This is a genomic window from Rhodanobacteraceae bacterium, from assembly GCA_016713135.1.
Taxonomy (GTDB): domain Bacteria; phylum Pseudomonadota; class Gammaproteobacteria; order Xanthomonadales; family SZUA-5; genus JADKFD01.
In genome coordinates, this window is the sequence record JADJPR010000003.1 from 1 (window position 1) to 115343 (window position 115343).

Here is a 115343-nt window from a genome sequence, read left to right on the forward strand (position 1 = left end):
GCTGGTGTTTGAGGAAAGGACGGATGGCCATTGCAGCTCGCGGGACGGGATGGGCGGCCGACAATACTCAGCAGCGACCGCGGCGCAAGCGGAAGTGCACGCTGGGGACGCCGATTTCCATGGCGGTGCGCTGGTATTCGCGGATCGGGTAGCGGCCGATCGCGACATCGTCGGCCACCAGCGCGCCATCGGTGATGGTGTAGTTGGCGCGGCGGGTGATCCCGGTATCGAGATTGCGCGTCTCCACGGTATCGCCCAGGAAGGTCCACTCGACCCGCTCCGGCGTCACTTCTGTGTCGGGAAGGTCGGAGGCCCGCTCGAACTGGCACCAGATGCCCTGCAAGCCCGCGGTGTCCGGCAGGTCGGCCTTCCCTAGCGCTTCGTCGTCGGCCCGCTTGGGCTTGAGATCGGTCTTGCGGTCCGACTCGACGCCCGGAACCTCGCGGGCGGCTTCGGGACCGAGCGGCCGGTCGGTGTAGTGCACGACCCCGCGCTCATCGGTCCAGGTGTACACCTTGCCGGCGATTGCAACGGCAGCGTGCAGCAACAGCAGCAGGAGCAGGGCGATACGCATCGGCAGGGCGCTTGGCGGCAATGGCCGCCACAGTAGTCGACGCGGCGCGGGCGCTCAAGCGCGCCGCGCACGCTCGTTCAGCCGAGGACGGTGAGCTTGCAGTACGACAGCATCAGCCACCTGCTGCCATAGTCCTCGAAATTGACCTGCAGGCGCGCGTGTTCGCCCTGGCCCTCGCCGGCGACCACCACGCCTTCGCCCAGGTCCGGGTGCGACACCCGCGAGCCGAGCGAGATCGCCGGCTGGTCGGAGAAATCCTCCTGGCGCGCGCGCGGCGCTTGCGCGTAGCCCGACGGTCGCGTCAGCTGGGCGCGGGGACGCACTTCCGCCAGCGTCTGCGCCGGCAGTTCGCGCAGGAAGCGCGAGGGTACCGCCGGCGTGTCGACGCCGCGTAGGCGGCGGCGCTCGGCATGGCTCAGGGTCAGCTTCCGGCGCGCGCGGGTGATGCCGACATAGGCCAGCCGACGCTCCTCCTCCAGTTGCGCCAGACCGCCCTCGGCCACCGCGCGCTGGCTGGGAAACAGTCCGTCCTCCATGCCGACCAGGAACACCCATGGAAACTCCAGGCCCTTGGCCGCGTGCAGGGTCATCAGCTGCACGCAGTCCTCCCAGGCATCGCCCTGGCCTTCGCCGGCTTCGAGAGCGGCATAGCTGAGGAAGGCGGCCAGTTCGCCGATGCCGGCGGCCTCGTCCTCGGCCGTGAGCACGAAGGTGCGCGCCACCGAGATCAGCTCGTCCAGGTTGTCCACCCGCGAGTCGGCATCGTGCTTGCTCTGCGCCTCGTAGTGCACGCGCAGGCCGGCGCGGTCGATCAGTGCCTCCAGTTGCTGGTACAGCCGCAGCGAATCGGCCTTCGCCTCCGCGCGCACGCCGTCGAGCACCGCGAGCAAGGCCTCCAGGCCCGCGCGCGCCTTGCCCTTGATCGCGCCGGCGCGCAGGGACTCGCGCGTGGCCTGCAGCATCGGCACGCCGCCGGCGCGCGCCACCTCGCGCAAGTCCTGCAGGGTCTTTTCGCCAACGCCGCGTGGCGGCGTCGCCACCACGCGCTCGAAGGCGCCGTCGTCGGCCGGGTTGGCGGCGAGGCGCAGCCAAGCCAGCGCGTCCTTGATCTCGGCACGCTCGAAGAAGCGCAGGCCGCCGTGCACGCGGTAGGCGATGCCGTGACGGATCAGTTCCTCCTCGAACACCCGCGACAAGGCATTGGCGCGGTAGAGGATCGCGATTTCGCTGCGCCGGAGATCCTCGGCGATCCCGCGACGGATGCGCTCGACCACGAAGCGCGCCTCGTCCTGCTCGTTGTAGGCGGCGTACACGGCGATCCGTTCGCCCTTGCCGGCGGCGGTCCACAACTCCTTGCCCAGGCGCTCGCTGTTGCGCGCGATCAGCGCATTCGCGGCGGCCAGGATGTTGCCGGTGGAGCGGTAGTTCTGCTCCAGGCGAATGGTCTGCACGCCGGGAAAATCGCGCGTGTAGGCCTGCATGTTGGCCACCTGCGCGCCGCGCCAGCTGTAGATCGACTGGTCATCGTCGCCCACCGCGAACACCTGCGCGGTGCGTCCGGCGAGCATCCGGATCCAGGCGTACTGGATGGTGTTGGTGTCCTGGAACTCGTCGACGAGGATGTGCGAGAAACGCCGCTGGTAGTGGCCGAGCAGCGCCGGCTGCTCCAGCCACAGCTCGTGGCTGCGCAGCAGCAGCTCGGCGAAATCGACCAGCCCCTGGCGCTCGCAGGCCGCCTGGTAGGCCTGGTAGACCTCGAGCCAGCGGGACAGCTCGTGATTCGCGCTGGCGTCGATGTCGCGCGGGCGCTTGCCTTCGTCCTTCCAGTTGTTGATGAACCAGGTTCCCTGGCGCGCGGTGTACTTGGCCTCATCGAGGCCGGCGTCGGCGATCACCCGCTTGACCAGCCGCTGCTGGTCGTCGGCATCCAGGATCTGGAAGGTCTCGGGCAGCCCCGCCTCGCGCCAGTGCAGGCGCAGCAATCGGTGCGCGAGGCCATGGAAGGTGCCTATCCACAGGCCCTGGGTCGGCCGGTTCAGCAGCCGCTCGCAGCGCCCACGCATTTCCGCGGCGGCCTTGTTGGTGAAGGTCACCGCGAGGATCGCGTGCGGCCATACGCCAACCACCTCGACCAGCCAGGCGATGCGCTGGGTCAGCACCCGCGTCTTGCCCGAGCCCGCGCCCGCCAGCACCAGCAGATGCCCGGGCGGCGCCGTCACCGCCTCACGCTGCGCGTCGTTGAGGCCGTCGATGAGGTGGGTGATGTCCACGAGCAGGTTGTCGGTTGTTGGTTGTCGGTTGTTGGCAAAAGCCGCGGATTGCGAGTTTGCCGGCTGTTGCTGCCGACAACCGACAACCGACAACCAACAACCCACGCTGGTCCTGATCTCAGCGCGAGCTGAGTCGCTCCACCGCCTCCTGAGCGCCCGCAGCTCGCGCAGGATCACCTCGCGCTCGCTGTGGGCCTCGGCGGCTTCGGCTTCCTGCTCTTCCTTGAGGTCGGCGGCGACGTTTTCCTGCATCGCGTTGACCACCACCGCGATGAACAGGTTGAGCACGGTGAAGGTGCTGACCAGGATGAAGCCGAGGAAGAAGATCCAGGCCCAGGGCTTGTGCACCATGATGTCGCGGGCGATGTCGGCCCAGCCCTCCATGGTCATCACCTGGAACAGGGTGAACAGGGTTCCGCCGAGGCTGCCGAAGTAATCGGGGGAGACTTCGGCGAACAGCTTGGTACCCATCACCGAAGCCACGTACAGCACCAGGATCAGCAGGGTGGCGATCGAACCCATGCCCGGCAACGCGCTGAGGAGCGCGGCGACGACCCGACGCATGCTCTTGATCATCGACACCAGGCGCAGCGCACGCAGGATGCGCATCGCGCGCAATACGGAGAATGCACCGCTGGCCGGCACCAGGGCGACGCCGACGATGATGAAGTCGAATACATTCCACGGATCGCGGAAGAAGCGCAGCCGGTAGGCCACCAGCTTCATCGCGATCTCGATGGTGAAGATCACCAGCGCGATCCGATCGAGGGTGTGCAGCAGGGTGCCGTGGCGTTCGAGCATGCCGGCATCGGTCTCGAAGCCGAGCGTGATCGCGTTGATCACGATCACGCCGACGATGAACCACTGGAAGCGCTTGGACTCGAGCAGAGCGTGCAGGGCAGACGGCGCGGCGGGGGTGCTCATGGCGGGCAAGGGCAGGCGGCGGACGCGCAAGCATGCCCGTTCGCCGGCCCCTGCCGCCACCTGCCCCGTGGGGACGGGGTCAATCCGGGTTGGCCAGTCGCGTTCCGGAGATCGTCCCGCGTTCGGTGCAGGTGGTTGCCGCTGTCGGATAGGTCACGTTGGCGCGATAGTTGATCGTGATCGCGTGGTCGATGATGTGCATCTGCTCGACTTCCGCTTCGATAAAGGACACGAGCGCGGAATCCCCGTTGCGACACACGACATTGCCACGGCCGCGAATGTAGGAGCCGTTCTGGCTGAACTCGGTGTCGGCCCAGTCGCAGATGGCACCGCCGTTGCCGAGCAAGGTGTCATTCACGCGGGTCATGCGCACCGCGCCGCCACTGATGTTCACCTGCGCGGGGAATACATAGTTGCCGACCACCGGGTCGCCATTGCAGCGCAGGACCGCCGCCTGCGCGCCGAAGTACACGCCGTCGACATCCAGGTTGGCGAAGGTGATGCGTTCAATCACCCGCTGGGTGGTCGCGCCTTCGATGGTATAGGACAGCCGCGCCTCGTTCGGCCCGGTGAAGCGCAAGGTCATGCTCCCGACATCGCGGGGCAGCACCGTGGTTGGGTCGAACAGACCGAACAGCGGCGGCCCGGTGACCTCGAACAAGGTGCCGCTGAAGGTCTCCTCGGTGCCGCGCTGCGCGTTCGACAGCAGGTACCAGGCGGGCTTGCGGTCGCCGCGATAGTGGAACATCACGGCTGAGATCGTACTGCCCTGGTGCAGCACCATCAGACCCCAACCGCTCTCCGAGGGCAGCCACCACATGTCCTGGTAGTTCAGCGCGGCGCGCGCCGGTACTGGCGGCAACAGGGCAAGCAGAAGCATCGTCAGCAGCAGGCGTTTCATAGCGGCGGCCCGGTGGATGGACAGGGCCACAGTATGCATGCGCCATCGGATCCGCTCGCGGGCGCGAATGCGGACCCCGGTCGCAGTAAACGATCCTGAATCGGCCAGCGCCTGGCGTCTCCGATTCAGCGCCAACGAACGTCGCCACCGGAGGCGGCCGGCATGCTCCGGTCACCTGGTCGTCGACCGGGAATCGCGGCGACGAGCGGAGGGCGGGTGCGGGCCAGGAGGAATCATGCGAACGGATTTCGCACATCGCGCTGGCGCGCATTGCTCGCGTTCGCCGGGACCATCGGCCTGCACCTTGCCGTGTTCATCGGCTTGTTGCGCGGGCCGGACACCAGTGCTGTCCGCTGGCGGCCACCGGACGCGACAATGACAGTGGATCTCACGGATCCGGTGATCGAGAGCGAGACGTTTGCCTTGCCCCGCGAGGCGCCACCACCACCGCCGCCGCCGGCTGCGGCGCTGATCGTCAAGGCGCCGGATCGAGCGGCCGTCCCGGGCACGATGGGCCTGCCCGCCGCGGTGGCCTCCGCCAAGGAGAGCGTGGAAGAGCCAACGCCCGCCGATCTGCCGGCACCGGTCAGCTTTTCGTTGCGCCTGTCGCAGCAGCGCAGTGAGGTCGCTGCCGAGATCGCGCGCGAGAACGCCCCTGCCCGTCGCCCCTTCCGCGAGCGCGATCTGGGCGCCATGGTGCCGGGCGCCGGGAACGGCAAGCTGCCGGGCTTCCAACCGCGCGTCGGCACCCCCTCGGGCGACCTCGCACGCAGCATCGGGCGGATGCTGCAGCAGAAGCTGCCGTCCGCGGCGGTGGAATGGGACGCGCCGCTCGACCCACTGACCGAGCGTTGGGAGGCGGCACATCACGGCAGCGACCTGGCCGCCTGCGAGCGTCAGTACGAGGATGTCGACCGCGACCTGCGGCGGCAACTCTGCGGCGAGGTCCGGCCGCCCGAGTGATGCGCGGATACTGACCGGCAACCGACCGCGCTGCGCGCAAGCACGATGATCGCCGCGCCCGCAGGGTAGACTCCGCGCCACTTTTACCCCGACGCCGCCATGACCCAGACCCGCCCCAGCGCCCGCGCGCCCGACCAGATGCGCCCGATCACGATCGAGCGCCACTACACGCGCCATGCCGAGGGTTCGGTGCTGGTCAGCTTTGGCCACACCCGCGTGCTGTGCAATGCCAGCGTCGACGAGCGCCCACCGCCATGGCTGCGCGGCACCGGCGAGGGCTGGGTCACCGCCGAATACAGCATGCTGCCGCGCGCCACCCACTCGCGCACCCAGCGCGAGGTGTCCAAGGGCGGCGCGAGCGGGCGCACCCACGAGATCCAGCGACTGATCGGACGCTCGCTGCGCGCGGTGGTCGACCGCCGCGCGCTCGGCGAGCGCCAGATCGTGCTCGACTGCGATGTGCTGCAGGCCGACGGCGGCACCCGCACCGCGGCGATCACCGGCGCCTATGTCGCACTGGTCGACGCCACGCGCAAACTGCTCAAGGGCAAGGTCATCGGCAAGGATCCGATCCACGGCCAGGTGGCGGCGGTGTCGGTTGGCATCTGGCAGAGCCTGCCGGTGCTGGATCTCGACTATGCCGAGGACTCGGCTTGCGAGACTGACATGAACGTGGTGATGAACGATGCGCTCGGCTTCATCGAGCTGCAGGGTACCGCCGAGGGCCATGCCTTCCGCCACGCGGAACTGGAATCGATGCTGGCACTGGCGCGCAAGGGCGTGTCCGAATTGCACGCCGCGCAGCGCGAGGCGCTCGCACGTGACTGAGCCGCGCCCGCTGGTGCTCGCCAGTCACAATCCCGGCAAGCTGGCCGAACTGCGCGAGCTGCTGGACGACACCCGATGGCAGTTGCGCGGGGCTGGCGAGTTCGGCCTCGGTGAGCCGGACGAGAGCGCGAGCACCTTCGTCGAGAATGCCTTGATCAAGGCGCGCCATGCCGCGCGCGAAACCGGACTGCCTGCGCTCGCGGACGACAGCGGGCTGGTGGTCGACGCCCTCGGTGGCGCGCCGGGCATCCTCAGCGCGCGCTATGCCGGGTCAGGCGCCAGTGATGGCGACAACATCGGCAAGTTGCTGGCGGCGGCTGAAGGACTGGAAGGTGCTGCGCGCGCCTGCCGCTTCGTGTGTGTCATCGTGCTGCTGCGTCACGCGGCGGATCCGATGCCGATCATCGCCGAGGGCGTCTGGCAGGGTCGCTTGCTGCGCGTGCCGCGCGGCAATGGGGGATTCGGCTACGACCCGGTCTTCCTCGATCCGGCCAGTGGTCGCAGCGCCGCCGAGCTGGCGCCGGCACAGAAGCATGCGATCAGCCATCGCGGCCAGGCGCTGGCGCAGTTGCGCCAGCGCTTCGCCAGCGGTTTCGCGATGCCGTGATCGCGGCGCAGGCGCTGCCGCTGTCGCTGTACGTGCACATCCCGTGGTGCGTGCGCAAATGTCCGTATTGCGACTTCAACTCGCACCAGCGGCCGGCGCAGCTTCCCGAGGAGCGCTACGTCGATGCGCTGCTGGCGGACCTCGATGTCGAAACGGGGCTCGCCCTGGGGCGGCCATTGGTCTCGATCTTCTTCGGCGGTGGCACCCCGAGCCTGTTCTCCGCTGCGTCGCTGATGCGGATTCTCGATGGGGTGCGCGCACGCCTGGCGCTGGCTCCGGACATCGAGATCACACTCGAAACCAATCCCGGTACGGCGGAATTCGATCGTTTCGAGGGTTATCGCGAGGCCGGCGTGAACCGCTTGTCCTTCGGCGTGCAGAGCTTCGACGACGCGACGCTCAAGCGCCTGGGGCGGATCCATGGGGCCGCCGAGGTCCATCGGGCCTGGCGCCTCGCGCGCGATGCGGGCTTCGACAACATCAACCTGGATCTGATGTACGCGCTGCCCGCGCAATCGCCCGCGGCGGCGCTGTTCGACCTGGAACAAGCTCTGGCCTTGGCGCCGGAGCACCTCTCGTATTACCAGCTCACGCTGGAGCCGCAGACGGTGTTCGCGCGCACGCCACCGCCGGACCTGCCCGACGACGAGACCGCGGCGCGGATGCAGGAGGCCTGCCAGCAGGCGCTGGCTGACGCCGGCTTCCGCCAGTACGAGGTTTCCGCCTACGCACAGCCTGGGCGCGAGTCGCGCCACAACCGCAATTACTGGCTCTATGGCGACTACCTCGCGATCGGCGCCGGCGCGCACGCGAAGACTACCGATGCACAGGGCAGCATCCACCGCCGCGTGCGCCAGCGCACGCCGACCCAATACCTGGCGCAGGTCGGAACGCCGACTGCGCTGGTCGAGGACCGCGTGGTGGACAGCGCCGAAATCGGTTTCGAGTTCATGCTAAATGCGCTGCGCCTGCGCGAAGGCTTCAGCACCGGGATGTTCGCCGCACGCACCGGCATGCAACTCGACACGCTCCTGGCTACGCGCAGGCCCTGTCGCGCGGGCTCCTGGAAGCGGCCGGCGATCAGGTCCGCGCGACTGAACTTGGTTGGCGCTTCCTGAACGACACGGTGGAGTGCTTCCTGCCCTGACGCAATCCAGGTGGGTCAGCGAAAAAGTTCTGGCATTTCGCCAATCGCTTGTGGCATCCTTCGCGGTCCACGCGATCGTGGCTATGTAGCTCAGACGGTTAGAGCGCGGCACTCATAATGCTGAGGTCGGTGGTTCGATTCCACCCATAGCCACCACGATCATCAGGACGCGCGGCATGTCCTCGTCCGTCATGGACATCTTCAAGGTTTTCTCCATCGAGGCTGCGCACCGCTTGCCGAATCTTCCGGCGAGCCACAAGTGCTCGCGCCTGCACGGCCATTCCTTCCGCATCGAGATCCACGTCAGTGGCAAGATCCAGGAACCGGAGGGCTGGGTGATGGACTTTGCGGACGTCAAGCGCGCTTTCCAGCCGCTGTTCGACCAGCTCGATCATCACTACCTCAACGATGTCCCGGGCCTGGAGAATCCGACCAGCGAGCGCCTCGCCGAATGGATCTACCAGAACCTGAAGCCGCGGCTTCCGCTGCTGTCGATGGTGGTGGTGCACGAGACCTGCACCGCCGGCTCGCGTTATCGCGCACCGGACGGCGCCTGAGGCGCGCGCGAGATCTGTGGGCTGTCTCGCAGTTGGGTGGATGGCACCAATTCACGCCCGGGTGGCGGCTGGCGCTATGCTCCGCGGATGCACCAAGGGGCGCCTGAAATGGTCAATGCAATGCGTGCGGCGCTGGCGGTACTGATCCTGTTGTCGGGATCGACGGCGACGGCGGTCAATCATGCGGGCGTGGACATCGCACCACTGGTGCGCCCCGAGGGCCAGACTCGGCCGTGGCCCTTGCTCGGCTCCGCGGTGGTCAACCGCAGCTTCATCCCGTTCTACGGCCTGGCCATGCACGCCCCGGCAGACGCGCTCGCCCAGGGCGACATCGGCCTCGGGCTGACGCCATTGCAGATCACCTTGGTGTGGTACGCGAACGCGCTGCCCAAAGAGCAAGTCGAGGAGCATTTCCGCAAGCTCTATTTCCAGGTCACTGACGAGGAAGCCCGGCGCCGCATCGGCAACCGGCTGGAAAAATTCCTGGCGCTGCTGCCGCCAGCGGTGCGCGGACAGAAGATCATGTTCGAGTATTCACCCGACGGCGGCATGATCGTCAGCGCGGAAGGCGGCGGCAGGGAGCACTTCGCCGGCATCGATTTCAACCGCGGATTGCTCGCGATGTGGCTGGGCCCGAATGCGGATCCGGAAGTGCGCAAGGGTCTGACCACGGCGCCGTGAGGCGGCTTGCTGCCTGGTCTTGAGCGGGGCGGGAACGGTCGGCGCCTGTCCGGATTGAGTCTGGTTGTCGGTTGCTGGTTGTCGGTTGTCGGCAGCCAGAGCCGGCAGGCCGAGAGCCAGTGGGAGCGGCTTCAGCCGCGATCTTTTCAGGCCAGGCGCAGGAAAGTTCGCCGAGAGAGTCGGCCCCCACAGGCGAGCGGCGTGCGAGCTTCGCTGCCAACAACCAACAACCAACAACCAACAACCAACAACCAACAACCAGCCGACAGCGTGGTCCACGTCTGGTCGCCTCGGCGCTCCTTGCCCTCGCCAGAAAAATGTTGCACTGCACAAAAATCGGGTATATGCTGCACCGCAACATGGGGCAGTCCCGAGGAGAGCGAGTCATGTACGAGCAAGCTAGCAACCAGTTCCTGGCCCTGTCGAAGCAGGCAGCCGAGACCTTCATCAAGGCCAATGCGATTGCGGTCGAAGGCTTCGAGAAGCTGATCGACATCCAGTTGAAGACCATCGAAGACCGCGTCAAGGTCGCCACCGATCTGATGGGTCAGGCCGGCGAAGTGCGCGATCTGGACGGCGTCCGCGCCGCGTTCCCGAAGAGCGTGAGCCTGGTCAAGGACTCCGCCGAGAAGTTCTACGCGACCAGCCAGGAAGTGGCCGGCGTGCTGACCAAGACCGGCGAGGCTTTTGGCCAGCTGTTCAAGGGCACCGTCGAAGCCGCCAACGACACCGTCGTCAAGGCCAAGGCCGCCAAGGCTCGCTGAGCCTGGTCATGCCGCTGCCCTGACGGGCGGCGGCAACGCGCAAGGGCGACGCGACTATCCAGTCCCCTCCCCTGAATTTTCGCGTCGCTTTGCCCCCCGGTTGGCCTTGCCAGCCGGGGGTTTTTCTTTGTGGGGCTGGCTCAGGCCGCAAGGATGAACATCGCCACCCAGCAGGCGGTTGCGAGGGCCCAGAACAAGCTGCGCAAGGCCGCCTTGTCGGCCACGTAACATACGAAATATCCCAGGCGCGCGGCGATGAAGCCCATCGCCAGCTGGTCCAGCCGATCCTGGCCGAGCCCAAGCTGGTGCGCGATGATCACCGCGGCAGCGAACGGCGGAAACGCCTCGAAGGAATTGAGGTGGGCCCAATGCGCGCGCAGGCGGAAGCCGGACAGGCCCGCCTGAAAGTCGCGCGGGCGATTGTTGTCGAAACCGGGGCCGCTGAACTTGGCGAAGCCGGTAAACGCAATGGGCAGGAAGGCGGCGATCAGCACGCACCAGTAGGCGGTCGTCATCAGTATCTCCGTTCGCAAAGCTCAGGGTGAAGGATCGACCGGCCCGTCCGTGATAGCGTCCACGCCCGGCGGTCGGCACAGACCGCATCATTACGCATCTTGGGGATCGTCGGATGTTCCTGTCGCTGCTCAGTGGCAACCAGAAGGGCCGGGTGATCAAGCTCGAGGGTAACGGCCTGCTCGGCCGCGATCCCGCGGTCGAGTACTCGATCGACGACCCGACCGTGTCGCGCAAGCATGCCGAACTGCTGCAGTCGGGCAACGGCTGGCGCCTGCGCGACCTCGGCAGCGCGAACGGTACCGAAATCAACGGGGTGCGCCTGATCGGCGACAAGGCTCTGGCCGAAGGCGATGTCATCAGCCTGGGGCGGGTGACGCTGCAGTACACCGGGCAGCTAGCCGGGACGATGCGTGGGCCGGGCCCATTGTCCGAACAGACCCAGCCACCGACCGGGCGCGCCGAGGCTGCCGTGGCAATGCTGGCGCGGATCCTCGATAACCTGCGAGCCGAGCACAAGGACGCCGAGGAGCAGGCATCCGCGGCGCTGGCGGCGCTGGTCGAGCATCTGCCCGGTGCCACCCGTGCCAGCTTGATCGACTGGCGTGCGGGCAAGATCCTGTCGCGCGCGCCGGTCGACGCCGAGATTTCCCGCAGCACCTTGTTCCGCGCGCTCGCGGCGCTGAAATCGACACCTTCCGGGGTGGCGGTGTGGTCCGCAGACGAATGCCGAGCCTTGGCCGAATCGCTGTCCCTGCCCGAGGTTGCGCCCTTCGTCGCCGTGCCGGTGGACCACCAGGTGGGCCTGCTGCTGGAAGGATCCGGCAGCGCCGTTGCCGTCGCCGACATGCGCCTCGAACTCGGACAGCTGGCCGACGCCGCCCTGCTGTTGCGAATACCACTGGCCGGTATCCGGACCCAGGCAGCGGCAGGCTCGCGCAAGATGCGCGATTCCGACCTGCGCCTGGCTCAGCGCATTCAGCAGCGCCTGCTGACGCCGCCGCCGGCGGCGGTGGATGGCTTCGAGCTCGCGTTGAGCTACACCCCGGCGCTGATGGTCGGCGGCGACTTCTATCACATCGAACGACGCGCGAACGACGAGTTGGCGGTACTGATCGGCGACGTCTCCGGCAAAGGCGTGTCGGCGGCGATGTACATGGCCTACCTGGTCGCCGACCTGCGCCACCAGTTGCTGCAGAACGTCGGTCCCAAGGAATTGCTCGAGAACCTGCAGCGTTCGCTGGTGCCGGTGTTCGAGCCCGGCATGTTCGTCACCGTGGCGGCAGTGTTCATCAACACCCGCACCGGCATGTGCCGCGTGGGCCTCGCCGGCCATTCCGCACCGGTGCTACGCACGGCGGCGCGCAAGGTGATCGAGATGGGCCTGGACCCGGGATCGCCGGTGGGCGCCGACATGGAGTTGCAGGTGCGCGAGCAGCGGCTGCAGCTGGCGCCCGGCGACTGCCTGGTGCTGACCACGGATGGCGTGGAGGAGGGCGAGAACTCGGCCGGCGAGGCCTACGGCAAGAGCCGTCGCGACCAGATCCTGCTTGCCTGCGACAATGCCGGTGAAATCAATCAGGCGCTACGCAAGTCCCTGCTGGATTTTGTCGGCAAGGATCGCTCCACCGACGACCTGACCATCATCTGCCTGGGGCGCACGCGCGTTTGACCGTGTCCGTTTGCCGGTGAATCGCCGCGCGATACACCGGCCTACGCGGATGCGCTCAGTTGCCTCACTGCCCCTTGAGCCAGGCCAGCAGGCGTGCGAACAGGCCCTGCTTGGGTGCCGGCTTGGCGCCGAGCAGGTCCGCCGCCTGGCGCCCGACCGACGGGCCCGAGGCTGCAGTGGCTGGCTTCGCAGCGTTGCTGGCCGCGCCGAGCAGATCGGCCGCCGCCTTGCTGACGGCTGGCGTCGGCGCCGCGGTCGCGCCGGCGGCTCCGCCGAGTGCCGATTCGATGTCGGCGGCGATCGTGAACAACTTGCTGAAGCCGGACAGGTCGAACACCTGGCGCACGCTCGGCGCAAGCCCGCAAAGGCGCAGCGCGCCGCCGCCCGCCTGCAATTGCTTGGCGAGAGCGAGCAATACGCGCAGCCCCGCGCTGCTGACATAGCTGATGCCGGCGAGGTCGACGACAAAGCGTCGCTCGCCCGCGGCGGTGAGATCGTGCGCGGCCAGTTCGAAGTCGGCGGAGGTCTCGGTGTCGAGACGACCGTTCAACTTGAGCACGCGGAAATCTCCGTGGGTTTCGCTGCCGATGTCTAGCGCCATGCGATCCTCAAAGCAAACGGAAGTTGAACTGGGCGGGTCCGACCGACAGCGTATCACCCTCGGCCAACACATGCTCCTGAATCACGGAGCCATTGATCCTGACCGAACCGCTGGCGGCGATGTCGCGCACGCAAAAGCCGGCGCGTGTCATGGTGATCTCGAGGTGGCGCTTGGCGACGCCGTTGGCCGACAGTTGCAGGTCACAGCCCGCGTCGCTGCCGATACTCACCGGTTTCAGGCCAAGGGTCTGCACAACCGAACCGGCCTCGACGTTCTTCGGTTCCAGGCGGCCCTGGCGGAACACCACGGTGGCGTCGGGGTTGCGCGAGGAGCGGCTGACCGGACGTGCGCCCGGCGACGGCATCGCCGCGGCCGGCGCCATCGGCGGTGCCGGGCTGGCTGGCGCCGGCGGCGCGGGGGCAGCAGTCGGTGCCGGCGCGGCCGGCGTGAGGACAGCTGTCGCCAGATCAGCTGGCGGGGTTGGCCGGATCGGCGCGGCAATGATCGTGGCCTCGCTGGCGGCGGGTGCGCTGATGGCGCTCATCCGCGCAGTGTCGTCGTCGCTGCCTTCCAGTTCGGCCTCAGAGGCGACCACCGCAAGGAAGCGCTCCTTGAGCGACTGCGCCTGGTCGCGCGCCTTGCCATGCTGGTCGATGCGTGAATCGATCGCCTTGACCCGACGACCCTTTTCGGCGTCGTCGAATTCGCCAAGCGCGTGGCGGAATTCGATTTCCTCGCGGTCCAGCCTGGCGGCGGAGAACGCCTGTTCGAGGTTGGCCAGTTCCGCTCGCAGCAGGCGGTAGGCCTCGCCCGCGCGCTGCTTCAAGGGCGCAGCCTGGCTCGCCAGTTCATCCAGCCGGCGCTTGTAGTCATCGTGCACCCGCTGGTAGACCTCGGGCGACACCTGCTCGCGGCGTGCCGCCATCGCTTTAAGCCGCTCGCCCACCTGGTCGTGTTCCGACTTGATCGCGGCCAGCGCGTCCACCGCACTCAGGTCGACAGCATTCAGATCCAGCGCCATATTGCCTCCGTGCAGCGCGGCGACCGGCGGTCGTCGGAAATGCATCTTGTCACAACGGCTCGACCTTGAGTTCGACCGAGCCGAAGCGCAGGGTGTCGCCAGGGGCCAGCGGGCGCGCTTGGCCGGTGGCAACGCGCACGCCGTTGATGAAGGTGCCGTTGGTGGTGCCGACTTCCTCGCGCAGAAACAGCAAGCCGTCCTCGTTGACCACCTTGGCGTGCCGGCGCGAAAGGCTGCGCTGGTTGTCCAGCGGCCCGAGGTTGATCTCGGGCAGCAGGCCGGTCACCGGGTCCGGGCGCCCGATCAACATCTCGGTCTTGCCGGTGTTGAGCGCAAATTCGGCGCCGCTCTCCATGTGCACGAGCTTGACCGGCTGGCCGAGCTTGGAGGGGTCGATGACGACAGCGCGCCGGGTGGGCGTCAGCTGCGCCGGCTTGGGAATCTCGCCGCGCACCGTCTCCGGAGGCAGTGTTGCCGGAACTGCGACGGGCGCGGCGGCCGCAGCGCCGCGCCGCAGCAGGTCCAGTTCCGACTGGCTCGATTGCAGCAACTCCTCGGTGCGGCGCAGGCGCGCCACCAGCTTGCGCATGATCCGGACCGCGATCTCGAAGTTCTCGCGCAGCATCCCGGCGAAGGCCGCGCGATCCACCCGCAACAAGCGCGCCGCCGTGACCGAGCGCACCGAGGCGAAGCGCGGCTGATCCTCGAGGATGGCCATTTCGCCGAAGAAATCTCCCGGCCCGAGGATCGCCAACGGCGTCGGACCGCGCGCCGCGCGCAGCACTTCCAGCGTACCGACTTCAATGATGTACATGTCACTGCCCGCGTCGCCTTCGCGGAACACGTAGTTCCCGGCAGGCATGTCGACGAACACCGGTTTCAGTTCGCTCATCGGTAGGCTCGGGCAGGGCAGGCGCTGCAGCGACCGGGCTGCAGCCATGCCGCGAGTATGCCGAGCGCTGGAAGGCAGCGGCAAGCGGCGGGGCGTGGTGACGCGGGGGGGGTGAAGCGGGGCGAGGTGAAGCGGGGGCGTGGTGAAGCTACCCGTCACCTCAGTGCCGCGCAAAGATTGCAGTGCTGGTCCCTTGACCCCTGCCCCTCTCCCCGCTCCTGCTCTCGTTCCGCCCTGCCCCCGCCCCTCCCAACGTCGTAGAGCCCGGGCTCGACGAATCGGGCAAAATTACGCTGGAACGGGTTGCGGCGTCTTTCGGGCGACCCATATACTCTCGCTGATTTTCCGGCCGGCCCTGGTTGCCGTGGTCTGCAACAGTTCCGGGGTGAGCCGCGTGCACGATCCGTACGCGAAGGGCCGCAAGTTGGCCTGGAAGGTGGTGCAGTTTCAGTGCGGGGCTGGCGTTCTGCTCGCCGCCGCGCTCTGGCTCATCAGCGGACGCATGGATCTGGGATTCGGCGCACTGTGGGGCGCGGGGTCGGTGGCGTCGGCACAGGCAGTGTTCGCCTGGCGCCAGATGCAGGGAGTGGCGGCGGTATCCGCGCTGTTGCGGCGCTTCTACGGTGCTGCCGCGTGGAAATGGCTGGTGTTGTTCGCGCTGTTCGCGCTGGGTCTGGTGGTGCTGCGGTTGCCCGCGGGCGGCTTGCTGGCAGGGCTGATCGCAGCACAGATTGCAGGGACTTTGGGCTTGATACGCTATGGATAAGCTGCTGACGATGATCGCAAGCGAAGGTGGCTCCGGTGGCATGACGGAGTACATCAAGCATCACTTGCATCACCTCGAATGGAAGGTGGGCGAGGGCGCGTTCTGGACCATCCACCTGGACAGCGTGGTCTTCAAGTTCCTCGCGATCGCGGTGTTCCTGTTCCTGTTCGTGCGCGTTGCGCGCCGCTCCACTGCGGGCGTGCCGGGCAAGCTGCAGTGCGCCATCGAGATGATCGTCGAGTTCGTCGACGGGCTGGTCAAGGAAACCTTCCACGGCCACAGCAAGCTGATCGCGCCACTGGCCGTGACCATCTTCGGCATGGTGTTCCTGATGAACTTCATGGACATGCTGCCGGTGGACGCGCTCCCCGCCGCGGCGCATGCCAGCGGCATCAACTACCTGCGCGTGGTGCCCACGGCCGACCTCAACACCACGCTCGGCATGGCGCTGTGCGTGTTCTTCCTGATCCAGTACATGGGCATCAAGCACAAGGGCCTGGGTGGCTTCTTCGGCGAGTTCTTCACCGCGCCGTTCGGTCCCAAGGGTGCGCCGGCCAATCTGTTGCTGCGCTTGATCGAGGAAGCCGTGCGCCCGGTGTCGCTGTCGCTGCGACTGTTTGGCAACATGTACGCGGGCGAGCTGATCTTCATCCTGATCGCGGTGATGACGCTCGGCGCCACCCTGACTTCCCTCTCGTTCTACGCGCTGGCCCCGGTGCAGTTCATCGCCGGCTTCGTGTGGACCGTGTTCCACATCCTGGTGATCACGCTGCAGGCCTTCATCTTCATGATGCTGACCGTCGTGTATCTCAGCATGGCAGCAGAGCATCACTGAGTTTCGCTACACCCTCCACCCAAACCTTGTTTACGGAAATACGGAGTCGACCATGGAAGCCAACACCCAATTCATTGCCGAAGTGATGAGCTACACGCTGATCGCCGCTGGCCTTCTGATCGGCCTGGGCGCGCTCGGCACCGCCATCGGCTTCGCGCTGCTGGGCGGCAAGTTCCTGGAAGGCGCCAGCCGCCAGCCGGAACTGGCTCCGATGCTGCAGACCAAGATGTTCATCGTCGCCGGCCTGTTGGACGCCGTGCCGATCATCGGCGTCGCCATCGCGCTGCTGCTGATCTTCGCCAATCCGTTCATCTCGGCGCTGTCCTAACTCGTTCCTGACAGCGACCACCGACGGTGGCCCCTGGCTGCCGTCGTAACGGAGTACAGCGATGAATATCAACTTGACCTTGGTCATCCAGGGCCTCGCGTTCTTCGCGACGGCCTGGCTGGTGATGAAGTTCGGCTGGCCGCACATCATCGGCGCCATCGAGGAACGTCAGAAGAAGATCGCTGACGGTCTCGCCGCGGCCGAGGACGGCAAGCGCGCGCTGGCGTCCGCCAGCGAGAAGCAGGACCAGGTGATCCGCGAGGCGCGCGGCGAGGCTGCCGGCATCCGCGATCGCGCCGAGAAGGAATACTCGGCGATCCTGGACAAGGCGAAGGCCGACGCGATCGCCGAGGGCAACCGCCAGAAGGCGGTGGCCGTCGCGGAGATCGAGACCGAAGCGCACCGCGCGCGTGAAGAGCTCAGCCGCAAGGTCGCCGAACTGGCGGTCAAGGGTGCCGAGCGCCTGATCCGCAAGGAAATCGACGCGAATGCGCACAAGGCCCTGCTCGACGACCTGATCAGCGAGATCGCCCGATGAGCAACGCCCTCACCCTGGCGCGTCCGTATGCGCGTGCCGCCTTCGAACTCGCCAAGGGTGAGCAGGCGGCTGCGGCCTGGTCGACCAAGCTCGGCTTCGCCGCGCAGATCATCGCGCAGGCCGAAGTGCAGGCATTGGTCGGCAGCCCGAAGCTCGGCGCCGCCGATCGCGTCTCGCTGTTCCTGCCGCAGGGCGAGGCCGGCGACAGCAGCTTCGCGCGCTTCCTGACGCTGCTGGAAAACAACCAGCGCCTGCCGCTGCTCGGCGAGATCGCCAGCCTGTACGAAGAACTGCGCGCCGACGACGAACGCACCCTCAAGGTGCGCGTGCGTACCGCGATGCCGATCGACCCGTCCCAGCAGCAGCAGCTGGTGGGCGCGCTCGCCAAGCGCTTCGACCGTGCCGTGACGCTGGACGTCGCGCTCGATCCGGAGCTGATCGGCGGCGCGGTGGTCGAGGCCGGCGACGTGGTCATCGACGGTTCGCTGCGCGGCAAGCTCAAGCGCCTGCGCGCCGAACTGGCGCAGTAAGCGCCCGGGCCCGCGCTCCCACATTTCGAAACTCTTTCTGGAATCACCGTCATGCAGACGCAACTGAATCCTTCCGAGATCAGCGACCTCATCAAGTCGCGCATCGAGAAGTTCAAATCCGCCGCCGAGGCGCGCAACGAAGGCACGATCGTGTCGGTTTCCGACGGCATCGTGCGCATCCACGGCCTTGCCGACGTCATGCAGGGCGAAATGATCGAGATGCCGGGCGACACCTTCGCCCTGGCGCTGAACCTGGAGCGCGACTCGGTCGGCGCGGTGGTGCTGGGCGACTACGAGCACCTGCGCGAAGGCGATGCGGTCAAGACCACCGGCCGCATCCTCGAAGTGCCGGTCGGCCCGGAACTGCTCGGCCGCGTCGTCGACGCGCTGGGCAACCCGATCGACGGCAAGGGCCCGCTGAAGGCCAAGCTGTCCAGCCCGATCGAGAAGGTCGCGCCGGGCGTGATCTGGCGCAAGTCGGTGTCGCAGCCGGTGCAGACGGGTTACAAGTCGGTCGACGCGATGGTGCCGGTGGGCCGTGGCCAGCGCGAGCTGATCATCGGCGACCGCCAGACCGGCAAGACCGCGCTGGCCGTCGACACCATCATCAACCAGAAGGGTTCCGGGATTAAGTGCATCTACGTCGCCATCGGGCAGAAGCAGAGCTCGATCGCCAACGTGGTGCGCCGCCTGGAAGAGAACGGCGCGCTCGCGCACACCATCATCGTCGCCGCCTCGGCCTCCGAGTCAGCCGCGATGCAGTACGTCGCCGCCTATGCCGGCTGCGCGATGGGCGAATACTTCCGCGACCGCGGCCAGGACGCGCTGATCATCTATGACGATTTGACCAAGCAGGCCTGGGCGTATCGCCAGATCTCGCTGCTGCTGCGCCGCCCGCCGGGCCGCGAAGCGTATCCGGGCGACGTGTTCTACCTGCACTCGCGCCTGCTCGAACGCGCCGCGCGCGTGAACGAGGAGTACGTCGAGAAGTTCACCAACGGCGAGGTCAAGGGCAAGACCGGCTCGCTGACCGCGCTGCCGATCATCGAGACCCAGGCCGGCGACGTGTCCGCCTTCGTGCCGACCAACGTGATCTCGATCACCGACGGCCAGATCTTCCTCGAAACCGATCTGTTCAACGCCGGTATCCGTCCGGCCATGAACGCCGGCGTGTCGGTGTCGCGCGTCGGTGGCGCCGCCCAGACCAAGGCGATCAAGAAGCTCGGCGGCGGTGTCCGCCTGGCCCTCGCGCAGTACCGCGAGCTGGCCGCCTTCGCCCAGTTCGCCTCCGACCTCGATGCTGCCACCCGCGCCCAGCTGGAACGCGGCCAGCGCGTCACCGAACTGATGAAGCAGAAGCAGTACGCGCCGATGTCGGTCGCCGAGATGGCGCTGTCGCTGTATGCCGTCAACGAAGGCAACATGGACGATTTGCCGCTCGGCAAGATCCAGGCCTTCGAAAAGGGCCTGCACCAGCATTTCCACAGCAACTACGGCGAGCTGATGCAGAAGATGGCCGCCAGCGGCGACTGGAACAACGACATCGAAGCGACGTTCAAGAAGGGCATCGCGGAGTTCAAGAAGACGGGGAGTTGGTGAAGAGGGCCTGGGCTGGCGACAGCCAGCCGCAGAAAAGCGTGAAAAGTGAAAGGTGAAAAGTGAAATCAAGACCTGACACCCGCGCTGACCTGACCCTTTCACTTTTTACTTTTCACTTTTGACCGCGAGCGAAGCGAGCCCACCCCATGGCAGGCGCAAGAGAAATCCGGACCAAGATCAAGAGCGTGCAGAACACCCGCAAGGTGACGCGCGCGCTTGAGATGGTGTCGGCCAGCAAGATCCGCCGTGCGCAGGACCTGATGAAGGCCTCGCGTCCGTATGCGCGACTGATGCGCCAGGTCATCGGCCACGTCGCGAAGGCCAACACCGAGTACAAGCATCCGTTCCTGGTCGAGCGCGAAGAGGTTTCGCACGTCGGCTACGTGATCGTCTCCACCGACCGCGGCCTGTGCGGCGGCCTCAACGCCAACCTGTTCCGCCGCCTCCTGGCCGACATGCGCCAGTGGCAGGCGAAGAATGCGCAGGTGGACGTGGTCTGCATAGGCCAGAAGGCCACCGCCTTCTTCAAGCGCCTCAAGGTCAACTTCGTCGGCTCGGTCACCCACCTCGGCGAGAAGCCGCGCGTGGACCAGCTGATCGGCGCGATCAAGGTGATGCTCGACAGCTACATGCAGGGCCGCGTCGACCGCCTGTTCCTCTGCTACAACGACTTCGTCAACACGATGACGCAGAAGCCGACGATGGACCAGCTGCTGCCGCTGCCGCCGTCGGACGACATCGAGAGCAAGCACGACTGGGACTACCTCTATGAGCCCGGCGCGCCCGAGATCATGGATCACGTGCTGACGCGCTACATCGAGAGCCTGGTCTACCAGGCGGTACTGGAAAACCTCGCCAGCGAGCACGCCGCGCGCATGGTGGCCATGAAGTCCGCCTCGGACAATGCCACCAAGCTGATCGGCGAGCTGACGCTGGTCTACAACAAGGCCCGCCAGGCCGCGATCACGCAGGAAATCAGCGAGATCGTGGGTGGTGCGGCGGCGGTGTAAAGAAAGCGGTGAAACGTAAAATGTAAAACGTCAACAGGAGCCGGGCTCTGATTGCCGTTTGACGTTTCACGTTTGACCTTCACCAAGAATCTCGCGGAATCCGCCCGGGCGGCTCCGCACCAAAGTTCAAGCAGTTCCAGGAGTTCCACCCATGAGCCAGGGCAAAGTCGTACAGATCATCGGCGCCGTCGTCGACGTCGAATTCCCGCGCGAATCCGTGCCGAAGGTGTACGACGCACTGAAAGTCGCCGGCACCGACATCACGCTGGAAGTGCAGCAGCAGCTGGGCGACGGCATCGTGCGCACCATCGCGCTCGGTTCCACCGACGGCCTGAAGCGCAACCTGATCGCCGAAAACACCGGCAAGGCGATCGCGGTGCCGGTGGGCGTGAAGACGCTCGGCCGCATCATGGACGTGCTCGGCAACCCGATCGACGAAGCCGGCCCGATCGGCGAGCAGGAGCGCTGGGTCATTCACCGCTCGGCGCCGAGCTACGCCGACCAGGCGGGCGGCAATGATTTGCTGGAAACCGGCATCAAGGTCATCGACCTGATGTGCCCCTTCGCCAAGGGCGGCAAGATCGGCCTGTTCGGCGGCGCCGGCGTGGGCAAGACCGTCAACATGATGGAGCTGATCAACAACATCGCCAAGGCGCACTCGGGTCTGTCCGTGTTCGCCGGCGTGGGCGAGCGTACCCGCGAGGGCAACGACTTCTACCACGAGATGAAAGACTCCAACGTCCTCGACAAGGTGGCGATGGTGTACGGCCAGATGAACGAGCCGCCCGGCAACCGCCTGCGCGTCGCGCTGACCGGCCTGACCATGGCCGAGTACTTCCGCGACGAGAAGGACGCTTCCGGCAAGGGCCGCGACGTGCTGCTGTTCGTCGACAACATCTACCGCTACACCCTGGCCGGCACCGAAGTGTCCGCGCTGCTCGGCCGCATGCCGTCCGCGGTGGGCTACCAGCCGACGCTGGCCGAGGAAATGGGCGTGCTGCAGGAACGCATCACCTCGACCAAGACCGGCTCGATCACCTCGATCCAGGCCGTGTACGTGCCCGCGGACGACTTGACCGACCCGTCGCCGGCCACCACCTTCGCCCATCTGGACGCGACCGTCGTGCTGAGCCGCAACATCGCCTCGCTGGGTATCTACCCGGCGGTGGATCCGCTCGACTCCACCAGCCGCCAGCTGGACCCGAACGTGATCGGCAACGAGCACTACGACACCGCGCGTCGCGTGCAGTCCACCCTGCAGCGCTACAAGGAACTGAAGGACATCATCGCGATCCTGGGCATGGACGAACTGTCGGAAGAAGACAAGGCGACCGTGGCCCGCGCGCGCAAGGTGGAGAAGTTCTTCAGTCAGCCCTTCCACGTCGCCGAAGTGTTCACCGGCAGCCCGGGCAAGTACGTGTCGCTGAAGGAAACCATCCGCGGCTTCAAGATGATCGTCGACGGCGAAGTCGACCACCTGCCCGAGCAGGCCTTCTACATGGTCGGCGGCATCGACGAGGCCTACGCGAAGGCGAAGGAAATGGGCGTCGCGGCCTGAGGGCCGCGACTGCTGGAAAAAGGGAAAAGTAAAAAGGAAAAGGGAAGAGCGGCTCCAGCTTCGGCTTGAACCCTTTTCCATTTGAGCGAGCGCAGCGAGCGGCCGTTTTCCGTTTTCCCCTACTTGCGACAATGCAGCAACAGAGCGAGCGACACACCCCATGAGCACCATCCGCGTAGACGTCGTCAGTGCCGAAGCCGAGGTTTTCCACGGCGAGGCCAAGCTCGTGGTCGCCACCGGCGAGATGGGCGAACTCGGCATCGCGCCGCGCCACGCGCCGCTGATCACCCGCCTCAAGCCGGGCCAGGTGCGCGTGATCCAGCCGAACGACGAGGAGCTGTTCCTGTACGTTTCCGGCGGCATCCTCGAAGTGCAGCCGACGGTGGTCACGATCCTGACCGACACCGCCGTGCGCGCGGCCGATCTCGACGAAACCAAGGTCCGCGAGGCCAAGGAAGCCGCCGAGCGAGCGGTGGCCAACCAGATCGACGCCAAGGAAGTCGCCGCCGCCCAGGCCGAGCTCGCTGCCCTGGCAGCGCAGCTGCAGGCGATCGACCGCCTGCGCAAGATGGGTCAGAAGCACTGATAACCGCCAGCGCCGAAAGGCGCAACGGGTTGAGCGAAAGCGCCGGCGCAAGCCGGCGTTTACGTGTGCGCCCCCTACGACGCCTGTGGCAGCGGACCTGCATTTCGGGTCTCGCGCCCGCGTCGGAGCTGTCACTGGATCGGGCCGCCGAGCGCGCCCCGGCGGCGCCGAGGGCACGCCATGGCTGCGCCACAGCCGGTGGTGGCTGAACGAGTCGGCCGTTGGTCGGGCGGCGACCACGGCTGGCCCACCTATACTTGATCGCGCTTCCCCACATACCAGGCAAGATGCGGCCGCGACCAATCCTGATCGTGCTGGTGCTCGCCGTGCTCGCTGCCACCGCATGGTGGTTGCGGCCGTCTGGAGATTCGCCGCGTGGCGTGGTGCCAAGGACGGGGCCGATCGCCGTCGGGCAACCGCCGACAGCGCCTTTGGTTCCGGCGACCGCCGAGGATGCCGCCGCCATCATCGCCGCAGCGCTGCCGCCCGCGAAGCCCGATGCCATCCCATTCCGCGCCAGCCCGGCGCAGCGCCTGACCGACCGCGAGCGCATCCTGCGCGATGCGGATTTGCTTGGGCTGGCTGGGGACCTGCGCGCCCGGGCGCGCACCGGCGACGCCGATGCCGCGGCGGCGATGGCGGAACTGCTGGCGCACTGCGCGATGACCCACGCCTTCGAGCAGTTGAGCATCCACGAACCTGACCTGTGGGAGGTCTTTGCCACAGTCGGCTTCGATGCCCCGGTCATCGGCCGGGCCCAGGCCGAACTGACTTCGGCGCGCACACGCTGCGCGGCGCTCGCGCTTGACCCTGCCGGAATGGAGCAACTGCAGCTGGCCTGGAGCTTGCACGCGGCGGCCCTGGGCGACCCGCTGGCCCGCCTGTGGCGTGCCTACCGCGAGCCGGGCGATACGCCGCAACGCCAGGCCGAGGTGAACGTGGAGCGGCAACAGGCGGCGCTGGAACTGCTGGCCGAGCGCGGACCCAGGGCCTTGTCCGATCACGCCGTGCTGCTGGCGGGGCGCGGTCGCTATGAGAGCGCCGCTTTCATCCTGGCATCTTGTCAGCTGATCGAGGCCTGCGCCGTCGATCCGGATGCCTGGGCCGTGGCGAACTTCTCCTTGCGCGAGGTGGCGGGCTTTGGCGGCCACCTCTTCTTGCGCATGGCCAGTCCGCGGGAACTGGCGATCGCCCAGGGGCAGGCCGAGGAGATCGTGCGCCTGTGGCGCACAGGGCAATTCGCGCAGATCGTCGCGCCGCGCGAGCGCGCGCCACCCGGAGGCGGCTGATGCGGCGGTTCCTGTGGGTAGTGGTTGCGGTCGTGCTCGCCGTCGCCGGCTGGCAGGCCTGGGAGCGCCGCACGCCGATCGTGGATGCCGTCGCGGCTCGCTTTGCCGGCACGCCCGATTCGCCGCAGGCCCCGGTTGCCGGCACCGCCGCCCAGCGAACGGCGCCTCCGGCGAGCGGCACAAAGTCGCCCACCACCGCCGCGCCCGATGGCGACGGACCCGCACCGCCGGGCGATGCGGCGGTGACCGGGGCGGAGGCTGATCCGCGCACGGCCGCCAGCCGCGCGCCGACGGCGCCGGTCCTGACCCCGGCACAGGCGCGCGAGCGCATGCGCGAGCGCCAGCGGCTGCAGGATTGCGAACGCGTGGTGCAGGCGACCAGCCCGAATTCCGCCGGCGCGCGCGAACGCCGCGAGTGGCGCTGGCTGCCGCCCGAGCAGGTGGCGCTGGAACAGTTGGGCCTGCGCGAGGTCGCCGCGCGCGTGGGCCAGGGTTGCCCGCCGCGGCCGCAGACGCCCGCGGCCCGGCGACGGCAGGAAACCGATCTGGCGGCGGACCTGGCGGCGGCCGCCGCCGCGGGGGACCTGGAAGCACGTTTGCGCAGCTGGCGCTACGAGGACGCCAACAAGGACGCCAGCCGGGAAGCCCTGCGCGCCTTGTTGTACGACATCCTGCTCTCCGGCGATGCGGAGCTGATCGCGCAGGTGGGCGAATTTCACTGGATGGTCAATGCCTCGAACCAGACCACCGTGGAGGACCTGGTCCCGCATGGCGAGTTGTGGCGCCTGGTCGCTTGCGACCTCGGCGCCGCCTGCGGCCGCGGCAGCCGCGCGCTCGACCAGCTCTGCCTGTCCAACTCCACCGCCGCCTGCGCCGCGCCCACGGTCGAGTCGGCGGTGCAAGGATTGATTCCCGCCTGGCAGTTCCGCTTGCTGCAACAGCGCCGGACCGAGTTGCTCGCGCGCCTCCGCAACGGCCAGATCGCCGGGATCCTCGATCCGCCGCAGCGGGCCGCACCCGGCGGCGGTTGACCGGGAACCTCGCCGCCGCGGGAGGATCCAATGCGCCACCGGTGCCAGGCAGGCGGTCGATGAGCACGCAAGCGTTCCCGAAGATCCCCGCATGGGTCGCCGCCCTGTGGCTGAGCGCATCCGCGGTGCAGGCCGCGGAGCCTGTACGCTGGGCGCTCAATGTCAGCCTGGGTGCGGATTCACCGCTGCTGACGGTGCAGGGATGCAGCGCGCAAGCGAGTGCGGAGGTCTGGCTGCGCGCCGGTGAGGGAGCAGCGCCGCACCTGCACGCGCTGCGCCGCGGCGGGCGGGCGATCGACACTGACGGCCGCAGCGGAGCCCTGCTGCGCGACTGGCAGCCCGGCGAGTGCTACACCGCGGAGGTGGACCTGGCATCAGCGGCCCGCATGGATCGCTTCGGACTCGGCGGCCAGGCCGGCGAGTGGTGGCGCATCCCGCCGGAGCGCTGGCTGTGGCGGCCGCGCCGGATGCATCCGGACAGCACCATCGAGTTCCGCCTGCCGCCCGGCTGGGCGGCCTCGGTGCCGTGGCCCGAGCTGGCCGATGGCAGCGGGCGCCGGCGTATCGGCGGCACCCCGGACGACTGGCCGGCGCAGACCGCCTTCGGCCGCTTCCGTGTACAGACCCTGGCGCTGCCCGGTGGCGAGTTGCACGTGGCACTGCTGCCGCGGGTGCCGCAGGCCGCGCAGCAGGAGATCCGCGACTGGTTTGCCGCTGTTGCCCCGGCCTTGCTGGCGGGCGGCGGACAGCTCCCCTTGCCGCAGACCCAGGTGCTGATCGTGCCACTGCCCGGCGTGCGCGAGCCGGTGCCGTGGGGCCAGGTGTCGCGCGGCGGCGCCGCCGGCGTGATGCTGGTGGTCGGTGCCGATGCCGGCCGCGCACGCCTGGATGCCGACTGGACCGCGACGCATGAACTGGCGCATCTGCAGCACCCCTACCTCGGCGAGCGCGGGCGCTGGCTGGCCGAGGGCCTCGCCAGCTACCACCAGAACGTCTGGCGCGCCCGCACCGGGGCGCTGACGCCGGCGCAGGCCTGGCAGCGGCTGGACGAAGGTTTCGCCCGCGGCCGCTCGGCTGGGGGCGGCCCGGCGCTGGGTGAACTTGGCCGGCGTGGCGCGACCATGCGCATCTACTGGAGCGGCGCCGCATTCTGGCTGGAATCGGACCTCGCGCTGCGCACGGCCGGGAGCAGCCTGGACCTGGCGCTGGCGCGGTTCGCCGCCGCGCACCTGCCGTCCGAACGCCACTGGTCGCCGCGCGACTTCATCGCCGAGCTGGAGCGGCTGGCGCCCGGTGGCGGGCTGGTCGACCGTCACGCGCGGTATCTCGCACTCACCGGCTTCCCGGACCTGCGGCCGATCCTCGCGAAGCTGGGGCGGGGCACGATCGCACTCGCCGTGGGCGCGGGCGAGTCGCCGCTGTCCCGCGCGATCATGCGCCGGCCGCCGCCGGCAAGGCCGACCTCGACTTCGCTGCGACCGTGATCGTTCGCGTATTCGATGAGGTTCTGCAGCAACTGGAACCACAGGTTGCGCCGCCGTCCGCGCGGGCTACGCCGGGTTCAGGAAGGACAACCCCAGTCCGAGCAAGACCATTGCCGCGGCCGAATACAGTCCAGCCACGGCATCATCGGCCATCGCGCCGAGTCCGCCGCCAAGCTCGCGGTCGCGGTGCGACGCCGGCCAGGGCTTCGTGATGTCGGCGATGCGGAACAGCAGGAAACCGGCGATGAAGAATCCGGGGAGGGCGAGCCCATGCGCGGACCACGGCCAGGCGAGTGCGCCGATGGCGTAGGTCAGCCACTGGCCGACCCACTCGTCGATCACGATCGGCGCGGCGTCGTCGGTGGCGAGCGCCCGGCAGGCCCAGGAGGCGGCAGGCACGCCGATCGCGAACATCGCCCCGGCCAGCAGGAGATTGGCCCACAGCGGCCATGCAAGCGCGCCGCTCAGCCAGTACAGCAGTGCGGCGACCGCCGAACCGGTGGTGCCCGAGGCCCACGGCGACAGCCCGCTGCCTCCGCCGCAGGCGATCAGCCCGAGCGGGTGGCGCAGCAGGATGCGCGCTTCACGGACAACATCGCGGCTCATCCGAAGTGGTCCCAGCCGGCTGAAGGTGGCGCCACGACACGGCCCTCGGCATCGATCAAGTGCACGCCTTCACCCGGCCCGAGAGTGCCGATGCGCGTCAGCGTGGTGTGCGCCGCGGCAGCGACCGCGGCCAGCGCCGGCTCGCGTTCGGACGGCAGGGTGAAGCACAGCTCGTAGTCGTCGCCGCCGAGTTGCAGGCGCAGGCGCCGGGCGGCGTCGGTCACCAGCGGCAGCAAGGCGCGCGAGGCGGGCAGGGCATCGGCCTCGATCACCGCGGCCAGTCCGCTCTGGCGGCAGATGTGGCCGAGGTCCGCGGCAAGGCCATCGGAGACGTCGATGCACGCATGCGCGAGGCCGCGCAGCGCCTGGCCCAGCGCCACGCGCGGCGTCGGCCGCGCCAACCGCTGCTGCAGCCGGGTGCGCGCCAGCTTGCCCTCGCCGTCGTTCGGGTCGATCCGCTGGCCGCGCAGCGCCAGCGCCGCGGCGGCATCGCCAAGCGTGCCGCTGACGTACACCGCATCCCCCGCGCGCGCGCCGTCGCGGCGCAGCGCGGACCCGGCCGGCAGGCTGCCGAAGGCATTCAGCGTCAGGGTCAGCGGGCCGCGTGTGGTGTCGCCGCCCACCAGCGCCATGCCGTGCGCATCGGCCAGGGCGAGCAGGCCGGTCAGCAGCGGCTCCACATAACCCGGATCCAGGCTCGGCAGCGTCAGCGCGAGCGTGCACCAGCGCGGCGTGGCGCCCATCGCGGCGAGGTCCGACAGATTGACCGCAGCGAGCTTGTAGCCGACATCCGCCGGCGGCGTGTCCAGCGGGAAATGCACGCCGGCGACCATGGTGTCGCAGCAGACCACCAGTTCCTCGCCAGCGGGCGGCGCGAGCACCGCGCCATCGTCGCCAATGCCGAGCGACACGTCCGCGCCGCCGCGCACGCGCGCGCGCAGGGCCTCGATGAAGGCGAACTCGCCCGCCATCCGGGCGCTCAGTGCGCCGCGGATTCGGCCTGGCGCGTGTTGCGCGCCACGCGGTCGAGCACCGCATTCACATAGCCGTGGCCGCCCTCGGCGCCGAAGTCCTTGGCCAAATCGATCGCCTCGTTGATCACCACCCGGTAGGGGATGTCCAGCCGGTGCTGCAGCTCCCAGGTGGCGATGCGCAGCGTGGCGCGTTCGATCGCGTCGATCTCGTCGATGCGGCGGTCGGCGCAGGGGGCGATGGCGGCGTCGATCTGTTCCAGGTTCTGCTCGACGCCGAGCAGCACGTCGGAGAAATAGGCGCCATCGGCGATCGCCATGTCCTGTTCCTCGTTGAACTGCTCGATGATGCGGCGCATCGGGCCGCCGCCGATCTGCCACTGGTACAGCGCCTGCAGCGCACGGCGCCGCGCACGGGCGCGCTCGGGGAAGGGACGGGTAGGCTTCATGCCGCGGTCTCCAGTTGGCGCACCAGGTTGAGTTGCTCGATCACCGCGAGCGCGGCGTCGGCGCCCTTGTTGCCGGCCTTGGCCCCGGCGCGGTCCAGCGCCTGCTCCAGGGTGTCGACGGTCAGCACGCCGAAGCCGACCGGCAGGCCGTGGTCCAGCGAGACCTGCATCAAACCGTTGGCGGCGCCGCCGGCGACATAGTCGAAATGCGCGGTGTCGCCGCGGATCACGCAGCCGAGCGCGACGATCGCCTCGAAGCGCCCGCTCGCTGCCAGCTTGTCGGCGGTCAGCGGCAGCTCGAAGGCGCCGGGCACGCGCACCAGGGTCAGTTGCTCGTCGGCCACGCCGTGGCGCAGCAGCGCATCGCGGGCGCCATCGATCAGGCGCGCGACGACCAGTTCATTGAAGCGCGAAGCCAGCAGCGCGATGCGCCCGCTTGGCGCGGAGAAATCACCTTCGATGCGTTCCATGCCATCGGGTCGTCCATGTACGGGCAGCGGATTCTAGCGACCAGCGGCCCGAGCCGCGACTCGCGGGGCTGAACGGCTGGATCGTCTACGGGGGGGGGGGCGGGGTGTCCGTTTTTTGGCGGGGGGGTGGGGGGAAGGGGGGGGGGGGGGGGGGGGGGGGGGGGCCGGCCGGCCGCGCGGGCCCCGCGGCGGGGGGCGTGGGGGATGGACTTCCCGGCGTTCTCGCCCCCCGCCCCTCCCCCCCGCCCCCGCCCTGCCCCCCCCCCGCCCCCCCTTTCTTCCTCCGTCAACGCGTTGCCGCTGGCAACCGCAGGTGACCGCCGCGATTGACCGGTCGGCGGGTGGTGGGGCACGCTTGTGTCCAAGCGGCGAGGGTGTCGGCGTTGCGACGTGGGATGCGGGAAATGCGGGGCGGGGGTCAGGGGGCAGGGGACCTGTTTGGCGCCACCCGCATGCTTCGTCGAGGCTTTGGGATGACGGTCTTCGCTGAACTGGATCAATGCAGCCGAGCCGCGCCCCTTGCCCCCTGACCCCTGCCCCGCTTCTCCACCGGCAAGCCAACGTCCAGCCACCAGCCACCACAGGACACAAATGACCGCCGAAACCCTCCACCCCCACCACGCCCGCGAGCGCCTCGAGGAATGGCTGAGCGCCTTGACCCACGGTGTCGGTGCGGTGGTGGCGCTGGCGGCGGCGGCGGTGCTGATCACGCTGGCGTCGATCTACGGCGATGCCTGGGCGATCGTCGGTTCGGCGGTCTACGGCAGCTCGCTGCTGCTGCTGTACGTGGCCTCCACCCTGTACCACGCGGTCAGCCATGCGCCGACCAAGGCGAAGATGAAGGTCTTCGACCACTGCATGATTTATGTGCTGATTGCCGGCACCTACACCCCGTTCACGCTGACCAGCCTGCGCGGCAGCTGGGGCTGGACCCTGTTCGGACTGATCTGGGGCCTGGCGATCGCCGGCATCGTGTTCAAACTGTACTTCACCGGGCGCTTCAAATGGCTGTCGACCGGGATCTACCTGGCGATGGGCTGGCTGATCCTGATCGCCGCCGAGCCGGTGATGCAGGCGCTGCCAGGCGCGGCGTTCAACTGGCTGATGGCGGGCGGCGTGGCCTACACCGCCGGCACCATTTTCTACATGAGTCGACGCCTGCCGTATGCGCACGCAATCTGGCATGCCTTCGTGATCGCCGGCAGCGTCTGCCACTTCGCTGCGGTGCTGATCCAGGTGCTGGAGCCTGGCGCCGCGGCTTCCTGAGTCAGGCATCCGGGGTCGAATTTCTGCGGAACTTTGCGCGCGAAGCGCAGTCTGTGGGCATTCGGCCGTGCCCGCGGTCATTCATCATCTGAGGAGAGAGCAATGCGCAATGGTTTCTGGGTGGCCGGCTTCGGCCTGGTGTTGAGCGCGGGCCTGGCGGCTCAGGACAAGCCGGAAGACCTGATTCGGGAGTCGCTGAAGACGCTGAATCCGGAGATCCGTATCGACGACGTGCGCCCTTCTCCACTCAAGGGTGTTTACGAAGTCACCGTTCCTGGCCAGGTGGTTTACGTCTCGGGCGACGGCAAGTACCTGATGCAGGGCATGCTGCTGGACATTCCGAACAAGCTGGACCTGACCGAGAAGCGCCGTTCTGAATTGCGACGCACCCTGCTGGCGGCCGCGCCGAGCAGTCAGCGCATCGTGTTCAAGCCCAAGGGCGAGGTCAAGCACACGGTCACGGTGTTCACCGACATCGATTGTGGTTACTGCCGTGAGCTGCACAAGCACATGGCCGAATACAACGACCGCGGCATCCAGATCGAGTACATGCTGTTCCCGCGCGCGGGCGTCGGCTCCGAGTCCTTCCGCAAGGCAGTTGCCTCCTGGTGCGCCAAGGACCAGCAGGATGCATTGACCAAGGCCAAGGCGGGTGAGGATCCGGGCAACGCGACCTGCGTCAACCCGATCGAGGCGCAGTACAACCTCGGCCAGCAGGTGGGCGTCACCGGCACGCCGACGCTGGTCTTCCCGGACGGCAGCGTGGCCCCGGGCTACGTCACGCCGGACCAACTGGAGCAGCGCCTGATCGCCGCCGAGGCAGCGGTTGCGAAGGACGCCGCCGCCAAGTGAGTGGCATGCGGGGAGCCGTCGGCCAGCGCCTGCGGTTTCCCTGCCTGAATACCCCGGCGCCGGCACCGGCGCCGTCCGGCTGCCGGCCTGTATGATCCGCGCGCCTCAACTGCGGTGGCTTGCGTGCCGATGTCGATCCGTACCCTTCCGGGCGCTGTGGCCCTGTCCAGTTTCCGTCTGGATGCCCTGAACCGGCGTCTCGCACCGCTGTCGGCGCGCGTCGCCAGTGTCACCGAAGTCTTCGTCGTCCACGGCGCCGATTCCGCCGTCGACGATGCGCTGCTGGCCGAGGTGCTGCAGTGGGGCAGCGTCGCGGCGGTGGACGAATCGCTGCCCGCGCGCTGGGTCGCCCCGCGCCTGGGCACGCGCTCGCCGTGGTCGAGCAAGGCCAGCGACATCCTGCACCGCTGCGGCCTGGCCATCGAGCGGGTCGAGCGCCTGCTGCGCTACAGCTTCAGCGAGCTGCCGGCGGATGCGTCGGCGGTCGCGGCGCTGCTGCACGATCCGATGACCCAGAGCGTGCTCTCCGATCCAGCCGAATTCGCCGGGCTATACCTGCATCCGGCGGCCGCGCCGCTGGTGCACGTCGCCACCGACCTCGCCAGCCTGCAGGCGGCCAACGGTCGGCTCGGCCTCGCGCTCAGCGAGGACGAGATCGAGTATCTCGCCGCGCGCTATGCCGAACTCGGTCGCAGCGCCAGTGACGCCGAGCTGATGATGTTCGCCCAGGCGAACTCCGAGCACTGCCGGCACAAGGTGTTCAACGCCAGCTGGACCCTCGACGGCCAGCCGCAGGCCTCCAGCCTGTTCGGCCACATCAAGCACACCCACGCGACGACGCCGCGCGGCACGCTGGTGGCCTACAAGGACAATGCGGCGGTGCTCGAAGGCAGCACCGGCGCGCGCTTTTTCGCCGGCGCGGACGGCGTCTATCGCGCCAGCGTCGAGCCGATCCACCTCGCGATCAAGGTGGAAACGCACAACCACCCGACCGCCATCGCGCCCTACGCCGGTGCCGCCACCGGTGCCGGCGGCGAGATCCGCGACGAAGGCGCCACCGGCCGCGGTGCGAAGCCGAAAGCCGGGCTGACCGGTTTCACCGTCTCGCACCTGCGCCTGCCGGACGCGCCGCAGCCCTGGGAAAGCGCGCGCCCGCTGCCGGCGCACCTGGCCAGCCCGCTGCGGATCATGACCGAGGGCCCGCTCGGCGCCGCCGCGTTCAACAATGAATTCGGCCGCCCGGCCCTCGGCGGCTACTTCCGCACTTTCGAGCACTATCCCGAGGCGCTGACCCACGGCGCCGCCTACGACAAGCCGATCATGATCGCCGGCGGCCTCGGCAACATCCGCGCCGGCGACGTCGAGAAGCGCCTGCTGCAGGATGGCGACGCGGTGATCGTGCTCGGCGGGCCGGCGATGCTGATCGGCCTCGGCGGCGGCGCCGCTTCGTCGCAGGCCAGCGGCATCGGCAGCGCCGCGCGCGACTTCGCCTCGGTGCAGCGCGACAACGCCGAGATGGAACGCCGCTGCCAGGAAGTGATCGACCGCTGCGTCGCCCTCGGCGCGGACAACCCGGTCGTGTCCATCCACGATGTCGGCGCCGGCGGCCTGTCGAACGCGATCCCGGAGCTGCTGCATGACAGCGGCGTCGGTGGCGAGATCGACTTGGGCGCGGTGCTCAACGACGATCCGGGCATGAGCCCGATGCAGATCTGGTGCAACGAGGCGCAGGAGCGCTATGTGCTGGGCGTGCGCGCCGCGGACCTGCCGCGCTTCGCCGAACTGGCTGCGCGCGAGCGCTGCCTGTACGCGGTGGTCGGCACGGCGACCGCTGCCGAGCAGCTGCGCGTGCGCCTGGGCTCGGTCGACGTGATCGACCTGCCGATGGACGTGCTGTTCGGCAAGGCGCCGAAGATGCAGCGCGTGGCGCAGGCGCATCGCCCGCAGCCTGGCGCCGCGCTGGCCCTCGGTGCCATCGATGCGCACGCTGCGTTGCTGCGCGTGTTGCGCTTCCCCGCGGTCGGCAGCAAGCAGTTCCTGATCACCATCGGCGACCGCACCGTCGGCGGCCTGTGCCACCGCGACCCGATGGTCGGCCCGTGGCAGACGCCAGTGGCCGACGTGGCCGTGAGCCTGGCCGATTTCCAGGGCCATGCCGGCGAAGCCATGTGCATGGCCGAGCGCACCCCGCTGGCATTGCTCGATGCGCGCGCCGCCGCGCGCATCGCGGTCGGCGAGGCGCTGACCAATCTCTACGCCGCGCCAATCGAGCGCATCGACGACATCAAGCTCTCGGCCAACTGGATGGCGGCGGTGGGCGATGCGGCGATGGACGGCGCGCTGTACGCCGCAGTCGAGACCGTCGGCCGCGAGCTGTGCCCGGCGCTTGGCCTGGGCATCCCGGTCGGCAAGGATTCGCTGTCGATGCGTGCGCAATGGCGCGACGCGCAGGCCGGCGACTGCCGTAGCGTGTCGCCGGTTTCGCTGATCATCAGCGCCTTCAGCCGCGTCGCCGACGTGCGCCAGACCCTGACCCCGGAACTGAAACATCGCGACGGCGGCAGCGCGATCTGGCTGGTCGACCTCGGCGGCGGCAATCAGCGCCTGGGTGGCAGCGTGCTGGCGCAGGTACACGGCCAGATGGGCGACGTGCCGCCGGATCTCGACGACGCCGCGGCCTTCCGCCGCAGCCTCGAATGGCTGGCGGCAGAAAGCGCGCTGGCCGCATCCACGCCTGGCACGACCGCAGCGACGGCGGCCTGGTCGTCGCTGCGCTCGAGATGGCCTTCGCCGCGCGCACCGGGTTGGCGCTGGACCTCGGCAACGATCCCGCGCCGCTGGCGACGCTGTTCAACGAGGAACTCGGCGTGCTGGTCGAGGTGGCGGATGGCGATGTGGCTGCCTTCGCTGCATCGGCGCAGGCCGCCGGCGCGCACGTGCAGCGGATCGGTCAGGCCCTCGCGGAGCCGGAGCTGCGGGTCCGGTGCGCGGGCAACACCCTCCTGCACGCCGCCATGGCCGACCTGATCGCTGCCTGGGGCGAGACCTCCTGGCGCATCCAGCGGCAGCGCGACAATCCCGAGTGCGCCGACCAGGAATACGCGCGGTTGCGCGACTACGCCGCGCCAGGGCTGGTGTACGCGCCCGCCTTCGACGCCGACGAAGACATCGCCGCGCCGTACATCAACACCGGCGCGCGTCCGCGCGTGGCGATCCTGCGCGAGCAGGGCGTCAACGGCCAGTTGGAAATGGCTGCGGCCTTCGACCGCGCCGGCTTCGAGGCGGTCGACGTGCACGTCAGCGACCTGGAATCCGGCCGACGCCGCCTGGCGGATTTCCACGGGCTGGCAGCCTGCGGCGGTTTCTCCTATGGCGATGTACTCGGCGCCGGCCAGGGCTGGGCCAAGGGCATTCTGCATCACCCCGAACTGGCCGCTCAGTTCCGCGGCTTTTTCGAGCGCCCGGATACCTTTGCGCTCGGCGTATGCAATGGCTGCCAGATGATGAGCGGCCTGCGCGACCTGGTGCCGGGCGCCGAAGGCTGGCCGCGCTTTCTGCGCAACCACTCGGAGCAGTACGAAGCCCGGCTGGTCCAGGTGGAAGTGCTGGATTCGCCGAGTCTGCTGCTGGCCGGGATGGCCGGCTCAAGGCTGCCGCTGGTGGTGTCGCACGGCGAAGGTCGCGCCGACTGGGGCGGTGCGGCGATGCCCGCCAGCGCCCGCCCGGCCGTCAGGTTCATCGAAAGCGACGGTCGCGCGGCGCACACTTACCCCGCCAACCCGAACGGCTCGCCGGACGGATACACCGGATTCACCACCGCCGACGGCCGCGTGCTGATCCTGATGCCGCACCCCGAGCGCGTCTACCGCCGCGTCCAGCTCTCCTGGGCCCCCGCCGGCGGCGACGCCAGCCCCTGGCTGCGGATGTTCCGCAATGCGCGGGCGTGGGTGGGGTGAAGCGGTAGGCAGTGAGTGGTGAGTAGTGAGTAGAACCCGGCGCAGCCGCTGTTCCGTCGCAATTGCGAGCCCAAGATAGAATTCGCTTGTACTTCCCCAGCCGCGCCGAGCCCTCCAAACGCCGGCTGCTACTCACTACTCACTACTCACTACTCACCACCCCCCATGTTCGGCCCCCTGAAATCCCTGCTGTTCCTCGCGGTGCTGTGGCTGCCGCTGTCCTTTTTCGTCTGGTTCTACTTCGCGCAGTTGTTCGTGATGCCGGTGGCGGGGTTGGCGAACTGGGCGCTGGAAGGGTGGCTGCCTGCGGTGTTTGACGGGTATGAGCAGACGCGCCATGTGCTGACCTTCTTCACCACGCTGGCGGTCGATCCGGCCATGCTTGCCGGGATCGACACCAGCCAGGGGACGCCCGCGGTGGTGATCGAAGCGAATCCGATGATCTATGGCTACTGCATTCCGGTGCTGGTGGGGCTGGTCATGGCCACGCCGCTGAGCCATTGGCAGCGATTGTGGCAACTGGGGCTCGGTCTGGTCGTATTGCTCGGGGTGCAGACCTTCGGTACCGTCTTCGACGTATTGAAGAGCCTGGGGCTGCAGGCCGGGGCCGAGGGCACCCAGGCCATTGCCGACGCCGGATTGTCCCTGGACGCGGTCGCTTTCGGCTATCAGTTCGGCTATCTGGTCCTTCCGGCGATCGTGCCGGTGATCCTCTGGGTGCTGTTCAACCCGGCCTTCATCCGCGGCCTGGTCACCACCGAAGGCAGCGAATTGCCCGAGGCGGGAACTGAAACCCGGGATTGATGTCCAGATGCCGACCATCCAACGTTGTTGCCGCAGGGGCCCGCGCGCGTGAATGCCATCCTCGAAACTGAAGCCGGCGAACCGGCGGCGCCCGTGCTCCCGGCCAATCCGGAGCAACTGGACGAACGCATCTGCCAGTTCCTGGTGCGCAAGGGCCGGCTCAAGGAAGCCGACCTGGTGCGCGCGCGCCGGGTGCACGAGGAGCAGGAGGACGTCGGCCTGGTCTCGCTGCTGACGCGCCTGGGCCTGGCGTCCGAGCGCGACGTCGCCGAGGCGCTGAGCGAGCTGCTGGACCTGCCGCTGCTGTCGGCCAAGGATGCGCCCGAGGTGCCGCCAGCCGGCGTGCAGCTCTCGGTGCGCTTCCTCAAGCAGTTCCACATCGTGCCGATCGGCGAGAGCGAGACCAGCATCAAGCTGCTGGTGGCCGATCCGCAGGACACCTATGCGCACGACGCGGTGGCGCTGGCCACCGGCAAGGCCACCGAGAGCGTGGTCGGCCTGCGCACCGAGATCGACGATCTGATCGAGCGCTACTACGGCCAGGGCCGTTCGGCGATGGGCACCATCGTGGAGAACCTGGAAGGTGGCGAGGGCGGTGGCGAGGATGATGTCGAGCACCTGCGCGACCTCGCCTCCGAGGCGCCGGTGATCCGCCTGGTCAACCTGATCATGCAGCGCGCGGTCGAGCAGCGCGCCTCGGACATCCACATCGAGCCCTTCGAGAGCCGCCTGAAGGTGCGCTACCGCATCGACGGCGTGCTCCAGGAAGTGGAGTCGCCGCCGGCCAGCTCCACCGCCGCCGTGATCAGCCGCATCAAGATCATGGCCAAGCTCAACATCGCCGAGCGCCGGTTGCCGCAGGACGGCCGCATCATGCTGCGCGTGCAGGGCAAGGAACTGGACCTGCGCGTATCCACCGTGCCGACCAGCTACGGCGAAAGCGTGGTCATGCGTATTCTCGACCGCGAGAGCGTGGTGCTGGACTTCAAGGCGCTCGGTTTCACCGACGACTTCCTGCCCAAGTTCCTGAATGTGCTGGAGATGCCGCACGGCATCATGCTGGTCACCGGCCCCACCGGCTCGGGCAAGACCACCACGCTGTACACCGCGCTCAGCAAGATCAACACCCCCGAGGTGAAGATCATCACGGTCGAAGACCCGGTCGAATACCAGCTGGAAGGCGTCAACCAGATCCAGGTGAAGCCGCAGATCGGGCTCGATTTCGCCGGCGCGCTGCGCTCCATCGTGCGCCAGGATCCGGACATCATCATGATCGGCGAAATGCGCGACCTGGAAACCGCGAAGATCGCGATCCAGTCCGCGCTGACCGGCCACCTGGTGCTGTCCACGCTGCACACCAACAACGCCGCCGGCGCGGTGACCCGTTTGCTCGACATGGGCGTCGACGACTACCTGATGTGCTCGACCGTCAACGGTGTGCTGGCCCAGCGCCTGGTGCGCCGCCTCGACCGCGAGTCCAGCCAGCGCTACCAGGCGCTGCCCGAGGTGATCGCCGAGCACAAGCTGCGCAACTACACCCGCCACGACCCGATCTATCTGCATCGCCCGGTGCCGAGCGAGCGCAGCGCCACCGGTTACATCGGTCGCACCACGATCATGGAATTCCTGACCATGACCGACCCGATCCGCCGCCTGGTCATGCAGCACGCCGACCACGGCAAGATCGAGGCCCTCGCCCGCGAGGAAGGCATGCGCACGATGTACGAGGACGGCATCGCCAAGGCGCTGACCGGCCTCACCACCATCGAGGAAGTGCTGCGGGTGTGTCAGGAGACCTGAGTTGGCGGTGTTTCCTCATTGGGTGTGGCAAGCAGAGTGAAAGTGAAAAGTGAAAAGTGAAAAGTGAAAGGGCCGTCCTGGTGAACTTGCAAGCGACGAACGAGAGCCGGTTGGGAGCGGGCGGGTGTGGCCTCGCGATTTGGCCGCTTTTCCACTTTTCACTTTTTACTTTTCACTTTTCACCGCGTGCCTCGCGCCGGGAGGCACGCTAGATGCCCGCCTTCCGCTTCAAAGCCGTCGCCCCCAATGGCGAGGTGCTGCAGGGCCAGATGGAGGCCGCGAGCACCGACGAGGTGGTCGCCAAGCTGCATGAGCAGGGCAATTTGCCGCTGGAAGCGATTCCTGCCGATCAGGCGCAGGGCGTGGGCCTGGGCGCGTTGTTCCGTTCGACCGGCGTGTCGCAGGCGGACGTGGCCCAATTCACCCAACAGCTGGCGACGCTGGTCGGCGCCGGGTTGCCGCTGGACCGCTCGCTGCTGGTGCTCGCAGAGCTCGCCGAAACGGTCCGCCTGAAGCGTCTGGTCGACCGCATCCGCGACGAAGTGCGCGGTGGCGTCTCGCTGTCCGAGGCGCTGGAACGCCAGCACGGGGTGTTCTCGCGGCTGTACGTCAACATGGTGCGGGCTGGTGAGCTGGGCGGCACGCTCGATCACACGCTGTCGCGCCTGGCCCTGTACCTGGAGCGCAACCAGGAGCTGAAGTCGAGCGTGGTCTCGGCGCTGATCTATCCCTGCATCCTGCTGTTGCTGGCGGGTGGCGCGCTGATCTTCCTGCTGGTGTTCGTGATCCCGAACTTCATGCCGCTGTTCGAGCAACTCGGCGGCGAGCTGCCGTTGATCACCCAGATCGTGCTCGCCTTCGCCAACATGGTGCGCTATGGCTGGTGGGCCTTCCTGCTGGTGGCTGCCGGCATCGCGATCTTCTTCCAGCGCCAGTTCCGCGATCCGGTCACGCGCCTGGTGTGGGACACCCGGCTGCTGAACCTGAAGTGGGTGGGCGATCTGCTGACCAAGATCGACACCGCGCGTTTCGCGCGCACCGCCGGTACCCTGCTGAAGAACGGCGTGCCGCTGCTGTCGGCGATGTCGATCGCCAGGAACGTGCTCGGGAACTCGGCGCTCGGCGAGCAGGTCGAGACTGCCACCAAGGATGTGAAGACCGGCGGCGGCCTGGCGCACGCGCTGGCGGCCGGCAAGCGTTTCCCGCGGATGGCCTTGCAGATGATCGCGGTGGGCGAGGAAACCGGCCAGCTGGACGACATGCTGCTGCGCGCGGCCGACACCTACGACCGCGAAGTGCGGACCACGATCGACCGGTTGATGGCGGCCTTCGTGCCGGTGATGACCATTCTGCTGGCCGGTTTCATCGCCGTCATCGTGATCTCGATGGTGACCGCGATCCTGAGTTTGAACGAACTGGTGGGTTGACGAGGAAACGACATGAACAAGCGCCTGAACTTTCGCCCCGCGGCATCCAAGGGCTTTTCTTTGATCGAAATGCTGCTGGTGCTCGGCATCATCGCCTTCATCGCGACGATGCTGGCAACCAACATCTTCAGCAGCAAGGGCAAGGCCGACGTCAAGGCGGCCCAGGCTGGCGTGCGCAAGGTGGCCACGGCGGTCGACCAGTTCTACCTCGACGCCGGCACGTTGCCGACCAAGATCGAGGAACTGGTTACCCGTCCTGGGAACGCCGCCAACTGGGGCGGCCCCTACCTCAACGAATCGCAGATCAAGGATCCGTGGGGCACGGTCTATGTGATCAAGGTGCCGGGCGAGGGCGGCCAGCCCTACGCCGTGATCTCGCTCGGCGCCGACAAGTCGCCGGGCGGCAAGGACGCGGCGGCGGATATCGATAACAACCAGTGAGCCGGGACCGGAACTCGGGACTCGGAACTCGGGACGCGGCGATGCCGCGTCCCCTCGGTCGGGTTGTGGGTTGTGAGTTGGGGGTTGTGGGCAGAAAGAGCCCGCTCGAAGCGACCAAACGGCGATCTGGCCAGCTGTTGCTGCCCACAACCCACAACCCACAACCCACAACCTTACGCGGCCCCGCTCGCGGCTTCACTCTCCTCGAAATGATCGTCGTCCTGATGATCATCGCGATGATGGCGGGGCTGCTCGGCACCTCGATCGCCGGGCGGCTGGACAGTGTCAAGGTGGCCACCGCGGCGCGCGACCTGACCGCGGCGCTGCGCTACACCCGCAGCCAGGCAATCCTGCACCGCGAAGAGAAGTTCATCGAGGTCGACCTGGAAGCCAAGACCTACCTGGCGCCGGGCCGGCAGACAGTCGAACTTCCCCAGTCGATGGAACTCAAGCTGCTGACTGCGCGCTCCGAAGCCAGCAGCGCCAAGGTCGGGCGCATCCGCTTCTTCGCCGATGGCGGCTCCACCGGCGGCCGCGTGACCCTGATCTCCGGCGGCCGCCAGTGGAAAGTCAATGTCTCGTGGCTGACCGGCGAAATCGAACTGGATGACGGGCGGAAGGAGCGCAGGCCGTGAGGCGATTCCAGACCGGGGCGCGCGGTACGGTAAGCGGCGGTGTTGCTTCGCCGCGGCGTGGTTGTGGGTTGTGGGTTGTGGGTTGTGGGCGGCAACAGCCGGCCAGATTGCAGCGGTGTCGCGTCGAGCGCGCTTCTGCTGCCCACAACCCACAACCCACAACCCACAACCCGGCGCGCCCCAAGCGCGCCCGCGGCTTCACCCTGATCGAAGTCCTGGTCGCCTTCATCGTCTTCGTCGCGATCTTCGGCGCGGTGCTGGAGGCGCTCGGCATGGCGTTGCGCAACACCCGGCGCTCGGCTGAGGTCAGCGAGGCGGCGCTGTGGGCGCAGTCCAAGCTCGACGCGCTGGGCACCATCGACGAGCTGGAGGAAGGCAGCGAGACCGGCGAGTTCAACAAGCGCTACCGCTGGCAGCTGGACGTCACCAAGCAGGATGTCCCGCGCGAGGACGGCATGTCCGCCGACAGCTTCCCGGTCGAGCTTTACCGGGTGGAACTGGTGGTCTCCTGGGGCGATCGCAACCAGCGTCGCGAGCAGCATTTCGTGACCCTGAGATCGAAGCTCAAGGAGGGGCAGTTTTGAGCGGAGCGGTGAAAAGTGAAAGGTCAAGAGTGAAAAGTAGAGCCGGCTGGGCGCGCGCCGGCTCCTCTTTCACTTTTCACTTTTCACTTTTCACTGCTCCTCGTCGCCAGCGCGGCTTCACCCTGATCGAACTCCTCGTCGCCATGGCCCTGGTCGCGATGCTGATGACGCTGGTCTACGAGGGTCTGCGCGCCGGGCAGAAGGCGGCGGATACGGGGCAGGCCTTCATCGATCGCACCAACCGGCTCAGGATCACGCATGAGTTCGTGCGCCAGCAGGTGTCGCGGCTGATGCCGCTGGCGTACAAGCAGGACACGCGCGACGGCAAGTTGTTCATGTTCGAGGGCGATGCCGAGAAGATCCGCTTCGTCGGACCGATGCCGGGATACCTCGGCTACGGCGGCACCTATGTGCAGGAGCTCGAACTGATCCGCGATGGTCGCTATCGCTCGCTGGTGTTCCGCTACTGGCTGCACAACGGCTTCGACGAAAAGGAGATCGACGAATCCGCGCCGCCGATCCTGCTGCTGGCGGGAGTCCGCGACGGCGGCTTCCGCTTCAAGGGACTGAATCCCGAGGGCAAGGTCGGCGACTGGCGTGAGCGCTGGGAGGATTCGCAGCTGACGCCGCTGGCGATCCAACTGGAACTCGAGATGAGCGAAGAGAGCCGCATCGACTGGCCGCTGCTGGAGGTGGTCATGATGGTCGACGGCGGGGCCACGCGCGGCTTCAATGCCGGTTTCCTGCCGTCGGGATGAGCGCCATGCGATCGCGACAGAGAGGCATTGCACTGGTCCTGGTGTTGTGGGTTGCGGTGCTGATCACCGTGCTGCTCGCCAGCTTCTCCCTGAGCGCGCGGGTGGAGGCGCTGCAGGGGCGCAACCTGCTCGACAGCACGCGTGCCCGCTACGTGGCCGAGGCTGGCCTGCACCGCGCCGCCTATGAGCTGCGGGGAAACAACCCGGATACCCGCTGGGTCGCCGACGGGCGCGTCTACCCGATCGAGTTCGAGGGCGCAGAGATCGAGGTCGAGATCTACGACGAGACTGGCAAGGTGGATATCAATGTCGCCGAACCGATGCTGCTGGCCGCCTTGTTCGAACTCGGCGGTGCGGAAAAGGACGCCGCCGAGGCGCTGGCGGCTGCGGTGGTCGACTGGCGCGATCCGGACGACCTGGTCAATCTGAACGGTGCCGAGGCGAGTGAGTACAAGGGCGCCGGTCTGCCATACAAGCCGCGCAACGCGCCGTTCGAAACCGTGTCGGAATTGCAGCAGGTGCTCGGCATGAGCTTCGAACTGTACCGGGAACTTGAGCCGCTGCTGACCATCTACTCTGGCAGGGCGCAGCCGAATCCGGCCTTCGCCGCGCCGGAGGTGCTGCGGCTGATCCCCGGCATGACGCCGGACTCGGTTCAACTCTTCGTGCAGCAACGCGAACAGGCGCCCACCGGCCCCGGCGGGCAGGCGCAGTTGCCCCTGATGCTGCCGGACGGAACGCCGGTGGTGGCGCAGGGAGGGGGGCTTACGTACACTATCCGGTCCCGTGCGAAGCTCCCCGGCGGCGCGACTTCCAGTCTCGAAGCGACCGTGCGCCTGGGTGCGAGCATGGTCGCACGGCGGCCGTTCCGCATCGTCCGCTGGCGCGATGGCGAGTCGAAGTGATCCACGCGTCCAAAGTTGTCCCGGTTCCCCCGAAATTCAACGATCGATATCGCCATCCATGCTCGAACTGATCCAGAAGCCCCTGCGGCGCCTGAAACAGCGCTACGAGAAGAGCGGCTTCGCGCAGTTCCTCACGTGGTGGCGCGCCGAGTTGCTGGCGGCATTGCCGCCTGCCTGGCGCGACTGGCTGGCGGCCGAGCGCGCCGTGGTGACGCTGGCGCCGAAGGTCGATGGCTGGCACCTTCAGCGCGTCCGAACCGGGCGCATCGAGGCCGCGGCCGAGGCGGGCAACGATCGCGAGGAACTTGCGCAGCAGGCCGAACGCCTGCGGCCCGACCAGGAGCAACCGCCGCATCAGGTTCTGCTGTTGCCGCCCGAACGGACCTTGCGGCGGCGCCTGACCCTGCCGCTCGCGGCCGAGGAGCACCTGGCATCGGTGCTCGCTTTCGAGATGGACCGCCAGACCCCGTTCCGCGCCGACCAGATCTATTTCGACCACCGCATCCACAAGCGCGACCAGGCGGCGCGCACGATGTTGGTGGAACTGCTCGCAGTGCCGCGCCCGGTGCTGGACCAGTTGCTGCAGACCTTGGGCAACCTTCCGCTGGATGCTGCGGATGTCGCCAGCGGAGGGGTTCCCAGCGGTTTCAACCTGCTGCCAGCCGAACGTCGCGCGCGTCGCGTCGACAAGCGCCTGCGCCTGAACCTGATCCTCGCAGTGTCTGCGGCTGCGCTGCTGTGGCTGGTGATGTTCCAGTCGATGGCGTTGCGCGAGCAGGCCATCGAACGCCTGACCGAGGAAAAAGACCTGGCGCGCAATGCAGCCATGCAGAGTTCCGAGCTCAAGCGCCAGCTGCGCGACGCCATCGAGGGCGCCAACTTTCTGGCGAAGAAGAAATCCGAGCAGGCGGTGACGGTCGATGTGGTTGCCGAAGTCACGCGCCTGGTGCCGGACGACACCTGGCTGGAACGTTTGTCCTTCGTCGGCAACCAGCTGCAATTGCAAGGGCAGTCCGCGCGCGCCGACAAGCTGATCGGCATCCTGACCAAATCCGCCTGCCTGGAGAAGCCGCAGTTCCAGGGAATCATCCAGCCGGATGGCGCCACCGGAAAAGAGCGCTTCAACCTCGTCGCCGACCTCAAGACCGGAGTCTGTCATGGCACTGACACTGCTGCCGGCGCCCGGTAAGGGCAAGCCGGTTGCGATCGGGCTGGCGCTGATGGCGCTGGCGATCCTCTACCTGTTGTTGTTCCATGGCTTCATCACGCAGCACCTCGCCTACGCAGAGGAGATCAGCAGCCTGAAAGAGGCCGAGCTGGCCTTCCGCCAGGAGGCCGAGCTGCGTCCGGCCATCGAGCAGCGCCTGGCCGAGGTGCGCCAGTTCCAGGCCGGCGCGAACTACTTCCTGCCGGAAGACAGCTTTGACCTTGCCGCTGCCAACCTCAACAGCCAGCTCAAGCAGATCATCGCGGACAAGGCGCGCAATGCCACCCGCTGCCAGCTCATCAGCAGCCAGAACGAACGTCCGACGGCCCCGGAACCGTATCAGCGGGTGGTGGTCAAGGTACGCATGCGCTGCGACCTCGACGACCTGACCGAGATCCTCTACGAGCTGGAGAACGCCACCCCGTTCCTGTTCGTGACCGAGCTGAACCTGTACCAGCAGCAGATGTTCCAGGGCGGCATGCCGCAGCAGAACGTCGGCGACATGGACGCGCGTTTCGACGTCTACGGCTACATCCGCAAGCCCGGAGGCCAGGGATGAGGCGCGATCCTGGGCAATGGACGACGCTGATCCTGGGTGGCGCCTGCGGATTGTTCGCGCTGGTCGCACTGCTGCAGACCTTCGGAATTGGCTCCGGCTACCGGCTGCTTTCCGGCGAGGAAGCCAGGTTGGACGACGACCTGATGCAGCCGATGCAGCAGATCGAGTTCAAACTGCCGGACTTCACCAGCTACGTCGAGATTGCGCAGCGGCCACTGTTCAACAATGACCGCAAGCCGCGCGCGATCGACGATACTGCAACGGCAGTGGCCAGCGACGCGCCGCCGCCGGTCCCGCTCAATGCCACGCTGCTCGGCGTGCTGATCGAGCCCGAGCGCCAGGTGGCGATCCTGCGCGACAACACTTCCAGCGCCGTGATACGCGTACGTCAGGGCATGCCGCTGCCCGGCGACCTCGCTGGCTGGACCTTGCAGGAACTTGAACCGCGCAAGGCCGTCTTTGATGGTGGGCCGCAGCAGGGCACCGCGGAACTCAAGCTGGACATGTCGAAGACGCCGGTCGCCGCCGCGGCGCCGCCGCCTGGCATGGCGCCGCCGCCCGGTACGCCCGGCGCGCAGGTGCCGCCGGGTGGGCAGCCGCCAACCGCGGCCGCGCTGCCGGCCGACGAGGCCGCGCGCCAGGCAGAGGTGCAGAGGATCATCGAGCAGCGGCGCGCGCAGATGCGCGCCGAGGCCGAGAAAATGCAGCAGCAGCAAGGCAAGCAGTAAGGAGAGCTTGGGTGACGAATGGATTTCGACGAAGCGCACTGGCACTGATCTGCCTGGCCTTGCTTGGTTGTGCCGGAGGGCCGCTGGCGCGCCAGGACGCGCCCGAGCCAATCAGTGCCGATCAGCGCGAGCGGGTGCAGGCGGTTGCGCGCTCGATGGACGAAGACGCAGCAGAGGATCCGGACAAGCCGGATCCTGCCGCCGGCAATGGCAAACAGGACGAGGCCGCGGATGACGGCCGGGTGGTGCAGCCGGGCACCGGCGAACTGATCGACATGGAGGCCGCGCGCAAGTCGCCGCGCAAGCCACCGGAGCAGGGCAAGGCCAGCCTCAACTTTGCCGATATGCCGATCGCCGACGTGGTCAAGCTGATTCTCGGCGATCTGCTCGGCGAGAACTATGTGATCGCTGCCGGCGTCAGTGGCACCGTGACCTTTTCCACCGCACGTCCGGTCACGAATGAGCAGGCCTTCTCGATCCTCGAGATGCTGCTCTCGTGGAACAGCCTGGCGCTGGTGTACGTCGACGGCCAGTACTCGGTGGTGCCGGCGGCAAACGCGGTGCGCGGCAACCTGACGCCGCGCATCGGCGCTGCCGAGAAGGCGCGCGGCTACGAAGTGCGTGCGGTGCCGCTGGAGTTCATCGCACCCACCGAGATGGAAAAGTTGCTGCAACCCTACGCTCGCGAAGGTGCGATCCTGAAGGCCGACAATGCGCGCAGCATGATCGTGATCGCCGGCAGCCGCCGCGAACTCGAGAACTACATGTCGACCATCGAGGTCTTCGATGTCGACTGGATCAAGGGCATGTCGATCGGCCTGTTCCCGCTGGAGCAGGTGGAGGCCAAGACCCTCGGCCCGGAGCTCGACCAGATCTTCGGCGAAACCTCTGAGTCGCCGCTCGCCGGCATGTTCCGCTTCGTGCCGATCGAGCGCCTGAACGCGATCCTGGTCATCACCCCGCAGCGACGCTACCTGGAAGAGGTCGAGCGCTGGATCACACGGCTCGATCAGGGCGGAAACCAGCCGGGCGTGCGCCTGTACGTGTACGACGTGAAAAACGTCAAGGCGACCGATCTCGCCGATCGCCTGAACGATATCTTCGGCGGTGAAAGCAGCCGCGCGAACACCTCGTCCACGGCCGGCAGCGTGGCGCCGGGGCTGCAGCCAGTCGAACTGTCCTCGTCGACGGGCGGCAACCTCAACCTGAGCTCGCCCACCGGCGAGAAGCTCGGCGGCAATGAGAACAGCGGCAATTCGCCGGCGCCAGCGACGCCGCCCGGAAATGTGCCACGCACGGGAGTGCCTGCCGGCGGCACCGGCGCAAGCGTCGATGGCGGTCTGGCGATAGTCGAGGGCGAGGAAATCCGCATCACTGCGGTAGAAGAGAACAACCAGCTGATCATCCGTGCCACGCCGGGTCAGTACGAGGCCATCCGCGGCGCCATCCGCAAGCTCGATTCGGTGCCGCTGCAGGTCCACATCGAAGCGCGACTGCTGGATGTGTCACTCTCCAACGGCCTGCAGTTTGGCGTGCAGTGGTATTTCGAAAACGCCCTCGGCCGTCTGGTCCCGCCTGAGGTGCCGTCCGACGACGACACCGGCTCGGCGATCAAGCGCGCGATCACCGGTGACACCTTTGGCGAGATCACGAACGCAGGCACCAACTGGATTTTCGCCGGTCGCCGTGCGGGCGCCCTGGTTCAGATGCTGCAGAGCGAGGGCGATGTGCGGGTGCTGTCGGCGCCTTCGGTCCTGGTGCTCAACAATACCGAGGCCGCGATCAACGTCGGTCAGCAGATTCCGGTGGTCAGCAGTTCCTTTGTCAACCCGATCACCCAGCCCGGCGCCGGTTCGCTTGGCCAGAACCAGTTCCAGTTCCGCGACACCGGCATCATCCTCAACGTCAAGCCGCGCGTGAATCCGGGTGGCCTGGTGTTCATGGAGATCCAGGCGGAGCAGAGCACGCCAGGCCCCGCCAGCGCCGCATCCCAGTTCGGTGGCAATGTCCCGGTCGATCGCAAGACCATCGAGACCGAAGTGGCGGTCCAGAGCGGCGATACGGTCCTGCTCGGGGGCCTGATCCAGCAGAACGACAGCGAATCCACTGCTGGCGTGCCGGGGCTCAAGAACATCCCGATTCTCGGGCGCCTGTTCGGCAATACGACCAAGGACAACTCGCGCAAGGAACTGCTGGTTCTGATCACGCCTACCGTCATTCGCGGCGGCGGAGAGGACGCGCGCGAGTTGACCGAGGAATACAAGAAGCGCTTCCAGGGCCTCTCGCCGCTGATCCAGGACATGGAAGCGGCCGAGCGCGCGCGTCGCGAAATCGAGAACTGATGGCGGGCGCGCATCTGGCGCACCACCGAGTGGACACATCAAAGGTCAGGAGTCAAACCATGAGCAACACCCCACCACGCCAGTCTCTTGTGGCGGCGCGCTTCGGCATGATCGCCCTGTGCGTAATTGCGCTCGCGGCCTGCGGTACCGGGCCAACCCGCCGGGATGATTCCGCGGCCGCAACCCCGAAGTTGTCCCCGGAGGACGCCGTGAAGCTGCGAGCGACGCAGCGATGGGGTTACATGATCGAGCGTCGGTTCGACAAGGCATGGGAAATGCTCTCGCCCGGCTATCGCGAAGTGCAGCCCATGGACGCCTACGTCAGCACCATGAAGGATCGCCCGGTGCAGTGGACGCGGGTACATTTCCAGAAGGCAGAGTGCCAGCCTGAAGTCTGCAAGGTCGAGATCATGGTGAACGCGCAGTTCCAGATGCCGGTGATGCGTGTCGGGACCGTGGACGCCTTGAATGTGGTCACCGAATCGTGGATCCTCTCCGACGGCGAGTGGTATCTGGTTCCCAGTGCCGACCGTTGAACAGTTGTTGCATGCTGAACCAAGTTGTCTTAGCATCCATCGTGCTCTTGTCTAACCTTGCCGCAAAGAGGGGGCAACCCCCGAATCGGAGTGAGGTTGGCAGTAGGCGAAGCCCTGTAGTTGACTAGGAGTGTTGTAATGAAAAAGAACACCATGGCGACTGCCATCGTTGCCGGCCTCGCCGGCGTCGCTGGCGTCGCGAACATCTCGACCGCTGTTAACATCAATCCGGATGGTGTGGGTCAGGTCCTGATCTACCCGTACTACACCGTCAATGGTGGCAACACGACCGCCATCTCGGTTGTCAACACCACCGAGCACGGCAAGGCCGTCAAGGTCCGCTTCAAGGATGCGCGCAACTCTCGCGAAGTTCTTGACTTCAACCTGTACCTGTCCGGCTACGACGTGTGGACGGCTGGTATCTTCCAGCTGAGCGACACGGGTGCGGCGAACATCGTCGTCGGTTTTGGCGGCGTCGGCCCGAACGGTCAGGACTCCACCTGCACCGTGCCGAACCTGCTGGGCAATGGCATCTTCGTGATGCCGAGCCTGCCGGACGGCCGCGCGTACTTCCCGTTCCGCACGACGTTCTTCACGGACTTCAGCACTGCCGGTCTGAACACGGCCGCTGTGTCTCGTACTCGCGACGGCTACGTCGAGATGATCGAGATGGGCACGATCCTGAATGACACGTTCTTCGGCGAAATGCTGACGCACGGTCAGTCCCCGGGCACCGGCCCGTCCTTCCCGCCCCCGGGTTGCGACGTGCTTGAGCGCGCCTGGCTGGCTTCCGGCACGGGCGTGGGCACCGGCGTGTGGTTCAACAACTCCAACATCGACCTGTCGCCGCCGACCGGCGGCCTGTTCGGCGGCGCGGCGATCGTCGACGTGGCTGATGGCACGTACATCAACTACAACGCCGAAGCCATCGATGGCTTCTCCGCGGCCATCCTGCACACCAATCCGTCGACCCAGTTCCCGAACCTGGCCGATGCCAACAGCACGACCCCGGGCGTGGTCACCAGCTATGTGTTCGATCGTGGTCGTCTGATCACCTCGAACTGGCTGACCTCCAGCCGTCGTGGCGTTGACGCCGTGTCCGCGGTGCTGATGCGCGAAGCCGTGTTCAACGAGTATGACGTTGATCCGGCCCTGGGCTCGGCCAGCGAGTGGATCGTGACCTTCCCGACCCGTGACCAGTACGTCACCAGCTCGTCGGCCGCTCGCGCGCCGTTCACGCTGGGTTGGGCGGCTCCGCTGTCGGGTGTTTGCGAGCGCGTTTCCGGCCGCATCTACAACCGTGAGGAAGACACCTTCCGCATCTTCGACTTCTCGCCGCAGCTGGGCCAGACCCAGCTGTGCTGGGAAGCGAACCCGCTGTGGTTCACCCGCACCCCGGCCGCTGCCAACGCCTCGACGCCGATCTTCGGCGCCCCGGGTCTGTCTGGCTCCGTCCCGGCCCTGTGGGCTGGCGTGCCGACCTACCTGCAGCTGTTCGGCATCATCCAGAAGACGTTCAACAACGGCTGGTTCTGGCTGGGCTTCTACGACGAAAACGCGATCGACACGGCTGGCCGTCCGGCCCCGCTGCTCCGTCCGTCCCTCGACGAAACCGGTCACGCCACGGGCACGCAGCCGGACCGTTACTTTGGTCTCCCGGCCGTTGGCTTCTGGGCGCTGCGCGTCCTGAACGTCAACCAGGGCGCTGGCCTGCAGGCCTCCTACGGTGGCGCGTATCCGCACCGTGCGTCGCGCGCCTGCTTCAAGCAGTCCTTCGGTGCGACTCCTTGCGATTGATTTCGCTCTGAGTTGAACTGAGCTACACGATGTAAGAAAGGGGAAGGCGAAAGCCTTCCCCTTTTCTATTGGTGCGGCAGGGCGCCTGCTTGGGGGGGAGGTCCCTCTTGCCCGCGCGGGGCGGGGGGGGCCGGGGGGGGCCCCCCCGTGTCCCCCGGGGGGGGGGGGGGCCGCGCCGCCCGCCGCGGGGGGGGGGGGGGGGGTGGGAGGACGGCGAGGGTGATTCCGCCTCCTGTCCGATGTCGATTTTGTAGCCAGCAATTGTTGCGGGCGGGAGGGCCTGCACGCCGTCCGGAACTGGCGCGCGTTAAGCAAAGCAGTCCGTGCGATTGAACGGACTCGATCAAGGGTCTTCCGTGATTGCAGTTTCAGCCAATCGATGGCACTCTCATCCGGATATATTGTCCGCAAGGAGAGACATCGATGTGGTCGCAATTGCCCGCTGCAGCCCAAACGAACAAGCGCCGGATGGCATTGCCCTGGTGGCTGCTCGTTGGCCTGAGCGGTTTTGCCCAGGCGCAAACGGTGTCGCTCGATCAAGTCGCACCGATCGCCTTGACCACATCGTCGGTAGTCAGCGCGGTCCAGATCAACCCGTCGACGGGTAATGTGACGGTGCGCACCAGCAACGGAACCTACAACGCCTGCAGCTTCACGCCACCGCCGGTGCCGACGATCAGCGTCTTTTCCCCTGTCAGTTCCCAGGTGGCGCCGGGAGCCACCATCACCTTGAACTGGACCTCGACAAACACCACAGGATGCACGCCGCAGAACGGTCCCGGGACCATCTGGGCGAGCTTGGGTACGCTGCCGACCAGCGGATCACAGAACCTGACCGCGCCTACCTCAACCGGCACCATTTCTTTTCAGCTGACCTGCACCAACGGAACCCAGAGTGACGTCAAGACGACGCAGGTGACGGTGCAGTCGGGTGGTGGCGAGAGTTGCACTGCAACTTACCCGAACGTGACCTCCGCGGAGTTCAACCAGACCTTCAATACCTGGCCGGCGTTCGGATCGAGTCGCCGTATCTTCGCGCCATTCAATGGCTCCCTCGCCTTCCGCTTCACGGCGACGGCAGTCGCCAACCAGTTCGGAACCTTCGCAACAGTCGGCTTCCCCGGAGACGGAGATGGCTTCGGACAGGCTTCGATCTCGCGCGGTCCCGGCTGCTTCAACGCTGGTCAGCTTGGTCAGAACTGCTTGTCGCCCGTCGCGCGCGAGCCCTCCGTCGGTTGGGCCAACTTCGCCAACCAGTTCAGCTGCGCGCTCACACCCGGTCAGGTCTATTACGTCAATTTGACCTACGGCGGCACCACGACCCCCGGCAGCGGGCCGTATTGCCCGGGTGGCAGTTGCGGCGCCGACGCGCAGAATCAGATCCAGGATTGATCGCCAGGCGGCGCACGCGCCCTGACACGGCCGTGCCAAGATCAAGGGGCGGATGAGGATCCGCCCCTTCGAGGCAACCGTGACTGCCAACCGTGAAGGGGCGGCCGAGTTGCCGGCTGCTGTCGGACAATCTCCGGGCAAGCACTGCGATTCCTGCCAGAGCGCCTTCCGTTGGAGTGATGACACGGCGAATCGGCCGCGGCCAATGCGCAGGCGCCGGTAGAGTCGGCGCCGCATTCGCCTGGCCTTTGCCGCCCCGCGACCCCGGCGCCAGATCTGCAGAAGTGCCAGGCGTCCACGGTCTTGCGCCGCGCCTGATGCAACTTCCCGCCCATTCCGCGGTCCCTTTCAAACCTACTCCCCCAGATCAGACGCGTTCCAGTGCGTCCTTCGACAATTCCTGCGAGATTTGCCCATGTACCTGCTCAAGATCGGCATTGCTGTAATCGGACTGACTTTCCTCCAGGCCGCCCATGCCCAGCTCCCGGCGCTTGCCCCTCCGAAAGTCATCGAGAGTGAGGTGTGCACCGGACCTGCTTGCGTGGTGGCGCGCCGGGGAAGTGCAGAAGTCACCGTCGCCGACATTCAGGCAAAGGCAGACACGCTCGACCCGAAGCAGCGCGATGCCCTGCTGTCGGACCCGAAGAACATCAATCAGCTGATCGAGAAGCTGTTGATCATGCGTCAGATTGCGAACGAGGCTGACCAGGAGGCAATCGCGAAGGACCCGGTTGTTCAAGCCAGATTGCGTCAGGTCGCCGACGAAGTGATCGGTGTCTACCAGCTCGACCAGATTCGTGCGAGCCGCATCAACAGCGACTTCGAGCGGCTGGCGAAGGAGAACTATCTCGCGAACATCGATACGATGAAGACCCCTCGCGAAGTCCGCGTTCGCCACCTCTTGATCGCCAGCAACAAGCGCAGCGACGCTGACGCTCTGGCGCGGGCTCAGGAGCTGGCCAAGGAACTGGCGGGTGCCGACGACCAGAAGTTCCTCGCGGCCGTGATGGAAAACAGCGACGATCCCGGCAAGACCAGCAATGGCGGCATCTACAGTGTGCCGGAGAACAGCACCGAGCTCGATCAGCAGTTCATGCAAGGGGCGCTTGCCCTGACCATGCCCGGACAGATGAGCCAGCCGGTCAAGACTCCGTTCGGCTACCACCTGATCAAACTGCTTGAACAGCGTCCATCGACGACGATCCCCTTCGAAGAGGCCAAGCCGACCATCCTCGCCAAACTGAAGCAGGAGGCACGTCAGCGGGTTACCGTGGAGTATCGGGCCGAACTCATGTCGCGCGGCGAGCTTGAAGTCTTCCCCAAGAATCTCGAGGGCCTGATCTACGGCGAAGAGCCCGCCAAGTAAGTGCTGGACAGGGCTGATGCAACTGCTCGGACACTTCTTCCGCCGAGAGTTCCGCTCGCGCTACCTCGGTAGCATGAGCGGCCTCTTGTGGGCCGTGATGCACCCGGCGCTGCAACTTGCGATGTATGCGCTGGTGTTCGAGCAGATCTTCAAGGCCCGGATTGCGGGCGCCGAAGCACACGGCATGGTGGCCTACATCGGCGTCGGCTTCTGGGCCTGGACCCTGTTCGCGGAATCGAGCAGTCGCGCGGCTACCAGCATCATCGACAATGCATCGCTGATCGGAAAAGTGGCGGTCGGGCCGCACTTGCTCGTGCTCGCCTCGGTGCTGTCATCGGCGGCACTGCACCTGGTCGGCTACGCGGCGGCACTGCTCTTGCTGGCATTGGCGGGCAAGGACATCGACCCGATCGGAGTGCTCATGGCGCTCCCGGTGCTTGCCATGTTGCTCATGTGGACGCTCGGTTTCGCACTTCTGGTTGCGGCAATCCAGGTTTTCGTCCGCGATCTGGCGCAACTGCTGGCGCAGCTGCTTGCGTTCTGGTTCTTCCTCACGCCGGTGCTCTACTCGCGCGCGATGCTGCCCGCAATCGCCCAGCAACTGATGGACTTGAACCCGCTCACCTACTATCCGGAGCGGCTGCGTGGGTTGATCCTGGAGTCCCAATACGCAGTGGGCACCCAGGACCTCGTTGCGTTGTTTACCGCACTGGCGATGCTCGGCGTCGGCGTCTTGGTCTTCTCGCGCCTGCGTCGTCACTTCGAGGACTTCCTGTGAGCGAGATCCTGGTCCGCCTGCAGGGAGTCGGCAAGCGCTATCCGCTGGTGCACCGCAATGCCGATCGCATGCGCGCAATGTTGCGCGTGCTCGCAGGGCGCCGCGGTATCGCCGATGTCCCGGTGTTGCAGGGGGTGGACCTGACGGTCCGTCGCGGTGAGTCGCTCGGCATCATCGGCGAGAACGGCGCGGGCAAGTCGACCCTGTTGAAAGTCCTGACCGGCGTGCTCAACGCCAGCGAGGGCAGTGTCGAGGTCGGCGGCTCGGTTGGCGCGCTGTTGGAACTCGGGGCCGGTTTCCACCCCGAATACACCGGCCGCGAGAACATCGGCACCGCGGCGGCATTGCTCGGCATGAGCACCGAGGAAATCCGGGCCAAGACTGACCAGATCATCGAGTACGCCGACATCGGCCGTTACATCGATGAGCCGATCAAGCACTATTCCACCGGCATGGTCGTGCGGCTTGGCTTTGCCGTGGTTGCCGCGCGCCGCCCGGACCTGCTGATCACCGACGAAGTGCTGGCTGTAGGTGACGAGTCCTTCCAGAAGAAATGCGTGCGCTGGATCGAGGATTACCTCGGGAACGGCGGCACCCTGATGCTGGTCTCGCACAGCATGTACCACGTACAGAAGCTGTGCAGGCACGCGCTCTGGCTGCAACATGGTCGGGTGCAGGGCTACGGCGATGTGTTTGACGTCACCCAGGATTACCTCGCCTACCACGAGCGCAAGACGGCGGCAGAAAGCGAACCCTCAAGAAAGGCGCTCAGTCACGACGGCTATCGCGTCGAACGCGTTGCGCTGAACGACCGCGAGGGACTGACCCCGCTGGTGCTCGCTTCCAGCACGGAGCTTCGGGTAGAGGTGGACGTGTACTCGGCTGACGAGCGTCCGCCGCAACTTGCTTTTGGTCTGACCCGCGCCGACGGAACCGCCGTCTACGGTACCACCAGCGAGATGGACCGCGCGCAACCGCGGCAGGTCGAGGCCCGGCGCTTCCGTTTCGCCCTGGATTTCGACGCCTTGCCGCTGCTGCCGGGCCAGTACACCCTCAAGCTGCATGCGATGGACCCCGAGGGCCTGCGCATGTTCGACACCGAGGTGCGCGAGCTGGTGATCCGTGGCGACAGCCGCGAGTTCGGCATGGTCCGCCTGGCGCATCGCTGGCGCTGATGGCGCAGCCAGTCGCCATCATCATTCCGGTCTACAACGCCGCAGCCCTGCTGCAGCGCTGCCTCGCCGCACTCGATCGCTGCACCGATCCGCAGCAGGCGCGCGTCCTGGTCATCGACGACGCCTCGCCCGACCCGGCCATCGCGCCCCTGCTCGACGCCTGGGCCGCCGCCTCGCCGCTGCGCCCGCGGGTGCAGCGCAATAAGGTCAACCTTGGCTTCGTCGGCACGGTCAATCGTGGCTTTGGCGCAACCCGCGGCGACGCGCTGCTGCTGAACGCCGACACCGAGGTCACGCCCGGCTGGCTCGACCGGATGTCCACCGCGCTGGCAAGCGACCCACGCATCGCCACCGTCACGCCCTTCTCGAACAATGCCGAGATCTGCTCCTGGCCGGAATTCTGCCGCGCCACGCCGGTGCCGCCGGATCCCGAGCGCGTAGCGCGCGCTTTCACGCGGGCACCGCCGCCCGTATACCCGGACCTGCCCACGGCCGTCGGCTTCTGCATGCTGATCCGGCGCGCGGCGCTGGATGCACTGGGCGACTTCGACCAGGCCACTTTCGGCCGCGGCTATGGTGAAGAGAACGATTTCTGCCTGCGCGCCGCCGGCCACGGCTGGCGCAATGTGCTCGCCGACGACTGCTATGTGGTGCACGCGGGCGGCGGCTCCTTCGCGCCGCTCGGGCTGAAACCGGGCGGCGACAACCTGGCGCGCCTGCTCGCGCGCTATCCCCGCTACAATGGCGAGGTCGCCGCCTTCATCCAGGCCGATCCGCTGGCGCCCCGGCGCGCGCAGGTCGCGGCAGCTTACCGCGAGTTGTGCGCCATCGCTTGATCTTCATGTTTTCGCACCCACTGAACTGCATCCGGCGCAGCGTGCCGATGCCCGCGCAACGATGACTCCAGCCGATCCACCCATTCTCCCCTTCACCGGTGAGCGCTTCACGCCCGAGTGCGTGCGCGAGATCTGGTACGAGCACATGCACCGCTACGCCTATGCCGCGCCCTTCGCGCACGGCAAACGCGTGCTCGACGCCGCCTGCGGCGAGGGCTACGGCAGCGCCCTGCTGGCCCAGGCGGGCGCCGAGGTGCTGGGCATCGACATCGATGAGGCCAGCGTCGCACACGCGCGCAGCCGCTACACTGCGGTGCCGAGCCTGCGCTTCGAACAGGCCGACGTCACTGCGCTCGACCACCTGGCGGATGCCGACTTCGATCTGATCGTCTCCTTCGAGACCCTGGAGCACGTGCAGGCGCAGGAACGCATGCTCGCCGGATTCCGCCGCCTGCTGAAGCCGGACGGCATCCTGCTGATCTCCTCGCCGGACAAGCGCACCTACAGCGACGAGCGCGGCTATCACAATGAATTCCACGTCCGCGAGCTCTACCGCGACCAGTTCGAGGCCCTGCTGCGCACCCAGTTCCCGGCCCACCGGCTGTACGCGCAGAAGCTGCTGTTCCAGTCCCTGCTGTGGGATCCGGATCGCGCGCCGACCAGCGCCAGTGCGGCCACCCTGCACGCGGATGGACGGGTGGCGCCGACAGCCGATTACGCGGCACTGTATTTTCTCGCGGTCTGCGCAGCCGACGAACGCCTGCTGCCGCCGGTCGCCGCGCTGCACACCTTCGGCGACGCGTCCGAATCGGTCTACACGCATTACAACGACGAGATCCGCCGGCACATCGCCGCCGGCCACCGCCTGATCGCCCTCGACCAGGAAATCCAGGAACTGCGCGCCCGGCTGGCGCGCGCTGAAGCGCTGCTCGCAGAGCAGGCACACACCCAAGGAAGGAATCCATGAGCGCCGTGCTCCCCCGCCAGAATGCCGACACCCTGTACGCCGCCGACGATGGCATGGTCGCGCCGCTGTCCAGCCAGGAGTGCATGGTCCAGAACCCGCGCACCCAGGAACGCCATGTGATGACCTTCGAGGTCTTCCAGGCGCTCGACCAGTGCAAGAGCTTCGGCACGCTGGAAGATCACCTGAAGGCGATCTACACCGCGCTGCCGAACCTGCGCGGCCAGGAAGAGGCCACCCGCCGCGTGCTCTCCGGCCTGGTCGACCGCGGCCTGCTGCAGAGCGCCGAGCAGATCCTCGGCACCTACGAGGCCACGCCCGGCCGCCGCGCAGCCACGCTGGGGCCGGTGTTCGTGCTCGCCGAGGACCGTCCCGAAGGGCTGGCGCGGGTGATCGACAGCCTGATCAAGTCCGGCGACGCGCACATCGAGCGCCTGCCGATCGTGGTGCTCGACGGCTCGCGCAGCCAGGCTTCGCGTGAGGCCAATCGCCGGGTGGTCGACGAGCGCCGCCGCGATGCCGGCCTGCGCTACCTCGGCAACACCGAACGCGCCGCCTGGGTGGCACGGCTGCAGGGCCAGCTCAAGCCACATGCTGCGGCGCTCGCCTGGCTGCTCGGCGAGGATGAGGCGCCCACTCGCGGCCAACTCTACAACTGGATGCTGCTGCTGGCCGCCGGCCGCCGTGTGCTGATGTTCGACGACCGCCAGTTCCTGCCGCTGCGCGAGATGCCGAATGCCGCCGGCGGCATCGACCTGGTCCACAGCCAGCAGCGCGAGGCCTGGTTCTATACGCCGGACCAGCCGATCCCGGCGCAGGAGATCGATTTCGAGGACAGCCAGCTCGGCCACCTGGCGCAGAACTACCTCGGCGAAAGCCTGGGCCGCTGCATCAGCAAGCCGGGCCGGCTGCACCTGGCAGCCGAAGCGCTGCGCGGCGCCGCATTGCCGGCGATGCGCGCCTTCGATCCGCGCGGGCGTGTCGCGGCCATCGTCCAGGGCAGCGTGGGTTCGATCGAGGCACCGCACAACATCTGGCTGTACCAGCTCGACAAGAACTCGCGCGAGCGATTCTGGTCCAGCCGCGAGGACTACCTGCGCCAGTTCGAAGGGGATGCGGTCTGTCACGGCGTCAATCGCACGCGCGTCAGCCTGACCTCGATCTACCAGCCCTCGGCGCTCGACCTGTCGGTGCTGTCGGGTTTCGCTCTGCCGGGCTGCGGCCCGCGCGTGGGGCCGAGCTATGGCGTGCTCACGCGCTTCTTCGACCCCGAGTCGGTGGTGCTGCACGGCAATGCGGCCATCGGCAACCAATGGCAGCCGCCGCTCAAGCGTTCGGAAGCGGGGCGGCGTCCGTTTACCCCGAACTCGGCCGCCTTCTTCACCGACCACCTGACCGCGCGCGCCGGCGAGTGCCGTGCCAGCGCGCCGTCGGATCGCGCGAACTACCTCGCGGCGCTGATGGACGATTTCGCCGCCAGCAGCAGCGACGCGCTGCAGGCCGAGCTCAACACCTATCTGAGCTACAAGCGTGCGGACCTGGTCGCGGATCTGCAGCGTCGCCTGGAAAACTCCGGAAAGCAGGCGCCGATCTACTGGGAGGCGGACATCCGCGAGATCATCCACGCCACCAGCAAGGAGCTGACCCGCAATGCGGTGCCGCGCCTGGGCGAGTGGCCGGAGACGCTGGACGCCGCCGGCGCCGGCGAACGCCTGCGCAGCGAGACGCGCCAGCTGGCCGCAGCGATCCGCGCCTGGCCGGCTGCCTTCGAGCTGGCGCCGCGGCTCGCCGACTCGCTGCTCGGCTGATCCGGACGGAGCGGCTGCGATGCGCGTCGCCGCAGTCGTCGTCAACTACCACACCGGGCCGCTGCTCGGCGATTGCCTGCGGCGCCTGCTGCGCTGCCCGGAACTGGTGGAAGTGGTGCTGGTCGACAACGGCTCGGCGCCGGGCGAAATTGATGCCCTGCTCGCCGAACTCGGCGACCGCCGCATCCTGCGCCTGGGCCTGCCGCAGAACCCGGGTTTCGCGGTGGCCTGCAATCGCGGCGCGCGCGCCTGCCAGTCGCCGTGGCTGCTGTTCCTCAATCCGGATTGCCTGATCGAGCCGGATACGCTGGAACGGCTTGGCCGCACCGCGCGCCAGCACGAGAAGCTGGCGGTGCTCGGCGCGCTGCTGGTCGACACCCAGGGCCGGCCGGATCCGGCCAGCCTGCGGCGCGATCCGCTGCCGGGCCGCGCGATCGCCACCGCGCTGGGCCTGGACCGCTTCGACGCCATCGATGGCGTGCCGATCCCGATCCCCTTCGGCCAGCAGGAGCCGCGTCAGGGCGACGCGATCTCCGGCGCGCTGATGCTGATCCGGCGCGAGGCCTTCCAGGCCGCGCGCGGCTTCGACGAGGGCTATTTCATGCACGCCGAGGACCTCGACCTGTGCCGGCGCATCCGCGAGCTGGGTTACGAGGTCTGGTGCGACCCGGCAGTGCGCGTGGTGCACGTCAAGGGCGTCTCCAGCCGGCGGCGCCCGCTGCGCGTGGAACTGGCCAAGCACCGCGGGCTGCTGCGCTATTTCGACAAGTTCGACGCGCCGCACACGGTCTGGCCCCTGCGCGTGCTGATCCGCGCCGGGGCCTGGCTGCGCCTGGCGCTGGCGATACTGCGGACGCTGCCCGGGCGCTGAGCGTCGAATCCGCGCCATGCAGGTGTTCGTGGTAGTCTCATTGCATGCCCGACACCCGCGACCTCCAACCCGCCGGTCCGCACGACGCCAGCGGCCAGCCTACGCTGCGCACGCTGTTGCTGCTCGACCTGGCGGACAGCACGGCCTTGGTCGACAAGCTCGGCGACCAGCGGGCGGCCGAACTGGTGCGCCGGCACGACCGGCTCGCGCGTGACCTGCTGCGACGACACCGCGGCCAGGAGATCGACAAGACCGACGGCTTCCTCCTGCTGTTCGAGCGCCCGGTGCAGGCCGTCGCGTTCGCGCTCGAATACCAGCGGCGCCTGAAGGAGCTGGCCCGGCTGGAGCGCGTCGACCTCGCGGCGCGCATCGGGATTCACGTCGGCGAAGTGGTGCTGTGGGAGAACAGCGCCGAGGAAGTTGCGCGCGGTGCCAAGCCGGTCGAGGTCGAAGGCCTGTCCAAGCCGGTTGCGGCGCGGCTCATGGCGCTGGCGCTGCCGGGGCAGATCCTGATGTCGTCGGTGGCTCGCGAGCTGGCCGAGCGCGCCGAAGTCGAGCTGAGCGGAGGGCGTCCGCTGGAATGGCGGGACCATGGCCGCTACCGCCTCAAGGGCGTCAGCGAGGCGCTGTCGGTGCACGAGGTCGGTGAGACCGATACCGCGCACTTCCGCACCCCGCCGGGAAGCTCCAAGGCACAGCGCATCCTGCCCTGGTGGCGACGTCCGCGGGCCATCGCCTTGCAGATCCTGCTTGCGATTGCTGTTGTCGCTGCCGGTGTGTGGGCAGCACTGCGCACCGAGCCGGGAATCGCCTTCGCGGCACGCGACTGGGTGGTGGTGGGGCAGCTGATCAACACCACTCGCGAGGCACTGCTCGAGGACTCCCTCGACATCGCCTTCCGCCAGGGCCTGGCGCAGTCGCGGCACGTGAACGTGCTGACCAGCCAGCAGGTGCGCGAAGCGCTGACGCGGATGAAGCTGGACCCGAACAGCGTGCGCGTGGACCGCAGCGTGGGCACCGAACTGGCGCAGCGCGAAGGCGCGCGCGCCCTGTTGCTGCCGAGTGTCGCCGAGTCCCGCGGCGCCCTGCGCCTGTCCGTCGAAGTGGTCGATCCGCATACCCAGGCGACCGTCTGGGTGGCCAGTGAGATGGCCCACGGGCCGGAGTACCTGCTGCAGGCGATGGACCGGCTGCTCGAAGCCCTGCGTAACCGCCTGGGTGAATCGCTGGAATCGATCGAGAGCAGCTCGGTGCCGCTGATGCAGGCGACGACCTCGAACCTCGAAGCGTTGCGCTTGTACTCGACCGGGGTGAAGCTCTACGACCAGCTCAGGTACGACGCCGCTCGTCGGCTGTTCGAACGCGCCATCGAGCTGGACCCGGAATTCGCCATGGCCCACGCCGGGGTGGCGGCGACCTTCCTGCCGGTTGGCCGCCTGGCCGAAGGAATCCCGCCCGCCCGCCGGGCCGCAGCGCTGCGCGGACGCCTGAGTGCACGCGAGGTGCTGTACGTCGATGCTCTGGTCGCCTGGGCGGAGGACCCGACGGGCGCGGTGGAGCGCTGGCTGGACTACGCCCATGTGTACCCCGATGCCGGCGTCGGTCAGAACAATGCCGCGCTGACCCTGTGGCAGGACCTGAACCGCTGCCAGGAAGCGATTCCGCTGTTCGACCAGGCCTTCCACAGCCGCGACCCCAAGCGCTTCGCGTCGGGCCATGGCAAAGCTTACTGCGAACTCTGGTGCGGTGATGGGGAGGTCGCCGAACGCACCTTCCGCGCAGCGATGCAGGTCAACAGCCGGGCGATCACCCGCGGACTGGTCGACATCTACACCTTTCTCGAACGCTTCGACGAGGCGGAATCGGCGCTTGCGGCGGACCCCGGCGACATCGCCCCGGTGTTCCAGCTGGAAGCCGACGCGCGCCGGGTGACCTGGCTGGCCTATCAGGGGCGGCTGCGCGAGGCCCTGGTCGCCGCCCTTGCACTCGAAGCCAAGGCAGTCTCGATGGAGGTGCCGGGAACGGCAGCGCGGGCGCGCGTGCATGCGGCTGCGCTGCGCATGCACCTTGGGCAGGACGAGGATCTGCGCGCGCTGGCGGCGCCGGAACTGGCCTTGATCGGAACCGAAGCCTCACCGCAGCACGCGGTCCAGTTGCATGTCGCCTTGCTGGCGCTGATGGCCGAGCGCCGCGGCGAGCGCCGGCTGGCCCGTGAGTGGGCGTCACTCATCCGGCAGCAGCCGCCCCAGCGCCACAATGTCGCCGTCGAAGCAATCCTCGCGGTGGTCGACGCGCGCCTGGCTGGCGATCCGGCGGAGGGGTGCAAGGATTGGCACCCGGCGCCAGCCCGCACGAGTATCTGCAGACGCGCGTTGCAGCCGCGGAGCTGGCGCAGGCTGCCGGCGACGACGCCGCAGCTCTGCGCCACCTGCGCTGGATAGACGAGCAGCGAGGACGGGCATTCGCCGAGAACGCGGGCATGTTCGCGACCCAGGTCCTCAATGTGCTGGATGCCAATCGTGCTCTGTTGCTGCAGGTCGAGATGGAGCCCGAGGCGTCCATGCGCGCCCAGCAGCTCGAGCGCCTGCGCCAGCGCTGGCGCAACGCCGATGCGGATCTCCGACAGCAACTGGACGCGCAGCGCGGCGCATCACCCTGAGCCTTGCGGGCTCACCAGGCATCCAGCGTGTGGGTCAGCGCCGCCAGAGGTGCGGCATCGTCGAACAGGGCCAAGGTGCCCTGCGCGAGTTTTTCCCGCAGTTCCAGGCGCCAATCGCGGTCGTTTCCGGCGCGAATCGCGAGGGCGACATACGCCTCGGGCGAACTGGCGATCAATTCGTCCACGCCACAGCGTCGCAACATCGCGGCCGACTGGCGGCTGCGCATCCGGGCCCCGGGCAACGCCACCAGGGGCAGGCCTTGAGCCAACGCATCCAGGCTGGTATTGCCGCCGGAGAAACCGGGGGTGTCCAGCATGATATGGCTGGCGCGGAGCACCGAACGGAAGCGTTCGGGCGCGGTGCGCGGCAGCCATACGAGGTGCTCGTCGACATCCATTCCGTGCGCATCGAAGCAGCGTCGCAGGCGAACACGCGCGCGCGCGCTCAGCGCTGGCGCCCCGTCCTCGAACAGCACGATGCAGGCCCTCCGGTCCGTGGCGGCGATGCGCGCCAGCAACCGGTCGAACTGCGGATGCAGTTTCACTGGTGAATGCGGCGCCAGGTAGACCGGCCGATCCGGCGGCAACCCGAGGTCCGCGAGCGCCACCGGAGGCGCCTGGTCTGGCCGCGGATAGCGGGTGCCCAGCCCGGGCAGCAGGTGCAGGCGCTCGCGATAATGCAGCGCGCCATCCGGCGGCTCCATCTCTGCACAGCTCAGCCAATGATCGATTTCAGGGAGCCCGCTGGTGACCGGATGGCCCCACGCGGCGGCCTGTACCGGCGCCAGGCGCAGGGCCGCGAGCGGGTGGATGCGCGGCGACAGGCCGATTTCCGGGTACAGGATCAGGGCAGGCGCGCGGTCCCGCAGTGCCGCGACAGCACTCGACAATGGTCCTTCCAGGTGGTGGAAACGCGAGGCCTCCGCGGCCAGGGCATGGGTCGTGGCATCCGCAGTGCTCCCCAGGTGAAACAGCTCGACCTCCCAGCCGGCGGCGCGCAGCGCGCCGATCCAGGGACCGAAGTAGGCGCTGATCGTGCCCAGGCTCCAGCGCGCGGAGACCAGTGCGATGCGCCTGCCGACCGGATCGCGCACAGCGCCGTCGGGCGCGAGCGCCTGGGCGGCGGCGGTGTACCAGTCACCGAAGGCGCAGGCCAGGGGATGGTCATCCTCACCCTGGTAGGCCAGGGCGTAGTGGCTGTGGGCCAGGTCGTCGAGCGTGGCATCGCCCCCGCGCAGGCGCTCGGCAGGCCACTCGCGCGCCAACTGGTCGATGCCCGAGGCAAATGCCGCTCGCGCATGCGCAATCTCGTCGGTGTCGGCAGGGACCGGTGGCAACCCGAGTGCCCCCAGCAGGGCCGCCGCGAGGCGGCTGCCATCGCCGCCGGCGCGACCTGCCACCTGCGCTGCGGTGGCCCGCGCGGCGATAGCGTCGCCGCTGCCGGCCTGGGCCTGCGCGATGCGCAGCAGCAGCGGTGCATCGGCCTGCGGCAATGCGCGTGCGAAGGCCTGCGCCGCGCGCGCGGAATCGCCGAGCAGGTCCCATTCGGCGCCGACCGCAGCCGCGAGTTCGGGCGCGAGCGGCTGGCTTTCGAAGCTGGCCAGCGCCGCGCGTGCCGCGTCCGGCGCACCGCGCACGCGTTCGCAGATCGCCCACTTGAGTCGTGCCTCGCTGCGCGTCGGGTCGAGCGCCGCGGCGCGCGCGAACCCACGCGCGGCGAATTCGAAGTCGTTGCGCGCCTGCGCCCGCGCCGCCAGGTTGAAGCAGGCGAGCGCATTGCGTTCGTCCAGCGCCAGCGCCTCGCGGTAATGCGCCTCGGCGCCGATCGCGTCGCCGGCCTGCAGCGCGCTGGAGCCGAGGTTGTTCAGGGCCATCGACAGCGCCGCGCGGATGCCCGCGTGCGCCGGCAGCGCGGCGTGCAGCCAGCGGAACTGCGCCGCCGCCTCGGCGTGATCGCCAAGTTGCATCGCCGCATTCGCCAGCACAGCGCGTGCGCGCACCGCCAGCGCGCGGTCGCCGGTGTGCGGCGCCGCCATCTCGCGCGCCCGCACCCATTGGCCCGCACGCAGCAGTTGTTCGGCGGCAGCAACGGCGTTGACGGCGGGGGTGTGCATGCGCCGCAGCATAGCCGCGGGAGAAGCGGGTGTTGGTGTTGGTTGTAGGTGTTGGTTAGAGCGGCTGACCGCCAGGTTTCGGGTGCGTGCTCTTACCAACACCAATACCAACAACCAACACCAGCATTCCCGGTGCGCCTTCCGCATAATCGGGGTCGACTGACGAATGCCACGCCGCCCACCGCCCCATGTCGATCCGCTTCGAAATGGTCAGCAAGCGCTACGCCGAAGGGCGCGAGGCGCTGGTGGATATCGGTTTCGAGATCGGCTACGGCGAGATGGTCTACATCACCGGCCATTCCGGCGCCGGCAAGAGCACGCTGCTGAAGTTGCTGGCGCTGATCGAGCGCCCGAGCGAAGGCCATATCGAGGTTTTCAGCAAGCGCCTGGCGGACATCCGCCGGCGTGGCCTGCCGGCCTATCGGCGGCGCCTGGGGCTGGTGTTCCAGGATCATCGGTTATTGCTCGATCGCAACGCCTATGACAACGTCGCGCTGCCGATGCGGCTGGATGGCGTCGCAGAGCCCGAGATTGCCCTGCGCGTGCCGCGTGCGCTGGAACAGGTAGGCCTGGGTGGGCGCGAATCGGCCTTGCCGGCCGAGTTGTCGACCGGCGAGCAGCAGCGCCTGGGCATCGCCCGCGCGATGGTCGGCGTGCCCGATTTGCTGCTGGCGGACGAGCCCACCGGCAATCTCGATCCAAAGCTCGCAGCGGAGATCATGCAATTGATGATCTCGCTGAAGGAGCAGGGCACCACGGTGATCATAGCCAGCCACGATTTGCCGCTGATCCAGCGCATGCGCAAGCGCACCCTGGTGCTCGATCGCGGGCGCCTGATCGACGACTTCCGCCCGGAGGACTGGTATGGCCGAGGCGAGTGAGGCGCTGACCCGGCCGCAGGGAGATCGTCGCCGCGCCTGGCTGCGCGCGCACGGCGAGGGATTGCGCGCCGGCCTGCGCCGGCTGTTGCGCGATCCCTTCGGCCAGTTGCTCACCCTCGGCGTGATCGCCGTCGCGCTGGTGCTGCCGGCGCTCGGCTTTCTCGCGCTCGACCAGGTCGACCGCGCCGCGGTGTCCTGGCGCCCGAGCGGGGACCTGACGGTATTCCTCACTGCCGGCGAACCGGTCGAGCGCGCCATCGAGCTATCCGACGCCTTGCAGGGACGCCCGGAGGTCGCCGAGACCGAGGTCAAGAGCGCCGACGATGCGCTCGCTGAACTGCGCGAGATGAGCGACTTCGCAGAGGCGCTCGGCGCGCTCGACGCCAACCCGATGCCGGCGCTGGTGATCGTGCGCCTGACTCCGGCGGGCGTGGCGCGGATCGAAGAGTTCCAGCGCGAACTGGCGGCGCGCAGCGAGGTTGACTGGGTCCAGGTAGACCGCCGCTGGCTGGAGCGACTGGAGACTTTGCTGGACCTTGCGCGCCGCGGGATCCTGTTCGGCGCGGCGATCCTCGCCATCGCCGTGCTGCTGGTGGTCGGCAACACCATCCGGCTGGAGATCTCGCTCAAGCGCGACGAGATCCTGATCCTGAAGCTGCTCGGCGCCAGCGATGGCCATGTGCGACGGCCGTTCCTGTACATCGGCGTCTGGTATGGCATCGTCGGCGGGTTGCTCGCGCTGCTGCTGGTGCACGCCGGGCTGATCGCGGTGCAGCCCGCGGTGGATCGGCTTGCGCTAAGCTACGAGGCTGAGTTTGCGTTGCAGGGGCTCGGGGTGCGCGGCACGGCCATGCTGGTGGCCTATGGCGCACTGCTGGGATGGCTGGGAGCGTGGCTGGCGAGCGCGCGGCATCTGCGCGATGCCGAGCCGCGTTGAGCTTGGGACTGGCGGCGCGCGTCGGGCAGGGAAGGGGAGCCGGGTATGGAAACATCGGTGACGCGACACATCTCCAGCGAGAATCCGCGGGTGATGGTGGTCGACGGCTCGAAGGTGGTCCGCAAGATCATCGAGCAGTTGCTGCACCATGACCTGCCGGGCGTCACCGTGCTGTCCTGCAGCACCGGCGAAGAGGCCAAGGCACACCTGACCGCGGGCGTGGTCGACCTGGTGACCACCGCGCTGCGCCTGCCGGACATGGATGGCCTGGACCTGGCGCGCTACATCCGCGAGCACTCGCCGCAGGCCTATATCCCGATCGTGGTCGTCTCCGGCGATGTGCAGGAGCGGCTGATGAACCGCGACATCACCTCCGATGTCACCGACTACTTCGACAAGTCGCTCGGCCCGCAGGCGCTCAGCACCTTCATCCGCGGCTATATCCGCCCGGAAGGCCAGGTGGCCGGCGAGGTGCTCTACGTCGAGGACTCGCGCGTGGTCGCAGTCGCCACCCGGCGCATGATGGAAAAGCACGGTCTCAAGGTGAACCATGTGGTCAGCGTCGAGGACGCCATCGACATCCTCGACAAGGCGATGGTGGAAGGCCGGATCGGCGCCGACATCATCCTGACCGACGTCTATCTCAAGGGCGGCATGACCGGTGGCGATTTGCTCGAAGTGGTGCGCGGGCGCTTCGCCTACGGCAAGGGCTTGCTCCCGATCCTGGTCATGACCGGCGACGACAACGCCGCCAACCAGACCGCACTGCTGCGCGCCGGCGCCAATGATCTGGTGCAGAAACCCACCGAGGAGCGCCTGCTGATCACCAAGCTGTGCTTCCAGCTGCGCGTCTCACAGGCGCTCAGGGCGCAGAGCGTTCCCACGCCGTAGCGGAGCTTGCTCCGCTGCGACCGTGCCGCCGTAGACCGGAGCTTGCTCTGCTTGGCAGGTGCGAGGTGCCCGCATGTCAGCCGAGCAAGCTCGGCTCTACGTCAGCGAACCACTGTGCAGTCGTAGAGCGGAGCTTGCTCCGCTGCACAACCCGCGAGGCCCGCGCAGTTTCCGGTCCGGCGATGCGCAGTCAGCGTTGCAAACGGTGCCGCTGCGCGCTCTCATGCGCGGCATGACCGAGCCTGCCGACCCCGCTGCGCGCATCCGCCTGGACGAGAGCTGGAAGCAGCGGTTGCTGCCGGAGCTGCTGTCGCCGCAGATGCAGGTGCTGCGGGAGTTCCTGCGCGGCGAGATTGCGGCTGGCAAGGAGATCTATCCGCCACCGAAGCTGATTTTCAACGCGCTCGACCACACGCCCTTCGAGCGGGTGAAGGTGGTGATCCTCGGCCAGGATCCGTACCACGGTCCGGGGCAGGCGCAGGGACTGTGCTTCTCGGTGCCGCCGGGCATCGAGGTGCCGCCGTCGCTGGTCAACATCTATGCCGAGCTCAAGCGCGATCTGGACATCGAGCCGCCAGGACATGGCTGCCTGGTGCCGTGGGCGGATCGCGGCGTGCTGCTATTGAATGCCGTACTCACCGTCGAGCGCGGGCGCGCGGGCTCGCATCAGGGCAAGGGCTGGGAGCGCTTCACCGATCGCATCATCGAGTTGCTCAACGAAGGGCGCGAGGGCCTGGTGTTTTTCCTGTGGGGCGCCTACGCCCAGGCCAAGGGCAAGCTGGTCGACGCCCGCCGCCACCTGGTGCTGCGCGCACCCCATCCCTCGCCGCTGTCCGCCTATCGCGGCTTCATTGGCTGCGGCCATTTCTCGCGCGCCAATGCCTACCTCAAGGCGCGCGGCGGGGCGACGGTGGACTGGCGTATCTGAGCGCTCAAGCGCTGGTGTTGGTGTGGGTTGTTGGTGTTGGTCAAGGCGGGCCTCGCGAGCCGATGGCTACGGCACCTCCTACCCAGGCTTGTCGCGTGCCTCCAGCTGCCTCAACCAACACCAACACCAACACCAACAACCAACACCAACAACCAACACCAGCTACCCACACCAACACCCGTTTGTAAGCACAGTCTGAATCCCGCAGTCCTCAGCGGAACTCCGCACCCTTAGCACTCTCGAAGGGAGAGTGCTAATATCCATCCATCGGGTACGGATCAATCGGTCCGCGAGCCCATCAGATTGAGGAGTTCACGATGAGCAGCCATGCGATGGTCGCGAACAACCTGCCGGTCCTCGGGACGGTCGGCAGCCTTGACTCATATATCGGGGCGGTCAACCGGATTCCCATGCTTGCGGTGGAAGACGAGCAGGATCTGGCCCGCCGTTTCCGCGACGAGGGCGACCTCGAAGCCGCCCGCCAGTTGGTGATGTCCCACTTGCGCTTCGTGGTCCACGTGGCGCGCGGCTATGCCGGCTATGGCCTGGGCATCTCGGACTTGATCCAGGAAGGCAATATCGGCCTGATGAAGGCGGTCAAGCGCTTCGACCCGGGCATGGGCGTGCGCCTGGTGTCCTTTGCAGTGCACTGGATCCGCGCCGAGATCCACGAGTTCATCCTGAAGAACTGGCGCATCGTCAAGGTCGCCACCACCAAGGCCCAGCGCAAGCTGTTCTTCAACCTGCGCCGGGCCAAGACGCGCCTGGGCTGGATGAACGCGCAGGAAGTGCAGGCGGTGGCCAAGGACCTTGGCGTCGATCCGGCCACCGTGGTCGAGATGGAAGCGCGCCTGCAGGGCCAGGACGTCGCCTTCGACGCGCCCGCCGACGACGACACCGATGCGCGCCCGGCGCCAATCGCCTTCCTCGTCGACCAGGCTGCCAATCCCTACGAGAGCCTGGAAACCGAGGACGTCGGCGGCCATCAGCTCGACGTGCTCGCCGAGGGTCTGGAGAAGCTGGACCAGCGCAGCCGGGACATCATCAACCGTCGCTGGCTGGCCGAACCAAAAGCCACGCTGCAGGAACTCGCCGACGAGTACAAGGTTTCCGCCGAACGCATCCGGCAGATCGAGGCGGCCGCGTTCAAGAAGATGCGCACGCTGTTCGCTGACTGATCTGGTGGCAGCGGCAAATCCGGAAGGCGGCGCTTGGGTGCCGCCTTCTGCGTTTCCGGGGTTTGCGAAAGCGGGGCAGGGGGCAAGGGGCAGGGGACCTGCCGTGCGGCGCCACCGGGCATCGTCGATGCATGTGGAGACGGTGAAGGCGGGGCAGGGGTCAGGGGGCAGGGGACCCGCCATGCGGCATGATCGCGCGTCGTCGTGCAGTCGTTCCCGCTTCGGAGAGCCGTCGGAACGCGCGACCAGGCAGGTCCCCCGCCCCCTGCCCCTTGCCCCGCCTTTGATGTTCCCCACCCCGCCCCTTGATTTCCCGCCCCAGCCACCCCACTCCCAATCGGCCGCGGTACGCCGTTTTTCGAACAGCCCAGGGAACCTCTGAACAAGTATCGCGAGCCGCGTTGCGAGTCAGAATCGTCTGCCGCTAGGCGCAGTCCGAAGGTCGTAGCCTTCACTACGATGCCGAGGACTGGAACGACGCGGCGGACGATTCTGGCCGCAACCCTTCGGGACGGGGCTGAATCGGCCTCCAGCGTCGTCAGCCGCCTCGGCCAGAGCGCAGGCTATGACCTTCGGCGACTTCCTCGCTGGAGACCGATTCAGCCGCCGTCGCGGCCGCGAGACTTGTTCAGAGGTTCCCTACCCGTGCGATAATCGCCGGCTCTGTGCGTCGCTTGCAGGCGCCGTAGTCACTCGAACGCGCGCAAGCGCATCCCGCAATTTCCTGAAGGACGATTCACCATGGCCAACGAAGAGAACACCAACGGCGCGAACGGCAACGGCGGCGCGGAAGCCGGCCCGCAGCTCTCGGTGCAGAAGATCTACATCAAGGATTCGTCGTTCGAGGCGCCGGGCGCCCCGCACATCTTCCAGGAGCAGGGCCAGTCGCGCGTCGAGCTGAACCTCGGCCAGAAGGCCACCCAGTTGGCCCCGAATGTCTACGAAATCATCCTGACCGTCACCGTGACCTGCAAGGTCGGCGAGAAGACCGCCTACCTCGCCGAAGTCCAGCAGGCCGGCATCTTCGGTTGCGCTGGCTTCGACCCGCAGCAGCTCGACATGGTCATCGGCACCTACTGCCCGCACGTGGTGTTCCCGTACGCGCGCCAGGCGATCTCCAGCATGATCGAACAGGGCGGCTTCCCGGCCTTCCTGATGCAGCCGATCAACTTCGAGCAGATCTACGCCGACAACCTGAAGCGTCGTCAGCAGCAGGCTGCCTGATCCACGCCGACCGTGGGCGGCATCGCGCGCATCGCGGTCCTGGGGGCCGGCTCCTGGGGCACCGCGCTCGCGGCCTTGCTCGCCCGCAATGGGCTCGACGTCCGCCTCTGGGGCCGTCGAACTGCGGCGCTGATCCCTGTGGGTGAGGCGCTGCAGAATCCGCAGTACCTGCCGGGCATCGACCTGCCCGGCAACATCCGCTACACCACTGAACTTGCCGAAGCCCTGTCCGGCATCGATGCGCTGCTGGTGGTGGTGCCGAGCCACGCTTTCGCCGAAACGCTGCGGATCTGCCAGCCGCACCTGCCGGCGGACCTGGTGGGCCTGTCCTGGGCCTCGAAGGGCTTCGAGCCGGGCTCGGGCGATTTCCTGCATGAAGTGGCCGATCGCATCCTCGGCGAGGCGCTGCCGAAGGCCGTGGTCACCGGCCCGAGCTTCGCCAAGGAAGTGGCGCTCGGCCTGCCAAGCGCGGTCACCGTGCACTCGGACGACGATTTGCGACGGCATGCAACTGGGCCTCAACGCACGCGCCGGCCTGATCACCCGCGGCCTCAACGAAATGCTGCGCCTGAACCTGTGCCTCGGCGGCCGCGCCGAGACCATCATCGGCCTGGCTGGCCTGGGCGACCTGGTGCTCACCTGCACCGGCGACCTCTCGCGCAACCGCCGCCTCGGCCTGGCGCTCGGCCGCGGCACGCCGCTGAAACAGGCAGTGGCCGAGATCGGCCAGGTGGTCGAGAGCGTGCAGACCGCGGACGAGGTCATGCGCCTGGCTGAGCGCCACGGCCTGGACCTGCCGATCTCCTCGCGCGTGCACGCCGTGCTGCACGGCGACACCACGCCGGCGGATGGCCTCAAGTCCCTGCTCGCGCGCGACCAGAAGCCCGAGTACCCGCCGGGGCTGGGGTTGGGTTGAGAGCGGGTGTTGGCATTGGAGCGGGTGTTGGTGTGGGTTGTTGGAATTGGTTAAAGCAGGTTGCCGCACCCGGGCGGTACACCGGAAAGCTGCTGGCGACGACGCGCACGGTGCCGCATCCAAGAACCGACATCACGCTCTTGCCAACACCAACAACCCACACCCACAACCGCTCCTTTTCCCGGCCTGAACGCCCCTGCGCGTAGCCGGTGAAAGTCGGCGATCCTTCAGTTCCGCACGCGCAGGATCATCGGCATGCGCGATCGCTCCGTGCCCGTCGGGGGTGCGGCTTTCGCGGGCATGGCGAGGTCCATCATGAGTCAGCGTTCGCAGGTACTGGCACTGTCTCTTTCCGTGTTGTCCTTGGTCGCGGCGCCGCTGGCGCACGCGCAGTGGTCCGGCACCCGCGGCGCACAATCCGCTTTGTCGCTGGCACCGTCCTACCAGGATGACTACGGCTACTGGCGGCAGCAGATCCGGGTGGCCAGCCCGCAGCGGCGTGCCCGCTGGAACGCGGCGCCTGCGGGCGCGGTGCGGGTCTACCACCGCCGTTTCGATGCGCGCTGGAACTGGCGCAGCGCGCCGCGCCACCGCGTGGTTTACACCTATTACCGCGGCGATCTCTGGTTCCTCGACCCGACCACCGGCTGGGCCTGGAGCATCGACCGCTACGGCATCGTCTACACCGCCGATCCCCATCGCGGCTGGGTCTATTCGCTCGGTCCGTTGACCCGCTGGACCGCGGACCTGTTGTACTTCTTCGACCTCTACCGCTTCGACCGCGGTTACTGGTACTGCCGCGATTACGATTATTTCGTCGACCTGTGGGAAGGCTATCCGCGGCAGGGCTACTACCCCTACGACACCGCATATTCGACGCTGTGGAACTGGGAGCCGTACTGGCGTTCGAACACCTTCATCAGCTACAGCAACCGCTTCAGCACGGTGTGGGTGGGTCAGGTACGGCGGCATTACGACTACATCGAGCACAACCCGCACTACCGCCGCGAGCTGATCGATTCGATCGGCCTGCCGGCGGTGCAGGCGGCGCCGCCGCGCCATGTCTCGCCGCGCGCGGTAGCGACCACGGCCTACTGGGAAGCGCGCGACCTCGCCGCCGCGGGCATGGCGCCGCCGCCGCGCGGCCGCGACACTGGCCGCGGCTATGGCAGCGTCGAAGCGGGCACACTGGTGGATGCGCAGCAAACGCCGTCGCGGGTGGTCGATCCCGGCTCGCCGGCACCTGGATTCAACGCGCCCTTCCCGGATGGCAGCTATGGATTCGGCGTGCGCCCGGGCAATGGCGAACCTGCGCCGGGCGTGGGGCGCGGTCGCGACGAGGGCGCGGGCGCCGGCCCGCCGGTGGCGCCTGGTGGCCGCGACCTGCCGGGATACGAGCAGAAGCCGTCTGATGCAGGGCGGATCGAGCCGCCCAGCGGCCGCGAGCGCGATCCGGGGGACGCGGCGCGCGAAGAGGCGCGCGGCCGAGGCTATCCCTTGAACCAACGCGAACGTGTCGAGGCGATAACGCCGCCGCAGTTCGAGGAGCCGCAGCAGACCCCGCCGAGCCAGGAACTGCAGCGTTTCGAGCACCCGGTCGGCGAGCGCGGACGCGACGACGGCAACCGCAGGCCGCGCGACGAACCGCGCTACGAGGCGCCGCCCGAGCAGCCGCGCTTCGAACGGCAGCGCGAAGAGCCGCGCCTCGAGGCGCGCGAGGAGCCGCAATACCAGAAGCCCCGCGATGAGCCGCGCTTCGAAGTCCGCGAAGAACCGCGCTACGAGGCCCCGCGCGAAGAGCCGCGCTTTGAGGCGCCGCGCGAGGAGCCGCGCTATGTAGCACCGCGCGAGGAGCCGCGCTATGAAGCACCGCGCGAGGAGCCGCGCTATGAAGCACCGCGCGAGGAGCCGCGCTATGAAGCACCGCGCGAAGAGCCGCGCCACGAGGAACAGAGAGACGATCGCCAGGACGAGCGATCCTCCTCGCGCGCAGCCCTGAGCGGACTCGGGGTCCGAGAGGACTGACGAGAGACGGGACTGGCGGTCAGGCGCAGACCCAGGTCCGTGCCTGCCCCCGCCAGATCAAGTGCGCGCAGCCTGACTCGGCTTGGCCTCGGGCCATCCAGCATCCGGTGCAGCCCTGCGTGAGTACCCCCCGCCTTCCAGAACGCTCCCGGCTTCGTACCCTTCGGAGTGTCGGCGCGGAGCCGGGGAAGGTGCCGATACGGCGGTGAACGGATCAAGCGGTGTGGGTGTTGGTTGTTGGTGTTGGAGACGGCAGCATCTGACGCGCGGAGCGGACTCGCGCATTGACGCGCAGTCCAACACCAGAAACCCATACCAACACCGGTGTGGGTGTTGGTTGTTGGTGTTGGAAAGGGCAACATCTGAAGCGCGAGCTCGCGCATTGCCGCTCGTTCCAACACCTGCAATCAACACCCACACCGCTGCAAAGCCATGCTCATCCGCTTCCTCCTGACCCTGCGCGCTTTCGGGCTCAAGATCGGGCTCAACGAGTTCCTGATGCTGCTCGAAGCGCTGAAGCAGGGGCATGCGCAGCTCAGCATCGAGGACTTCCATGCGCTGGCGCGCGCGGCGCTGGTCAAGGACGAGGGCCTCTACGATCGCTATGACCGTGCCTTTGCCGCATTCTTCGATGGCATCGCCAGCCACGTACCCGACTGGCTCAAGGAGATCCCCGAGGACTGGCTGCGGCAGACCTTCGCGCGCGACCTGAGCGACGAGGAAAAAGCACAGTTGCAGGCCTTCGGATCGCTGGAAAAGCTGATGGACGAGCTGCGCAAGCGGATGGAGGAGCAGCAGGGCCGGCACAGCGGCGGCAATCGCTGGATCGGCACCGGCGGCACCTCACCCTTCGGCCACGGCGGCTTCCATCCCGAAGGCGTACGCATCGGCGGCAAGTCGCAGCAGGGCAGGGCGGCCAAGGTCTGGGAGCAGCGCGAGTACCGCAACCTGGATGACGACGTCGAACTCGGCCGGCGCAACTTCCAGATCGCGCTGCGCCGCTTGCGCAAGTTCGCGCGCGAGGGCGCGGCGGAGGAACTGGATCTCGACGGCACCATCGACGCCACCGCGAAGAACGCCGGCTGGCTGGACCTGAAGCTGCGGCCGGAGCGGCACAACGCGATCAAGCTCCTGTTGTTCATCGACATCGGCGGGTCGATGGACGAGCACATCCGCGTCTGCGAGGAACTGTTTTCCGCGGCGAAGGCCGAGTTCAAGCACTTCGAGCACTTCTACTTCCACAACTGCCTGTACGACCGCGTGTGGAAGGACAACCAGCGTCGCTGGCAGGAGACCACGCCGACGCGCGAGATCATGCACAAATACCCGGCCGACTACCGCGTGATCTTCGTCGGCGACGCCAGCATGAGCCCGCTGGAACTGATCGAGCCCGGTGGTTCTGTGGAACGCTGGAACGAGGAATCCGGCATCACCTGGCTCCGGCGCGTGCTCACCATTTGGCCGCGCTGCGTGTGGCTCAATCCCAGCGAGCGCGACTACTGGCACTACACCCCGACCATCGAGCACATCCGCGGCCTCTTCGGCGAGCGCATGTACCCGCTGACCCTGGGCGGGATCGGCGAGGCGATCGATGCGTTGAAGAAGCCGCGGGCGGTAGAAGTGTAGTGCGTAGCGTGGATTGTCGGTGCCGCTGAACCAACGATCAGGCCAGCCAGGCCGTCGATGCTGACGTCACCCGCGCCTGCAACTGATGCGGAGGTCGCCGCTGCCGAGTTCGGTCAGATCGATCGGGGCGCAGTCTGGATTCCCCTGGCCTTTACTGTCTGTCCGAGCTTTTCCTGGTCAGGCTCCGCTGTGTCTTCAGGCCCGGCAAGTCTGGCATCGTCTTCGATTGGATCTTCGAACCCCAGACGCCATCCCGTACGCGCCGACAGGCACCGAAAGGACCGTGATGGGCGGACGCAACGCGGCGGACAGCTTCGAATCCGCTTGAATGCCGCCCGCCCGCGGGCAACCGTCCCGGGCTTCGGCTTCGCTGCTCCAGGCTTGTTGGATGGCATCTCGCGGCGCACCACACTAGCTGTGCCGTGGGCGTGACGGTGGATTCCGCACGGTGAAGCGGGTGCGGGATACACCTCACCCGGGAATCCGCCTTGCGCGGGTTGCCCGCGTGCGAAGTTGAACACCGCTGATCCATTTGCGAACGCGGCCATGCTCGGATTCGCCTCCGCAACTGTCGTTCACGCTCGTAACGCACGCCGCGCGCGGTGGCACGGGGCTTGCGAGAAACGGCGGTGTTTCATCACATGAGGGTATCCAGATGTTGGCCACGGCTCGCTCGGAATTGCTGGCGGCGGCGCGCTCCTTGTGGCGCAGCCCCGGATTTACCCTGACCACGGTCGCCATGCTCAGCATCGGCATCGGCCTGGCGATCTACATGTTCGGGGCCATTCAGAGCTATCTGCTGCGCGAGTTGCCGTTTCCGGATGCCGCTGAACTGGTGCACATCGAGTACGCCGACAGCCGCACCCAGAGCGACAGCATCGAAGTCCCGCTGGGTGATTTTCTCGACTGGCGGAGCGAGCTTCGCCATGTGCAGGGGATCGAGGCGTTCGCGCTCGGGACCATCAACGTGTCCAGCGATGAGGATCGGCCGGAGCGCTATGACGGCGCCTTCGTCAGCGCCGGCAGCTTTCGCACGCTCGGGGTCAGCCCGATGTTGGGGCCGGGCTTTCAGGAGGGTGACGATCGCTACGGTGCCCCGGCGACCGTGGTCATCGGCCATGGCCTGTGGCAACAGCGGTTCAACGGCGATCCGGACATCGTCGGCAAGACGCTGCGGGTGAACAGCCAGTCGGCCCAGGTCGTCGGCGTGATGCCGCAAGGTTTCGCCTTTCCCTTCAACAACGCGGTGTGGGCGCCACTGATGACGCCGAGCCGTTTGCCGCCGCGCGGCAGGCAGCAATCCGTCGAAGTGTTTGCGCGCCTCGCCCAGGGCAGTTCGATGGCCGAGGCCAGCGCCGAACTGGACGCTGCGCTCGCCCGAATCGAGCAAGCCGATAGCAACACGCCGGTGGCCGATCGCGTCGTGGTCAAACCCTACAACGAGGAATTCGTCGGTAGGGCCCGGCAGACGATCGGCGCGATGTTCCTCGCGGTGCTGCTGGTGCTGGCGATCGCCTGTTTGAACGTCGCCAACTTGATGATCGCGCGCGGGGCGCAGCGCAGACGCGAGTCGGCGATCCGCAGTGCCATTGGTGCAAGTCGCGCACGCCTGGTCATGCTTGCGCTCAACGAAGCCCTGTTGATCGCGCTGGCCGCAGTGATCATCGGCAGCACGCTGGCGCTGATCGGCGGGCAGGCCACGATGGACGCGATCAGAACGTCTGCAAATCCGCCGCCCTACTGGATGACGGTTTATCGGTTCGACGCCAGCAGTGCGTTGTTCGCGACCGCCGTTGCCGCCGTCGTGGTGTTGCTGGCCGGGCTGTGGCCGGCATGGCGCTCGGCACGCGTGGCCCAGGCCGACGGCATGAAAGAGGGCGGTCGCAGCACCGGCACACGCCTGGGCAACGGATTGACCATCGTGGAAATCGCCTTGTGCATGGTGCTGCTGGTGTGTGCGGGTTTGACCATTCGCGCCGTGATCGAGCGCCAGAATCTGCCGCTGGCCTATGAGGCAAAGCAGGTTCTGAGCGGACGCGTAGGGTTGTTCGAGGGCGACTACCCGGATCTTGGCGAAGTTCTGCAATTCACCGACAGCCTGCGGCAGCGACTGGCCGCACTGCCCGGCGTTGAGGCGGCCGGCATCACCAGTTCGCTGCCGATGGCCGGCAGTGCCGGCGACTACATCAGCATCGAGGGTGCGGTTGATACGGCCGAGTCGCCGCGACCTGTGGTCATGACGGTATCGGCCGATCCGGGGTTCTTCACCGCCTTGAGCATCCCGCTGCAGCGCGGTCGACTGTTCGATGGCCGCGATGCCCGCGACGCACCGCCGGTCGCGGTGGTTTCGGAGGTGTTCGCGCAGCGCTTCTGGCCAGATGGGGACGCGCTGGGCAAACGCTTCCGCCTGGGTGAGCGCGGCCGCGAAAGCGACTGGATCGTGATCGTCGGGGTCATCCCACATATTCCGCACAACAGCGGCAACCTCGAGGTGGGCGCGCTCTACCTGCCCTTTGCGCAGAAGCCGACACGCTTTTTCAGTCCGGTCCTGCGCGTCAGCGGCGAACCGCTGGCGCTGGCCGAGAGCGTGCGCGCGACGGTGGTTGATCTCGATCGAAACCTGCCGGTGTATTTCCTGCGGACGCTGGATGAATGGGCCGCTATCGCGGCGTTCAATCAACGGCTGATGGCGGCGTTGTTCAGCCTGTTCGGCGCGTTCGCGGTGTTGCTCGCCGCCGCTGGACTGTATGCCGTGCTCGCCTACCAGGTCAGCCTGCGGGTACGCGAGATCGGTGTGCGGCGTGCGCTCGGAGCCAATGACGGCGGCATCGCACGTCTGGTCCTGAGTCAGGGTATCGGCAAGCTCGGCGTTGGGGTGGGTATCGGCCTGGTGCTGGCATTCGGGTTTGCGCAGTTGCTGTCGGGTTTGCTGTTCGGCGTCAGCGCCCTGGATCCCGTGACGTATCTGGGCGTGATCGTGATTCTTGCGCTGGTGACGCTTTGCGCATCGCTGTTGCCGACACGCCGCGCCTTGCGTGTCGCACCGATCGTGGCGTTGCGTCAGGAGTGAGCCGGGGGTTCATCCCGCAGTCCCCGCGCGCGGATTCCGCGCGGTGAAGCGTGTGCGGGATCCACCCTACCCGGGAATCCGCCTTGCGCGGGTCTTGGACCCGTACTGATCAAGCTCAACCAGAGGGCACGCGCCAGCCCACGCGAACGGCCGGCCGACGTCGGTGGCGCGAATGCTGGCGCATCGTCGCACAGGGGCTTATCCCAAGTCGGTGGAATGTCGTGGACAAGCGCGTGCGACGGCCCCGGAGGCACGTGCGGCGCGCGAGATGCCGCTGGCCTTCATCGAGAACCAGGGCCAGCTCGATGCGCGGGTCGCGTGGCCGCTGGATGCGTCGCGCTACAGCCTGTATTCACGCCCCAGGGCCATCGTCTTCGACTGGTGTCAGGCATTGGCGAGCAGGCGCACGCCATCGGTGTCGAACTGGTCGGTGCGCGCACCAGCGCGCGGGCGTGCGGAGGTGAGTTATTTCCGGGGTGCGCGCTCCGAGTGGAAAACCGGCGTTCCCCCGCACGGCCAGATCCGTTACGAGGAACCCTGGCCCGGGATCGAGCTGCGCTACGACAGAGCTCGGTTGAATCGATCTACAGCGTTTCGGAGCGAAGGAGCGCCTTTGCGTGCCGGCACGCTCCGCCCAGAACCCTCAACTCACAGGCAGCCCAGGGCTGCGCGTCTCGCCGCGACCCCTCAGAACTGCCAGCTCACGCCCGCCTGCACCAGCCGCGGTGGGCCTACCTGGATGCCGCGGGTGCGGTCGGCGATGTAGTCGCGGTCGGCGGCGTTCTTGACCGTCAGGAACAGGCCCCAGGGCGCGTCGAGCGGGGTGTAGTTGAGCGACAGGTTGAGCAGCGCGTAGCTGCCGAGTTCGCCGAACTGGCCGGTGGCATCGACATCCGTCCGGTTGGCGAAGTCGCCGGACTGGCGCCCGACATAGACGCCCTCGATGGAGGCATCCCAGGGTCCGATCGCATGGCCGACGCGGATGGTGGCGGTCTGCTTCGGCGCATACGGCAAGCGATTGCCCGGCTCGCTCCCGCCGACGACTGCGCCGCTGGTGACCGAACGCAGGGTGGTTTCCTGGCGCGCGGTGGGCAGCCAGGTCAGTGCGACATTGGCGTAGCTGCGTCCTCGGCCCACCCAGCCATCGCGCGAGAACATGCCGGAGAACTCGAAGCCCTGGTACAGCGTTTCGCCCTCGGCGAGCGGCGTGCTGCCGCCGGCGATCGAGCCGACCACGATCTGGCTCAGGAAGTGGTTGCGGAAGGCGGTCGCCTCGATGCTGTTGCCCGGCGAGAGTTCGGCACGCCAGCCGAGTTCCAGATTGCGGCTGTCCTCGGCATCCACTTCGACATTGCCGCCGTTGCCATCGATGATGTCCTCGGCGCGCGGCGGCGCGAAACCCTTGTGCGCGCCGGCGAACACACTGTGGCGCTCGTCGATGCGGTAGTTGAAGCCCAGGCCCGGAATGATTTCGGTGATGCTGTCTGCGCCGCTGGCGCCATTCAGATCGTTGCGGCGCTCGTATTCGACATGCTCGACGCGCACGGCTGGGACGATCGCCAGCGCGCCGGCTTCGAAGCGGTTGCTGACGAATCCCGAATGCCCGCGGGTCTCGCGGCGCTGGTCCTCGGCCAGGGTGCCGGTGCGCCCGGTGGCGCTGGTCGCGTTGATCTGGCGACGCTCCTGCGACTCCCAGTGCGCGCGGACGCCGGCATTGAGTTCGGAGGGTAGCCCGAAGGCGGTCCAGTCCAGCCGCAGGCGCGGCTCGATGCCGTAGGTGTCGTAGTCGCGCAGCCGCCCTTGGGCCGAGTTGCAGGCGTCGAAGTCGACCCGCTCGCCGCGCAGGCGCGCGTCGCGGAAGGCTGTGCCGCACTGGGTGTCGGTGGTGGTGGACGACTGGCGCCACCAGTCGCGCTCGAAGACGAAGCCGTAGGCGCTGGTGGTCAGCGTCAGCGCTTCGCTGGCGGCCCATTCGTGGGTTGCCGAAACACCGTAGCGGTTGATGTCGAAGTTGGCGTTCTGGTCGAAGCCGTATTGGCGCCCGAAGTTGCGGTACTCGGCCTCGGTCAGGCCCGAGTAGCCCACCTGCGAGTCCTCGCTGAGCCAGGTGCCGCGCAGGGTCAGCGCCTGCAAGTCGCCGATGTCGATCGCGTACTTGAGGTTGAAGTCGGTCTGCTCAAGTTCCAGCGTGTCGCGCGCGCCGTCGCCCTGCTTGCGCACCAGGTCGACCAGGAAACCGCCGCCGCCCACGCTGGCGCGTGCGTTGATGTAATCGCGGTTCCCGGCGGTCAGCGCCAGTTGGCCTTCGAAGTCCTCGGGTGGATCGGGCGTGATGTAGTTGATCACGCCGCCGATGGTCTGCGGGCCGAAGGCCAGCATGCCCACGCCCTTCAACACCTCGATGCGCTCGTAACGGTCGACCGGCGCGTGGTAGTAGCTGGCGTTGTCGCCATAAGGCGCGTAGGCGGCCGGGATGCCGTCCTCCATCAGCAGCACCTTGGTCGAGCGCGTCGGGTTGAGCCCGCGGATGCCGATGTTCGGGCGGATGCCAAAGCCCTCCTCGTCGCGAGTCACGATGCCGGCGACCTTGCGCAAGGCCTCGCTGACCGAGAACACATGGGCGGAGCGGATCTCCTCGGCGTCGATCAGCGAGGCGCTGCCCGGCTGCGCCTTGGCATCGCCCTGTTCGCCGACCACCACCACGCGCGCCAGCTTGCGTGGCGAGTCTCGGTCAGGATCGGGTGACGGGGTGGCGAGGGCGTGCGACAGCGGCAGGGCTGCGCAGATCGCAGCGGACAACAGGCGGCAGGACATCGAGGATTTCCGGGACAAGACCGATGCCGCGCAGCATATTCACCGAAAATCTAAATGACAACCATTCTCGTTGACATGGATCAGGGCCCGTGCCCGTCGGGCTCATCGTGTGGAGCGCGATTTCCGCAGTGCCACCACGGCGAGGCCGGCGCCCATCGCGAGCATGAAGCCGATCACGGCGATGGCGAACTGGCCCTCGGTGCTGGTCAGCAGTTCCTGGAGGATGCGCATGGTGGTACTCCGGTTTGGACTTGCGCAAAAGGGTAGCTGCACCAGATACCGCCGGCTTGAGCGGGATCAATGCGCGCGGGGGCTGTCCGGCGCAGGCGGCTGCGAGCAGAATCGGGCCAGCGCGCTGCTTGTCGAGTCGATCACCTGAACGGGGGAGTGGCCTGGCCGATGGACGAGGAACTGATCCGCTACCGAGACCTGGACGCCGAACTGGTCGCGCTGGTCAAGGACATCAAGATGCTCAGCACGCTGAGCTGGCCCAAGCGCATGCAGGACCAGTTCATCGCCGATTTCAGGGCCGGCAAGCACCAGCTTCCGCAGGTCGAATACAAGAAGTTCAACTTCGGCGACCGCCGCCGCGCGCTGAAGGCGATCGCGCAGCAATGCGACGCGGCGCATCCCATCGGCAACTACCTGCAGCGCACCGCGCACTCCTGGCAGGTGGCGACGCTGCTGCTCGACCATCTCGGCAGCAAGGAGATGACCGAGTACTCGGCGCACCTGTACGGGCGCCCGGGCGACCGCATCGCCGGGTCTGCGGTCAACAACCTCGAAGCTGCGCGCCATTTCATCGGCGCCGCCGACGACATCCTCGGCAACGATGCGCTGGGCGAGGTCGAGTACTGCCTGTCGGCGGAGATTCTCAAGCACGAGATGGAGCACCGGCTGGCCGAGGTCTTCACCCAGCACAAGGTCACGGTGGTGGTCGATCCGGACCTGGTCGCCAAGGCCGCCGCCGGCCCGACCCGTATCCGCCTGCGCCAGAGCACCTGTTTCTCCGAGTACGACCTGTCGCAGTTGCTGGAGCACGAGGCCTTCGTGCACTCGCTGACCTCGCTCAACGGCCGCAACCAGACCAACCTCGGCAGCCTGGGCCTGAACTCGCCGCGCATCACCGCCACCCAGGAAGGCCTGGCGGTGTTCTCGGAACTGGTCACCGGATCGATCGACATCATGCGCATGAAGCGCATCTCGCTGCGCATCCTGGCGATCGACATGGCCCTGCGCGGCGCCAACTTCATCGAGGTATTCAGCTTCTTCCTGGAGCAGGGCCAGAGCGAGGCCGAGAGCTTCACCTCGGCGATGCGCGTATTCCGCGGCGCGCCCACCGAGGGTGGCTCGGCCTTCACCAAGGACACCGTCTACCTGCACGGCCTGCTCAGCGTGCACACCTTCTTCCGCTGGGCCCTGCGCAGCGGCAAGCTGGAACTGGCGCAGCATCTGTTCGCCGGCAAGATGACCCTGCAGGACGTGGTCGAACTGGAACCCTACGTGCAAAGCGGTTTTATCGACCCGCCGATGTACCTGCCGCCGTGGATGCGCCGCACCAACGGACTCGCCGGGTATCTTTCCTTCTCGCTCTTCGTCAATCGAATCCGCCTCGACCAGGTCGAGCGCGAGCATGTGCTGATGGGTGTGTGAACGGCCGCTTGTGCGCTGTGAGCTGTGCCGCAGAAGCCATGAAGCCGGACAACACTTGCGCCGGGAACCCCGCTACACTCCGCGTCCCCGCCGATCCGGCGTTGGTCAAACGGTCGCGGTGCGGCCCGCAAGGGTGCGTATCGAGGAAAGTCCGGGCTGCACAGGGCAAGGTGCCAGATAACGTCTGGGGGGCGAGAGCCTACGGACAGTGCAACAGAGAGCAGACCGCCAGCGGCCCGTCGCAAGGCGGGAGCGGGCAAGGGTGAAACGGTGCGGCAAGAGCGCACCGCGTCGGTGGCAACACGCGACGGCATGGCAAACCCCACCTGCAGCAAGGCCGAATAGGGGGAGCATGGCGCGGCCCGCGTCTTCCCCGGGTAGGCTGCTTGAGGCCAGCGGCGACGCTGGTCCCAGAGGAATGACCGTTCACGACAGAACCCGGCTTATCGACCGACCCGGGCGGCGGGGGCTTTTTCCCGGTGTTGCTTGTGGCTGCGCAAGGGCCCGATTTCGGTTGCTGGTTTCTGGTCGTTGGCAGCAAACGTGCACGGCGCCTCCAGCTGCCGGTTTCTGCACGCCGTTGCCGCCAACAACCAGCTCTCGGAAGGTGCGCGAAGCTTCTCCGACACCTGGCAATTCATGTTGCAGACTGTAATATCGCCCGTTTTCGTCGGCCCAAATTGCGCATGCGCCTGCACCTCCTGTTGACCGCCCTTGCTGTTGCCAACCCGGCTTACGCGCAGATCGAGCCGATCTGGTCATCCACCGAATCCGAGGTCATTCCCTACGCCGCCCAGTTCGGCCGCACCGAGCATGTGCTGCTGCAGGACGGCAACGCCTTCATGGTCGCCAGCGAGACCAGTCGCGACGGGCTCGCCAGCAGCGTGAGGCTCGCCATCGATGGCAGCGCGGTGACCGGCCAGTTCGGTCACCAGCCGATCGCCGGCGGGCGCCTGTCGCCGGAGGCGGTACTCGCGACGCAGGGCGATCGCGTGCTGCTGGCGATGACCGAACTCGACAACACGCGGGCGCTGGTGGCGATGGTCGACACCGCCGGGAACCTGCGCTGGGTGCGGCCGCGTTACGCCGGGCAGGCGCGCTTTCTCGCCAATGGCGACGTCCTGCTGGCGTCGGGCAATCGCCTGATCCGCGTCAACGGCAGCGATGGCGACACCATGTGGGTGCGCAACCTGCTCGAACTGCATCCGCATGCCGGCTCGGTCGCTTTCCAGTTGCCGACGGCCATCGACACCCTCATTCCGCTGTCGCTGTCCTTCAGCATCGGCACGCCGGACGGCGTCGGCATCCACCCCGATCCGCTGCTGGTGTCGCTGGACGCCGCCAGCGGCGCGGTGCAATGGTCGCTGCCGCGGGCGCCAGGCGCGGCGCGGGTGTTCGAAGCCTGTGCGCCGGTGAAGCTCGCCAGCGACACCGTGCGTGCCTACTTCGAAATGACCAACGGACAGGTCGATGCGGTGCTCGAGCGCCGCAACGATTTCAACGGCACGCTGCTGTGGTCGACGCGGGTGCCTGCCGTGGACTACAGCAATGGACCGTGCGCGCTGGAGTCCAGCAACAGCCTGGTCGCGCTGTCGACGCACGACGAAGTCACGCAATCGACGCTGGTGGCGCTCGACCATGCCGGTGGCCTGCGTTGGCGGACCACGCTGCCAAGCACGCTGCCCGCAAGCCTGCGCGCGGCGGCCGATGGTGCAATCCTGGTGGCGACCCAGCAAGCACTCGCAGGCGGTCTCGGCACCGTCGCGCAGCGCCGACGCGTCAGCGATGGTGCGGTCGACTGGTCGGTCGAGATTCCCGCGCGCAATGTCGACTGGCGCCTGGTCGGCAGCGAGTTGCGCATCGCGTGGTCGCTCGACAACCTGCAATCCGAGCTGCATCTGGAGCGACGCGTGGCGGCGACCGGCGCGCTGATCGATGCGCACAGCGCCCTCGCACAAGCGCAGGCGCGGCGTCGCGCCGATGTCGAGTTCGTCGGCATCGAGCCCTACGCCGCGATGGCCGGCCTCGGCCCCGACCAGCGCGGCGTGCGCGTGCGCCGGCTCGATCCGGACACCGGCGCACCGATCTGGGAGCAACTGCTGGAACTCGACGAGTATCCGTCGCGCATTGATGCGGTCCGCGTGCAGGGCGGTGCGGCCTCACGCCTGCTGGTGCACGTGGTGTATGTCGACAGCGATCTGCTGCGACCGGCGCTGCGCCAGGCGGTGCTCAGCATCGACAGCGCCAGCGGCGCGCTGCTGTGGCAGTCCGCGTGGCGGTCGTCGCCGTTCGGAATCCGCAGCGTGGTTTCTGGCCCCAATGGCGAAGTCCACGTGGTCCATCCCGAGTGCATCGACCCGCCGGCGTGCACCCAGGAATTCGAATTCGTCGCGAAGCTGTCCCCGCTCGGCGGACAGGTGCTGTGGGACGTGCCGGTGCCGAATTTCACCACCCTGCTGGGTGCGCGCGCGCTTGACCTGGTGGTGCTGGGTGGCGGCGGCATCGGCATCCTCGGCGCCGCCAGCGGCGACGCGCTGTGGTCGCAACCGGTCGCTGGTGCCCTGCAGTCGATCATCGCCGCGGCCAACGGCGATCTCTACACCTCCCGCCAGGTCACCACCTCAGGCCAGTCGCGCAGCTTCGTCGAGCGCCGCTCCGGCGTCGATGGGCTCGCCATGTGGAGCGTCGATCCGGGCGCACCCGGTGCCCGCGTGTCCGGGCCACTGATTGCCACGCTGGCGGACGGCGACCTGCTGCTGAGCGCGCGGCTGCTCGGCACCGAGCCGGGCCAGTCGGGCGTGAGCCGGCCGCTGCTCGCACGCATCGACAGCGCGAGCGGACAGGTCGAATGGAGCGTGAATCCGACGCTGCAGAATGGGCGCTGGATGAGCGTGCGCCCGGTGGAGGGAGGCAGCGTCTCGCACCGTTGGGCGCGCAGCCTGCGCTACCAGGGCAGCGTGGACTTCGAAGTCGAGGAGCGCCTGGCGTTGACCACCGTGGCCCTCGCCGATGGCTTCATCGGCGCCGAACACCAATATGCGCAGGCCTACGACCCGCCGCTGGCCTCGCGCATCCTCGGCAATGGCCTCCTCACCCGCGTCACCGCGACCGGCTCGCCGATGGTGGAGAACTACACGGTCGGCGCCAACGGCATCGACCTGCCGCGGCTGGAACGCTGGCCGGCAGGCGGCACCAACCATGGCGATCTGCGCCTGCACCTGCTCGGCGAGCCCGGACGGATCACGGCGCAGGGCGCATCGACGTCGGTCGAAATCGAGATCGAGAACGCGTCGCCCGGCGCCGTCAGCGATGTCCTGGTCGGATTCGCGTCCACCCGCGATGGCCTGATCGCCCAGTTGCGCGGCTGCGAGTTGACCGTCGGCGTTGGCACCTGCCCGATCGTGATCAACAGTGGCATCGACCAGGTCGTCGCCCTCGGCAGCGGCGCCAGCATGCGGCTGCGCTACGACATCTCCGATCCCGACTTCCAGCCCAGGCAAGCGCGCGGCGGCGACGGCGCGCGCGGCTTGTTCCACATCGATCCGCCCTACGCCTTCGGCGATCACGACCTCGGCGACAACCTCGCCGAGATCCGCATGGCATTGGGTGGGACATCGATCGGTTTCGAATGACCGCGACAGGGATCGCGCGCGAGCGCGCTCCTACAGATTCGCCGTCAGCCCGGAGGTGACCATAGGAGTCCCGGCCATCCCTGTTGGTGCGCTGATTCGCGCCACATACTGAGTGGCGGTTCCGTTGAACATTTTTCTTGTCCTTTGCGGACAAAGTGCTGTTTTTCAGCCCCTTGCGTCATGTTTGGTGAGAGTCCCGGTCGCCCCTGCCGGTGCGCTTATTCGCGCATCGAACCGTGACTCTCGCAAGATCGCGGACTGTGTTTTTGGACGCAAAGGACGCAAAGGACGCAAAGGACGCAAAGGAAATCAAACGCGATACAGCGCTGGGGTATCCCCGGCACTTGCTGTCTTTGCGTCCTTTGCGTACTCAATCACAGGGTCGTCGTTTCGCACGGGCTGAAAATGTATGAAATTCAACACCTTGGCGCATGTTCGGTGAGAGTCCCGGTCGCCCCTGCCGGTGCGCTTATTCGCGCATCGAACTTCTTCGCGACCCGCGCCACTTTTCTTGTCCGCAAAGGACGCAAAGAACGCAAAGGAAGCGAAAGCGGTTTCCGCTCTTCTTTGCGTCCTTCGCGTCCTTTGCGGACAAACTGCTCTTCAGATCAATGAGTTATCGGATGTTTGGTAAGAGCGCGCGCGGTGCTCCTGCGCTCAATCCGCCGGCAGCAGGTGCGCGTAGTCGCGCGCCAGCGCGGCGGGCTGTTCGGACTTGACCAGATAACAGTTGCCGATCGCCAGGCGGTCGAGATGCGTGCCCATGAAGCAGCGGAAGGCGTCTTCGGGTGAGCCGACCACCGGTTCGCCGCGCACGTTGAAGCTGGTGTTGACGAGTGTCGGGCAGCCGGTGAGCTGGCGGAACCGCGCAAGCAGCGCGTGGAAGCGCGGCTGGGTGTCGGCGCGAACGGTCTGAACGCGCGCCGAGCAATCCACGTGGGTCACCGCGGGAATGGTCGAGCGGATCTGCTTCAGGCGGTCCAGGCCGGTCGCAGCTGCGTCCACCGGCAGGCGGCAGTGCTCCGCGACGGGCGCGACGATCAGCATGTACGGGCTTTCCGCATCCAGGTCGAAGCAGTCGCGCGCATGCTCCGCGAGCACCGCCGGCGCAAACGGGCGGAAGGACTCGCGGAACTTGACCTTGAGGTTGAGCACCGACTGGGTGTCGCTGCGGCGCGGATCGGCCAGGATCGAGCGGTTGCCGAGCGCCCGCGGGCCGTACTCGGCGCGCCCCTGGAACCAGCCTATTGCCTGGCCGTCGGCCAAGTCGCGCGCTGCCGCGTCGATCAGCTCGTCGTCGCCCAGCCGGCGAAACACCGCGCCCAGGCGGTCCAGCGTCGCGGCGATTTCATCGTCCGCGAATGCCGGGCCCAGGAAGGCGCCGGACATCCCATCGCCGCCGGCGCCGGCAGGCGTGCGCGGTCGATCCTGCGCCCGGTGCCAATGCGCCAGCGCGGCGCCCAGCGCGCCGCCGGCGTCCCCCGCGGCAGGCTGGATCCAGATCGCATCGAAGCCGGCCGCGCGCAGCAGCTTGCCGTTGGCGACGCAGTTTAGCGCCACGCCGCCGGCGAGGCACAGATTGCGCTCGCCGGTTTCGCGACGGAGCGAGGTGGCCAGGCGCATCACGATGTCCTCGGTCACCTGCTGGATCGACGCGGCGAGGTCCAGGTGCCGCGGCTCGATAGCCGCCTCCGGCGCGCGCGGCGGACCGCCGAACAGCGCATGGAAGCGCGCGTTCGTCATGGTCAGCCCGGTGCAGTAGTCGAAGTACCCGAGGTCGAGGCGGAAGCTGCCGTCGTCCTTGATGTCGACCAGGCGCTCGCGGATCTGGCGGGCGTACTTCGGCTCGCCGTAGGGCGCCAGGCCCATCAGCTTGTACTCGCCGGAATTGACGCGAAAGCCGCAGTAAGTGGTGAACGCCGAATACAGCAGGCCCAGCGAATGCGGGAAATGGATCTCGCGGAAGATGTCGAGCCGGCTGCCGTCGCCGATCGCCGCGGTGGTGGTCGCCCACTCGCCGACACCGTCCATCGTGAGCACCAGCGCGCGGTCGAAGGGCGAGGGATAGAAGGCGCTCGCGGCGTGCGAGAGATGATGCTCGGAGAAGGCCAGCGGTGCCTTCAGTGTCTGCGCACCGCCGGCGACGGCGGCGAGTTCGTCGGCGATCAGCTTCTTCTGGAACAGCTTGTCGCGCAGCCAGATGGGCATTGCCATGGCAAAGCTGGCGAAGCCGCGCGGCGCGAACGCGAGGTAGGTTTCCAGCAGGCGCTCGAACTTCAGGAAGGGCTTCTCGAAGAACACCACCTGGTCGACATCGGCCAGCGCCACGCCTGCCTCCCGCAGGCAATAGCGCACCGCATGCGCGGGGAAGCGTGGGTCGTGCTTGACCCGGCTGAAGCGCTCTTCCTGGGCCGCGGCCGCGATGCACCCGTCCCTGAGCAGCGCGGCTGCGCTGTCGTGGAAGTAGGCCGAAATTCCGAGGGTCAGCATGGGGCGAGGTAGTCGCGAGCAGGTCGCGGATGATGCCACCGGCGCGTCACCGCGACGTGCGCATGCGGTGCGCGGTTCAGTCGCCGCCGTAGACCTGGAAGGCGGTCAGCGGATCGATGCCGCCCGGGCGGAGCGCGCGATCGGCGCGCGCGACGCCGCCGACGCCGCGGACCGGGTCGTCGCCGCCCCGGTCTGCTCGCCACATCGGTCGCATGGCTGGCGCTGCCGGCAAGCAGCAGCGCGGCGACGGTCCAGCACCGCACACCGCATGCGACCGCAATCGGCTTCGGCTTCGCTGGGGACACCCCGGACTCCGGCAAGCGACAGGCGCCCGGCGGGCGCGACGGCCACCGGCCACCGCGCCGCCTACGCCTTCTGGCCACGCCGGGTTTGATCGAACCCCATGTTGTTACCCGCTGTTACCGAGCGTTGCCGGAACACGCAGGCTTCGTTGCAGGGCTTTGCCTAAGGTTCACTTCAAGTTTCGGGAACATGCATGGGAGAGCGAGATGGCGATCATGGCGGCCAAGCGGTGCGAGTCGGGAGTCTGCGGACATTGCGCGCAACCATGCGTTCTGGGCACGCTGTCGAGCGGCCTGCGCCTTGATCTGCGCGACTTCCCGGATCTGAAGGAACGTCACCTGGCGCGTGGCGACTACCTGTTCCACGCCTCGGGCAATTTCGAGTCGCTGTATGCGGTCCGCAGCGGCATGCTGAAGGTCTCGGTGCTGACCGAGGATGGCCGCGAGCAGATCACCGGCTTCTTCCTGCCGGGCGATCTGGTCGGACTGGACTCGGTGGGCTTGCGCCATCACGCCAGTTCGGCGGCAGCGCTCGACGAAACCGTGGTCTGCGAACTGCCGTTCGCGCTGTTGGAGCGCCATGGCCAGTCGGTCCCGCGGATCCAGGCGGCGCTGTTCCGCATGCTCTCCGGCCAGATCCGCCGCGAGCAATCGACCCTGCTGCTGCTCGGTTCGCTGCGCGCGGAAGAGCGCCTGGCGCAGTTCCTGATCGACCTGGCCGAACGCGTGCACACGGACAACGCCTGCGGCACGGCGATCGGCATGCCGATGACGCGCGAGGAGATCGGCAGCTACCTCGGCCTCAAGCTGGAAACGGTCAGCCGCACCTTGTCCAAGATGCACCGGGACGGCGTGATCGAAGTGGTCAAGCGTGGTGTGCGCATCCGCGAGGCGAACAAGCTGCGCGTGCTCGCCGGCCTCAACGTCAAGTCCGCTGGGTTGGCCGCGCCGCGTCGCCTTGGACACTGAGACCCATGGTCCACACCGACCACACTCTGGTGACGCCGCTGATCGGCGTGGTTGAGCCCGACGCCGATGTGCGCGAGTTCATCCAGTCGCTGCTCGAACGCGCCGGCTACCGTTGCGAGGGATTCGTCAGCGCCGAGCGCTTCGAGCGCTCGCTGGCCACGCGTCACTTCGACTGCGTGATCACCGACAGCGACCTGCCGGGCATCGGCGGCCTCGAATTGGCGCACCGCCTGCGCGCGCAGCGGGTGCCGGTTCCGGTGATGTTGCTGACCTCGGACAACGGCGCCGACATTGAGCGAGCCGCCTCTGCCGCCAAGGTGGTCAGGGTCCAGAAGAAGCCGCTCGGCGTGAAGGATTTCCTGCAATCAGTCGAGCAAGTGGCGCACGGGCAGCATTGAGCTTGCAGTCGCATCGCACCCAAAGATGCGCGTAGCCCGGCGGTACGCGCGCAGCGCGTTCCCCGGGTGCTTGCCGCCTATCGCAGGCGGTGAATCGCTGCGCGATACACCGCCCTAAGAAAAATCAATGATTTGCGACATGTCGGTGAGAGTTCCGGTCGCCCCTGGCGGTGCGCTTATTCGCGCATCGAACTGGAGGGCACGAGGCCACGAGGGCAAGAGGGCACGCAAGAGCCGGTTCGGTGCGAAGGAGCGCCTTTGGTTGCCCTCGTGCCTTCCGAATTATCATTTCTAAGCAGCAGGGGAGTTCCCCCGGCTCTGCCGGGGTGGCAGTAGAAGTTTGACGTTTGCTGGAGTCCATCGCGGAGACTCCCGTCGTGAGCCGCCAAGCACACGATGAGGAGAAACCGCGATGGACAAGTATCGAAGTTTAAATCACACGCAGTGGGAGTGCCTGTACCACGTCGTGTTCATACCGAAGTGCCGCCGCCGCACGTTGTACGAGGGACTGCGGAAGTATCTCGGGAGTCTGTTCAAGGAGTTGGCTTCGCAGAAGGAAAGTGAGGTGGAGGAGGGGCACTTGATGCGCGACCATGTGCACATGTTGCTTCGGATTCCGCCGAAGTACGCGGTGTCGAACGTGGTGGGATACATCAAGGGTAAGAGCGCGATCCACTTGGCGCGGGTGTACGGAGAGCGCAAGCGGAACTTCGTGGGGCAGCACTTCTGGGCAAGAGGCTACTTCGTTTCGACCGTTGGCGCTGACGAAGCGGTAGTGCGCGCGTACATTCGGAACCAGGAAGCTGAGGACACGCGACTGGATCAGTTGGAGCTACTACGGTGAAAGACCACCTTCAGGTGGCGCCAATGATGTGGGGACGTGTCAACGTCCCCGCCTAGCCGCTTTGAGCGGCTCACACATTTAAAGCCCCCGGCTCTGCCGGGGGATACTTACATCAATGACTTGCGACATTTCGGTGAGAGCGGCTTCAGCCCCGATCCCTGCCGGCGGCTGCCAGGAAAAGATCGCCGACCGAGTCGATTCCCAATGGCCTGCGAGCGTCGCTGCCCACAACCCACAACCCACAACCCTCAGTACCTGGGCAGTGCCTGCACCGGGCAGCGCTGCGCCCGCTCGCGGGCTGCTGCGGAGGTGGTGGCGTCGCCCAGCGCATCGCGGCTTTCCGCGATCAGCAGCCAGTTGCGCATGCACCATTCGCCGATCCGCGAGCCGAGGTCGTAGCTCTTCATCGCGAGCTTCTCGGCGTCGAGGAATTTCTCGCTGCGCAGCAGGGCCTCGGCCTTGAGCTGCCACAACCGCGGGTTTTCCGGCTCGATGGTCAGCGCTTCTTCGATCCTGGCCACGGCCTTGGCGTGCTCGCCGCCCTGTTCGAGTCGTACCGCATCAGCCAGCAGGAGGTCGACCGCCGGGTTCTGCAACGGAGCGATCTCCACTGCCGAGCGTGTCGTGGTCGCCGCGGAGCGCAGTTCGGCGACGCGGTCGCGCGGCGGCGGGGGCGGCGGCTCGGGCGGTGGCGGTGGCGTGCTGGCGCAGCCGGCGAGCACGGCCAGCAGGGCGGCGGTCCAGATCGGGCGGGTCCAGGTGTTCATGCCAATCAACGTATCCACAAACGGTCGGCGATGGCCGCGAGGTCGACGCGGCCTGGAATGCGCCAGCCACGGAAGGGCGTGTTCTTGCCGCGGCTGGCCATGCTCCCGGCGTCCAGCGTGCGTTCGCTCGTCGCATCGATCAGCACGAAGTCCGGCACCGCGCCCTCGTCGAGGGTGGGCGCCGGCAATCCGAGGATGCGCCGCGGCGCGAGCGCTGCGCGTTCGAGCCAGGAGGCGAGCGAGAGTACGTCGTCGTCGATGAGTTTCAAACCCAGACCCAGGAAGCTGTCGACCCCGGACGCGCCGGGCTCGGCGGCCGGGAAGGGGCGCAGCTTGGCATCCGCATCGTGCGGCTGGTGATCGCTGCAGACGGCGTCGATCGCGCCGCTGGCCAGCCCGCGGCGCAGCGCGTCGCGATCGTTCGCCGTGCGCAGCGGCGGCAGCAGGTGCGCATCCGCACGGAAGGGCAGGACGTCGTGCTCGTTCAGATAGACCTGCGGCATGGCCACATCGGCGCTGACGCGCAGGCCGCGCGCCTTGGCCTCGGCGATCATGGCCACGCTGCGCGCGCAGGACAAACGGCCGAAGTGGGCGCGCACGCCGGCTTCCTCGACCAGCATCAGGTCGCGCGCCAGCGCCAGGGTTTCGGCGGTCTCCGGAATTCCGGGCAGGCCCTGCAGCGCTGCGACCCGGCCCTCGTGCGCCACGCCGCCGGCGCCGATCCAGGGATCGACGGCCTGCAGGTGTACCGGCAAATCGAGCGAGGCGGCGTACTGCAGCGCGCGGCGCAGCAGGTTGGTATTGCCGATCGCGCGCCCGATGTTGCCCACCGCGATACAGCCGGCGGCGCGCAGCGCGCCCAGCTCGGCCAGCGATTCCTCGCCGAGATCGCGCGTCAACGCGCCGATCAGGTGCACCGTTGCGCCGCGGCCCTCACGTGCGCGGCGCAGGATCAGCTCGACCACCGCGGTCGAGTCGACCGCCGGGCGGGTGTCCGGCGGCAACACCAGGTGGGTGATGCCGCCGAGCAGCGCGGCGGTCGCCTCCGAGCGGATGTCGGCCTTGTGCGTGGCGCCGGGTTCGCGCAGCCGGGCGGCCAGGTCGACCAGGCCAGGGATCAGCCAGCGGCCGCTGCCATCGACCTCCTCCGCGCCGCGGCAGCGGGCAGGTTTGGGATCGAGGCCGTGCACCAGCCCGGATTCGAACAGCACGTCGGCGACCCGGTCCAGGCCGAGGTGCGGGAAACAGATGCGGGCGCCGCGGATGACGACCTTGTTCATGCCGGCACCTGTGCGCCAAGGATGTGGGACATCACCGCCATGCGCATCGCCAGGCCGTTGCTGACTTGCTCCAGGATCACCGACTGCGGGCCATCGGCGACCTCGCTGGCGATTTCCACGCCGCGGTTCATCGGCCCCGGGTGCATCACGATGCAGTCCGGCTTCGCCAATTTCAGCCGCTCGGCCGACAGCCCGTAGCGGCGGAAGTACTCGCCCTCCGACGGCAGGAAGGCGCCGCGCATGCGCTCGCGCTGCAGCCTGAGCATGACGATCACATCGGCGTCGGCCACGCCCGCATCCATGTCGGTGTGCACGCTCACGCCGAGTTCCTCGATCGCCGGCGGCAGCAGCGTGCGCGGCCCGACCACCCTGAGCTCGCCCGCGCCGAGGATGCCGAAAGCGCGCAATTCAGAGCGCGCGACGCGCGAGTGCAGCACGTCGCCGACCACCGCGATGGTCAGATCCTCGAAGCGCGGCTTGTGCCGGTGGATGGTGTAGGCGTCGAGCAAGGCCTGGGTCGGGTGCGCGTGGCGGCCGTCACCGGCGTTCAGCACCGCCACGCCCGGTGAGGCATGCTCGGCGATGAAGTGCGCCGCACCCGAATCGGGGTGGCGCACCACGAACATGTCGCAATGCATCGCCTCCAAGGTCGCCAGGGTGTCCAGCAGGCTCTCGCCCTTGCTGGTGGACGAGGAAGCGACGTCGAGGTTGACCACGTCGGCGCTGAGACGCTCGGCGGCCAGTTCGAAGGTGGTGCGGGTGCGCGTGGAGGCCTCGAAGAACAGGTTGAGGATGGTCCGGCCGCGCAGCAGCGGCAACTTCTTGTTGCCGCGCAACGCCACCGAGCGCAGCGAATCGGCTGCTTCGATCAGGTCCTGGATCAGCCTGCGCGGCAGCCCGTCGATGGTGAGCAAATGGCGCAGGCGGCCATCGGGAGTGAGTTGAAGATTCATGGCGACCTCTGGAGGGCACGAGGGCACGAGGGCACTAGTGTGGTGTTCCGTAATTAAGTTGAAGAAATTTCCGATGAATTTTGCGGCGAGGCAAGGCGAGAGGAGGAGTCATCGCAGGGCTATGGCGACGACGAGCAACGCCGTATCGGCGCAAAAGGCGCGGAAATAATTCAAGGTATTTACGGAACACCACACTAGGGCAGGCAAGCGCGCGGGATTCAGGCTGCTCTCGCGCCTTGGTGCCCTGATGCCCCCGTGCCCTCCAAAGTGCTTCGCTCTCATGCGCGTTCCACCAGCTCCAGGCGCAGCGGCGTGGGGCCTCGCAGTTTCACTTGCTGGCCGGCCGGCAGTGACAGCCGTGCACCGCAGGCGCCGGCTTCGATCGGCAGTTCGCGCCCGTTGCGGCTGACCAGCACCGCCAGGGTCACGCTCGCCGGGCGGCCATAGTCGAAGATCTCGTTCAGCGCGGCGCGGATGGTGCGCCCGGTGTAGAGCACGTCGTCGACCAGCACCAGGTGGCGGCCCTCCACATCCCAGGGGATGCTCGACGGACGCACCGTCGGGTGCATGCCGACGCGGGTGAAATCGTCGCGGTAGAAGCTGATGTCGAGCTCGCCGATAGGCTCTTCGACGCCCAGCGCTGCGGCCAGGTGGCGCGCCAGCCACACGCCGCCGGAGTGGATCCCGACCAGCCGCGGCGCCGCGATGTTGTGTTCCGCCAGGCGCACGCGGGTGGCGGTGACCAGGGCTTCGAGCAGTGGTTCAATGGCCGGCAAGTGCAAGGTAGTCCTCCAGAATGACGGCAGCTGCGTGCGCGTCGATGTCCACCGCATGTTTGCGGCGGGCGTTGCCGGCGGCGCGTTCGACTGCGAAGCGGCGCTTGGCCACCTGGGTCGAGCCGCGCTCGTCGTGTGCGATCACCGGCAGCCGGTAGCGCTCCTGCACTTTGCCGGCGAAGCTGCGTGCGCGCACGGTCATCGGCTGCTCGCCGCCCTCGCGGGTCAGCGGCAGTCCGACAACGAAGCCACCCGGCGCCCATTCGCCGACCAGCGCGTCGAGTGCCGTCCACAGCAGGTTCTCGGGCTGCATTGCCAGGGTCTTCAGCGGCCGCGCGCGCCCGGTCAGTTCATTGCCGACGGCGACGCCGAGATCACGCGTGCCCACATCGAGCCCGAGCCAGACGCCGGTCGCCGTGTTCACCTCAGGCGTGCCCGGCGTAGTCAGTCAGCAGGCGCATGTCGACGCCCGCCAGGCGCGCCGCGGCCTGCCAGCGCTGCTCCAGCGGAGTATCGAACAGGATCGAACCGCTTGCCGGTACGCTCAGCCAGGAGTTCTCGCGGATCTCGTCTTCCAGTTGCCCCGCGCCCCAGCCCGCATAGCCCAGCGCCACCAGCGCGCGCTGCGGACCGCGCCCCTCGGCCATCGCCGCCAGCACGTCGCGCGAGGTGGTGACTGCCACCTGGTCGGACACGCGGAAGGTGGAATCCCACGCAGAGCCCGCCTCGTGCACCACGAAACCGCGATCGGTCTGCACCGGGCCGCCGGCGTACACCGGCGTTTCCGCTAGTCCAGGCACCACGGTGCTGATGTTCATCTGCTCCAGCACCTCGCCCAGTATGAAGTTCGACAGGCGGTTGATCACGATGCCGAGCGCGCCCTCGGCGCTGTGCTGGCACAGCAGGGTCACACCGCGCGAGAAGTTCGGGTCGGCCAGGCCCGGCATCGCGATGAGCAGATGGTTGCCCAGGTAGGAAGAGGTCAGCATGGCGGCATTCTATCCCGCCGCATCCCGGATGGAGTGCGCCCGGACGGAGCGATTCGGTCACCGGTCAGGTGGTACCCGGTTCGAGGCGTGCGCCCGACCAGCGAGCCGACTGGCGTGGCGAGCGTCACATTCGGGTCCGCAATAGGAGGGCATACTGAATGCAGGCGCCGGATCGTCGGGGGCAACATGCAAGCGTTTCAATGGTTGGGTCGCTGCGCAATTGCGGCGATCGTTGCACTGGTTGCCGGGCACGCCCGGGCGCAGGTGCCGGATACCCTCTACCGGAGCAACTTCGAGAACGTCACCGATGCGCCGGCCAGTGATGCGGAGGCCGCGCGCTTCCTGACCCAAGCTACCTTTGGCCCGACACGTGCCGAGATTGCGCGGCTCCGGTCAATCGGCTACGGCCAATGGCTGGATCAACAGCTCTCGATGCCGGCGACGCTGACCCGCCCGTGGCTGGATACGCTGGCCCAGAATACCGATTTCACGCTCAATTCCGGTCATCGCGTAGACCGCTGGTGGGTCCAGGCGGTCTACGCTCCGGACCAGTTGCGCCAGCGCGTGGCATTCGCCCTGAGTCAGATCCTGGTCGCATCCGAGAGCGGCGGCATCGACACCCGGATGGTCGCGGAATACACCGACATCATGGCTCGCGGTGCCTTCGGCACCTATCGCAATTTGCTCAACGAGGTAACGTTCAGCCCGACCATGGGCCAGTGGCTGACCTATGTGCGCAACCGCGCTGCCTACCAGAGTGGCGGCTCCTTCGTGTTGCCGGACGAGAACTACGCCCGCGAAGTGATGCAGCTGTTTTCGTTCGGACTGGTCAAGCGCAATCTGGATTTCTCGCCGCAGCTTTCCGGCGGAAACCCGATTCCACCTACGACAACACGATCATCGCCGAGCTCGCACGGGTGTTCACCGGGCTTTCCTACCGGACGCACCAACTACACCGGAACCAGTTTCGGCAACAACACCAACGCCAATTTCGTGGCACCGATGGTGTGCTTCCCGATGGTCAGCGGCAGCAATTCCAACTACAGCGCAAATGGCCTGACGTTTCACGACATGGGGGCGAAGACGATCTTCGACGGGATCGTGCTGCCCGCCAACGCAACCAACAATCAGGCCAACTGCAACCAGGACTTCGCGAATGCGCTGAACGCCATTGCCAACCATGCCAGCGTCGCACCCTTCATCAGTCGGCAGCTGATCCAGCGCTTCGTCACCAGCAACCCCTCGCCGGCCTACATCCAGCGTGTCGCCACGGTCTTCAACAACAACGGCTCTGGGGTACGCGGTGATTTCGCCGCGGTGATCCGGGCGGTGCTGATGGACAGTGAGGCGCGCGGTGCGCCTTCCGGCAACTTCGGCAAATTGCGTGAGCCGGTGCTGCGTCTGACCGCATTGTGGCGCGGCCTGGATGTGATCCAGGGGCAACCGGAAACGTCGACCGGCAATGTCGGCAACATCAGCATGTCGCTTGGATTCGACAGCTCGCTCGCGCAGCGCCCGTACAACTCGCCGACGGTGTTCAACTTCTACGAGCCGGATTTCCAGAATCCGGGCGCCCTGCAGAATGCCAACCTGTACTCGCCCGAGTTCCAGATCCTCAACGAGTCGTCGATCACACGCCTCAACGACACCATCCAGAGCCGGATCGCGGACTGGTACGTCGGCAGCACGAGCTGCAATACCGTGACCCGGCCATGTGTGCCCTTCGCCCCGTACGTGGCAATGATCCAGACCGCCAATGCCACCACTTACGGGCAACTCGTCGACGAATTCAACCTGCGGCTGATGTACGGCGCGATGAGCGCCAACATGCGCAGCGTCCTGGTGAACATGCTCAGCTCCCAGTCCACACCGACCACCGACGCAACGCGCATCTCGCGCATCCAGCAGTTACTGCGCGTGATCATCGTGTCCCCCGAATTCTCCGTGCAGCGCTGAGGAATCCGATCATGTCCCGCATCCGTCGTGAACAGCGCCGCGAATTCCTCAAGCAGTTCTGCGCCACGCTTGCCGGGGGATCGGCTCTCTCGCTGATCCCGCAACTTCGCCTGATGCAGTCGGCACTGGCTGCCCCGGCTGGGGACACAGGGTACCGCGCGCTGGTCTGCGTGTTCCTCAATGGGGGCAGCGACAGCTTCAACTGGTTGGTGCCGAATGACGCGCGCCATGCGATCTACCTGGCCTCCCGCGGGGGCGTGTACAGCGGAACCAACGGCCCCCTGGGCCTGGCGCTGAACAGCCTGTTGCCGGTGAACCTCGCCGCTCCCGGGGGCGGTGCGCTCCCGGGTGGGGCGACCTATGGCCTGCATCCGGCCTGCGCGGACTGGACCTCGATCGACGACAACGGCGCGCAGAGCAACATGCCCGGACTGCAGACCCTGACCAACCAGGGCAAGATCGCGTGGCTGGCGAACACCGGGACCCTGGTGGTGCCGCTGACCAAGGCCACCTACAGTTCATTGCCGCGTCCGCCCCAACTGTACTCGCACAACGACCAGACCAACCTCTGGTTCCAGGGGCGCGAAACCGCGAACTTCCGCTACGGCTGGGGCGGTCAGGTGGCAGACCTGCTGTTTGGCCAGAACTCGCCGATCGTCGGCAGCACCCCGCCGTTGACGATGCCGATGAATGTCTCGTTCGCAGGCAGCAACCGTTTCCAGGTCGGAACGCAGGTGGTGCCTTACCAGATGTCCAGTTGCGGCGACCCGAATTCCGGAAACCCGTTCGCGGGTTCGATCGTCGGCACCAATTTCGCGAATTGCTCGGGAACCGACTCGCTGAACAATTTCCGCGCCTGCAGCAGCAGCACCCTGGATGCGGACGACCAAGCCCTGTGCGCGTTGCTGGGTGCCAGCGGCAACCTGTTCCAGACCGAGCACGCTGCGACCATGCGCAGGGCCATGGACCTCGCCGGGCAGATGGGTCTGAAATTGACCGGAACGCCCAATCCCTCGCTGCTGAACACGCCATTTCGCGCGCTTGCCGACAATCAGGCGGTGGCGGGGTACAACCTGGCGGCCGATGGCAACAACACCCTCGCCGAGCAGCTGGCGATGGTTGCCCGCATGATCAAGGTACGCAGTCAGCTCGGACAGTCGCGCAACATCTTCTTCGTTTCGCTGGGTGGCTTCGATACCCATGCCACCCAGATGCCCGACAACGGCCAGCCACGGTTGCTGCGCCGGGTCTCGCGCGCGCTCGGCGCCTTCTACCAGGCCCTGGTCGAAATGGGCGTGGAGAACAGCGTCACGACATTCACCATGAGTGAGTTCTCGCGAACACTGAACTCGAATGGAGATGGCAGCGACCATGCGTGGGGTGGCACCCATCTGGTGATGGGCGGTGCCGTCAACGGAGGCAATGCCACCAGCGGGCGCCTGTATGGCACTTTCCCCGATCTGACCCTGAACGGCCCCGACTGCTTCTCACGTGGGCAGATGATCCCGACCACGGCGATGGACCAGATGGCCGCTACCCTGGCCAGCTGGATGGGTCTCAGCGCCGGTCAGGTCGATGCCATCTTCCCGAACCTATCGAATTTCTCCAGCGCGAACCTCGGGTTCATGTGAGGAGAGAGTGAGTGGTGAGTAATGAGTGGTGAGCAAGAGCCGGCAAGGCCGACCTGACCCGGCGTCGCCGGCTGTTACTCACCACTCACTACTCACCATTCACACCCTCAGCGCATTGACACATCTCCGGCCACGAACTGCCAGGTCCGGGTGATGTGCAGGATGTCGATTTCCTCCTTGCCCTGCGGAACCGGCGTGAATGGCGCCGACAGTTCGACGATCCGTTGCGCGGCGTCGTCGAGAACTGCCTGGCCCGAGGAGCGAATGATGTCGATCCGTTCCAGGCTGCCGTCCTTGTTGATCGCCACGGTCAGAACCAGGCTGCCTTCGAGTTTGCGCCGGCGAGCTTCGTCCGGGTAATTCAGGTTGCCGACGCGCTCGACTCGCGCCACCCATGCGGCCATGTAGTTGGCATAGGCGTACTCGCGGGTGTTGGCCGAAATGAACTTGCGCTTGGGGCGCTTGGCATATGCCTGGGCCTGGCGGTCGAGTTCCGAGGCGAGGCGGGCCATTTCCATGCTGCGTTCGATCGGAATCTCGTCGCGCGGGAGTTCGCGCTGGCGGCGCTCTTCGCGCGGCTGGACCGGGCTTACCTGCAGCGCAGACTGGTCCTGGGTGAGCACCGGTGTGGGCGCCGTCTCCGCGGGCTTGGGCGCAGGCGCCGCCGCACGGACAGGCATTGGCGCCACGCCCTCCTCGGGTTTGGGTACAGGCGAAGTGAACACCTGGGTCGGGCGCTTCGCCTCCTCACTGGTGCCGCCGCCGGCCTGAGCGGCATTGGCCAGGAAATCCGCCTTGTCCGGGGTCTCCTGGGTGGCTGATTGCACCAGGATCACGTCCAGCGCGGGCAGCGCCGACCCGGGCGAATCCTCGTCCGTGAAGCCCACGCCGAAGATCAGCACCGCATGGATCACGGTGGCGAACAGCAGGGTCAGCGACAGGCGGTCGCCGCTATCGATCGGTGCCGCACTCACTCGCGCATCGCCTCGAGCCGGTCGAACAGCATGCCGGCAATGTTGATGCCAAATTGTGCGTCGAGTTCGCGGATGCAGGTCGGGCTGGTCACGTTCACCTCGGTGAGATAACTGCCGATCACGTCGAGTCCGACGAACACCAGTCCACGCCGCTTCAGTTCCGGCCCCACCTCACTGCAGATCCAGCGATCGCGCTCGCTCAGCGGCTGGCCGCGACCGCTGCCGCCCTTGGCGAGATTGCCGCGGAACTCGCCGGCGCGCGGGATGCGCGCCAGTGCGTAGGGCACCGGTTCGCCGTCGATCATCAGGATGCGCTTGTCGCCGTCGACGATCTCGGGGATGTAGCGCTGGATCAGCGCAGCCCTCGTGCCTTCCTGCGTGACCGTCTCGAAAATCACATTGAGGTTGGGATCCTCGAGGTTCACCCGGAAGATCGAGGTGCCGCCCATCGAGTCCAGCACCTTGACCACCGACGGCCCGTGCTCTGCGACAAAACCGCGCAGGTCGGACGGCTGGCGCGACACCAGCGTCGGCGGACAGCACTGCGGGAACAGCGCGGTGAACAACTTCTCGTTGGCATCGCGCAGCGCGGCCGGCCGGTTGACCACGTGTGCGCCCTGCGCCTCGGCGCGTTCCAGGATCTGGGTGTCGTAGAGGTACTCGGAGTCGAACGGAGGATCCTTGCGCATCAGGATCCAGTCAAACTCGCCAGCGTCATGGATCCGGGGCTCACTCTGTTCGAACCAGCCGTGCGGGTCATCCTTGACGCGGGTCGGGCGGGTGCGCAGCCAGGCGCGGCCGTTGGCGAGTCCCAGGTCGCGCTGCTCCAGCACGTGGATTTCATGCCCGCGGCGCTGTGCCTCCAGCAACATCGCGAAGGTCGAGTCCTTGTGAATTTTCAGCTTCTGGATCGGATCCATCAGCACGGCCAGGCGGCGGGGCATGCGCCAACTCCTTGAAACGACGGGATTTGCCCCTTCGGCGCGAGTGCTGCTGCCGGGGGGCTCGCCTATTATGCCTGCGCAGGTGCAAAATCCCCTGTATCGTGATCGGGTAAAGTCCGGTCAGCAAGGCGCAGACGGGTGTCGGGAATCGAGCAAGCACAAACACTTGCAACGCAATCTTGACATTCGTTGGAGGCTTGGCTAAAGAGCTTCAGGAGAGTTCTCGCGATCTGGCAGGCATGCGGTCGACGAGGGGGGCACGATCCAGGCCGGCGCACGCCGGCACAGGGCGGCAGCGCGTCGCACTGACGACAAACGTGGCGGAGGTGGGAGTGGACGAGTCGCAGAACAAGGGAAGCCTCGCCGGGCTGCGAGTGATGGTCATCGACGACAGCAAGACCATCCGCAGGACTGCCGAAACATTGCTCAAGAAGGAAGGCTGTGACGTGGTCACCGCCACCGACGGGTTCGAGGCGCTGGCCAAGATCTCGGACCACCAGCCGCACATCATTTTCGTCGACATCATGATGCCGCGCCTGGATGGCTATCAGACGTGTGCGCTGATCAAGAACAATCAGGTGTTCAAAGGCACGCCGGTGATCATGCTGTCCAGCAAGGATGGCCTGTTCGACAAGGCACGCGGCCGCATCGTTGGTTCGGAACAGTACCTGACCAAGCCGTTCACCCGCGAAGAACTGCTCGGTGCGATCCGTCGCTACGTCGACGCGCGCACCGCGGCACCTCAGCACTAGTCAGGGAACATGCCGACGGGGAGGTCTGCATGGCACGGATACTGATCGTCGACGACTCGCCCACCGACGTCCGCGTACTCAGCGGCATGCTGGAACGGGCCGGGCATCAGGTTTCTTCGGCCGCCAGCGCAGAGGATGGCATCGCCCGCGCGCGGCAGGAATTGCCAGACCTGATCCTGATGGACGTGATCATGCCCGGGACCAACGGTTTCCAGGCGACGCGCACGCTGAGTCGGGATCCTGACACCTCGCACATCCCGGTGATCATCTGCACCACCAAGAACATGGAAACCGACCGCATCTGGGGCATGCGCCAGGGTGCGAAGGACTTCATCACCAAGCCGCCCGGCGAGCGCGATCTCGTGGCGCGGATCCAGTCCCTGTTGAAGGCATCCTGAGGAAGCATCGATGGTCGATCTGCCCGAAGGCGCTGCGCTGAATCCGTTCACGATCCTGCTCGACTACGAGCGCCGCAGCCTTTCGCATGTCGCCGGCCTGCCGGAGCAGCTGGACGCGCCGGGTCTCTGGCGCGCCATCGCCTATCGTCTCGGCGATGCCTTCCTCGTCAGCGACATCTCCGAAGTCAACGAAATCCTGATGTTCCCGCAGATCACCCCGGTGCCAGGCACCAAGGCATGGTTGCTCGGTATCGCGAATGTGCGCGGCAACCTGGTGACCGTGGTGCATCTGCGCGGATTCCTGGAAGGCGAGCCCTTCCGCGTCAACGAACGTACCCGCGTGCTCGTCGTGCGCCTGGCCAGTGGTAGCGTCGGTCTCGTGGTCGACGAAGTCCTTGGCCAGCGCAGCTTCGTCGAGGAGAACATGCGCGACATCGAGAACTACGCGGATTCGCCGGTCAGCCGTTTCCTCGAGAGCGAGTATCGGCAAGGGCAATCGAGTTGGGGTGTTTTCAGCATGAACGCGCTCATGCGGGCGCCGGATTTCATGCAGGCAGCGGCCTGAAGCGGCCGACTATCGGGGTTTGGACGGGACGACAGTGGGGGTTATAGAGCGATGAGTGCGGCAGCCGGCGGTATCCAACAGCGCGAAAGCTCGACCATGCTCGCCATCCTCGTGGTGGTGTTGCTGGTCGGCCTCGTGGGCCTGATCGCGAACTTCTTCTTCGCGAACGTGAACAACAACGAGGACCGTGCCGCAATCGGTCTGTCCACCGACATCCGCGTGTACTCGCAGCAGTTGGCGAAGTTCGCGGCGCAGGCGGCCGGTGGTCAGGCCGAGGCCTTCGATGAACTGAAGGAAATCAAGGAGACGATCCAGGCGCACCTGCAGAAGCTGACCAACGGCGATCCGCAGGAAGGCGTGCCCTCGATCGGAAAGAACCCCGAAGTCGAGGTCGCGCTGAACGCGGTCAAGGACACCTGGGCGCCGATTCAGCAGGCGGCGGATGTCATCCTTGCGCGCCGGGATGTGGTCGAGGACCTCAACGCCACGGCGACCGAGTTCCAGGACAAGATCCCGCTGCTGCAGGCGCGCACCGATGAAATGACCCAGTTGCTCGCCACCCGCGGTGCGCCGCAGGACCAGGTCTACATCGCCGGCCGCCAGAACACCTTGGCCGACCGCATGTTGCGCCGCCTGAACGAAGTGCTGCAGGGTGGTCAGACGGCATCCACTGCCGCCGACGGGTTCAACCGCGACGCCGCGGTGTTCGGCCAGATCCTGGACGCGCTGCAGAACGGATCCGACGAGCAGGGCATCCGCGCGATCGGCGTCCCGGAAGCGCGCAATGTGCTCAGCGACATCTACGGCATCTTCCAGGAACTCGGGCAGTACGTCGAAAGCATCACCACCGGTGCCATCGATCTGATCGACGTGCGCGAGGCCGCCAACACCGTATCGCTCGACTCCGAGCAGTTGCTGGAAGACGCCGAGCAGCTGTCGGTGGAATACGCCGAACAGGCCGGTCGCCGCACCTTCCCGTCGCTCACCGCTGCCATCGGTTCCGGCGCCCTTGCGGCCTTGGCCCTGGTGCTGTTGGCGATCTTGATCTACCGCGACCAGGCCCGCCGCTACAAGATCACCGCCGACCTCAACCAGCGTAACCAGGAAGCCATTCTGCGCCTCCTGGACGAAATGGGATCGCTCGCAGAAGGCGACCTGACGGTAAAGGCGACCGTGACCGAGGACATCACCGGCGCAATCGCGGACTCCATCAACTTCGCGGTGGAAGCACTCCGCAGCCTGGTGACCACCATCAACGAGACCGCCGTGCAGGTGGCCGCCGCCGCCCAGGAAACCCAGGCCACTGCAATGCACCTCGCAGAAGCCGCGGAACACCAGGCGCAGCAGATCACCTCGGCCTCGGCTGCGATCAACGAAATCGCGGTCTCGATCGACGAGGTATCGCGCAACTCGGCCGAGAGCGCCGACGTGGCGCAACGCTCGGTGCAAATCGCAGGCAAGGGCGCGGCGATCGTGCGCCAGACGATTCAGGGCATGGACAACATCCGTGACCAGATCCAGGAAACCTCGAAGCGAATCAAGCGTCTGGGTGAATCGTCGCAGGAAATCGGTTCGATCGTGGAACTGATCAACGACATCGCGGAACAGACCAACATTCTCGCGCTGAACGCCGCCATTCAGGCGGCCTCCGCCGGTGAAGCCGGTCGCGGATTCGCGGTGGTGGCGGACGAAGTGCAGCGACTCGCAGAACGCTCCGCCAACGCCACGAAACGTATCGAAACGCTGGTGCAGACGATTCAATCCGACACCAACGAAGCGGTGAGCTCGATGGAGCAGACCACCGCGGAAGTGGTCGCCGGTGCCCGCCTCGCCGAAGACGCGGGTCTGGCGCTGGGTGAGATTGAAAAGGTGTCGAACGACCTTGCAGACCTCATTCAGAACATCTCGCAGGCTGCGCGTCAGCAGTCCGCTGCTGCGACGAACATCTCGGCAACGATGAACGTGATTCAGGAAATTACGACCCAGACTTCGGTGGGCGCCAGCCAGACGGCGGAGTCCATCGGAAACCTGGCGCAGCTCGCAGCAGACTTGCGACGCTCGGTAGCCGACTTCAAGCTGCCGAATTGAGCACGATGCGGAACTGCACCACCATGGCGACGCTGCGGGCCGATTGCCGCAGCGCGGGCAGCAGGCGCAAGCAGGACGCGCGGCAAAGCCGGAATGGGCAACGCCTTGTCAGGCATAGCCGCGAAAAAGGAGTCCGCGGATGAGGCTTCAAGACGACATCGACTTCACCACGCTGACCTGGGTCAAGCAGGAACTGGACGACACGCTGAAGCAGGCGCAACAGGCGCTGGAAGCTTTCGTCGAGGACAGTTCCGACAAGAGCCAGATGCGTTTCTGCGCCAGCTACCTGCACCAGGTGCAGGGGACGCTGCGCATGGTCGAACTCTACGGCGCCGCGATGGTGGTCGAGGAAATGGAGCGCCTGGCGCTCGGTTTGCTCGACGGTCAGATCAAGCAGGCCGAAGATGCCTATACCGTGCTCATGCGCGGCATGGTGCAACTGCCCGACTATCTTGAGCGCCTGCCAAGCGGCCACCGCGATATTCCAATCGTGTTGTTGCCGCTGTTGAACGATTTGCGCGCCTGCCGCGGCGAGAAGCTGCTCAGCGAGACCTCACTGTTCTCGCCGGACCTGGGCGCTGCGCTACCGGCATCCGCCGGCGGTGCCAAGACAGCCGTCCCGCAGCCGATGATCGCGGCCAACGGCGGGCGTCTCCGCCTCGCCTTCCAGTTCGGCCTGCTGAAATGGTTCAAGGGCGATGATGTCGACGGCAACCTGACGCGCCTGGTCGCAATCCTCGATCGCGTGCGCTCGATGCTGGTGCAGATCGATGCCCGCCGCCTGTTCTGGGTCGCGGCCGGCGCGCTCGAAGCGGTGCTGGTCAAGGGCGTCGAGGCCTCGGTCGCACTGAAACTGCTGGTCGGCAGGGTCGATCGCGAACTCAAGCGGCTGATCGACGCCGGCGAGTCGTCGTTCTCCGGTTCGCCGCCGAATGATCTGACCAAGAGCCTGTTGTATTACGTCGCGCAATCCAAGGCGACCACAGAGCGCATCAGCGAACTGCGTCAGATCTACAAGCTCGACAAGCTGATGCCCAGCGAGGCTGAGCTGGAACACGCTCGCGGCGCGCTCTCCGGGCACAACCGCGCACTGTTGGAGACGGTCGGGACCGCCATCAAGGAAGATCTGTTGCGCGTCAAGGACGCTCTGGATCTTTACCTGCGCACCGGCAGCGGGAATGTCGAGGACCTGGCCCCACAAGGCGAGGCCCTTCACCGTGTTGCCGACACGCTGGGCATGCTTGGCCTAGGGGTGCCGCGGCGTGTGGTGCTCGATCAGCAGGACATCCTCGAACGCATCGTGCGTGGGCGCCAGCCCGCCGAGGAAAGCGCCCTGCTCGACATCGCCGGATCGCTGTTGTACGTGGAATCCTCGCTCGATGACCACATCGAGCGCCTCGGCGCCGACCAGCGCGAGGTTGCACCGCCGAGCGGTGGCTTTGAACTGCCGCAGGCGGAAGTGCGCAAGATCCTCGATGCGACGACCAAGGAAGCGTCGGCGAACATCCAGCAGGCCAAGCAGGACATCGTTGCCTTCATCGAGTCGCCCTGGGATCACAGCAAGATCGAGCAGATCCCGCGACTGCTGGAGGAAATCAGCGGCGCGATGCGCATGTTGAACCTGCCTGAGCCGGCGGCCCTGTTGCAGGGTGTGGTGCGCTTCGCCGAAGTCGAGCTCCTGCAGCACCGGCGTGTACCGTCGGGCGACCAGCTCGACCTGATGGCCGACGCGATCGCGTCCATCGAGTTCTACCTCGAGGCGGTCAAGGAAGGTCGTCGTAACCGCGACAAGATCCTGGATGTCACCCGTCGCAGCCTGGAAGCGCTCGGCTATTGGCCGCTACCCGAGGAAGGTGCCGAGCCCGCAACTGCCGTTTCCATCGAAACCACGGCACCCACCCCGGTGGAAGTGCCCACGGCAGCCGAGTTCCCGACTTTCCCGGATACCTTCACCACCGAGCGGGTGGCCACGCCCGAACCCGCAGACGGCATGATCGAGGCTGCCGCCCCCACGGAGGCTCCGGTCAGCGAGGCCAGCGCGGTGGAAGCGCTGATTGCCAGTTTCGCCCAGCCTGAGCCGCCGGCCAGCGAGCCCGAGGCACCGCCGATGGCGGCGGTGGAGGCCGAGATCCGGAGCGCCGTCGAAATAGCGCCGGGCCCTGGACTTGAGTCCCTGGTGGTCGGCGAGAGTGCCGCGGAGGCCCTCGCGCCGTCGATTCAGGACCTCGACGGTCTGCGCATTTCGCTGGAACCCGAAGCAGCGACGGCAGAGCCCATCGACGAGGCACCAGCTGCTACCGTCACCGCCGAGGTCGCACCCGAACCGACTGTGGAATCGTTGGCCGAGGTGGCAGTTGCAGAGGTGCCCGAACAGGTCGCACCTGAGCTTGCGGACCCGTTGCCGGAGCCTTCGCTCGAGCTGACGACGACCGACCTCAGTTTCATCGAAGAGGCGCCGATCGAGCTACCGCCCCTGGCGCCCGAGCCTTCCGCCCCGGCGGTCGAGGCGTTGCCGCCGGAGCCAGTGGTGGCGCCGCGGGTCGAAGCACCGGCAGCACCTCCGGCGATGCCGCCCGGCATCAAGTTGCCCGATGTCGGCTTCCACTCGGTACCTTCGGACGAGATCGACGACGAGATCCGCGAGGTTTTCGTAGAGGAAGTTCAGGACGAACTGGACAACCTGAACCGGCAATATCCGGCCTGGAAGAACGATCTCGGCGATCTTGAGAAGCTCAAGCCCGTGCGTCGTTCCTTCCACACCTTGAAGGGCAGCGGACGACTGGTGGGTGCACTCGCCATCGGTGAGTACGCTTGGAAGATCGAGAACATGCTGAACCGCGTTCTCGACAAGACCATTCAGCCGACGCCCGCGGTACTCGATCTGCTGGACCACGCCATCGCGGCATTACCCGGCATGCTGGCGGCCCTCAAGGGTGAGGGCCAACCAGATGCCAACGTCGGAACGATCATGTGGGTTGCCGAACAACTGGCGACCGGCCAGGAGGTTTGGCTCCCAAAATCCTCGCCCGCCCCGGTGGACACGGCTGAATCGCCGGCCTCCGAGGCGGGCGGTGCAGATGAAACCGACGCCCGGGCGACCGATGAGTTGGCTGAGTTGGTGGTAGCGGAAGGGGTCCAGGCCACTGTCGAGCCCGAGGCTATCGCCGAGTCGGGGGTCGACGCGGAAGAAATGGCAGAGTTGGAGAGTCGGGAGCCCACCGCGATCGAACCCGAGGCGGTCACGGCGGACTTGGCGGCGCACGCGCAACCAGAAATTGAACCGGAGCTCCCGGAACAGCCGCTGGAAATGCTCGAGGCCGAAGTCGCCGGGGCATCCACGCTCGCCGAACCGGTGAGTGGGGGGGGCATCTCCGAACAATTTTCCCAGGAAGGCGAGGGCGCCGAGTCGCGAGGTGAGGCCGAACCGGACGCCGCTGTCGTTGAAGATTTGCGCGACGAACTCGCGTCACTGGAAGCCGAAGTTGCCGAATTGCCGGCGGAAATCCCGGCAGACGAGGGCATGGCCCAGGGGGATTCCGGAGCCGCTGCGGAGCCGGGGAGCGAGATGGCCGAGCCCTCGCCGCTCGATGTCGACCCGATGCTGATGGAAATTCTCGGCAGCGAAGTCGAGGCTCACCTCACGACCATCCGCGGTTACCTTGCGGAAACCGAGCGCAATGGTCCGTTCGCGGTTACCGAGGAACTGCTGCGCGCCGTGCACACGCTCAACGGCGCGCTGTCGATGGTTGACCTGCCGGTGCTGACCCGAGTGGTGGCGCCGCTGGAGGGCTATCTGAAGCGGCTGCGTGCGCGCAGTCTGGAGCCGTCGCCCGACGGGATCGTCGCCCTGCGCGAGTCTGCCGACTGCATCGCCGAGGTCATGCGCCTGCTGCAGGCGCGTCAGCCCCTGCCCGACACCAGCAACCTCGCTGAACAGGTGCTTTCACTGCGGGAAGGACTGCCGGCGCCTGATCATCCCTTCCACGGGTTCGGAATCCAGGTCGCAGACGAGGCGAAGGACGAGACGCGTGAAGCTGCCGCCGATGCCGTCGGCACTGCTGATGCCCGCCCCTGGTATGAGGCCGAACCTGAAACAGCCGTGGAACTCACCGAGGTTTTCGACGCCAGCGAGTCGGCGGTCGACGCCAACCAGCCAGAGGTGCAAGACGAAGGCGGCGTGGAAGCTGTCGCGCCTTCCGAGCCCGAATCAGAATCGCTTGGAGACTCGGATTTCTCCGACATCGACCACCTGTTTGCCGAAATTCCGGTGGAATCGGCGCCTGCGCCTGAATTGGCCGGCGAGTCTGCGGACGTCGTGCAAGGCGTCGAAGCGGATGTCGCGACCGAGGCCGTTGAGCTCTCGGATCAATGGTTCGATGAAGTTCCAGCGGACTCTGCGCCTGCGGCCGAAGCGGCCGACGAGTCCTCCGCAGTAATCGTGCAGGGCGTTGAAGCGGATGTCGCGGTCGAGGCCGTTGAGCTTTCGGATCAATGGTTCGATGAAGCTCCAGCGGTCGCGGCGTCTGCGTCCGAGCCGGCCGGCGAGTCCGAGCCTGCGTTGGCGGAGGCGGCGACGTCCCAGGAATCCCTGGCGGAAACCGAAGGTCTCGACGACGTGCCGCGAATGCTCGCCGAGTTCACTGCGGACCTGGCGGACGAAGACACCAACGTTTTCCAGGCGCACCCAGCGGACCAGCAGGAAGTGGAGCACCAAGCCGAAGCTGTCGACGCTGACGTCGAGGACGCGCAGCCTGCTGCGATCGAAACTGATCAAGCGGAGGACGGTGATTTCGAGGTGTCCGCATCGGAGCCTGAAGAACTGGCGCACAGCCATCTCCAGCTCTTCGAGCACGCCGATACGCATGCGATCGACGCGCAATCCGACGAGCCCGCCCATCTGGCGGCAGTTCCGGAGGTCGCCGGTCTGGAGGTCGCAACCCCAATTGACGCCGCGGAACAACCGAGCGTGGCGTCCGATGAACCGGATGGCGCCGACCAGACTGTCTCCACGATCGCTGAATCGGTGCACGTGCGCGGCCCGGTCGATTTGGATCCTCCGGGGGCGCTCGATCTGCCGGACATGGATCTGGATCTGCTCGACATTTTTGTCGAGGAAGGTGTGGACATTCTTGACCATGCCGACGGCATGATGGCGCGGCTGCGCGAGTCACCTGAGGACCGCGAATCGGTAGCCTCGCTGCAGCGCGACCTGCACACGCTGAAGGGTGGCGCGCGCATGGCGGGCCTGTTCCCGATCGGCGACCTCAGCCACGCGATGGAATCCTTGTTCGAATCCATCGCGCATGGCGAGCGCAGCGCAACGCGTCCCGCGATCGAGGCGCTGGAGAAGGCCTTCGACCGCCTTCATGGCATGGTCCAGCGAGTCCGCGCGCGCCAGGCAATCGCGCTGCCCGAACACACCATTGCGCGAATCGAGATGATCCTCGACGGTCGCGAGGACGAACTGCTTGCGACCACGGTCGAGACCGTCGAATTGGCTGGCCCCGACGAAGCGGCTGGTTCCAGCGAGACGACGTCGCCCGAGGTGTCGCAACCAGCAGAAAGCACCGCGGGGGAAGAGGAGACCGCGGAAGCCCCTGCGCGCAAGGTGATCCCGGCGCGTCCAACCCAGCGTGGTGTGCAGCGCAAGACCCAGTTGGATGAGGACGAGGCGGCGGCGCGCGCGGCGCAGCAGGAACTCATCCGCGTACGCGCCGACCTGCTCGACAATCTGGTCAATTTCGCCGGCGAAGTCTCGATCTACCGCTCGCGCCTTGAAGCGCAGATGGGCGGCTTCCGCTTCAACCTGGTGGAGTTCGAACAGACGGTCAGCCGTCTGCGTGAACAGCTGCGCAAGCTGGAAATGGAGACCGAGGCGCAGATCCTGTCGCGCTTCCAGCGCGAAAGCGAGCAATCGGGGAACACCGAGTTTGATCCGCTCGAACTGGACCGTTGCTCCACCCTGCAGCAGTTGTCGCGTGCGCTGGCCGAGTCCGTATCCGACTTGGTCTCGATTCAGAACCTGCTCGACGACATCGCGCGCCAGTCGGAAACCTTGCTGCTGCAACAGTCGCGCGTCAGCTCGGACCTGCAAGAAGGCCTCATGCGCACGCGCATGGTGCCCTTCGAGAGTCTGGTGCCGCGTCTGCGCCGTATCCTGCGTCAAACCGCCGCCGAACTCGGCAAGAAAGCCCAGCTGAAAGTCGAGGGAACGCAAGGCGAAATGGACCGCACCGTGCTCGAGCGCATGACCGCGCCCTTCGAGCACATGTTGCGCAACTCGCTGGCCCACGGCATCGAGTTGCCCGAGGTGCGTCGAGCCAAGGGCAAGCCCGAGGAAGGTACCGTCGCCATCCGCGTGTCGCGGGAAGCGACCGAAGTGCTCATCCAGGTGACCGACGACGGCGCTGGCATGAACCGCGACGCGATCCGCCGCAAGGCGGTCGAACGCGGTCTCATGACCCAGGACGCAACCCTGTCTGACCGCGACATCTTCCAGTTCGTGCTGGAGGCAGGCTTCTCGACCGCGAGTGAAGTGAGCAAGGTCGCTGGCCGCGGCGTGGGTATGGACGTCGTCGCCAGTGAGGTCAAGCAGCTTGGCGGATCGCTGGAACTGGACTCCGAATCCGGCCAGGGTACCCGCATTACCATCCGTCTGCCGTTCACCCTGGCGGTGGCGCAGGCAGTCATGGTCAAGCTTGGTGATGCCACCTATGCCATCCCGATGTCCTCGATCACCGGCGTCACACGGATGCCGCGCAAGGAACTTGACCGCCGTATCGAGCAGAAGAACCTCGATGTCGTTTACGGCGGCGAGACCTACCAGATCTACGATCTCGGCGATCTGCTGCGGCAGCCGGTCAGTCACGGCATCGACGAAACGCAGGTGCCACTGCTGATGAGTCGCACTGGCGACCAGCGGGCGGCAGTCCGCGTGACTCAGGTGATTGGTTCGAAGGAAGTGGTGGTCAAGTCCGCGGGTGCGCAACTTTCCGTCGTACCCGGCATCTTCGGTGCGACGATCATGGGCGATGGTCGCGTGGTGGTCATTCTTGACCTCGCGCCGCTGGTGCGTCACGGCGTAGCGCTGCGCCAGGCACCGGAGTTGGCCGCGGAACTCGAACTGCTCGAACCGGTCGTGGAACCGGCCGCGCGCCGGCAACCGCTGGTCATGGTGGTCGACGACTCGATCACGATGCGCAAGGTCACGACTCGCGTGCTGGAACGCAGCAATTTCGACGTGTTCACGGCGAAGGACGGCCTCGACGCCGTCGAGCAGTTGCAGGACCGCATGCCGGACGTGATCCTGCTCGACATCGAAATGCCGCGAATGGACGGATACGAGGTCGCGACCTACATTCGCAACGACCAGCGCCTGAAGCACATCCCGATCATCATGATCACCTCGCGCACCGGTGAGAAACATCGCCAGCGCGCACTTGAAGTGGGCGTCGATCGCTACCTCGGCAAGCCCTATCAGGAGACCGATCTGCTGAAGAACGTACAGGATGCGCTGACTGCGGGGCATGCCAATGTCCACTGAGATCCGGGTTGCACTGGTCTACCAGCAGGACGAGGGCAGCAAGGCACTGCGCGGAGCACTCGCCAATGCCGGAGTCGAGATTGCGATCGAGCGCCGCGCGAGCGAACTGGATTCGGCGGCGATCATCGCCAGTGATGTCGATGCAATCGTGGTCAACCTGGATCCGGAGCTCGAGGATCTGCTCGACGAAGTGACCGACGCGCTTGACCGTGCGACACAACCGGTCATTTTCAATGATCCCGCTGCGTCGAGCGACCTCTCGGGTTGGGACCGGGCTCGCTGGCTGCGGCACCTGTCTGCCAAGTTGAAGGGCAGGACCGACGTCACACCACCGGCTCCTCCGGGCGCACAGGCGATCCCGACGCCGGCGCCGCGCCAGATTGCCGCCGTAGCGGTGCCCGCGGTGGCCGCCGCCACCCAGGCAGCCGAGGTTCCCACGCCGGAACCGGTCGAGCCTCAGGTGGAGATCAGCCTGGCAGATCTCGACTCGATGTTCGGTGCTCCCGAAAGTCAGGGAGCTGCTCCGGCCGTGGAGCCCACTGTGGCGCTGACCATCGGTGAGGACATCGGCGACCTGGATGCCTTCTTCGAACAATCAGTGGAACTGGTGGACCTTGGGCCGAAGCCCGAGCCGCCCAGTGTGCCGGCGGCGTCCGTCGACGGTTCTCCAGCACCGGAAGCCGCCGACGCGCTGGATCTGGATTCCCTGTTCGCCAGCGAACCTGCAGCCGATCCACCGTCAATACAATTGGCGAGCGCCGATGAGTTGAATGAACTCGACGCGCTGTTCGCCCAGGTTCCCGCGGACGAACTGGCGACTCCGGGCGCACCGGCCGCCACCGCGGGCGAACTTCAGGACCTGGATGCATTGTTCCAGGAGTTCGAGGCGAGCCAGAAGTCCGAGTCAGCGCCGCGAGCGGAACCAGCGGCCGAGCCGGCGAAGCAGGAGCCGGCCAAGAGCTCATTCGGGTCCTTGTCCGCAGCCTGGTCGCTCGAGGAAATCGAAGAAGAGAAGTTGCCGGATCCGGGACTTGAAACGGGCAAGCTGGTCGCAGAGTGGCGGCTGGATGTCCCCGCAAAGCCAGCAGCAGCGAAGCCGTTGGCCACCAAGCCGGAAGCTCCGGCACCCAGGGAGACATCGGGTCCGAGCATTCCCGAGCACCTTGAGGCCTCGCTCGCCAGCGTCAACCTTCAGTTGCTCGACGACGATGTCGCACCCGCATCCCCCTCGGCCGCCGCGAGCGAAATCGAAGCGCTCGATCTCTCGGGAATCGGGTTCGACGATGCACCTGCCTCGCCTGCCACCGGAGTCATCGACGAGCTGTCGCTGACTGATATCGAGTTTGACCTCGATCTCGCCGGCCAGGCAACTGGGCCTGCGCCTGCGAGTCCTGTGGGTAGCCAGTTCGATGCCGACCTCGGCGACCTGGACGCACTGTTCGCGACGGCCCCGGCGACGAAACTGTCGCTGCCCGACCTGAACAGGGTCTTCGTCCTGGGCGCTTCGATCGGAGGGCCAGAGGCCATCAAGGCCTTCCTGGCGCGCTTGCCCGCGCAAGTGCCGGCTGCCTTCATCGTTGCGCAACACATGGGCAGCGAGTTTCTGGAAATGATGGCGGCGCAGCTCGACGCAGCCACCGCGCTGTCGGTGCGCTTCCCCAAGTCCGGCGAGAGGTTGCGCCACGGCGAGGTTCTGGTGGCGCCGGCGACCGAACACCTGACCCTCGATGCAGAGGGACGCGTGCAGCTCAGTGCGGCACCGTCAGGCTCGCCCTACAGTCCGTCGATTGACCAGCTGGCGCACGACGCTGCCGATCGCTTCGGCGACCATGCGACGCTGATCCTGTTCAGCGGCATGGGTACGGATGCCATTGAAGGCGGGCGCTACCTGTCCTCGCGCGGCGGCCAGGTGTGGGCACAGGATCGTGCCAGCTGTGTCATCGCCACGATGATCGACGCGGCACGTTCCGAGGGCCTCTTGCGCTTTGAAGGGAGCCCCGTGCAACTGGCCGAGCGCGTGCTGAAACTGGTGTCCTGAGACACCAATGACCGCGACTTGTATCCCGATCAACTGAGGTTCCAGGATCATGGCCGAACAAACCGAAATTCGCGGACTGATGATCCCGGTGACCAACGGTCGCGTGTTGCTGCCGAACGCCAGCGTCGCCGAGGTGATCACGCTGTCGACTCCGGAGAAGATTCCGAACGCGCCGGAATGGCTGATGGGCCGGGTCAACTGGCGTGGCTGGCGCATTCCCCTGTTCTCCTTCTCGTTGCTGGCCGGCATGTCGCTGGACGAGGGCTCGCGCGGTACTCGTGTGACCGTGCTGAAGGCTCTCAGCGGGCACCCGCGACTGCCCTACATCGCGATGCTGGCGCAGGGCTTCCCGCGCCTGACCACGCTCACGCCGGACACGCTGGTGCCGTCCAATGAGTCGATGCCGACGCGGCCAGGCGTGCTGATGAATGTCATGGTGCGCGACGACCAGGCGGTCATCCCGGACTTGGGACAGATCGAACAGCTGATCAGCGATTCGCTCGCCGCGGCCTGAGCTGCATCTGCATGCGCATCGGCTCCGCGGAACAGTTGCGCGAACACCTTGTCGGTCGCCTGCGTTCGGCCTACCTGATCGCCGGTGACGAACCGCTGCTGGTGCTGGAGGCAGTCGACCAGATCCGCAAAGCGGCGCTGGCTGCTGGTTGCAGCGAGCGCTTGGTGTTCGATGTGGTTTCCGGCTTCGACTGGGCCGACTGGCGCATGCAGGCGCGCTCCTATGGCCTGTTCGCCACCCAGCGACTGATCGAGCTGCGCCTGACCAGCGCGAAGCTGACCGTCGACGGTGCCGAGGCGGTGGCGGCCTTCGTCGCGGATCCTGGCGAGGACGTGTTGCTGATCCAGGCACCCGAGTGGAACAAGACGGCTGAGGGGCTGCCCTGGGTGGCGGCGATCGAGCGCGCTGGCGTCGTGGCGATCCAGCGGGCGCTGCGTGCCGAGGAACTTCCCGCGTGGTTGAGGGCACGGGCACGCCAGCTCGGCCTCGGCCTGGGCGAAGACGCCGTGCTCGAACTCGTCGCGCGGGTCGAAGGCAATCTGCTGGCCGCACAGCAGGAACTGAACAAGCTGGCGCTGCTCGCACCCGGCAAGCAGATCGACGCTGCGACCCTGGTCGACCTGGTGGCCGACAGCGCCCGCTACGACATCTTCGCCCTGTTCGACGCGGTGCTGGCCGGCCGCGGCGAGCGGGTTCGCCGCGTGCTTGCGGCCCTGCGCGCGGAAGGTTCGCATCCGGCCGAGATCTTCGGTTACCTCGCGAACCAGGTCGCTGCGCTGGCAGGCGCCGAGGCCCTGCGTGCGCGCGGTGCCTCGCTGCACGCCTGGTGGCCCACACGCGGAATCTTCGGTGCGCGCCAATCCGCATTCGAG

Annotated in this window: 92 protein-coding genes, 1 tRNA gene, 1 other RNA gene and 3 pseudogenes (1 of these 97 running past the window's edge); 74 read left to right on the forward strand and 23 right to left on the reverse strand. The window is 67.0% G+C overall.

The features are described 5' to 3' along the window. Positions 1 to 67 precede the first annotated feature (67 nt). The 3 genes from IPK27_04240 to IPK27_04250 form a co-directional block, all read right to left on the reverse strand. A complete protein-coding gene (locus tag IPK27_04240) occupies positions 68 to 574 on the reverse strand; it encodes a DUF4124 domain-containing protein (protein ID MBK8066849.1) in 507 nt (168 codons plus the stop codon). 77 nt (positions 575 to 651) lie between these two features. Beyond that, positions 652 to 3768: a DNA helicase II gene (uvrD, locus tag IPK27_04245; GenBank protein ID MBK8066850.1), complete on the reverse strand. Its 3117-nt coding sequence runs from the start codon at positions 3766 to 3768 to the stop codon at positions 652 to 654. 79 nt (positions 3769 to 3847) lie between these two features. Continuing rightward, positions 3848 to 4669, reverse strand: coding sequence for a hypothetical protein (locus tag IPK27_04250; protein MBK8066851.1), 822 nt, complete (start codon positions 4667 to 4669; stop codon positions 3848 to 3850). Positions 4670 to 4939: 270 nt separating this feature from the next. Here IPK27_04250 and IPK27_04255 point away from each other — a divergent pair, with 270 nt between their 5' ends. The 8 genes and pseudogenes from IPK27_04255 (at position 4940) to IPK27_04290 (ending at position 10216) form a co-directional block, all read left to right on the forward strand. Then, positions 4940 to 5632 carry a hypothetical protein gene (locus IPK27_04255; protein ID MBK8066852.1) on the forward strand — a complete coding sequence of 231 codons (693 nt, stop codon included), beginning with the start codon at positions 4940 to 4942 and terminating at the stop codon, positions 5630 to 5632. Positions 5633 to 5731: 99 nt separating this feature from the next. Beyond that, positions 5732 to 6460 (forward strand): ribonuclease PH, encoded by a 729-nt coding sequence (gene rph, locus IPK27_04260; protein ID MBK8066853.1) that lies wholly within the window; start codon positions 5732 to 5734, stop codon positions 6458 to 6460. Beyond that, a complete protein-coding gene (gene rdgB / locus IPK27_04265; protein MBK8066854.1) occupies positions 6360 to 7067 on the forward strand; it encodes an RdgB/HAM1 family non-canonical purine NTP pyrophosphatase in 708 nt (235 codons plus the stop codon). Before rph ends, rdgB begins: the two co-directional genes overlap by 101 nt. Continuing rightward, positions 7067 to 8214, forward strand: a pseudogene (gene hemW / locus IPK27_04270) (radical SAM family heme chaperone HemW). Before rdgB ends, hemW begins: the two are co-directional and overlap by 1 nt. Positions 8215 to 8293: 79 nt before the next feature. Further along, positions 8294 to 8370: transfer RNA gene (locus tag IPK27_04275), tRNA-Met, on the forward strand. Between the two features lie 35 nt (positions 8371 to 8405). Continuing rightward, positions 8406 to 8771 carry a 6-carboxytetrahydropterin synthase QueD gene (gene queD / locus IPK27_04280; GenBank protein MBK8066855.1) on the forward strand — a complete coding sequence of 122 codons (366 nt, stop codon included), beginning with the start codon at positions 8406 to 8408 and terminating at the stop codon, positions 8769 to 8771. A gap of 108 nt (positions 8772 to 8879) precedes the next feature. Next, positions 8880 to 9452: a chalcone isomerase family protein gene (locus IPK27_04285; GenBank protein MBK8066856.1), complete on the forward strand. Its 573-nt coding sequence runs from the start codon at positions 8880 to 8882 to the stop codon at positions 9450 to 9452. A gap of 386 nt (positions 9453 to 9838) precedes the next feature. Beyond that, complete coding sequence (locus IPK27_04290) at positions 9839 to 10216, forward strand: phasin family protein (GenBank protein ID MBK8066857.1); 378 nt, start codon at positions 9839 to 9841, stop codon at positions 10214 to 10216. A gap of 140 nt (positions 10217 to 10356) precedes the next feature. Here IPK27_04290 and IPK27_04295 read toward each other — a convergent pair whose 3' ends face one another. Further along, positions 10357 to 10731 carry an MAPEG family protein gene (locus tag IPK27_04295; GenBank protein MBK8066858.1) on the reverse strand — a complete coding sequence of 125 codons (375 nt, stop codon included), beginning with the start codon at positions 10729 to 10731 and terminating at the stop codon, positions 10357 to 10359. A 113-nt stretch (positions 10732 to 10844) separates the two neighbouring features. Here IPK27_04295 and IPK27_04300 point away from each other — a divergent pair, with 113 nt between their 5' ends. Further along, positions 10845 to 12401 (forward strand): SpoIIE family protein phosphatase, encoded by a 1557-nt coding sequence (locus IPK27_04300; GenBank protein MBK8066859.1) that lies wholly within the window; start codon positions 10845 to 10847, stop codon positions 12399 to 12401. Positions 12402 to 12465: 64 nt separating this feature from the next. Here the strand turns inward: IPK27_04300 and IPK27_04305 are convergent, their stop codons facing one another. From IPK27_04305 to IPK27_04315, 3 genes are read right to left on the reverse strand one after another with little or no spacing between them, the layout of a single operon-like run. Next, positions 12466 to 13002 carry an STAS domain-containing protein gene (locus IPK27_04305; GenBank protein ID MBK8066860.1) on the reverse strand — a complete coding sequence of 179 codons (537 nt, stop codon included), beginning with the start codon at positions 13000 to 13002 and terminating at the stop codon, positions 12466 to 12468. 7 nt (positions 13003 to 13009) lie between these two features. Continuing rightward, a complete protein-coding gene (locus IPK27_04310) occupies positions 13010 to 14023 on the reverse strand; it encodes an FHA domain-containing protein (protein ID MBK8066861.1) in 1014 nt (337 codons plus the stop codon). Positions 14024 to 14072: 49 nt separating this feature from the next. Next, positions 14073 to 14963, reverse strand: coding sequence for a cyclic nucleotide-binding domain-containing protein (locus tag IPK27_04315; GenBank protein MBK8066862.1), 891 nt, complete (start codon positions 14961 to 14963; stop codon positions 14073 to 14075). A 346-nt stretch (positions 14964 to 15309) separates the two neighbouring features. Between IPK27_04315 and IPK27_04320 the strand changes: the two genes are divergently transcribed. The 12 genes from IPK27_04320 to IPK27_04375 all read left to right on the forward strand — a co-directional run bounded on the left by IPK27_04320 (position 15310) and on the right by IPK27_04375 (position 26469). Next, complete coding sequence (locus IPK27_04320; protein ID MBK8066863.1) at positions 15310 to 15681, forward strand: hypothetical protein; 372 nt, start codon at positions 15310 to 15312, stop codon at positions 15679 to 15681. Positions 15682 to 15691: 10 nt separating this feature from the next. Further along, entirely contained in the window at positions 15692 to 16516 is an 825-nt protein-coding gene (gene atpB / locus IPK27_04325) for a F0F1 ATP synthase subunit A (protein MBK8066864.1), read from the forward strand. A gap of 73 nt (positions 16517 to 16589) precedes the next feature. Continuing rightward, the gene (gene atpE / locus IPK27_04330; GenBank protein ID MBK8066865.1) at positions 16590 to 16844 is read left to right on the forward strand and encodes a F0F1 ATP synthase subunit C; all 255 of its coding nucleotides are present in this window, start codon (positions 16590 to 16592) and stop codon (positions 16842 to 16844) included. Between the two features lie 61 nt (positions 16845 to 16905). Beyond that, entirely contained in the window at positions 16906 to 17382 is a 477-nt protein-coding gene (locus tag IPK27_04335) for a F0F1 ATP synthase subunit B (protein ID MBK8066866.1), read from the forward strand. Next, positions 17379 to 17912, forward strand: coding sequence for a F0F1 ATP synthase subunit delta (locus IPK27_04340; protein MBK8066867.1), 534 nt, complete (start codon positions 17379 to 17381; stop codon positions 17910 to 17912). The genes IPK27_04335 and IPK27_04340 overlap by 4 nt, the downstream gene beginning before the upstream one ends. 51 nt (positions 17913 to 17963) lie before the next feature. Continuing rightward, entirely contained in the window at positions 17964 to 19511 is a 1548-nt protein-coding gene (locus IPK27_04345; GenBank protein MBK8066868.1) for a F0F1 ATP synthase subunit alpha, read from the forward strand. A gap of 146 nt (positions 19512 to 19657) precedes the next feature. Next, a complete protein-coding gene (atpG, locus tag IPK27_04350; GenBank protein ID MBK8066869.1) occupies positions 19658 to 20521 on the forward strand; it encodes a F0F1 ATP synthase subunit gamma in 864 nt (287 codons plus the stop codon). Between the two features lie 151 nt (positions 20522 to 20672). Beyond that, entirely contained in the window at positions 20673 to 22079 is a 1407-nt protein-coding gene (gene atpD, locus IPK27_04355) for a F0F1 ATP synthase subunit beta (GenBank protein ID MBK8066870.1), read from the forward strand. 160 nt (positions 22080 to 22239) lie between these two features. Further along, on the forward strand, positions 22240 to 22665 hold the full coding sequence (locus IPK27_04360) for a F0F1 ATP synthase subunit epsilon (GenBank protein ID MBK8066871.1): 426 nt from the start codon (positions 22240 to 22242) through the stop codon (positions 22663 to 22665). Positions 22666 to 22952: 287 nt separating this feature from the next. Continuing rightward, on the forward strand, positions 22953 to 23954 hold the full coding sequence (locus IPK27_04365) for a hypothetical protein (GenBank protein MBK8066872.1): 1002 nt from the start codon (positions 22953 to 22955) through the stop codon (positions 23952 to 23954). Further along, positions 23954 to 24985, forward strand: a complete 1032-nt coding sequence (locus tag IPK27_04370) for a hypothetical protein (protein ID MBK8066873.1) — start codon at positions 23954 to 23956, stop codon at positions 24983 to 24985. The genes IPK27_04365 and IPK27_04370 overlap by 1 nt, the downstream gene beginning before the upstream one ends. A 59-nt stretch (positions 24986 to 25044) precedes the next feature. Then, on the forward strand, positions 25045 to 26469 hold the full coding sequence (locus tag IPK27_04375; GenBank protein MBK8066874.1) for a hypothetical protein: 1425 nt from the start codon (positions 25045 to 25047) through the stop codon (positions 26467 to 26469). A 66-nt stretch (positions 26470 to 26535) separates the two neighbouring features. On the opposite strand, the gene IPK27_04380 is transcribed toward IPK27_04375, so the two are convergent. The 4 genes from IPK27_04380 to ribE are packed head-to-tail and all read right to left on the reverse strand — an operon-like array spanning position 26536 to position 28965. Continuing rightward, positions 26536 to 27075, reverse strand: a complete 540-nt coding sequence (locus IPK27_04380) for a phosphatidylglycerophosphatase A (protein ID MBK8066875.1) — start codon at positions 27073 to 27075, stop codon at positions 26536 to 26538. Continuing rightward, positions 27072 to 28046: a thiamine-phosphate kinase gene (thiL, locus tag IPK27_04385; protein MBK8066876.1), complete on the reverse strand. Its 975-nt coding sequence runs from the start codon at positions 28044 to 28046 to the stop codon at positions 27072 to 27074. The genes IPK27_04380 and thiL overlap by 4 nt, the downstream gene beginning before the upstream one ends. 8 nt (positions 28047 to 28054) lie before the next feature. Further along, a complete protein-coding gene (gene nusB, locus IPK27_04390) occupies positions 28055 to 28495 on the reverse strand; it encodes a transcription antitermination factor NusB (protein ID MBK8066877.1) in 441 nt (146 codons plus the stop codon). Continuing rightward, positions 28492 to 28965, reverse strand: a complete 474-nt coding sequence (gene ribE / locus IPK27_04395; protein ID MBK8066878.1) for a 6,7-dimethyl-8-ribityllumazine synthase — start codon at positions 28963 to 28965, stop codon at positions 28492 to 28494. Before ribE ends, nusB begins: the two co-directional genes overlap by 4 nt. 591 nt (positions 28966 to 29556) lie before the next feature. Here ribE and IPK27_04400 point away from each other — a divergent pair. The 27 genes and pseudogenes from IPK27_04400 (at position 29557) to IPK27_04530 (ending at position 61411) form a co-directional block, all read left to right on the forward strand. Further along, positions 29557 to 30231, forward strand: coding sequence for a hemolysin III family protein (locus IPK27_04400; protein ID MBK8066879.1), 675 nt, complete (start codon positions 29557 to 29559; stop codon positions 30229 to 30231). A gap of 102 nt (positions 30232 to 30333) precedes the next feature. Beyond that, positions 30334 to 31083 (forward strand): DsbC family protein, encoded by a 750-nt coding sequence (locus tag IPK27_04405; GenBank protein MBK8066880.1) that lies wholly within the window; start codon positions 30334 to 30336, stop codon positions 31081 to 31083. Between the two features lie 129 nt (positions 31084 to 31212). Then, a pseudogene (gene purL, locus IPK27_04410) lies at positions 31213 to 35039 on the forward strand (phosphoribosylformylglycinamidine synthase). 165 nt (positions 35040 to 35204) lie between these two features. Then, positions 35205 to 35843 (forward strand): hypothetical protein, encoded by a 639-nt coding sequence (locus IPK27_04415; protein MBK8066881.1) that lies wholly within the window; start codon positions 35205 to 35207, stop codon positions 35841 to 35843. Positions 35844 to 35936: 93 nt separating this feature from the next. After that, the gene (gspE, locus tag IPK27_04420) at positions 35937 to 37643 is read left to right on the forward strand and encodes a type II secretion system ATPase GspE (protein ID MBK8066882.1); all 1707 of its coding nucleotides are present in this window, start codon (positions 35937 to 35939) and stop codon (positions 37641 to 37643) included. A gap of 212 nt (positions 37644 to 37855) precedes the next feature. Next, complete coding sequence (locus IPK27_04425; GenBank protein ID MBK8066883.1) at positions 37856 to 39070, forward strand: type II secretion system F family protein; 1215 nt, start codon at positions 37856 to 37858, stop codon at positions 39068 to 39070. 12 nt (positions 39071 to 39082) lie between these two features. Continuing rightward, positions 39083 to 39511 carry a type II secretion system major pseudopilin GspG gene (gspG, locus tag IPK27_04430; protein ID MBK8066884.1) on the forward strand — a complete coding sequence of 143 codons (429 nt, stop codon included), beginning with the start codon at positions 39083 to 39085 and terminating at the stop codon, positions 39509 to 39511. A 209-nt stretch (positions 39512 to 39720) separates the two neighbouring features. Then, positions 39721 to 40146 carry a GspH/FimT family pseudopilin gene (locus tag IPK27_04435; GenBank protein MBK8066885.1) on the forward strand — a complete coding sequence of 142 codons (426 nt, stop codon included), beginning with the start codon at positions 39721 to 39723 and terminating at the stop codon, positions 40144 to 40146. Positions 40147 to 40253: 107 nt separating this feature from the next. Continuing rightward, positions 40254 to 40730, forward strand: a complete 477-nt coding sequence (locus IPK27_04440) for a prepilin-type N-terminal cleavage/methylation domain-containing protein (GenBank protein ID MBK8066886.1) — start codon at positions 40254 to 40256, stop codon at positions 40728 to 40730. 29 nt (positions 40731 to 40759) lie between these two features. Continuing rightward, a complete protein-coding gene (locus tag IPK27_04445) occupies positions 40760 to 41488 on the forward strand; it encodes a prepilin-type N-terminal cleavage/methylation domain-containing protein (GenBank protein ID MBK8066887.1) in 729 nt (242 codons plus the stop codon). Between the two features lie 5 nt (positions 41489 to 41493). Then, a complete protein-coding gene (locus IPK27_04450) occupies positions 41494 to 42393 on the forward strand; it encodes a general secretion pathway protein GspK (protein ID MBK8066888.1) in 900 nt (299 codons plus the stop codon). 58 nt (positions 42394 to 42451) lie between these two features. Continuing rightward, positions 42452 to 43582 carry a PilN domain-containing protein gene (locus IPK27_04455; protein MBK8066889.1) on the forward strand — a complete coding sequence of 377 codons (1131 nt, stop codon included), beginning with the start codon at positions 42452 to 42454 and terminating at the stop codon, positions 43580 to 43582. Next, complete coding sequence (locus IPK27_04460) at positions 43551 to 44159, forward strand: hypothetical protein (GenBank protein MBK8066890.1); 609 nt, start codon at positions 43551 to 43553, stop codon at positions 44157 to 44159. The genes IPK27_04455 and IPK27_04460 overlap by 32 nt, the downstream gene beginning before the upstream one ends. Next, positions 44156 to 44887, forward strand: a complete 732-nt coding sequence (locus IPK27_04465) for a hypothetical protein (protein ID MBK8066891.1) — start codon at positions 44156 to 44158, stop codon at positions 44885 to 44887. Before IPK27_04460 ends, IPK27_04465 begins: the two co-directional genes overlap by 4 nt. An 11-nt stretch (positions 44888 to 44898) precedes the next feature. Further along, on the forward strand, positions 44899 to 47229 hold the full coding sequence (gspD, locus tag IPK27_04470; protein ID MBK8066892.1) for a type II secretion system secretin GspD: 2331 nt from the start codon (positions 44899 to 44901) through the stop codon (positions 47227 to 47229). Between the two features lie 59 nt (positions 47230 to 47288). Further along, on the forward strand, positions 47289 to 47765 hold the full coding sequence (locus IPK27_04475; protein ID MBK8066893.1) for a hypothetical protein: 477 nt from the start codon (positions 47289 to 47291) through the stop codon (positions 47763 to 47765). A gap of 138 nt (positions 47766 to 47903) precedes the next feature. Further along, positions 47904 to 49562 carry a hypothetical protein gene (locus IPK27_04480; protein MBK8066894.1) on the forward strand — a complete coding sequence of 553 codons (1659 nt, stop codon included), beginning with the start codon at positions 47904 to 47906 and terminating at the stop codon, positions 49560 to 49562. A gap of 423 nt (positions 49563 to 49985) precedes the next feature. Then, positions 49986 to 50954, forward strand: a complete 969-nt coding sequence (locus IPK27_04485; GenBank protein MBK8066895.1) for a hypothetical protein — start codon at positions 49986 to 49988, stop codon at positions 50952 to 50954. A gap of 415 nt (positions 50955 to 51369) precedes the next feature. Continuing rightward, positions 51370 to 52320, forward strand: coding sequence for a peptidylprolyl isomerase (locus tag IPK27_04490; GenBank protein MBK8066896.1), 951 nt, complete (start codon positions 51370 to 51372; stop codon positions 52318 to 52320). A 16-nt stretch (positions 52321 to 52336) separates the two neighbouring features. Then, positions 52337 to 53098 (forward strand): ABC transporter permease, encoded by a 762-nt coding sequence (locus IPK27_04495; GenBank protein ID MBK8066897.1) that lies wholly within the window; start codon positions 52337 to 52339, stop codon positions 53096 to 53098. Positions 53099 to 53166: 68 nt separating this feature from the next. After that, complete coding sequence (locus tag IPK27_04500; GenBank protein ID MBK8066898.1) at positions 53167 to 54273, forward strand: ABC transporter ATP-binding protein; 1107 nt, start codon at positions 53167 to 53169, stop codon at positions 54271 to 54273. Beyond that, positions 54273 to 55109, forward strand: coding sequence for a glycosyltransferase family 2 protein (locus IPK27_04505; GenBank protein ID MBK8066899.1), 837 nt, complete (start codon positions 54273 to 54275; stop codon positions 55107 to 55109). Before IPK27_04500 ends, IPK27_04505 begins: the two co-directional genes overlap by 1 nt. A gap of 61 nt (positions 55110 to 55170) precedes the next feature. Continuing rightward, a complete protein-coding gene (locus IPK27_04510; GenBank protein MBK8066900.1) occupies positions 55171 to 56076 on the forward strand; it encodes a class I SAM-dependent methyltransferase in 906 nt (301 codons plus the stop codon). After that, the gene (locus IPK27_04515) at positions 56073 to 57881 is read left to right on the forward strand and encodes a hypothetical protein (GenBank protein ID MBK8066901.1); all 1809 of its coding nucleotides are present in this window, start codon (positions 56073 to 56075) and stop codon (positions 57879 to 57881) included. The genes IPK27_04510 and IPK27_04515 overlap by 4 nt, the downstream gene beginning before the upstream one ends. 19 nt (positions 57882 to 57900) lie before the next feature. Continuing rightward, complete coding sequence (locus IPK27_04520; GenBank protein MBK8066902.1) at positions 57901 to 58752, forward strand: glycosyltransferase family 2 protein; 852 nt, start codon at positions 57901 to 57903, stop codon at positions 58750 to 58752. 44 nt (positions 58753 to 58796) lie between these two features. Continuing rightward, on the forward strand, positions 58797 to 61193 hold the full coding sequence (locus tag IPK27_04525) for a putative peptide modification system cyclase (protein ID MBK8066903.1): 2397 nt from the start codon (positions 58797 to 58799) through the stop codon (positions 61191 to 61193). Between the two features lie 38 nt (positions 61194 to 61231). Further along, the gene (locus IPK27_04530) at positions 61232 to 61411 is read left to right on the forward strand and encodes a hypothetical protein (GenBank protein ID MBK8066904.1); all 180 of its coding nucleotides are present in this window, start codon (positions 61232 to 61234) and stop codon (positions 61409 to 61411) included. An 11-nt stretch (positions 61412 to 61422) separates the two neighbouring features. Here IPK27_04530 and IPK27_04535 read toward each other — a convergent pair whose 3' ends face one another. Then, positions 61423 to 63525 (reverse strand): hypothetical protein, encoded by a 2103-nt coding sequence (locus IPK27_04535; protein MBK8066905.1) that lies wholly within the window; start codon positions 63523 to 63525, stop codon positions 61423 to 61425. 188 nt (positions 63526 to 63713) lie between these two features. Here IPK27_04535 and ftsE point away from each other — a divergent pair, with 188 nt between their 5' ends. The 10 genes and pseudogenes from ftsE to IPK27_04585 all read left to right on the forward strand — a co-directional run bounded on the left by ftsE (position 63714) and on the right by IPK27_04585 (position 77201). Next, positions 63714 to 64406: a cell division ATP-binding protein FtsE gene (gene ftsE / locus IPK27_04540; GenBank protein MBK8066906.1), complete on the forward strand. Its 693-nt coding sequence runs from the start codon at positions 63714 to 63716 to the stop codon at positions 64404 to 64406. Next, complete coding sequence (locus IPK27_04545) at positions 64390 to 65343, forward strand: ABC transporter permease (protein ID MBK8066907.1); 954 nt, start codon at positions 64390 to 64392, stop codon at positions 65341 to 65343. The genes ftsE and IPK27_04545 overlap by 17 nt, the downstream gene beginning before the upstream one ends. 45 nt (positions 65344 to 65388) lie before the next feature. Next, entirely contained in the window at positions 65389 to 66234 is an 846-nt protein-coding gene (locus IPK27_04550) for a response regulator (GenBank protein MBK8066908.1), read from the forward strand. Between the two features lie 232 nt (positions 66235 to 66466). After that, positions 66467 to 67162, forward strand: coding sequence for a uracil-DNA glycosylase (ung, locus tag IPK27_04555; protein ID MBK8066909.1), 696 nt, complete (start codon positions 66467 to 66469; stop codon positions 67160 to 67162). A gap of 317 nt (positions 67163 to 67479) precedes the next feature. Beyond that, a complete protein-coding gene (gene rpoH / locus IPK27_04560; protein MBK8066910.1) occupies positions 67480 to 68340 on the forward strand; it encodes an RNA polymerase sigma factor RpoH in 861 nt (286 codons plus the stop codon). Between the two features lie 741 nt (positions 68341 to 69081). Further along, positions 69082 to 69564 carry a protein-export chaperone SecB gene (gene secB / locus IPK27_04565; protein ID MBK8066911.1) on the forward strand — a complete coding sequence of 161 codons (483 nt, stop codon included), beginning with the start codon at positions 69082 to 69084 and terminating at the stop codon, positions 69562 to 69564. 12 nt (positions 69565 to 69576) lie between these two features. Next, positions 69577 to 70480: pseudogene (locus IPK27_04570) on the forward strand (NAD(P)-dependent glycerol-3-phosphate dehydrogenase). A 315-nt stretch (positions 70481 to 70795) separates the two neighbouring features. Beyond that, entirely contained in the window at positions 70796 to 72505 is a 1710-nt protein-coding gene (locus IPK27_04575; GenBank protein MBK8066912.1) for a hypothetical protein, read from the forward strand. 432 nt (positions 72506 to 72937) lie between these two features. After that, complete coding sequence (locus IPK27_04580; GenBank protein MBK8066913.1) at positions 72938 to 74131, forward strand: VWA domain-containing protein; 1194 nt, start codon at positions 72938 to 72940, stop codon at positions 74129 to 74131. Between the two features lie 655 nt (positions 74132 to 74786). Beyond that, a complete protein-coding gene (locus IPK27_04585) occupies positions 74787 to 77201 on the forward strand; it encodes an ABC transporter permease (protein ID MBK8066914.1) in 2415 nt (804 codons plus the stop codon). A 687-nt stretch (positions 77202 to 77888) separates the two neighbouring features. Here IPK27_04585 and IPK27_04590 read toward each other — a convergent pair. Further along, positions 77889 to 80015 (reverse strand): TonB-dependent receptor, encoded by a 2127-nt coding sequence (locus IPK27_04590; GenBank protein ID MBK8066915.1) that lies wholly within the window; start codon positions 80013 to 80015, stop codon positions 77889 to 77891. A gap of 399 nt (positions 80016 to 80414) precedes the next feature. On the opposite strand from IPK27_04590, the gene IPK27_04595 reads away from it, so the two are divergent. The 3 genes from IPK27_04595 (at position 80415) to IPK27_04605 (ending at position 85300) form a co-directional block, all read left to right on the forward strand. Next, complete coding sequence (locus IPK27_04595) at positions 80415 to 81668, forward strand: DUF1704 domain-containing protein (GenBank protein ID MBK8066916.1); 1254 nt, start codon at positions 80415 to 80417, stop codon at positions 81666 to 81668. A gap of 96 nt (positions 81669 to 81764) precedes the next feature. After that, positions 81765 to 82130, forward strand: an RNA gene (gene rnpB / locus IPK27_04600) — RNase P RNA component class A. A 224-nt stretch (positions 82131 to 82354) separates the two neighbouring features. Further along, positions 82355 to 85300: a PQQ-like beta-propeller repeat protein gene (locus tag IPK27_04605; GenBank protein MBK8066917.1), complete on the forward strand. Its 2946-nt coding sequence runs from the start codon at positions 82355 to 82357 to the stop codon at positions 85298 to 85300. Positions 85301 to 85957: 657 nt separating this feature from the next. Here the strand turns inward: IPK27_04605 and IPK27_04610 are convergent. Together IPK27_04610 and IPK27_04615 are read right to left on the reverse strand one after the other, a co-directional pair. Further along, a complete protein-coding gene (locus IPK27_04610; protein ID MBK8066918.1) occupies positions 85958 to 87790 on the reverse strand; it encodes a carbamoyltransferase in 1833 nt (610 codons plus the stop codon). 76 nt (positions 87791 to 87866) lie between these two features. Continuing rightward, positions 87867 to 88004, reverse strand: a complete 138-nt coding sequence (locus tag IPK27_04615) for a hypothetical protein (GenBank protein ID MBK8066919.1) — start codon at positions 88002 to 88004, stop codon at positions 87867 to 87869. A 295-nt stretch (positions 88005 to 88299) separates the two neighbouring features. On the opposite strand from IPK27_04615, the gene IPK27_04620 reads away from it, so the two are divergent. The 3 genes from IPK27_04620 (at position 88300) to tnpA (ending at position 90303) form a co-directional block, all read left to right on the forward strand. Next, positions 88300 to 89061, forward strand: a complete 762-nt coding sequence (locus IPK27_04620; GenBank protein MBK8066920.1) for a helix-turn-helix domain-containing protein — start codon at positions 88300 to 88302, stop codon at positions 89059 to 89061. A 5-nt stretch (positions 89062 to 89066) separates the two neighbouring features. After that, positions 89067 to 89459, forward strand: a complete 393-nt coding sequence (locus IPK27_04625) for a response regulator (GenBank protein ID MBK8066921.1) — start codon at positions 89067 to 89069, stop codon at positions 89457 to 89459. Positions 89460 to 89871: 412 nt separating this feature from the next. Further along, on the forward strand, positions 89872 to 90303 hold the full coding sequence (gene tnpA, locus IPK27_04630) for an IS200/IS605 family transposase (protein MBK8066922.1): 432 nt from the start codon (positions 89872 to 89874) through the stop codon (positions 90301 to 90303). 248 nt (positions 90304 to 90551) lie between these two features. On the opposite strand, the gene IPK27_04635 is transcribed toward tnpA, so the two are convergent. The 6 genes from IPK27_04635 to IPK27_04660 form a co-directional block, all read right to left on the reverse strand. Further along, positions 90552 to 91070 carry a tetratricopeptide repeat protein gene (locus tag IPK27_04635; GenBank protein MBK8066923.1) on the reverse strand — a complete coding sequence of 173 codons (519 nt, stop codon included), beginning with the start codon at positions 91068 to 91070 and terminating at the stop codon, positions 90552 to 90554. Positions 91071 to 91075: 5 nt separating this feature from the next. After that, a complete protein-coding gene (locus tag IPK27_04640) occupies positions 91076 to 92350 on the reverse strand; it encodes a dihydroorotase (protein MBK8066924.1) in 1275 nt (424 codons plus the stop codon). Continuing rightward, on the reverse strand, positions 92347 to 93303 hold the full coding sequence (locus tag IPK27_04645; protein ID MBK8066925.1) for an aspartate carbamoyltransferase catalytic subunit: 957 nt from the start codon (positions 93301 to 93303) through the stop codon (positions 92347 to 92349). The genes IPK27_04640 and IPK27_04645 overlap by 4 nt, the downstream gene beginning before the upstream one ends. 278 nt (positions 93304 to 93581) lie before the next feature. Next, complete coding sequence (pyrR, locus tag IPK27_04650) at positions 93582 to 94136, reverse strand: bifunctional pyr operon transcriptional regulator/uracil phosphoribosyltransferase PyrR (GenBank protein MBK8066926.1); 555 nt, start codon at positions 94134 to 94136, stop codon at positions 93582 to 93584. Beyond that, on the reverse strand, positions 94066 to 94503 hold the full coding sequence (ruvX, locus tag IPK27_04655; protein MBK8066927.1) for a Holliday junction resolvase RuvX: 438 nt from the start codon (positions 94501 to 94503) through the stop codon (positions 94066 to 94068). The genes pyrR and ruvX overlap by 71 nt, the downstream gene beginning before the upstream one ends. A 1-nt stretch (position 94504) precedes the next feature. Further along, entirely contained in the window at positions 94505 to 95068 is a 564-nt protein-coding gene (locus IPK27_04660; protein ID MBK8066928.1) for a YqgE/AlgH family protein, read from the reverse strand. A gap of 186 nt (positions 95069 to 95254) precedes the next feature. Between IPK27_04660 and IPK27_04665 the strand changes: the two genes are divergently transcribed. Further along, the gene (locus tag IPK27_04665) at positions 95255 to 97024 is read left to right on the forward strand and encodes a DUF1800 family protein (GenBank protein ID MBK8066929.1); all 1770 of its coding nucleotides are present in this window, start codon (positions 95255 to 95257) and stop codon (positions 97022 to 97024) included. Between the two features lie 11 nt (positions 97025 to 97035). Further along, positions 97036 to 98655: a DUF1501 domain-containing protein gene (locus tag IPK27_04670; protein MBK8066930.1), complete on the forward strand. Its 1620-nt coding sequence runs from the start codon at positions 97036 to 97038 to the stop codon at positions 98653 to 98655. A 107-nt stretch (positions 98656 to 98762) separates the two neighbouring features. On the opposite strand, the gene IPK27_04675 is transcribed toward IPK27_04670, so the two are convergent. Both IPK27_04675 and gshB read right to left on the reverse strand, forming a co-directional pair. Next, entirely contained in the window at positions 98763 to 99584 is an 822-nt protein-coding gene (locus tag IPK27_04675) for an energy transducer TonB (protein ID MBK8066931.1), read from the reverse strand. A gap of 41 nt (positions 99585 to 99625) precedes the next feature. After that, positions 99626 to 100573, reverse strand: a complete 948-nt coding sequence (gene gshB, locus IPK27_04680; GenBank protein ID MBK8066932.1) for a glutathione synthase — start codon at positions 100571 to 100573, stop codon at positions 99626 to 99628. 377 nt (positions 100574 to 100950) lie between these two features. Here gshB and pilG point away from each other — a divergent pair, with 377 nt between their 5' ends. From pilG to holA, 8 genes are all read left to right on the forward strand, one after another. Beyond that, the gene (pilG, locus tag IPK27_04685) at positions 100951 to 101325 is read left to right on the forward strand and encodes a twitching motility response regulator PilG (protein MBK8066933.1); all 375 of its coding nucleotides are present in this window, start codon (positions 100951 to 100953) and stop codon (positions 101323 to 101325) included. A gap of 29 nt (positions 101326 to 101354) precedes the next feature. Beyond that, positions 101355 to 101723, forward strand: a complete 369-nt coding sequence (locus tag IPK27_04690) for a response regulator (protein MBK8066934.1) — start codon at positions 101355 to 101357, stop codon at positions 101721 to 101723. 10 nt (positions 101724 to 101733) lie between these two features. After that, positions 101734 to 102288, forward strand: a complete 555-nt coding sequence (locus tag IPK27_04695; GenBank protein ID MBK8066935.1) for a purine-binding chemotaxis protein CheW — start codon at positions 101734 to 101736, stop codon at positions 102286 to 102288. 51 nt (positions 102289 to 102339) lie between these two features. Next, positions 102340 to 104376, forward strand: coding sequence for a methyl-accepting chemotaxis protein (locus tag IPK27_04700; GenBank protein MBK8066936.1), 2037 nt, complete (start codon positions 102340 to 102342; stop codon positions 104374 to 104376). A gap of 139 nt (positions 104377 to 104515) precedes the next feature. Continuing rightward, positions 104516 to 111919, forward strand: coding sequence for an Hpt domain-containing protein (locus IPK27_04705; GenBank protein ID MBK8066937.1), 7404 nt, complete (start codon positions 104516 to 104518; stop codon positions 111917 to 111919). Then, complete coding sequence (locus IPK27_04710; GenBank protein MBK8066938.1) at positions 111909 to 113957, forward strand: chemotaxis protein CheB; 2049 nt, start codon at positions 111909 to 111911, stop codon at positions 113955 to 113957. Before IPK27_04705 ends, IPK27_04710 begins: the two co-directional genes overlap by 11 nt. A 49-nt stretch (positions 113958 to 114006) precedes the next feature. Continuing rightward, a complete protein-coding gene (locus IPK27_04715; GenBank protein ID MBK8066939.1) occupies positions 114007 to 114471 on the forward strand; it encodes a chemotaxis protein CheW in 465 nt (154 codons plus the stop codon). An 11-nt stretch (positions 114472 to 114482) separates the two neighbouring features. Further along, a protein-coding gene (gene holA / locus IPK27_04720; GenBank protein MBK8066940.1) for a DNA polymerase III subunit delta crosses the window boundary here: on the forward strand, positions 114483 to 115343 show its 5' portion. 159 nt of this gene lie beyond the right edge of the window; only the first 861 of its 1020 coding nucleotides appear in the window; its start codon is at positions 114483 to 114485; its stop codon lies off the right edge, out of view.

Excerpts from the sequence above, each read along its gene's own strand:
- IPK27_04665 (MBK8066929.1), top strand. The coding sequence starts at position 95,255 with ATGCAAGCGTTTCAATGGTTGGGTCGCTGCGCAATTGCGGCGATCGTT.
- IPK27_04585 (MBK8066914.1), top strand. The coding sequence starts at position 74,787 with ATGTTGGCCACGGCTCGCTCGGAATTGCTGGCGGCGGCGCGCTCCTTG.
- IPK27_04435 (MBK8066885.1), top strand. The coding sequence starts at position 39,721 with ATGATCGTCGTCCTGATGATCATCGCGATGATGGCGGGGCTGCTCGGC.
- IPK27_04525 (MBK8066903.1), top strand. The coding sequence starts at position 58,797 with ATGCCCGACACCCGCGACCTCCAACCCGCCGGTCCGCACGACGCCAGC.
- IPK27_04400 (MBK8066879.1), top strand. The coding sequence starts at position 29,557 with ATGACCGCCGAAACCCTCCACCCCCACCACGCCCGCGAGCGCCTCGAG.
- atpD (MBK8066870.1), top strand. The coding sequence starts at position 20,673 with ATGAGCCAGGGCAAAGTCGTACAGATCATCGGCGCCGTCGTCGACGTC.
- IPK27_04615 (MBK8066919.1), bottom strand. The coding sequence starts at position 88,004 with ATGCGACCGATGTGGCGAGCAGACCGGGGCGGCGACGACCCGGTCCGC.
- IPK27_04575 (MBK8066912.1), top strand. The coding sequence starts at position 70,796 with ATGAGTCAGCGTTCGCAGGTACTGGCACTGTCTCTTTCCGTGTTGTCC.
- IPK27_04495 (MBK8066897.1), top strand. The coding sequence starts at position 52,337 with ATGCAACTGCTCGGACACTTCTTCCGCCGAGAGTTCCGCTCGCGCTAC.
- IPK27_04465 (MBK8066891.1), top strand. The coding sequence starts at position 44,156 with ATGAGGCGCGATCCTGGGCAATGGACGACGCTGATCCTGGGTGGCGCC.
- IPK27_04610 (MBK8066918.1), bottom strand. The coding sequence starts at position 87,790 with ATGCTGACCCTCGGAATTTCGGCCTACTTCCACGACAGCGCAGCCGCG.
- IPK27_04370 (MBK8066873.1), top strand. The coding sequence starts at position 23,954 with ATGCGGCGGTTCCTGTGGGTAGTGGTTGCGGTCGTGCTCGCCGTCGCC.
- IPK27_04520 (MBK8066902.1), top strand. The coding sequence starts at position 57,901 with ATGCGCGTCGCCGCAGTCGTCGTCAACTACCACACCGGGCCGCTGCTC.
- IPK27_04580 (MBK8066913.1), top strand. The coding sequence starts at position 72,938 with ATGCTCATCCGCTTCCTCCTGACCCTGCGCGCTTTCGGGCTCAAGATC.
- IPK27_04505 (MBK8066899.1), top strand. The coding sequence starts at position 54,273 with ATGGCGCAGCCAGTCGCCATCATCATTCCGGTCTACAACGCCGCAGCC.
- IPK27_04530 (MBK8066904.1), top strand. The coding sequence starts at position 61,232 with ATGTTCGCGACCCAGGTCCTCAATGTGCTGGATGCCAATCGTGCTCTG.
- IPK27_04715 (MBK8066939.1), top strand. The coding sequence starts at position 114,007 with ATGGCCGAACAAACCGAAATTCGCGGACTGATGATCCCGGTGACCAAC.
- tnpA (MBK8066922.1), top strand. The coding sequence starts at position 89,872 with ATGGACAAGTATCGAAGTTTAAATCACACGCAGTGGGAGTGCCTGTAC.
- IPK27_04485 (MBK8066895.1), top strand. The coding sequence starts at position 49,986 with ATGTGGTCGCAATTGCCCGCTGCAGCCCAAACGAACAAGCGCCGGATG.
- IPK27_04250 (MBK8066851.1), bottom strand. The coding sequence starts at position 4,669 with ATGAAACGCCTGCTGCTGACGATGCTTCTGCTTGCCCTGTTGCCGCCA.
- IPK27_04705 (MBK8066937.1), top strand. The coding sequence starts at position 104,516 with ATGAGGCTTCAAGACGACATCGACTTCACCACGCTGACCTGGGTCAAG.
- IPK27_04645 (MBK8066925.1), bottom strand. The coding sequence starts at position 93,303 with ATGAATCTTCAACTCACTCCCGATGGCCGCCTGCGCCATTTGCTCACC.
- IPK27_04510 (MBK8066900.1), top strand. The coding sequence starts at position 55,171 with ATGACTCCAGCCGATCCACCCATTCTCCCCTTCACCGGTGAGCGCTTC.
- IPK27_04340 (MBK8066867.1), top strand. The coding sequence starts at position 17,379 with ATGAGCAACGCCCTCACCCTGGCGCGTCCGTATGCGCGTGCCGCCTTC.
- IPK27_04515 (MBK8066901.1), top strand. The coding sequence starts at position 56,073 with ATGAGCGCCGTGCTCCCCCGCCAGAATGCCGACACCCTGTACGCCGCC.
- IPK27_04310 (MBK8066861.1), bottom strand. The coding sequence starts at position 14,023 with ATGGCGCTGGATCTGAATGCTGTCGACCTGAGTGCGGTGGACGCGCTG.
- IPK27_04535 (MBK8066905.1), bottom strand. The coding sequence starts at position 63,525 with ATGCACACCCCCGCCGTCAACGCCGTTGCTGCCGCCGAACAACTGCTG.
- IPK27_04415 (MBK8066881.1), top strand. The coding sequence starts at position 35,205 with ATGTTCGGCCCCCTGAAATCCCTGCTGTTCCTCGCGGTGCTGTGGCTG.
- IPK27_04315 (MBK8066862.1), bottom strand. The coding sequence starts at position 14,963 with ATGGCTGCAGCCCGGTCGCTGCAGCGCCTGCCCTGCCCGAGCCTACCG.
- ftsE (MBK8066906.1), top strand. The coding sequence starts at position 63,714 with ATGTCGATCCGCTTCGAAATGGTCAGCAAGCGCTACGCCGAAGGGCGC.
- rpoH (MBK8066910.1), top strand. The coding sequence starts at position 67,480 with ATGAGCAGCCATGCGATGGTCGCGAACAACCTGCCGGTCCTCGGGACG.
- IPK27_04625 (MBK8066921.1), top strand. The coding sequence starts at position 89,067 with ATGGTCCACACCGACCACACTCTGGTGACGCCGCTGATCGGCGTGGTT.
- IPK27_04550 (MBK8066908.1), top strand. The coding sequence starts at position 65,389 with ATGGAAACATCGGTGACGCGACACATCTCCAGCGAGAATCCGCGGGTG.
- ung (MBK8066909.1), top strand. The coding sequence starts at position 66,467 with ATGACCGAGCCTGCCGACCCCGCTGCGCGCATCCGCCTGGACGAGAGC.
- IPK27_04455 (MBK8066889.1), top strand. The coding sequence starts at position 42,452 with ATGCTCGAACTGATCCAGAAGCCCCTGCGGCGCCTGAAACAGCGCTAC.
- uvrD (MBK8066850.1), bottom strand. The coding sequence starts at position 3,768 with ATGAGCACCCCCGCCGCGCCGTCTGCCCTGCACGCTCTGCTCGAGTCC.
- IPK27_04450 (MBK8066888.1), top strand. The coding sequence starts at position 41,494 with ATGCGATCGCGACAGAGAGGCATTGCACTGGTCCTGGTGTTGTGGGTT.
- IPK27_04635 (MBK8066923.1), bottom strand. The coding sequence starts at position 91,070 with ATGAACACCTGGACCCGCCCGATCTGGACCGCCGCCCTGCTGGCCGTG.
- atpG (MBK8066869.1), top strand. The coding sequence starts at position 19,658 with ATGGCAGGCGCAAGAGAAATCCGGACCAAGATCAAGAGCGTGCAGAAC.
- IPK27_04375 (MBK8066874.1), top strand. The coding sequence starts at position 25,045 with ATGAGCACGCAAGCGTTCCCGAAGATCCCCGCATGGGTCGCCGCCCTG.
- gshB (MBK8066932.1), bottom strand. The coding sequence starts at position 100,573 with ATGCCCCGCCGCCTGGCCGTGCTGATGGATCCGATCCAGAAGCTGAAA.
- IPK27_04425 (MBK8066883.1), top strand. The coding sequence starts at position 37,856 with ATGCCCGCCTTCCGCTTCAAAGCCGTCGCCCCCAATGGCGAGGTGCTG.
- IPK27_04700 (MBK8066936.1), top strand. The coding sequence starts at position 102,340 with ATGAGTGCGGCAGCCGGCGGTATCCAACAGCGCGAAAGCTCGACCATG.
- thiL (MBK8066876.1), bottom strand. The coding sequence starts at position 28,046 with ATGGCGGGCGAGTTCGCCTTCATCGAGGCCCTGCGCGCGCGCGTGCGC.
- pyrR (MBK8066926.1), bottom strand. The coding sequence starts at position 94,136 with ATGCGGTGGACATCGACGCGCACGCAGCTGCCGTCATTCTGGAGGACT.
- IPK27_04660 (MBK8066928.1), bottom strand. The coding sequence starts at position 95,068 with ATGCTGACCTCTTCCTACCTGGGCAACCATCTGCTCATCGCGATGCCG.
- IPK27_04290 (MBK8066857.1), top strand. The coding sequence starts at position 9,839 with ATGTACGAGCAAGCTAGCAACCAGTTCCTGGCCCTGTCGAAGCAGGCA.
- IPK27_04300 (MBK8066859.1), top strand. The coding sequence starts at position 10,845 with ATGTTCCTGTCGCTGCTCAGTGGCAACCAGAAGGGCCGGGTGATCAAG.
- IPK27_04285 (MBK8066856.1), top strand. The coding sequence starts at position 8,880 with ATGGTCAATGCAATGCGTGCGGCGCTGGCGGTACTGATCCTGTTGTCG.
- IPK27_04365 (MBK8066872.1), top strand. The coding sequence starts at position 22,953 with ATGCGGCCGCGACCAATCCTGATCGTGCTGGTGCTCGCCGTGCTCGCT.
- IPK27_04710 (MBK8066938.1), top strand. The coding sequence starts at position 111,909 with ATGTCCACTGAGATCCGGGTTGCACTGGTCTACCAGCAGGACGAGGGC.
- IPK27_04460 (MBK8066890.1), top strand. The coding sequence starts at position 43,551 with ATGGCACTGACACTGCTGCCGGCGCCCGGTAAGGGCAAGCCGGTTGCG.
- IPK27_04360 (MBK8066871.1), top strand. The coding sequence starts at position 22,240 with ATGAGCACCATCCGCGTAGACGTCGTCAGTGCCGAAGCCGAGGTTTTC.
- rdgB (MBK8066854.1), top strand. The coding sequence starts at position 6,360 with ATGCCTTCCGCCACGCGGAACTGGAATCGATGCTGGCACTGGCGCGCA.
- IPK27_04640 (MBK8066924.1), bottom strand. The coding sequence starts at position 92,350 with ATGAACAAGGTCGTCATCCGCGGCGCCCGCATCTGTTTCCCGCACCTC.
- nusB (MBK8066877.1), bottom strand. The coding sequence starts at position 28,495 with ATGAAGCCTACCCGTCCCTTCCCCGAGCGCGCCCGTGCGCGGCGCCGT.
- ribE (MBK8066878.1), bottom strand. The coding sequence starts at position 28,965 with ATGGAACGCATCGAAGGTGATTTCTCCGCGCCAAGCGGGCGCATCGCG.
- IPK27_04595 (MBK8066916.1), top strand. The coding sequence starts at position 80,415 with ATGGACGAGGAACTGATCCGCTACCGAGACCTGGACGCCGAACTGGTC.
- IPK27_04620 (MBK8066920.1), top strand. The coding sequence starts at position 88,300 with ATGGCGATCATGGCGGCCAAGCGGTGCGAGTCGGGAGTCTGCGGACAT.
- atpB (MBK8066864.1), top strand. The coding sequence starts at position 15,692 with ATGATCGCAAGCGAAGGTGGCTCCGGTGGCATGACGGAGTACATCAAG.
- IPK27_04475 (MBK8066893.1), top strand. The coding sequence starts at position 47,289 with ATGAGCAACACCCCACCACGCCAGTCTCTTGTGGCGGCGCGCTTCGGC.
- IPK27_04605 (MBK8066917.1), top strand. The coding sequence starts at position 82,355 with ATGCGCCTGCACCTCCTGTTGACCGCCCTTGCTGTTGCCAACCCGGCT.
- IPK27_04490 (MBK8066896.1), top strand. The coding sequence starts at position 51,370 with ATGTACCTGCTCAAGATCGGCATTGCTGTAATCGGACTGACTTTCCTC.
- IPK27_04670 (MBK8066930.1), top strand. The coding sequence starts at position 97,036 with ATGTCCCGCATCCGTCGTGAACAGCGCCGCGAATTCCTCAAGCAGTTC.
- IPK27_04240 (MBK8066849.1), bottom strand. The coding sequence starts at position 574 with ATGCGTATCGCCCTGCTCCTGCTGCTGTTGCTGCACGCTGCCGTTGCA.
- IPK27_04480 (MBK8066894.1), top strand. The coding sequence starts at position 47,904 with ATGAAAAAGAACACCATGGCGACTGCCATCGTTGCCGGCCTCGCCGGC.
- pilG (MBK8066933.1), top strand. The coding sequence starts at position 100,951 with ATGGTCATCGACGACAGCAAGACCATCCGCAGGACTGCCGAAACATTG.
- rph (MBK8066853.1), top strand. The coding sequence starts at position 5,732 with ATGACCCAGACCCGCCCCAGCGCCCGCGCGCCCGACCAGATGCGCCCG.
- IPK27_04690 (MBK8066934.1), top strand. The coding sequence starts at position 101,355 with ATGGCACGGATACTGATCGTCGACGACTCGCCCACCGACGTCCGCGTA.
- IPK27_04305 (MBK8066860.1), bottom strand. The coding sequence starts at position 13,002 with ATGGCGCTAGACATCGGCAGCGAAACCCACGGAGATTTCCGCGTGCTC.
- IPK27_04295 (MBK8066858.1), bottom strand. The coding sequence starts at position 10,731 with ATGACGACCGCCTACTGGTGCGTGCTGATCGCCGCCTTCCTGCCCATT.
- IPK27_04590 (MBK8066915.1), bottom strand. The coding sequence starts at position 80,015 with ATGTCCTGCCGCCTGTTGTCCGCTGCGATCTGCGCAGCCCTGCCGCTG.
- IPK27_04695 (MBK8066935.1), top strand. The coding sequence starts at position 101,734 with ATGGTCGATCTGCCCGAAGGCGCTGCGCTGAATCCGTTCACGATCCTG.
- IPK27_04335 (MBK8066866.1), top strand. The coding sequence starts at position 16,906 with ATGAATATCAACTTGACCTTGGTCATCCAGGGCCTCGCGTTCTTCGCG.
- IPK27_04500 (MBK8066898.1), top strand. The coding sequence starts at position 53,167 with ATGCGCGCAATGTTGCGCGTGCTCGCAGGGCGCCGCGGTATCGCCGAT.
- IPK27_04405 (MBK8066880.1), top strand. The coding sequence starts at position 30,334 with ATGCGCAATGGTTTCTGGGTGGCCGGCTTCGGCCTGGTGTTGAGCGCG.
- IPK27_04545 (MBK8066907.1), top strand. The coding sequence starts at position 64,390 with ATGGCCGAGGCGAGTGAGGCGCTGACCCGGCCGCAGGGAGATCGTCGC.
- IPK27_04345 (MBK8066868.1), top strand. The coding sequence starts at position 17,964 with ATGCAGACGCAACTGAATCCTTCCGAGATCAGCGACCTCATCAAGTCG.
- queD (MBK8066855.1), top strand. The coding sequence starts at position 8,406 with ATGGACATCTTCAAGGTTTTCTCCATCGAGGCTGCGCACCGCTTGCCG.
- secB (MBK8066911.1), top strand. The coding sequence starts at position 69,082 with ATGGCCAACGAAGAGAACACCAACGGCGCGAACGGCAACGGCGGCGCG.
- IPK27_04380 (MBK8066875.1), bottom strand. The coding sequence starts at position 27,075 with ATGAGCCGCGATGTTGTCCGTGAAGCGCGCATCCTGCTGCGCCACCCG.
- gspG (MBK8066884.1), top strand. The coding sequence starts at position 39,083 with ATGAACAAGCGCCTGAACTTTCGCCCCGCGGCATCCAAGGGCTTTTCT.